General features: G+C 72.5%; 95 protein-coding genes and 2 pseudogenes. 46 read left to right on the top strand and 51 right to left on the bottom strand.

The window, feature by feature from the left end; all coding sequences use genetic code 11:
• Positions 1-142 precede the first annotated feature (142 nt).
• Together ACFU97_RS36000 and ACFU97_RS35995 are read right to left on the bottom strand one after the other, a co-directional pair.
• Positions 143-1813 carry an FAD-binding dehydrogenase gene (locus tag ACFU97_RS36000; protein ID WP_384264939.1) on the bottom strand — a complete coding sequence of 557 codons (1671 nt, stop codon included), beginning with the start codon at positions 1811-1813 and terminating at the stop codon, positions 143-145.
• A 17-nt stretch (positions 1814-1830) separates the two neighbouring features.
• On the bottom strand, positions 1831-2469 hold the full coding sequence (locus tag ACFU97_RS35995) for a TetR/AcrR family transcriptional regulator (protein WP_384264937.1): 639 nt from the start codon (positions 2467-2469) through the stop codon (positions 1831-1833).
• Positions 2470-2585: 116 nt separating this feature from the next.
• Between ACFU97_RS35995 and ACFU97_RS35990 the strand changes: the two genes are divergently transcribed.
• The 3 genes from ACFU97_RS35990 (at position 2586) to ACFU97_RS35980 (ending at position 5454) form a co-directional block, all read left to right on the top strand.
• A complete protein-coding gene (locus ACFU97_RS35990; RefSeq protein ID WP_384264936.1) occupies positions 2586-3212 on the top strand; it encodes an alpha-ketoglutarate-dependent dioxygenase AlkB in 627 nt (208 codons plus the stop codon).
• A 218-nt stretch (positions 3213-3430) separates the two neighbouring features.
• Positions 3431-4177, top strand: a complete 747-nt coding sequence (locus ACFU97_RS35985; protein WP_384264934.1) for an MBL fold metallo-hydrolase — start codon at positions 3431-3433, stop codon at positions 4175-4177.
• 41 nt (positions 4178-4218) lie between these two features.
• Positions 4219-5454 (top strand): DUF4032 domain-containing protein, encoded by a 1236-nt coding sequence (locus ACFU97_RS35980; protein WP_384264933.1) that lies wholly within the window; start codon positions 4219-4221, stop codon positions 5452-5454.
• 1 nt (position 5455) lies between these two features.
• On the opposite strand, the gene ACFU97_RS35975 is transcribed toward ACFU97_RS35980, so the two are convergent.
• Positions 5456-6328 (bottom strand): universal stress protein, encoded by an 873-nt coding sequence (locus tag ACFU97_RS35975; RefSeq protein WP_384264932.1) that lies wholly within the window; start codon positions 6326-6328, stop codon positions 5456-5458.
• A gap of 62 nt (positions 6329-6390) precedes the next feature.
• Here ACFU97_RS35975 and ACFU97_RS35970 point away from each other — a divergent pair, with 62 nt between their 5' ends.
• The 5 genes from ACFU97_RS35970 (at position 6391) to ACFU97_RS35950 (ending at position 13414) form a co-directional block, all read left to right on the top strand.
• Positions 6391-6747, top strand: coding sequence for a VOC family protein (locus tag ACFU97_RS35970; protein ID WP_384264931.1), 357 nt, complete (start codon positions 6391-6393; stop codon positions 6745-6747).
• Between the two features lie 129 nt (positions 6748-6876).
• Entirely contained in the window at positions 6877-8553 is a 1677-nt protein-coding gene (locus ACFU97_RS35965) for an FAD-dependent oxidoreductase (RefSeq protein WP_384264929.1), read from the top strand.
• A complete protein-coding gene (locus ACFU97_RS35960) occupies positions 8550-10007 on the top strand; it encodes an ATP-binding protein (protein WP_384264927.1) in 1458 nt (485 codons plus the stop codon). The genes ACFU97_RS35965 and ACFU97_RS35960 overlap by 4 nt, the downstream gene beginning before the upstream one ends.
• Positions 10004-10357: a UBP-type zinc finger domain-containing protein gene (locus ACFU97_RS35955; RefSeq protein WP_384264926.1), complete on the top strand. Its 354-nt coding sequence runs from the start codon at positions 10004-10006 to the stop codon at positions 10355-10357. The genes ACFU97_RS35960 and ACFU97_RS35955 overlap by 4 nt, the downstream gene beginning before the upstream one ends.
• A gap of 102 nt (positions 10358-10459) precedes the next feature.
• A complete protein-coding gene (locus ACFU97_RS35950) occupies positions 10460-13414 on the top strand; it encodes an AAA family ATPase (protein WP_384264924.1) in 2955 nt (984 codons plus the stop codon).
• A 2-nt stretch (positions 13415-13416) separates the two neighbouring features.
• On the opposite strand, the gene ACFU97_RS35945 is transcribed toward ACFU97_RS35950, so the two are convergent.
• The 5 genes from ACFU97_RS35945 to ACFU97_RS35925 all read right to left on the bottom strand — a co-directional run bounded on the left by ACFU97_RS35945 (position 13417) and on the right by ACFU97_RS35925 (position 22088).
• Positions 13417-14652: an SGNH/GDSL hydrolase family protein gene (locus ACFU97_RS35945; RefSeq protein WP_384264923.1), complete on the bottom strand. Its 1236-nt coding sequence runs from the start codon at positions 14650-14652 to the stop codon at positions 13417-13419.
• Positions 14649-17015 carry a glycoside hydrolase N-terminal domain-containing protein gene (locus ACFU97_RS35940; RefSeq protein ID WP_384264922.1) on the bottom strand — a complete coding sequence of 789 codons (2367 nt, stop codon included), beginning with the start codon at positions 17013-17015 and terminating at the stop codon, positions 14649-14651. The genes ACFU97_RS35945 and ACFU97_RS35940 overlap by 4 nt, the downstream gene beginning before the upstream one ends.
• A gap of 20 nt (positions 17016-17035) precedes the next feature.
• Entirely contained in the window at positions 17036-18886 is a 1851-nt protein-coding gene (locus ACFU97_RS35935; protein ID WP_384264920.1) for an alpha-galactosidase D, read from the bottom strand.
• 26 nt (positions 18887-18912) lie between these two features.
• Positions 18913-20100, bottom strand: a complete 1188-nt coding sequence (locus ACFU97_RS35930) for an ROK family protein (protein WP_384264919.1) — start codon at positions 20098-20100, stop codon at positions 18913-18915.
• A gap of 188 nt (positions 20101-20288) precedes the next feature.
• Positions 20289-22088: a M4 family metallopeptidase gene (locus tag ACFU97_RS35925; RefSeq protein WP_384264918.1), complete on the bottom strand. Its 1800-nt coding sequence runs from the start codon at positions 22086-22088 to the stop codon at positions 20289-20291.
• 261 nt (positions 22089-22349) lie between these two features.
• Between ACFU97_RS35925 and ACFU97_RS35920 the strand changes: the two genes are divergently transcribed.
• From ACFU97_RS35920 to ACFU97_RS35890, 7 genes are all read left to right on the top strand, one after another.
• Entirely contained in the window at positions 22350-23519 is a 1170-nt protein-coding gene (locus tag ACFU97_RS35920) for a serine hydrolase domain-containing protein (RefSeq protein ID WP_384264917.1), read from the top strand.
• Positions 23520-23647: 128 nt separating this feature from the next.
• On the top strand, positions 23648-25087 hold the full coding sequence (locus ACFU97_RS35915; protein ID WP_384264915.1) for a CAP domain-containing protein: 1440 nt from the start codon (positions 23648-23650) through the stop codon (positions 25085-25087).
• 75 nt (positions 25088-25162) lie between these two features.
• The gene (locus ACFU97_RS35910; protein WP_384264914.1) at positions 25163-25840 is read left to right on the top strand and encodes an AIM24 family protein; all 678 of its coding nucleotides are present in this window, start codon (positions 25163-25165) and stop codon (positions 25838-25840) included.
• A gap of 196 nt (positions 25841-26036) precedes the next feature.
• A complete protein-coding gene (locus ACFU97_RS35905; RefSeq protein WP_384264913.1) occupies positions 26037-27077 on the top strand; it encodes a tetratricopeptide repeat protein in 1041 nt (346 codons plus the stop codon).
• Positions 27074-28111, top strand: a complete 1038-nt coding sequence (locus ACFU97_RS35900; RefSeq protein ID WP_384264911.1) for a polyprenyl synthetase family protein — start codon at positions 27074-27076, stop codon at positions 28109-28111. The genes ACFU97_RS35905 and ACFU97_RS35900 overlap by 4 nt, the downstream gene beginning before the upstream one ends.
• 127 nt (positions 28112-28238) lie before the next feature.
• Entirely contained in the window at positions 28239-29198 is a 960-nt protein-coding gene (locus ACFU97_RS35895) for a threonine/serine dehydratase (protein WP_384264909.1), read from the top strand.
• 191 nt (positions 29199-29389) lie between these two features.
• A complete protein-coding gene (locus ACFU97_RS35890; RefSeq protein ID WP_384264907.1) occupies positions 29390-30985 on the top strand; it encodes a serine/threonine protein kinase in 1596 nt (531 codons plus the stop codon).
• Here the strand turns inward: ACFU97_RS35890 and ACFU97_RS35885 are convergent.
• Complete coding sequence (locus ACFU97_RS35885) at positions 30977-32422, bottom strand: serine hydrolase domain-containing protein (protein ID WP_384264905.1); 1446 nt, start codon at positions 32420-32422, stop codon at positions 30977-30979. The two genes, ACFU97_RS35890 and ACFU97_RS35885, sit on opposite strands and share 9 nt — an antisense overlap.
• 73 nt (positions 32423-32495) lie before the next feature.
• Between ACFU97_RS35885 and ACFU97_RS35880 the strand changes: the two genes are divergently transcribed.
• The 3 genes from ACFU97_RS35880 to ACFU97_RS35870 all read left to right on the top strand — a co-directional run bounded on the left by ACFU97_RS35880 (position 32496) and on the right by ACFU97_RS35870 (position 35341).
• Entirely contained in the window at positions 32496-33467 is a 972-nt protein-coding gene (locus ACFU97_RS35880) for an LLM class F420-dependent oxidoreductase (RefSeq protein ID WP_384264903.1), read from the top strand.
• A gap of 92 nt (positions 33468-33559) precedes the next feature.
• On the top strand, positions 33560-34576 hold the full coding sequence (locus ACFU97_RS35875) for a hypothetical protein (protein ID WP_384264901.1): 1017 nt from the start codon (positions 33560-33562) through the stop codon (positions 34574-34576).
• A gap of 93 nt (positions 34577-34669) precedes the next feature.
• Positions 34670-35341, top strand: coding sequence for a DUF2238 domain-containing protein (locus ACFU97_RS35870; RefSeq protein WP_384264899.1), 672 nt, complete (start codon positions 34670-34672; stop codon positions 35339-35341).
• On the opposite strand, the gene ACFU97_RS35865 is transcribed toward ACFU97_RS35870, so the two are convergent.
• Positions 35301-35801: a DUF6328 family protein gene (locus ACFU97_RS35865; RefSeq protein ID WP_384264897.1), complete on the bottom strand. Its 501-nt coding sequence runs from the start codon at positions 35799-35801 to the stop codon at positions 35301-35303. The two genes, ACFU97_RS35870 and ACFU97_RS35865, sit on opposite strands and share 41 nt — an antisense overlap.
• A 161-nt stretch (positions 35802-35962) precedes the next feature.
• Here ACFU97_RS35865 and ACFU97_RS35860 point away from each other — a divergent pair, with 161 nt between their 5' ends.
• Complete coding sequence (locus ACFU97_RS35860) at positions 35963-36313, top strand: hypothetical protein (RefSeq protein WP_384264895.1); 351 nt, start codon at positions 35963-35965, stop codon at positions 36311-36313.
• A gap of 28 nt (positions 36314-36341) precedes the next feature.
• Here ACFU97_RS35860 and ACFU97_RS35855 read toward each other — a convergent pair whose 3' ends face one another.
• The 3 genes from ACFU97_RS35855 to ACFU97_RS35845 are packed head-to-tail and all read right to left on the bottom strand — an operon-like array spanning position 36342 to position 39421.
• The gene (locus tag ACFU97_RS35855; RefSeq protein WP_384264893.1) at positions 36342-37325 is read right to left on the bottom strand and encodes an aldo/keto reductase; all 984 of its coding nucleotides are present in this window, start codon (positions 37323-37325) and stop codon (positions 36342-36344) included.
• Between the two features lie 12 nt (positions 37326-37337).
• Complete coding sequence (locus tag ACFU97_RS35850) at positions 37338-37940, bottom strand: TetR family transcriptional regulator (protein WP_384264891.1); 603 nt, start codon at positions 37938-37940, stop codon at positions 37338-37340.
• Positions 37937-39421, bottom strand: a complete 1485-nt coding sequence (locus ACFU97_RS35845; protein ID WP_384264889.1) for an MFS transporter — start codon at positions 39419-39421, stop codon at positions 37937-37939. Before ACFU97_RS35845 ends, ACFU97_RS35850 begins: the two co-directional genes overlap by 4 nt.
• Before the next feature lie 158 nt (positions 39422-39579).
• Here ACFU97_RS35845 and ACFU97_RS35840 point away from each other — a divergent pair, with 158 nt between their 5' ends.
• A complete protein-coding gene (locus tag ACFU97_RS35840) occupies positions 39580-40032 on the top strand; it encodes an SRPBCC family protein (protein ID WP_384264887.1) in 453 nt (150 codons plus the stop codon).
• Positions 40033-40075: 43 nt separating this feature from the next.
• On the opposite strand, the gene ACFU97_RS35835 is transcribed toward ACFU97_RS35840, so the two are convergent.
• Both ACFU97_RS35835 and ACFU97_RS35830 read right to left on the bottom strand, forming a co-directional pair.
• Complete coding sequence (locus ACFU97_RS35835) at positions 40076-40792, bottom strand: ribonuclease H (protein WP_384264885.1); 717 nt, start codon at positions 40790-40792, stop codon at positions 40076-40078.
• A gap of 31 nt (positions 40793-40823) precedes the next feature.
• The gene (locus ACFU97_RS35830; protein ID WP_384264883.1) at positions 40824-41624 is read right to left on the bottom strand and encodes a VOC family protein; all 801 of its coding nucleotides are present in this window, start codon (positions 41622-41624) and stop codon (positions 40824-40826) included.
• 191 nt (positions 41625-41815) lie between these two features.
• Here ACFU97_RS35830 and ACFU97_RS35825 point away from each other — a divergent pair, with 191 nt between their 5' ends.
• The 7 genes from ACFU97_RS35825 (at position 41816) to ACFU97_RS35795 (ending at position 50157) form a co-directional block, all read left to right on the top strand.
• Positions 41816-42823: a zinc-binding alcohol dehydrogenase family protein gene (locus ACFU97_RS35825; RefSeq protein WP_384264946.1), complete on the top strand. Its 1008-nt coding sequence runs from the start codon at positions 41816-41818 to the stop codon at positions 42821-42823.
• Between the two features lie 305 nt (positions 42824-43128).
• Positions 43129-44571, top strand: a complete 1443-nt coding sequence (locus ACFU97_RS35820; RefSeq protein WP_384264881.1) for a family 2B encapsulin nanocompartment shell protein — start codon at positions 43129-43131, stop codon at positions 44569-44571.
• A 14-nt stretch (positions 44572-44585) separates the two neighbouring features.
• Complete coding sequence (locus ACFU97_RS35815) at positions 44586-45635, top strand: family 2 encapsulin nanocompartment cargo protein terpene cyclase (RefSeq protein ID WP_384264879.1); 1050 nt, start codon at positions 44586-44588, stop codon at positions 45633-45635.
• 48 nt (positions 45636-45683) lie between these two features.
• Positions 45684-46562: a geranyl diphosphate 2-C-methyltransferase gene (locus ACFU97_RS35810; RefSeq protein WP_384264877.1), complete on the top strand. Its 879-nt coding sequence runs from the start codon at positions 45684-45686 to the stop codon at positions 46560-46562.
• A 235-nt stretch (positions 46563-46797) separates the two neighbouring features.
• Positions 46798-47472 carry a response regulator transcription factor gene (locus ACFU97_RS35805; protein WP_384264875.1) on the top strand — a complete coding sequence of 225 codons (675 nt, stop codon included), beginning with the start codon at positions 46798-46800 and terminating at the stop codon, positions 47470-47472.
• 29 nt (positions 47473-47501) lie between these two features.
• Complete coding sequence (locus ACFU97_RS35800; RefSeq protein WP_384264873.1) at positions 47502-49163, top strand: ATP-binding protein; 1662 nt, start codon at positions 47502-47504, stop codon at positions 49161-49163.
• Between the two features lie 82 nt (positions 49164-49245).
• Positions 49246-50157: an SGNH/GDSL hydrolase family protein gene (locus ACFU97_RS35795; protein ID WP_384264871.1), complete on the top strand. Its 912-nt coding sequence runs from the start codon at positions 49246-49248 to the stop codon at positions 50155-50157.
• Here the strand turns inward: ACFU97_RS35795 and ACFU97_RS35790 are convergent.
• The 7 genes and pseudogenes from ACFU97_RS35790 to ACFU97_RS35760 all read right to left on the bottom strand — a co-directional run.
• Complete coding sequence (locus tag ACFU97_RS35790) at positions 50120-50788, bottom strand: TetR/AcrR family transcriptional regulator (protein ID WP_384264869.1); 669 nt, start codon at positions 50786-50788, stop codon at positions 50120-50122. The genes ACFU97_RS35795 and ACFU97_RS35790 overlap by 38 nt on opposite strands.
• Positions 50785-52791: a CocE/NonD family hydrolase gene (locus ACFU97_RS35785; protein WP_384264867.1), complete on the bottom strand. Its 2007-nt coding sequence runs from the start codon at positions 52789-52791 to the stop codon at positions 50785-50787. Before ACFU97_RS35785 ends, ACFU97_RS35790 begins: the two co-directional genes overlap by 4 nt.
• Positions 52788-54569 carry a dipeptide ABC transporter ATP-binding protein gene (locus ACFU97_RS35780; RefSeq protein ID WP_384264865.1) on the bottom strand — a complete coding sequence of 594 codons (1782 nt, stop codon included), beginning with the start codon at positions 54567-54569 and terminating at the stop codon, positions 52788-52790. Before ACFU97_RS35780 ends, ACFU97_RS35785 begins: the two co-directional genes overlap by 4 nt.
• A complete protein-coding gene (locus ACFU97_RS35775; protein WP_384264863.1) occupies positions 54569-55459 on the bottom strand; it encodes an ABC transporter permease in 891 nt (296 codons plus the stop codon). The genes ACFU97_RS35780 and ACFU97_RS35775 overlap by 1 nt, the downstream gene beginning before the upstream one ends.
• Entirely contained in the window at positions 55456-56412 is a 957-nt protein-coding gene (locus ACFU97_RS35770) for an ABC transporter permease (protein WP_384264944.1), read from the bottom strand. The genes ACFU97_RS35775 and ACFU97_RS35770 overlap by 4 nt, the downstream gene beginning before the upstream one ends.
• Positions 56413-56414: 2 nt before the next feature.
• The gene (locus ACFU97_RS35765) at positions 56415-57356 is read right to left on the bottom strand and encodes an ABC transporter substrate-binding protein (RefSeq protein WP_384264943.1); all 942 of its coding nucleotides are present in this window, start codon (positions 57354-57356) and stop codon (positions 56415-56417) included.
• A gap of 71 nt (positions 57357-57427) precedes the next feature.
• Positions 57428-57997: pseudogene (locus ACFU97_RS35760) on the bottom strand (ABC transporter substrate-binding protein); the annotation flags it as partial.
• Between the two features lie 163 nt (positions 57998-58160).
• On the opposite strand from ACFU97_RS35760, the gene ACFU97_RS35755 reads away from it, so the two are divergent.
• A complete protein-coding gene (locus ACFU97_RS35755; protein ID WP_384264861.1) occupies positions 58161-58646 on the top strand; it encodes a hypothetical protein in 486 nt (161 codons plus the stop codon).
• Positions 58647-58786: 140 nt separating this feature from the next.
• Positions 58787-59179 (top strand): annotated as a pseudogene (locus ACFU97_RS35750) (LamG-like jellyroll fold domain-containing protein); the annotation flags it as partial.
• A 165-nt stretch (positions 59180-59344) separates the two neighbouring features.
• Here ACFU97_RS35750 and ACFU97_RS35745 read toward each other — a convergent pair.
• Positions 59345-59827: a VOC family protein gene (locus ACFU97_RS35745; RefSeq protein WP_384264859.1), complete on the bottom strand. Its 483-nt coding sequence runs from the start codon at positions 59825-59827 to the stop codon at positions 59345-59347.
• 124 nt (positions 59828-59951) lie between these two features.
• On the opposite strand from ACFU97_RS35745, the gene ACFU97_RS35740 reads away from it, so the two are divergent.
• From ACFU97_RS35740 to ACFU97_RS35730, 3 genes are all read left to right on the top strand, one after another.
• Entirely contained in the window at positions 59952-61178 is a 1227-nt protein-coding gene (locus ACFU97_RS35740) for an epoxide hydrolase family protein (RefSeq protein WP_384264857.1), read from the top strand.
• A 170-nt stretch (positions 61179-61348) separates the two neighbouring features.
• Positions 61349-61987 carry an ATP-dependent Clp protease proteolytic subunit gene (locus ACFU97_RS35735; protein WP_384264855.1) on the top strand — a complete coding sequence of 213 codons (639 nt, stop codon included), beginning with the start codon at positions 61349-61351 and terminating at the stop codon, positions 61985-61987.
• A 1-nt stretch (position 61988) separates the two neighbouring features.
• Positions 61989-62591 (top strand): ClpP family protease, encoded by a 603-nt coding sequence (locus ACFU97_RS35730; RefSeq protein WP_384264853.1) that lies wholly within the window; start codon positions 61989-61991, stop codon positions 62589-62591.
• A 21-nt stretch (positions 62592-62612) separates the two neighbouring features.
• On the opposite strand, the gene ACFU97_RS35725 is transcribed toward ACFU97_RS35730, so the two are convergent.
• Positions 62613-63014 carry a helix-turn-helix domain-containing protein gene (locus tag ACFU97_RS35725; protein WP_384264851.1) on the bottom strand — a complete coding sequence of 134 codons (402 nt, stop codon included), beginning with the start codon at positions 63012-63014 and terminating at the stop codon, positions 62613-62615.
• A gap of 46 nt (positions 63015-63060) precedes the next feature.
• Here ACFU97_RS35725 and ACFU97_RS35720 point away from each other — a divergent pair, with 46 nt between their 5' ends.
• Both ACFU97_RS35720 and ACFU97_RS35715 read left to right on the top strand, forming a co-directional pair.
• A complete protein-coding gene (locus tag ACFU97_RS35720) occupies positions 63061-63876 on the top strand; it encodes a class I SAM-dependent methyltransferase (protein WP_384264941.1) in 816 nt (271 codons plus the stop codon).
• A 183-nt stretch (positions 63877-64059) separates the two neighbouring features.
• Positions 64060-64947 carry an RNA polymerase sigma factor SigF gene (locus tag ACFU97_RS35715; RefSeq protein WP_384264849.1) on the top strand — a complete coding sequence of 296 codons (888 nt, stop codon included), beginning with the start codon at positions 64060-64062 and terminating at the stop codon, positions 64945-64947.
• Positions 64948-64999: 52 nt separating this feature from the next.
• On the opposite strand, the gene ACFU97_RS35710 is transcribed toward ACFU97_RS35715, so the two are convergent.
• Positions 65000-65455, bottom strand: a complete 456-nt coding sequence (locus tag ACFU97_RS35710; protein WP_384264847.1) for an ATP-binding protein — start codon at positions 65453-65455, stop codon at positions 65000-65002.
• 104 nt (positions 65456-65559) lie between these two features.
• Entirely contained in the window at positions 65560-66693 is a 1134-nt protein-coding gene (locus tag ACFU97_RS35705; protein ID WP_384264845.1) for a DUF6777 domain-containing protein, read from the bottom strand.
• 181 nt (positions 66694-66874) lie between these two features.
• Between ACFU97_RS35705 and ACFU97_RS35700 the strand changes: the two genes are divergently transcribed.
• Positions 66875-68164 carry a streptophobe family protein gene (locus tag ACFU97_RS35700; protein ID WP_384264843.1) on the top strand — a complete coding sequence of 430 codons (1290 nt, stop codon included), beginning with the start codon at positions 66875-66877 and terminating at the stop codon, positions 68162-68164.
• Here the strand turns inward: ACFU97_RS35700 and ACFU97_RS35695 are convergent.
• The 4 genes from ACFU97_RS35695 to ACFU97_RS35680 form a co-directional block, all read right to left on the bottom strand.
• The gene (locus ACFU97_RS35695) at positions 68161-69153 is read right to left on the bottom strand and encodes a serine/threonine-protein kinase (protein WP_384264841.1); all 993 of its coding nucleotides are present in this window, start codon (positions 69151-69153) and stop codon (positions 68161-68163) included. The two genes, ACFU97_RS35700 and ACFU97_RS35695, sit on opposite strands and share 4 nt — an antisense overlap.
• Positions 69143-69691 (bottom strand): hypothetical protein, encoded by a 549-nt coding sequence (locus ACFU97_RS35690; RefSeq protein WP_384264840.1) that lies wholly within the window; start codon positions 69689-69691, stop codon positions 69143-69145. The genes ACFU97_RS35695 and ACFU97_RS35690 overlap by 11 nt, the downstream gene beginning before the upstream one ends.
• 8 nt (positions 69692-69699) lie before the next feature.
• Positions 69700-72039 carry an FHA domain-containing protein gene (locus tag ACFU97_RS35685; RefSeq protein ID WP_384264839.1) on the bottom strand — a complete coding sequence of 780 codons (2340 nt, stop codon included), beginning with the start codon at positions 72037-72039 and terminating at the stop codon, positions 69700-69702.
• Positions 72040-72111: 72 nt separating this feature from the next.
• Complete coding sequence (locus tag ACFU97_RS35680) at positions 72112-72522, bottom strand: hypothetical protein (protein WP_384264838.1); 411 nt, start codon at positions 72520-72522, stop codon at positions 72112-72114.
• A 344-nt stretch (positions 72523-72866) separates the two neighbouring features.
• Between ACFU97_RS35680 and ACFU97_RS35675 the strand changes: the two genes are divergently transcribed.
• Together ACFU97_RS35675 and ACFU97_RS35670 are read left to right on the top strand one after the other, a co-directional pair.
• A complete protein-coding gene (locus tag ACFU97_RS35675; protein WP_384264837.1) occupies positions 72867-73247 on the top strand; it encodes a nuclear transport factor 2 family protein in 381 nt (126 codons plus the stop codon).
• A gap of 71 nt (positions 73248-73318) precedes the next feature.
• Positions 73319-73606 carry a DUF1905 domain-containing protein gene (locus tag ACFU97_RS35670; RefSeq protein ID WP_384264836.1) on the top strand — a complete coding sequence of 96 codons (288 nt, stop codon included), beginning with the start codon at positions 73319-73321 and terminating at the stop codon, positions 73604-73606.
• On the opposite strand, the gene ACFU97_RS35665 is transcribed toward ACFU97_RS35670, so the two are convergent.
• Positions 73596-74522, bottom strand: a complete 927-nt coding sequence (locus ACFU97_RS35665) for an AraC family transcriptional regulator (RefSeq protein ID WP_384264834.1) — start codon at positions 74520-74522, stop codon at positions 73596-73598. The two genes, ACFU97_RS35670 and ACFU97_RS35665, sit on opposite strands and share 11 nt — an antisense overlap.
• 102 nt (positions 74523-74624) lie before the next feature.
• Here ACFU97_RS35665 and ACFU97_RS35660 point away from each other — a divergent pair, with 102 nt between their 5' ends.
• Positions 74625-75611 (top strand): oxidoreductase, encoded by a 987-nt coding sequence (locus tag ACFU97_RS35660; protein ID WP_384264833.1) that lies wholly within the window; start codon positions 74625-74627, stop codon positions 75609-75611.
• Between the two features lie 147 nt (positions 75612-75758).
• On the opposite strand, the gene mgrA is transcribed toward ACFU97_RS35660, so the two are convergent.
• Positions 75759-76751 carry an L-glyceraldehyde 3-phosphate reductase gene (mgrA, locus tag ACFU97_RS35655; protein ID WP_384264832.1) on the bottom strand — a complete coding sequence of 331 codons (993 nt, stop codon included), beginning with the start codon at positions 76749-76751 and terminating at the stop codon, positions 75759-75761.
• A gap of 137 nt (positions 76752-76888) precedes the next feature.
• On the opposite strand from mgrA, the gene ACFU97_RS35650 reads away from it, so the two are divergent.
• A complete protein-coding gene (locus tag ACFU97_RS35650) occupies positions 76889-77782 on the top strand; it encodes a LysR substrate-binding domain-containing protein (RefSeq protein WP_384264831.1) in 894 nt (297 codons plus the stop codon).
• A gap of 17 nt (positions 77783-77799) precedes the next feature.
• A complete protein-coding gene (locus tag ACFU97_RS35645; protein ID WP_384264829.1) occupies positions 77800-78315 on the top strand; it encodes a DUF664 domain-containing protein in 516 nt (171 codons plus the stop codon).
• On the opposite strand, the gene ACFU97_RS35640 is transcribed toward ACFU97_RS35645, so the two are convergent.
• Together ACFU97_RS35640 and ACFU97_RS35635 are read right to left on the bottom strand one after the other, a co-directional pair.
• On the bottom strand, positions 78297-79367 hold the full coding sequence (locus tag ACFU97_RS35640) for an adenosine deaminase (protein WP_384264828.1): 1071 nt from the start codon (positions 79365-79367) through the stop codon (positions 78297-78299). The genes ACFU97_RS35645 and ACFU97_RS35640 overlap by 19 nt on opposite strands.
• Positions 79368-79457: 90 nt before the next feature.
• Complete coding sequence (locus ACFU97_RS35635; RefSeq protein ID WP_384264826.1) at positions 79458-79844, bottom strand: VOC family protein; 387 nt, start codon at positions 79842-79844, stop codon at positions 79458-79460.
• Positions 79845-79995: 151 nt separating this feature from the next.
• Between ACFU97_RS35635 and ACFU97_RS35630 the strand changes: the two genes are divergently transcribed.
• Positions 79996-80454 (top strand): pyridoxamine 5'-phosphate oxidase family protein, encoded by a 459-nt coding sequence (locus tag ACFU97_RS35630; protein ID WP_384264825.1) that lies wholly within the window; start codon positions 79996-79998, stop codon positions 80452-80454.
• A 471-nt stretch (positions 80455-80925) separates the two neighbouring features.
• Here ACFU97_RS35630 and ACFU97_RS35625 read toward each other — a convergent pair whose 3' ends face one another.
• Positions 80926-81951, bottom strand: a complete 1026-nt coding sequence (locus tag ACFU97_RS35625) for an alcohol dehydrogenase (protein ID WP_384264823.1) — start codon at positions 81949-81951, stop codon at positions 80926-80928.
• 145 nt (positions 81952-82096) lie between these two features.
• Between ACFU97_RS35625 and ACFU97_RS35620 the strand changes: the two genes are divergently transcribed.
• Positions 82097-82903: an MBL fold metallo-hydrolase gene (locus ACFU97_RS35620; protein ID WP_384264822.1), complete on the top strand. Its 807-nt coding sequence runs from the start codon at positions 82097-82099 to the stop codon at positions 82901-82903.
• Positions 82904-82981: 78 nt separating this feature from the next.
• Here ACFU97_RS35620 and ACFU97_RS35615 read toward each other — a convergent pair whose 3' ends face one another.
• From ACFU97_RS35615 to ACFU97_RS35580, 8 genes are all read right to left on the bottom strand, one after another.
• Complete coding sequence (locus ACFU97_RS35615) at positions 82982-83887, bottom strand: aldo/keto reductase (RefSeq protein ID WP_384264820.1); 906 nt, start codon at positions 83885-83887, stop codon at positions 82982-82984.
• A 40-nt stretch (positions 83888-83927) separates the two neighbouring features.
• Positions 83928-85292 (bottom strand): phospholipase, encoded by a 1365-nt coding sequence (locus tag ACFU97_RS35610; RefSeq protein WP_384264819.1) that lies wholly within the window; start codon positions 85290-85292, stop codon positions 83928-83930.
• Positions 85293-85357: 65 nt separating this feature from the next.
• The gene (locus ACFU97_RS35605) at positions 85358-86068 is read right to left on the bottom strand and encodes a chitinase (protein WP_384264818.1); all 711 of its coding nucleotides are present in this window, start codon (positions 86066-86068) and stop codon (positions 85358-85360) included.
• 159 nt (positions 86069-86227) lie between these two features.
• Entirely contained in the window at positions 86228-86869 is a 642-nt protein-coding gene (locus tag ACFU97_RS35600; RefSeq protein ID WP_384264816.1) for an SRPBCC family protein, read from the bottom strand.
• Positions 86866-87228: an ArsR/SmtB family transcription factor gene (locus ACFU97_RS35595; RefSeq protein ID WP_384264815.1), complete on the bottom strand. Its 363-nt coding sequence runs from the start codon at positions 87226-87228 to the stop codon at positions 86866-86868. The genes ACFU97_RS35600 and ACFU97_RS35595 overlap by 4 nt, the downstream gene beginning before the upstream one ends.
• Before the next feature lie 69 nt (positions 87229-87297).
• Positions 87298-88674, bottom strand: coding sequence for an aldehyde dehydrogenase family protein (locus ACFU97_RS35590; protein ID WP_384264813.1), 1377 nt, complete (start codon positions 88672-88674; stop codon positions 87298-87300).
• Between the two features lie 75 nt (positions 88675-88749).
• Positions 88750-89946, bottom strand: coding sequence for an RNA polymerase sigma factor (locus tag ACFU97_RS35585; protein WP_384264812.1), 1197 nt, complete (start codon positions 89944-89946; stop codon positions 88750-88752).
• Positions 89946-90296: a YciI family protein gene (locus ACFU97_RS35580; protein WP_384264810.1), complete on the bottom strand. Its 351-nt coding sequence runs from the start codon at positions 90294-90296 to the stop codon at positions 89946-89948. Before ACFU97_RS35580 ends, ACFU97_RS35585 begins: the two co-directional genes overlap by 1 nt.
• Before the next feature lie 118 nt (positions 90297-90414).
• Here ACFU97_RS35580 and ACFU97_RS35575 point away from each other — a divergent pair, with 118 nt between their 5' ends.
• A complete protein-coding gene (locus tag ACFU97_RS35575; protein WP_384264809.1) occupies positions 90415-91461 on the top strand; it encodes an acyl-CoA dehydrogenase family protein in 1047 nt (348 codons plus the stop codon).
• 19 nt (positions 91462-91480) lie between these two features.
• On the opposite strand, the gene ACFU97_RS35570 is transcribed toward ACFU97_RS35575, so the two are convergent.
• The 8 genes from ACFU97_RS35570 to ACFU97_RS35535 form a co-directional block, all read right to left on the bottom strand.
• Entirely contained in the window at positions 91481-92662 is a 1182-nt protein-coding gene (locus tag ACFU97_RS35570) for an LLM class flavin-dependent oxidoreductase (protein WP_384264807.1), read from the bottom strand.
• Between the two features lie 25 nt (positions 92663-92687).
• Positions 92688-93872, bottom strand: a complete 1185-nt coding sequence (locus ACFU97_RS35565; RefSeq protein ID WP_384264806.1) for an SfnB family sulfur acquisition oxidoreductase — start codon at positions 93870-93872, stop codon at positions 92688-92690.
• A gap of 5 nt (positions 93873-93877) precedes the next feature.
• Positions 93878-94432 carry an NADPH-dependent FMN reductase gene (gene ssuE / locus ACFU97_RS35560; protein ID WP_384264804.1) on the bottom strand — a complete coding sequence of 185 codons (555 nt, stop codon included), beginning with the start codon at positions 94430-94432 and terminating at the stop codon, positions 93878-93880.
• 150 nt (positions 94433-94582) lie between these two features.
• Positions 94583-95704 carry a dimethylsulfone monooxygenase SfnG gene (sfnG, locus tag ACFU97_RS35555; RefSeq protein ID WP_384264802.1) on the bottom strand — a complete coding sequence of 374 codons (1122 nt, stop codon included), beginning with the start codon at positions 95702-95704 and terminating at the stop codon, positions 94583-94585.
• Between the two features lie 135 nt (positions 95705-95839).
• Positions 95840-95917 (bottom strand): putative leader peptide, encoded by a 78-nt coding sequence (locus ACFU97_RS35550; RefSeq protein ID WP_384264940.1) that lies wholly within the window; start codon positions 95915-95917, stop codon positions 95840-95842.
• 137 nt (positions 95918-96054) lie between these two features.
• The gene (locus ACFU97_RS35545; RefSeq protein WP_384264947.1) at positions 96055-96207 is read right to left on the bottom strand and encodes a hypothetical protein; all 153 of its coding nucleotides are present in this window, start codon (positions 96205-96207) and stop codon (positions 96055-96057) included.
• 49 nt (positions 96208-96256) lie between these two features.
• A complete protein-coding gene (locus ACFU97_RS35540; RefSeq protein ID WP_384264800.1) occupies positions 96257-98386 on the bottom strand; it encodes an MMPL family transporter in 2130 nt (709 codons plus the stop codon).
• 158 nt (positions 98387-98544) lie between these two features.
• Positions 98545-99057 (bottom strand): MarR family winged helix-turn-helix transcriptional regulator, encoded by a 513-nt coding sequence (locus ACFU97_RS35535; RefSeq protein WP_384264798.1) that lies wholly within the window; start codon positions 99055-99057, stop codon positions 98545-98547.
• 90 nt (positions 99058-99147) lie between these two features.
• Between ACFU97_RS35535 and ACFU97_RS35530 the strand changes: the two genes are divergently transcribed.
• The 3 genes from ACFU97_RS35530 (at position 99148) to ACFU97_RS35520 (ending at position 103641) form a co-directional block, all read left to right on the top strand.
• Positions 99148-100677: an SDR family oxidoreductase gene (locus tag ACFU97_RS35530; RefSeq protein WP_384264796.1), complete on the top strand. Its 1530-nt coding sequence runs from the start codon at positions 99148-99150 to the stop codon at positions 100675-100677.
• Positions 100678-100751: 74 nt separating this feature from the next.
• The gene (locus ACFU97_RS35525) at positions 100752-102125 is read left to right on the top strand and encodes a cryptochrome/photolyase family protein (protein WP_384264794.1); all 1374 of its coding nucleotides are present in this window, start codon (positions 100752-100754) and stop codon (positions 102123-102125) included.
• Positions 102126-102135: 10 nt separating this feature from the next.
• Positions 102136-103641 carry a cryptochrome/photolyase family protein gene (locus ACFU97_RS35520; protein WP_384264793.1) on the top strand — a complete coding sequence of 502 codons (1506 nt, stop codon included), beginning with the start codon at positions 102136-102138 and terminating at the stop codon, positions 103639-103641.
• The last annotated feature ends 91 nt before the right edge of the window (positions 103642-103732 follow it).

The raw sequence follows: 103732 nt of genomic DNA, 5'->3' as shown, positions 1-103732 counted from the left end.
GGGGGGGGTGGACGAACCAAAGAAACAGGGGACCCCCCCCCCCGGCAACCCCCCGCGTGCGGGGGGTTGTTCAAAAAAAAACCGCCGGGGGGGTGTTGGTGGTGTTTCCCCCCCCCCCCCCGCGGCGTGAGGAATCGGCAGGTCAGGCGGTCTGTTGTGCCGCCGCCCGGCCGGCCGCCCGGCCCGAGAAGAGGCAACCGCCGAGGAAGGTGCCCTCCAGCGCGTTGTAGCCGTGGACGCCGCCGCCACCGAAGCCGGCGACCTCGCCCGCCGCGTAGAGACCGCCGATCGGCTCGCCGTCCCCGCCCAGCGCGCGGGAGTCGAGGTCGGTCTGGATGCCGCCGAGGGTCTTGCGGGTGAGGATGTTGAGCTTGACGCCGATGAGGGGGCCCGCCGCCGGGTCGAGGATGCGGTGCGGGGTGGCGACCCGGCCGAGCCGGTCGCCGATGTAGCGGCGGGCGTTGCGGATGCCCTGGATCTGGGAGTCCTTGGAGTACGGGTTGGCCAGCTGCAGGTCGCGGGCCTCGATCTGGCGGCGCAGCTCTGCCGCGTCGAGGAGCGGCTTGTCCGTCAACTCGTTCATCTTGGTGACCAGTTGCTCCAGCGTCGGCGCGGTCACGAAGTCGGCGCCCTTGCGCAGGAAGGCGTCGACCGGGCCCGGGGCGCCCTTGCCGAGACGGTTCCTCAGCACCGCGGCCTTGTCCTTGGCGGTGATGTCCGGGTTCTGCTCGGAGCCCGACAGCGCGAACTCCTTCTCGATGATCTTCTGGGTGAGGATGAACCAGGAGTGGTCGTAGCCGGCGATGTCCTCGGTGGTGCGCAGGTACTTGAGGGTGCTGAGGGTGTCGTAGCCCGGCAGGCAGGGGTCGGGCAGCCGGCGGCCGAGGGCGTCGAACCACAGCGAGGACGGGCCGGGCAGGATGCGGATGCCGTGGCCCGGCCAGATCGGGTCCCAGTTGCGCAGGCCCTCGGTGTAGTGCCACATGCGGTCGCGGTTGACCAGCCGTACGCCCGCCTCGGCGCTGATGTCGAGCATGCGGCCGTCGACGTAGGCGGGCACGCCGGTGACCATCCCGGTGGGCGCGCCGCCCAGGCGCTCGGGCCAGTAGCGGCGGACGATGTCGTGGTTGGCGCCGATGCCGCCGGTGGTGACCACGACGGCCTGGGCGGTGAGCTCGAACTCGCCCACTGCGTCACGGTTGGAGGCGACGCCGCGCGCGGAGGTGTCGTCGGCGAGGACCGTGCCGCGCACGCCGCGCGCCGCGCCCTCCTCGATGACGAGTTCGTCGACCTGGTGGCGGTGGTAGAAGGTCAGCAGCCCGTCGCGGGCGGCCCGCCTGGCGTGGTCCACGAAGGGTTCGACGACCCCCGTGCCGGTCCCCCAGGCGACGTGGAAGCGGGGCACCGAGTTGCCGTGCCCGTCGGCCCTGAGGTCGCCGCGCTCGGCCCAGCCGACCGTCGGCAGCAGCTTGATGCCGTGCCCCTCCAGCCAGGACCGCTTCTCTCCCGCCGCCCACTCGACGTACGCCCGCGCCCAGCGCACCGCCCAGGAGTCCTCGTCGTCCGTGCGGTCGAAGCGGGCGCTGCCCTGCCAGTCGTTCCAGGCCAGGTCGAAGGAGTCCTTGATGCCCAGGCGCCGCTGCTCGGGTGTGCCGACGAGGAAGAGACCGCCGAAGGACCAGAACGCCTGGCCGCCGAGGTTGGCGGCGTTCTCCTGGTCGACGAGCGCGACCCGCCGGCCCCGGCTGGTGATCTCGTGCGCGGCGACCAGGCCCGCGAGGCCCGCTCCGACGACGATGACGTCCGCATCCATGGCGACCGATCCTTCTCTCAGTGAGGGTCTGACGGGGAGGAGCTGCCGTCGGCCAGCAGCGCCGTGAGCAGTTGTTTGAGCCAGGCGCGGGCGCCGTCGACGTCCTTGTCCAGCAGCAGTTGGGTGGTGACGCCGTCGTAGGCGGCGACCACGGCGTGCGCCGCGCCCTCGACGTCCCCGAGGACGGCGGGCAGGGCGCCGAACCCCCGTGCCCGGCCGAGCCGTTGCGCGATCGCCGCACGCAGCCGCGCCCGGTGCTCCAGCAGTGTGGCGGCCACCCGCTCGTCGCGGGCGGCGTGCACCAGGAAGTCGGTCTTCACCAGGAGCCAGTCCAGGTCGAGGAGCAGCACCTCGGTGACGCGGTCGACGGCGGCGGGCACGTCGAGGTCGGGCCCGTCCTGGGCGAGGGCGCCCGCGACCTGGTCCGCGATCAGGTCGGCGCGCTGCCGGTAGAGGGCGAAGAACAGTTCGTCGAGGCTGTCGAAGTTGGAGTAGAAGGCGCCCCTGCTGTAGCCGGCGGCGACGCAGACCTCCTCGATCGAGACCCGTCCGAAGCCCTTGGCGGCGAACACGGCGAAGGCGGCGTCGAGCAGGTTGCCCCGGGTGCGGACCCGGCGCCGCGTCACGCGCCGTTCCGCTCGTTCCTCCACCGCCACGACCGCTCCCTCGTTCGATACGCGAATGTATCCGATACGGCGGTGTATCGAAAGAGCTCTGCCCGGTCCCCGTATTGATGGGAACACATTTTCGAATAAGGGAGTACGCTGGTCCCATGACCACGCACCTCCAGGGCTCGCTCTTCGACCAGACCGACCAGCTGCGGCTCGGGTCCCTCGACGGGATCCGCCGGACGCGGCTCGGCCACGGTGCCTGGATCGACGTCCTGCCCGGGTGGCTCGGCGGCTCGGACGGCCTCTTCGAACAGCTGGCGGCCGAGGTGCCGTGGCGCGCGGAGCGGCGCACGATGTACGACCAGGTCGTCGACGTACCCCGGCTGCTGGCGTTCTACGGGGCGGGCGACGGCCTGCCGCACCCCGTGCTGGACGAGGCCCGCGCCGCGCTGTCCGCGCACTACGCCCGCGAACTGGGCGAGCCGTTCACCACGGCCGGGCTCTGCTACTACCGCGACGGACGCGACAGCGTGGCCTGGCACGGGGACCGGATCGGGCGGGGCGCCCGCGAGGACACCATGGTGGCGATCCTCTCCGTGGGCGCGCCCCGTGACCTGCTGCTGCGCCCGGCGCGGGGCGGCGAGAGCGTGCGGCGCCCGCTGGGGCACGGCGACCTCATCGTGATGGGCGGCTCCTGCCAGCGGACCTGGGAGCACTGCGTACCGAAGACCACCCGCGCCGCGGGACCGCGCATCAGCGTGCAGTTCCGCCCGCACGGCGTGCAGTGAGGCGGAGAGGCGGCCGCTTCGGCTGCGCGCAGGGGGCTGCCTCCGGCGGACGGTGCCGGAGGCAGCCCTTCCCCCCGCCCGCGGCGCCCCGCACGCGCGAGCCGTGCGAACGGCGCTGCTGAGCTCGCACATTGGCCCGGACCCGCCGCTTCCGCGGCGGCCCGGGTCTGCTTTGCTGGTGCCGTCGGGCAGGGACCACATCACCACGCGGGGACATCATGCGGGCAAACGTGCGGCAAGTCGCCGACAGCATCCACCTGGTGCACGGCAGCAACACCAACTGGGTCATCCTCACCGAGGGGAACGAGATCACCCTCATCGACACCGGCTACCCCGGCGACCGCGAGCAACTGCTGGCCTCCCTGGAGGCGGTGGGCGGTGCGCCGGAGGCGGTCGCGGCGGTGCTGATCACGCACGCGCACAACGACCACCTCGGCTCGGCCGAGTTCCTGCGCTGCACCTACGGCACGCCCGTCTACCTCCACCAGGCCGAAGTGCCGCACGCGCGGCGGGACTTCCTGCACCAGGTGACCATCGGCCAGGTGCTCAGGAACAGCTGGCGGCCCGGTGTGCTGCCCTGGTCGGTGCACGCGCTGCGCTCCGGCGGCACGGCCCACGTGCCGGTCGCCTCGCCGGAGCCGTTCCCCACCACGGGCCCGCTGGACCTGCCCGGCCGGCCCGTGCCGGTGCACACCCCCGGCCACACCGACGGCCACGCGGCCTTCCACCTGCCGGACGCAGGGGTGCTGATCTCGGGCGACGCCCTGGTCAGCGGCCACCCCACCTCACGGATCGAGGGACCGCAGCTGCTGCCCGACATGTTCCATCACGAACGCGCCCGCGCCGTGGCCTCGTTGGACGTCCTGGCCGCGCTGGACGGCGACCTCATGCTGCCCGGGCACGGCTCCGCGTACCGCGGTCCGGTGGGTGAGGCGGCACTTCTGGCCAAGGAGCGTGCCCTTTAGGGTGAGGTGACGATCACCGCGAGGGCGAGGACACACCAGCCATGGCACTGCAGATCAGCGCGACGAACCCGGAGCATCCCGCGCTCCTGCTGGCCCTGCCGTGGCAGCTGCCCCTGGAGCAGTGGCCGGACGAGTACCTGGTCCCGCTGCCGCGCGGCATATCCCGCCACGTCGTGCGCTACGCCCGCGCCGGTGACGAGGTCATCGCCGTCAAGGAGCTCGCCGAACGGCCCGCCCTGCGCGAGTACGAGCTGCTGCGCGACCTGGACCGGCTCGGCATCCCGGCGGTCGACCCGCTCGCGGTCGTCACCGGCCGGGTCGACGGCGAGGGCCAGCCCCTGGAACCGGTGCTCGTCACCCGGCATCTGCGCGGTTCGCAGCCGTACCGCTCGATGTTCGAGACCACCATGCGGCCGGCCACCATGCACCGGCTCATGGACGCCCTGGCCGTGCTGCTCGTGCGGCTGCACCTGGCCGGGTTCGCCTGGGGCGACTGCTCCCTGTCCAACACCCTCTTCCGGCGCGACGCGGGCGCCTACGCCGCCTACCTGGTGGACGCCGAGACCGGCGACCTGCACGCCCGGCTCAGCACCGGGCAGCGGGAGTACGACCTCGACCTGGCCCGCGTCAACATCAGCGGGGAGCTGCTGGACCTGGAGGCGTCCGGGGCGCTGCACCCGTCCGTGGACCCGATCGAGTTCGGCATGGAGATCTGCGCCCGCTACCGCGGCCTGTGGGAGGAGCTGACCCGGACCTCGGTGTACCCGGCGGGCAAGTACCAGTACATAGAGCGCCGGATCCGCCGCCTGAACGACCTCGGCTTCGACGTGGCCGAGATGCAGATCGGGCACTCCTCCAACGGCGACACGGTCACCTTCGTGCCCAAGGTCGTCGACGCCGGGCACCACCAGCGCCAGCTGCTGCGCCTGACCGGGCTGGACGCCGAGGAGAACCAGGCCCGGCGGCTGCTCAACGACCTGGAGAGCTGGATGGCGACGCAGGACGACTACGCGCCCGGTGACCCCCTGGCGGCCCGCCCCGAGGTGCTGGCGCACCGGTGGGTCCGGGACGTCTTCCGGCCCACCGTGCGCGCCGTGCCCGCCGAGCTGCGCGGGTCGATGGACCCGGCGGAGATCTACCACGAGCTGCTGGAGCATCGCTGGTACCTCTCCGAGCGCGCCCAGCACGACATCGGGCTGGACACGGCGGTCGAGGACTACATCACGAACATCCTGCCCAAGGTCCGCGAGACGCTGCAGCCCACCACCGCCGAGTGACTCAGGTGTGCGGGACCACGGCGACCGGGCAGGGAGCGTGGTGCAGCACCCCGTGCGCGACGGAACCGATGCGCGCCCCCACGGCCGTACGGCGGGCGCGCCGGCCGACGACCATCAACTGGGCCCGAGCGGCCACCGACAGCAGCACCTGGCCGGCGCTGCCGATCTCCACGTGCTCGACCACGGGGACGTCGGGGAACTCCTCCCGCCACGGCTGCAGCGCGGCGGCGAGCGCCTTCTTCTCGAACGGCTCCAGACCGCCGGCCTCGTCCAGCAGGGCCATCGAGCCCGGGCTGTAGGCGAACACCGGCGGCAGCGACCAGGCCCGCACCGCCCGCAGGCCGGCGCCGCGGGCGGCCGCCGTCTCGAACGCGAAGCGCAGGGTCTCGGCGCTGTCCTCCGGCTCGCCCTGCTGACCGACGACGATCTCGCGCCCGCCCGCCTCGCCGGTCGGCTGGTCGCCGGCGCGTACGAGCACCACCGGCCGCGTCGCCCCGGCGATCACCTGCTGGCCGACGGAACCGAGCAGGAAGCCCACGACGGGACCGTGCCCGCGCGAGCCGAGGACCAGCATCTCGGTCTCCGCGGCCGCCGCGACCAGCGTCTCGGCCGGATCCCCCGCCACGACGTCGGTGACCACCTCCAGGTGCGGATTGCGCGCGGCGACGCCCCGGACCGCCTCGTCGAGCGCGTCGCGCACCCAGCCCGCCTGGGTCTCCTGGTCCGCCGCGTCGATCGCCTCGTACGGCTGGAACCGCCAGGCCTGCACCACCCGCAGCGCGCACCCGCGGCGGACCGCCTCCCGGGCGGCCCAGTCCAGGGCGGCGAGGCTCTCCTCGGTTCCGTCGACTCCCGCGGTGATCGGGCGCGTCATGGTCGGTGCCTCCCAGTGTCGTGGTCACGTCGCTCGGGATCAGTCTTCACTACGCTGCCGCCATGGCCTTGGAATGGGAACAACTCAACGTGGACGCCGGCGATCCCGTGGCCCTCGGGCGCTGGTGGTCCGAGGCGCTCGGCTGGGTCGTGGTGAACGACGACGCCGAGGAGTTCGAGATCCGGCCCGCGAAGGACCGGCTGCCGGGACTGCTCTTCGCCCCGGTGCCGGAGGGCAAGACGATCAAGAACCGCCTGCACCTGGACCTCCGCCCCGACGACCAGGAGGCGGAGGTCGCCCGGCTCCTCGCGCTCGGCGCCCGGCACGTGGACGTCGGACAGGGCGACGAGGTGACGTGGGTGGTGCTCGCGGACCCCGAGGGCAACGAGTTCTGCGTGCTCTCCTCCCGCCGCCCCTGACCCGGCGCCTGCCTTATGGCGGAGCGAAGCGGGACGATCGAACATACGATGGGCGGGAGCCGGCGCGGCGACCGCCTCAGCGAGCGGGCTCGTCGTGCCGTCGGTCCGACCACTCGGGGTGGGAGACGTATGGCACAGGCGTCCGACGCAGCGCGGACCGTCATCATGACCGTGGACGACGACCCGGGAGTCTCCCGAGCCGTCGCCCGTGACCTGCGGCGCCGCTACGGCGAGTCGTACCGGATCGTCCGCGCGGAGTCCGGGGAGTCGGCGCTGGAGGCACTGCGGGAGCTGAAGCTGCGCGGTGATCTCGTGGCGGTGATCCTGGCCGACTACCGCATGCCGCAGATGAACGGCATCGAGTTCCTGGAGCAGGCCCTCGACGTCTATCCGGGCGCGCGGCGGGTGCTGCTGACCGCGTACGCGGACACCGGCGCGGCGATCGACGCGATCAACGTCGTCGACCTCGACCACTACCTGCTCAAGCCCTGGGACCCGCCGGAGGAGAAGCTCTACCCCGTCCTGGACGACCTGCTGGAGGCGTGGCGGTGCAGCGACTTCCGGCCGGTGCCCAGCACCAAGGTGGTCGGGCACCGCTGGTCGGCGCGTTCCTCGGACGTGCGGGAGTTCCTGGCCCGCAACCAGGTGCCCTACCGCTGGTACTCCGCCGAGGAGCCCGAGGGGCAGCGGCTGCTGGCCGCGGCCGGACAGGACGGGCAGCGGCTGCCGCTGGTGATCACACCGGACGGATCGCCGCTGGTCGAGCCGGAGGCACCCGAACTCGCCGCGCGCGTGGGCCTGGCGACGACACCCGCCGCGGACTTCTACGACCTCGTGGTGATCGGCGGCGGGCCGGCCGGGCTCGGCGCCGCGGTGTACGGGGCCTCGGAGGGGCTGCGGACGGTGCTCGTGGAGCGGTCCGCGACCGGCGGCCAGGCGGGCCAGAGCTCGCGGATCGAGAACTACCTCGGCTTCCCGGACGGCGTGTCCGGGGCGCAGCTCACCGAGCGGGCCCGCCGGCAGGCGGCGAAGTTCGGCGCCGAGGTCCTCACCGCACGCGAGGTGACGGGGCTGGAGGTCAACGGAGCGGCGCGGACGGTGCGGTTCTCCGACGGTTCCGCGGTCGCCGCGCACAGCGTGATCCTCGCGACCGGCGTCTCCTACCGGCAGCTGGAGGCACCGGGCTGCAACGACCTGACCGGGTGCGGGGTGTTCTACGGCTCGGCGCTCACGGAGGCGTCCTCCTGCCAGGGCCAGGACGTCTACATCGTCGGCGGCGCCAACTCCGCCGGGCAGGCGGCCATGTACCTGTCCCGGGGCGCGAAGTCGGTGACGCTGCTGGTGCGCGCCTCCGACCTGTCCGCGTCGATGTCGTACTACCTCATCCAGCAGATCGCCGAGGCGCCCAACATCTCGGTCCGCACGCGCACCGTCGTCGAGTCCGCGCACGGCTCCGACCATCTGGAGCAGCTCACTCTGCGCGACATGGACACCGGGGCGACCGAACTCGTCGACGCGCAGTGGATGTTCGTGTTCATCGGCGCCGCCCCGCTGACCCACTGGCTCGACGGCACGGTGCTGCGCGACGAGCACGGATTCATCCTGGCCGGACCCGACCTCACCGCGGACGGCCGGCCGCCCGCGGAATGGGAGCTGGACCGCCCGCCTTATCACCTTGAGACCAACATTCCCGGCGTGTTCGTGGCGGGCGACGCACGCGCCGAGTCCGCCAAGCGTGTCGCGTCCGCCGTCGGAGAGGGAGCCATGGCCGTGATGCTCGTCCACCGGTATCTGGAGCAGTCGTGAGCGGGCAGTTGATGCCCTGCAGCCCGCAGGAGATCAGTTCGCTGTTCCTGTTCGAGAAGCTCACGCCCGAGCAGCTCGGACGGCTGTGCAGCGAGGGGAGGGTGGAGCAGTTCGAGCCGGGACCCGTGTACACGGAGGGGGAACCGGCCACCTGCTTCTACGTGATGGTCGAGGGCACGGTGGTGCTCTCCCGCCGGGTCGGCGCCGACGACGTCGAGGTGACGCGTACGTCCCAGCCCGGGGTCTACGCCGGGGCCATGCAGGCCTACATCGGGGACCGGGTCCGGCAGGTCTACAACAACTCGATGCGCGTCACGGAGCCGACGCGGTTCTTCGTGCTGCCCGCCGACACGTTCGCGGGCATCATGCAGGAGTGGTTCCCGATGGCGGTGCACCTGCTGGAGGGACTGTTCTTCGGCACGAAGAACACCCAGCGGGCCATCGGGCAGCGTGAACGGCTGCTGGCGCTCGGTTCGTTGTCCGCCGGTCTCACGCACGAGCTCAACAATCCGGCCGCGGCCGCCGTGCGCGCCACGGCCACGCTGCGCGAGCGGGTCGCGAAGATGCGGCACAAGCTGGGTGTCATCTCCTCCGGCGCGTACTCGCGCGACGCCATCACCAAGCTCATCGAGATCCAGGAACGCACCGCCGAACTCGTCGCCAAGGCGCCGACTCTGAGCCCGCTGGAGGCCTCGGACCGCGAGGACTCCGTCACCGACTGGCTCGAGGACCACGACATCCCTGACGGCTGGCGGCTCGCGCCCACGTTCGTGCAGGCGGGCCTCGACCTGGACTGGCTGGACCAGGTGGCGGCCGACGTCGACCCGGAGATCCTGCCGGGGGCGATCGGCTGGCTCAACTACACCGTCGAGACAGAGCTGTTGATGGACGAGATCGACGACTCCACCACCCGTATCTCGAACCTGGTCGACGCCGCCAAGCAGTACTCGCAGCTCGACCGCGCCCCCTACCAGAACGCCGACGTCCACGAACTCCTCGACAGCACCCTGCTGATGCTGTCCGGCAAGATCGGCCCGAGCATCGAGGTCGTCAAGGACTACGACCGCACGCTGCCGAAGGTCCCGGGCTACCCGGCGGAGCTCAACCAGGTGTGGACCAATCTGATCGACAACGCGGTCGCCGCCGTCAACAGCACTGGCGGAGAAGGCACGTTGACGGTGCGCACGGCGCTGGAGCACGACATGCTGCTCGTCGAGTTCCGTGACACGGGACCCGGCGTGCCGCCGGAGATCCGCGGCCGTATCTTCGACCCGTTCTTCACCACCAAGCCGGTGGGCGAGGGCACCGGGCTCGGGCTGGACATCTCCTGGCGGATCGTGGTCAACAAGCACCACGGCACGCTCCAGGTCGAGTCCGAACCCGGCGACACCCGCTTCCAGGTCCTGCTCCCGCTGACCGCGCAGGCCGACGAGACCCCCGAGGAGCCCGCATGACCAGCGCCAACGGAATCGACCCGAGCGTCCCGCCGAGCGGCGCCGGCTGCGTCGAGTGCGACGCGGCCGGCGGCTGGTGGTTCCATCTGCGGCGGTGCGCCCAGTGCGGCCACGTCGGCTGCTGCGACGACTCCCCCGCCAAGCACGCCACCGCGCACTACCGGGACACCGGCCACCCCGTGATCCAGAGCTACGAGCCGGGCGAGGGCTGGTTCTGGGACTTCGACAGTTCGCAGCTCTACGAGTCCGGTCCCGGCCTCGCACCGCCGGAGAGCCACCCGGCGGACCAGCCCGCGCCCGGCCCGGCCGGGCGGGTACCGGCGGACTGGACGAAGACGCTGCGGTCCTGAGCGGCTGACCTGCCGGGTGCGCTCACCGGGCGGTGCGGGGTCCCGCACCGCCCGGTGACGCGTGCCCGCGGCGCTGTCAGTGCTCCGTGGAAGGATGAATGCGTGTCCGAGACCCTCTTCACCACCCCTCTGGTCGGCCGCCGCGAGGACCTGGCCCGCCTTGCCGACGCGCTGCGGCGTGCCCGCGGCGGCGAGGCGGGAGCCGTGCTGGTCGCGGGGGACGCCGGGGTGGGCAAGACACGGCTGCTGGACGAGGTGGCCGTGCGCGCCTCCGCCGCCGGCATGACCGTGCTGACCGGGCACTGCGTCGACCTCGGTGACGTGGGCCTGCCGTATCTGCCGTTCACCGAGATCCTCGGCCTGCTGGCGGGTGACGAGCGGTTCGCCCCGGTGCTGGCCGCGCATCCCGCGGTGGACCGGCTGCTCGGCTCGGGGACGGACGCGGCCCGCGACCCGGGCGGGCGGCTGCGGCTCTTCGAGGGCGTGGCCGGGCTGCTGGCCGACGCCTCCGTCGTCGCGCCGCTGCTGCTGGTCCTGGAGGACCTGCACTGGGCCGACCAGTCGTCCCGGGACCTGCTGCGGTTCCTGCTCAGCCGGGGTGTCCTCCAGCGGCCGGCCGGCGGGGCCCCCACGCACCGCCTCGCCGTCCTCGCCTCCTACCGCGCGGACGACCTGCACCGCCGCCATCCGCTGCGCCCGCTGCTGGCCGAGCTGGTGCGGCTGCCCGCCGTGGAGCGGCTCGAGCTGCGCCCGCTGGCCGATCCGGAGGTCACCCGGCTGGTGCGGGCCCTCCAGGACCGCCCGCTGCCGGAGCTCACGGTCCGGCGCATCGTCGAGCGTGCCGAGGGCAACGCCTTCTACGCGGAGGAGCTGCTCGCCGCGACCGACCCGGCGGCGGGCGGCGTGCCCAGCGGGCTGGCCGACGTGCTCCTCATCCGCGTGGAGCAGCTTTCCGAGACCGCGCAGCAGGTGCTGCGCACGGCGGCGGTGGCCGGGCGGCGGGTGGAGCACGACCTGCTGCGGGACGCGGTCGGCCTGCCCGAGGACGAGCTGGAGTCGGCGCTGCGCGAGGCGATCGGCCGCCAGCTCCTCGTCCCCGGGGGCGGGGACACGTACGCCTTCCGGCACGCGCTGGCCCGCGAGGCGGTGTACGCGGACCTGCTGCCCGGCGAGCGGGCCCGGCTGCACGGCGCGTTCGCGCGACTGCTCGCGGGGCGCGGCCATGCCGCCGAGACCGCGGCCGAGCGCGCCCACCACTACCGCGAGAGCCACGACCTGCCCGAGGCGCTCGCCGCCTCCCTGGAGGCGGCCGACCACGCCCAGCGGGTGGGCGCGCCCGCCGAGGAGCTGCGCCATCTGGAGACCGCCCTGGACCTGTGGGCGTCGGTGGAGCCCGCGGCGCGCCCCTCGGGCGACGGCGTCGACCGGGTGACGCTCACCCTGCGCGCGTCGGCGGCGGCCGCCCATGCCGGCGAGTCGCACCGGGCGGTGTCCCTGACCCGCTCGGCGCTCGCGAGCACCGGCCAGGACACCGACTCCGAGCTCGCGGCCCGTGTCCGGTACACGCTGGCCGGGAACCTCATGAGCGTCGACAGCCTGACGGCCGCGTTCGCCTACAGCAGCGAGGCGCTCGCGATGATCCCCGCCGAGCCGCCGACCCGGACCTGGGTGTGGGCGGCGGCCACGCACGTCCTCGCGGCGCGCCACATCGGGGAGAACGACACGGCACGCCGGGTCGCCCGTCAGGCGCTGCGCGTCGCCGAGCAGTTGCGGGTCACGGACGCGCAGGCCGACCTGCTGATCTCGCTGGCCATCCTGGAGACCGGCGGCCGGCGCGGCGCGCGGGGCCAGGAGAAGCTGCGGGAGGCCCGGGAGCTGGCACGGCAGGCGGCGAACGCACCCGTGGAGATGCGCGCCCTGTTCAACCTCGCCGTCGGCTCCTTCGAGGCCGGCGATCTCGAGGGCTGCCTGCCGTGGGTGACCGAGGGCCTGGACCGCGCCCGCCGCGCCGGGCTGCTGTCGTCCCCGTATCCCCTGGAGATGCGCTATCTGCATCTGCTGGTGCTGTACACGCTGGGCCGCTGGGACGAGTGCGCGCAGGCCGCGGCGGCCGACGAGGCCGTGCTGCCCGCCGCGGGGGGATACACGGTGGGTCCCGCGCTGTACGTGGCGCTGGCCCGCGGCGACCTGCGCGCCGTCGAGCGGGCCCGGCGCCTGCTGGAGGGCCCTTTCGACTGGATGGCCACGCTGGTCGCGGGCATCGCGCTGACCGAGGCCGCCGTGCTGCGGGGTGAGCCGGAGGCCGCCGTCGAGCGGACGCGCGCCACGATCGACGCCCTGACCGACGACGCGGGCCACCGCCCCGACCTCACGGTCCGGCTGGCGGCGCTCGCCCTGACGGCGGTCGCCGACGCGGCCGTGGGGCTGCGGGCGGGCGGCGGCGAGGCCCACCGCTGGAAGGACACCGCGGACGAACTCGTCGAGCTGGCCCGGCAGACGGCCCTGCGCGACAACGACGGCACCCCGCAGGGCCCCGAGGGGCTGGCCTGGCTGGCCCGCGCCGAGGCGGAGTGGCTGCGCGCGGTGTCCGGTCCGGACGCGGCGGCCTGGGAGAAGTCGGTGGCCGCCTTCGGCTACGGCGACGTGTACGAGCACGTGCGCAGCCAGGTCCGGTTCGCGGAGGCGCTGTTGGTGGCCGAGCGGCGCGAGGAGGCGGCCGTCCAGGCGCGCGAGGCGCGGGCGGTGGCCGAGCGGCTCGGTGCGGCTCCCCTGCTGGAGCGGATCGACGGCCTGATACGCCGCGGCCGCCTCGCCGACGCCCCGCCGGACCGGGAGGGCCCCTCGCCGCTGACCGCCCGCGAGCAGGACGTGCTGCGGCTGCTCGCGCGCGGCCGCAGCAACCGCCAGATCGGCGAGGAGCTGTTCATCTCCGGCAAGACGGCCAGCGTCCACGTCTCCAACATCCTGGCCAAGCTGGGCGCCGCCAGCCGTACGGAGGCGGTGGCGATCGCCTACCGGCAGGGCCTGATCGCACCGGAGCCGACGGCGTCGGGCTGACCTCAGCGGCCGTCGCAGTCGAGACTCTTCAGGTCGACGGCGTCGGCCATGGCCTGCATGCCCTTGTCGGTGGGGTGCAGATGGTCGCCGCTGTCCAGGGCGGGCAGCATGCGTTCGGGGTCGTAGGGGCTGCGCAGGATGTGGTCGAAGTCGGTGACGGCGTCGAAGTCCCCGCTGCTGCGGATGAACTGGTTGACGTCCTGGCGTACCTTCTCGCCGGCCGCGTCCCACTCCGACCAGCCCTTGTAGGGGCCGACGGTGGCCGCGACGACGCACTTGCCCGCCGCGTGGACCCGCTCGGCGATCTGCCGGTAGCCGGCGATCAGGTCCTGGGCGGTGACCCCGGTGTGCGCCTTGATGTCGTTGACGCCCTCGAAGAGGAAGACGGTCCGCACGCCCGGCTGGGAGAGCACGTCGCGCTGGAGGCGCCTGAGCGCGCTCGGGCCGCCGCCGTCCGCGAGGACCTTGTTGCCGGAGATCCCCTCGTTCGCCACGCCCTGCACGTCGGTGTCGGCCGCCTGCAGCCGGCGGGCGAGGTAGTCGGGCCAGCGGCGGTTGAGGTCGCTGGAGGACGCCCAGCCGTCGGTGATGGAGTCTCCGAGGGCGGCGACGGCCCCGCTGCCGGCGAGCGTACGCACGGATACGGCGTCCAGGTAGAACCAGGAGCCGAGCACCTCCGTCCAGGGTCCGGAGCCCTCGTCGGCGGTGTGGTCGCCCTGGGCGGCGTAGGACGTCTGCAGGGCCATCCAGTGACCGGTCGCCGGGCCCGCCGCGTCCGGTGAGTGGATGCTGACGACGAGGTTCGTCGCGGCGGGGAGCTTGCCGGGCAGGGGGTCGCTCAGGGTGGCGCCGCCCGCGGGGACGGTGACGGAGCGGGCGCCGTCGAAGGTCAGCGGGCGGTTGCTGCCGTGGACCAGTTCGGCGCCCTGCTTCTGGACGCCCGCGTAGACGCTGTCGAAGGTCACCGGCCGGTCCCCGAAGGCGTTGGTGAGCCGGATCCGCAGGTCCCTGCCCGCCGCGCTGGTGTGCACGACGAGCCGGTAGGCGCGGCCGGCGACCGCCTCGCCCATGCGGTCGGCGCTCGCGGCCCAGGTGACCACGTCGCGGCGGTCCATGGGCGCACCCGTCACCACGAACTTCGGCTGATCGACGGACGCGTGCACCGGGGTGGCCTGGACGGCGCCGGCCAGCAGCAGGAGGGCGCCGAGGCGACCCGCACGGGCGAGGCGGGCCGTCACCGGGCGAAGTCCTTCAGCGTGACGGAGCCGCCGGGTTCCAGCGTCACGGATCTGGAGGTGCCGCCGTGGGCGACGGTCGTGGTGCGGCCGCCCACGCTGCGGATGCGCGCCTCGGTCGGCTTCCCGTCCCGCCAGCTCAGGTCGACGACGAAGCCGCCGCGGGCGCCGACGCCCCGCACCGAGCCCGACGCCGCCCAGGCGGCGGGCAGCGCCGGCAGGAGTTCGAGGTGGCCCGGGCGGGAGTACAGCAGCATCTCGGTGACGGCCGCCGGTGTGCCGAAGTTGGCGTCGATCTGGAAGACGCCGTCGCCCGGTCCCAGTTCGTAGATGTCGAACAGGTTGGAGGCGGTGCCGTTGCTCCCGTCGGAGGAGGGGCGCAGGTTGTTCACGACGAGCTGGTACGCCTTGTCGGCGTCCTTCAGCCGGGCCCAGCACAGGCTGCGCCAGGCGTTGGCCCAGCCGAAGCTGTTCATGCCGCGTGCGGTGAGGAGGGCGGTGGCGCCGGCGACGATGTCGTCCGGGGTGGAGCCGTCGGGGCGGATGCGGTCCCCGGGGAAGAGCCCTACCAGGGGCGAGAGGTGACGGTGGGTGGTCTCACCGAGGTTGTCGGGGCTCATCCACTCCTCCAGCCAGCCGGTCTTCGCGCTCACCTGCGGAAGGTACAACCGCTTGCGGAGGCCGGAAACCGTCGCCGCGTACCTATTGTCACACTTCAGCTCTGCCGCCGCAGTGCAGAAATGGCCGAACAGCGCCCACACGAGTTCCTGGGCGTAGGTGATGCCCTTGGCGTCGAGCGGGCCCTGTTCCGGCGACCAGTCGCTGTCGGCGATCAGGACCTCGCGGGAGGTGCCCGGCAGGGTGGTGGTGAGCAGCCGCGTCTCCCAGAACTCGCAGGCGCCCTTGAGGAGGGGGTAGATGCGCCTGAGGTGGGCGCGCGACTGCGTGTACTCGTAGTGCTCCCACAGGGTGTTGCACAGCCAGGCGTTGCCGGCGGGGTGCCACCACCAGCCGCCTCCGCCGTACGGGTTGGTGGAGATGGCGAGGGTCCAACCGGCGTTCCGGCCGCTGGAGTTGCGGTAGCGGTTGCGGGGGTCGTTGAACAGGCGGCGGGTGAGGTCGGTCCAGGACGGGAGCTGGGCGACGCAGTAGTCGGTGAGCGCGTCGAAGCAGGAGGACAGGCCCGCCCGGTCGGCCATCCAGTAGTTCATCTGGATGTTGATGTCGGTGTGGTAATCGCCCATCCAGGCCGGGTCGTTGCCGTCGAGCCAGAGTCCCTGGAGGCCCAGCGGCAGACTGCCGCGCGATCCCGAGATCATCAGGTAGCGGCCGAACTGCACGTAGGCGGCCTCGAGTTCGGGGTCGGGGTCGCCGGTCTCCGTGCGGGCCTTGATGCGCTCCCAGGTGTCCAGGGCGCGCTGCCCGGCCGACGACGTGCCGAGCGCGATGTCGAACTGCCCGAACAGGGCGTGGTGATCGGCGACATGGGTGCGCAGCAGGGTGTCCGCCGCGTGGGCGGCGGCGTCGCGGACCTTCGTGCGCGCCAGCCGCTGGGGGTCGAGGGTGGGGTCACGGAAGCCCTTGGCGGCGTCCGGCGCGTAGTTCGTGCCGCCGCCGACGACCACGGTGAGGTCCTTGCAGCCGGTGAAGTCGATCCGCGAGCCGGAGACCGTGACGCGGCCACCGGTGCCGTGGGCGGTGACGGCGGCTCCGTACTTCAGGCCGTTGGGCAGCGCGGCGCCGAACGCGGTCGCGGCGCCCTCTCCGTGGGTGCCCTCCAGCGTGACGGTCCCGGTGTACCGCCCGCCGCCGCTCTGCGTGAAGTGCAGGACGATCACGTCGTCGGGGCGGCTGGCGAAGATCTGCCGCTCGTACGTCACGCGTGAGCTCACGTACGACGTGGTCACCACGCCTCGCGCGAGATCGAGGGTGCGGCGGTAGCCGGACACGGCTCCGAGGTCGTGGTCGGGGAGTTCGACGGTCAGCCGCCCGAGCAGCGTGAAGGACCCGAAGTCGTCACGGCCGTAGGGGAATTGGCCGTCCGCGTCGAGCGTGTCGTTGAGGCCGCCGGTCCACATCGTGGCGTCGGTGATCAGCAGTCGCTCGCGGCCCGAGTCGTTGCTCGCGAGGGCGCCCAGGCGGCCGTTGCCGACCGGGAGCCCCTGCTCGATCATGGAGTTGTCGTCGGCGGGTGCCTGCCACCACAGCGTGTCGCGTGAACCGCTCGGGTACGAGGCCGAGTTGTCCGGGCGCTCCGGTGCGGCGTGGGCCGTGAAGGCGGGGAGGCCGGCCAGGGCGACGCCGGCGGTCGTGGCGAGGGCGAGCACGTCGCGTCTGGGCAGCGGGTGGGACGGATCGGTGGTCATGGCGGCTCCTACGAAGGGGGTCAGGAGGACTTGGGTACGTCGATCCGGTCGATGTCCGGTGCGTAGCCGTTGCCGCTGTCGAAGGTGATCGTGTGGGAGCCGGCCTTGAGGGTCAGCGGGACGGTCACCGTCTCGGCCGTCCCCCAGTCGCCGGTGGAGGGGAACTTGTGGGTCACCGCGCCACCGCCGTCGGCCGAGACGGCCACCGAGCGGGCGTCGCCGCTGACGTAGGCGATCCTCACCTGGTAGGTGCCGGCCTTGGGGACCGTGATGTCGTTGAAGGTGAGCTTGCCGCCGAGGTAGAGGTTGCCGACCTTCTTTGCGCCGGAGCAGGCGGAGCAGTCGGCGACGGAGGCGTTGCCCGCGAGGGTGTTGGCCGGGGACTCGGCCTCGTAGCCGGTGAAGGAGAGGGCCTGGCCGCGCGGGGTGACGGTGAACAGGCGCGAGCCGTGGGCGGGCAGCGCCTCGGTGACCTTGTCCGTGAGGGTGCCGAGGCTCTCGTGGTTCCACAGGTCACGGACGGCGGCCTTGCCGGTGAAGCCGAGGGAGGCCCAGGAGGCGGAGACGGCGGATGGCTTGTCGGCGAGGTTGAACAGGGCGACGGTGTAACTGCCGTCGGGGTTCTTGGCGGCCCACACCTGCTGCGGGTCGGAGGGCGTGAGGGGGCGCGCGGGCGGGGTGTCGCCCTGGTTGACGGCGATGACCTCCTTGTTGGTGAGGAGGGACAGGCCGTAGGAGTCGAGGCGGGTGAGGTCGTCGCCGGTGAACAGGGGGGACTTGGCGATGGCCCAGAGGGTGGCGTAGCTCTGCCGCTCGGCCTTCGTCAGGCCGTCCATCTCACCGCTGCCGACGTCGAGGGAGTCCAGGTCGTTCCAGCCGCCGGGTCCGGCGTGCCGGGTCCAGCCGGGGGCGTCGTCCCAGCGGTCGTCGACGGAGTTCTCCCAGCTGACCAGGGTGTTGCAGTAGCACTCGACGTCGGTGTCGATGCGCCAGCCGTTGGAGTACTTCTTCCAGTCGGCGGCGTGGCCGATGTCCAGGGACCAGGAGAGTTCCAGGTGGATCGCGCGGCCCGAGGCGGCGATCGCCTTGTTCCAGGCGGCCACGTCGGCAACGTTGTCGTACTGGTCACCGCTCTTCCCGGAGCCGGGGCCGACGCCGTCGAGCTTGAGGAAGTCGTAGCCCCAGCCTGCGATCAACTGGGCCTGGGAATCTATGTACTTCTGCGTGCAGGGACGGGAGAAGTCGAGCTTGTAGGAGCTGTCCCAGCCGTTGGTGGTGCGCAGGTCGCCGTAGACGATGTCGGCGGTGGTGCAGCCGTCGGCGTTCCAGATCGGCGACCGGCCGTCGTTGTACGCCTCCTTCTCCAGGCCGGCGGGCAGGTAGATGCCGGCCTTGAGGCCCTTGGAGTGGATGCGGTCGGCGACGGCCTTCATGCCGTCGGGGAAGCGCTTCGGATCGGCCTTCTGGCGGGCGTACTGGTCGTATTCGGGCTTCCAGGCGTTGTCGCGCCACCACCCGGCGTCGATGTTGACGTACTCGTAGCCGTACTTCTTCAGCTTGGCGGCCAGGGCGTCCGTCTGTTCGGTGACGTTGGCCTCGGTCAGGTAGCTGTAGTCGCCGTCCGGGTTGAGGCCCGGGTACTTGGACGACTGCATGCTCCAACTCGACCAGCCCATATAGGGCTTGGCGGCCAGGGCGGGCGCCGTGGTCGCGGCCTTGGCGACCGTCGCGGTGGTCGCGGTCGTCGCCGGCGACGCCGTGGGCTCGGCGTGGGCCGTGGGTACGGCGGCGACGGCACCGGCGGCGAGGGCCAGGACCACCGCGGCTCTCAGGGTGCGTGCGGGCATGGCGGAGTACGAGGATGACCGCATGGGTCGTACCTCCAGGGGGAGTCGGTTCAGCGGCTCGGGGGCGGGTCGTCGGGGGTGATGAAGGACTGGATCGCGGTGGCGGCGGCCCCGCGTGCCCACTCCTCGAAGGCGAGCGGGCGGGTCTGTACGTCGCAGTGGGCGGCGGAGCCGAAGGCGGCCGCGGCGAAGGAGCCGCGGATCTGCTCGGCGAAGAGGTCGTAGGCGGCGAGGCCCTCGCCGGAGATGATCACGCGTTGCGGGCCGAACAGGTTGGCCACGGTGGCGATGCCGCGGCCGATCGCCTCGCCCGCCCTGGCGTACGCCTCGCGGGCTCCGGCGACTCCCCGGTGGGCCAGGGCCACCGCCTCGGCGGTGCCGGTGACCTCGACCCCCGTGGTCTCACGGATCCGGCGGAGGATCGCGGCGTCCCCGGCGATCGCCTCCACGCACCCGCGGTTGCCGCAGTGGCAGGACGGTCCCGCGGGGTCGACGGTGACATGGCCGATCTCGCCGGCCACGCCGTGCGCACCGGCGACCACGCGGCCGTGCACCACCAGTCCGCAGCCGATGCCCGCGCCGACGGTCACCAGGGCGAAGTCGGACAGGCCCGCGCCGGCCCCGAACCACTGCTCGGCGACGGTCAGGGCGCGCACGTCGTTGTCGACGGTGACCGGCAATCCGGTCTCCTTGGCGGCGAGTTCGGCCAGGGGGACGTCCCGCCAGCCGAGGAAGGGCGAATAGCGTACGGCTCCTTCGGCGCGGTCGACGTCGCCGGAGACGGCGACTCCCAGGCCGAGGACGGGCGCGCCGAACTCCTTCGCCCCGGTCCGCAGTTCGTGCACGAGATCCGTCATCGCGGCCAGCACGGAGCTGTCCTGGCGGTCCGTCAGCGGCACGCGGCGGGCCAGGCGGATGCGGCAGCGCAGGTCGGTCAGCACGCCGATCAGCTCGCCCGCGGTCACCTTCACGCCGACGAACAGGGCGCGGTCGCCGTCGACCTGGACCAGGTTCGCGGGCCGACCGAGGGCCGGGGGCGCCTGCTCGTCCGCGGTCTCCACCAGGTAGCCGGCCGCCAGCAGCGGACGGACCGCCTTGGTGACGGCGGCCGCCGACAACCCGGCCCGCCGGGCGGCCTCCAGCCGGGTCAGCGGGCCCTGGGTCAGGACCGTGGTGAAGATCTGCGAGGCCGCCGGCGTGTGCGCCGGGAACGTCTCGGCAGGCGGGGTCGAGCGCATGGCTCGGGAACCTAGGGCCCTTAATTTCCGCTGTCAATAAAAGAGACAGGAATCGCCTGAAGGTTGCCTGTGAGGTTCCGGTGGCCTTCCCTGGCGGCCAACTCCCGCGCGCGGCACGCCGGCAGCGGCCCCACCTGCCCTCCTGCGGCACGGCGCGCACCGTGCCGCAGGAGCCGGCCACCGCTGGATCAGTGGTGTGCGGCCGGGGTGTTGGCGGCGGTCACGTCGACCGCGGACCAGGACTGGTCGACCGTCTTGTACTCGGTGCTGTTCTGCCCGTAGAGGTCCTTGGCCGCCTTCAGCGTCGCGACGCGCGCGCCGTGGAAGTCGGTGGTGGAGACCATGTAGCGGGTCAGTGCGCGGTAGAAGATGGCGGTGGCCTTGGTGCGGCCGATGCCCTTGACCGTCGAGCCGTCGAAGGTCGGCGAGTCGTACTTGACCCCGCCGATCGTCTTCTGGCCGCTGCCTTCGGCGAGCAGGTAGTACGCGTGCGAGGAGACACCGGAGCCGGCGTGCACCTCGGCGTCGTAGACCTGCGGCGACCAGTAGTCGATCGTGCCCTCGAGCTTGTCCAGCGAGGGGTGGTCGAGCCGGCGCAGGAACTTCTGGTCCAGACCGAGCTTCTCGCCGATCAGGTAGTCCGGCTTGTCCTTCGCGTTGTTGGTGAAGAACTCGACGCTGGAGCCGAAGATGTCCGCCAGCGACTCGTTGAGCGCACCCGGTTCGCCGTACTGGTTGCCGTCCGAGTCCACGCGCGTGGGCTCCAGCTTGGCGGTGGCGTCCACGACGCCGTGGGTGAGTTCGTGGCCGGTGACGTCGAGGACGACGAGCGGCTTCTTGAACATGTCCCCGTCGCCGTCGCCGTAGAGCATGCAGTCGCAGGTGGAGTCCCAGAACGCGTTGGCCACCTTCTTGCCGAAGTGGACCATGGCGTGGGCGCCCTTGCTGTTGTTCTCGATGCCCTTGCGCCCGAAGGTCTTCTTGTAGAAGTCCAGGGTCTTGGTGACGCCGTACTGGGCGTCGGCGGCGGCGCTGTTCCTGCTGGTGGTGGAGCCGTTGCCGAACACGTCGTTGCCGGTGGTCATCTTCTTGCCGCGCCCGAAGCTCTCCAGCTCCAGCCCCTTGGCGTCCCGGGTCTCGGTGCCCCAGTGGCTGGGGTCCTTGAGGAGGTAGGTGGTGCGCGCCGTGCGGGTGGTGGTCAGCGGTATCTCGCCGACGAAGAGCGACTTGCCGGTGCCGTGGGCCGTCGACGGGTAGCGGGCTGCGGCGGACGCCGACGACGACGCCAGGGCTCCGGCGGCCTGCGAGCCGGCGCCGGTGGCGGGGTCGAGCGTCTCGCCGTGCTTGCGCAGCTTCTCGAGCAGGCCGGGCGAGAGGAAGGCGTCACTGTCGGGCGTGTTGCTGCGCACCTTGCCGGTGACGGCGTCGACGACGACCGTGCTGGAGCCACCGCTCTCGGTGGTACCGCTGCCGTCCACGCGCACCTGGTAGGCGAGGGCGGCCCCGCCGTCCCGCGCGTCCACGACGAGTTCGGCGGCCCCGGCGTCACCCTTGGCGGCCGCGGCCGCCTTCTGCCGGGCCTGGCCGGCCGACAGCTTGGCGGAGGTGGCGGCGGTGCGCTGCACGGAGTGGCCGGTGGCCCGGGTGACACCCGCGTACGCCAGCTTCTCGGTGAGGTGGACGACGAGGTCGCCGCCGAGGACCGGCATGCCCTGGTGGGTGCGGGTGAACCGGACGTGCCGGGCGCCCTCCGGGTCGATCATGACGTCCTCGGCCCGCAGTTCGTCACCGTGGGCGACGCCGGTGGCCGAGGAGTGGGCGACGGCGGCGGCTCTCGCGGCGGACACCACGGACGCGGAAGAGGCGTCGGCGGTGGCGACGTGTCCCGCCCCCGTGGCGGGACCCGCGAAAGCGGTGCCTGCGAGGCTCGTGGCGGCCGTCGTCACGGCGACGGCGACCGCCACGTTGCGTATGTGCGGCCTACGCATGGATGAGGGTCCTTCCTTGCAAGGCGGCCGGGTTCACCAACCGCCCTGACGCATGGCGCCGTTGAGCACCATGGGGGCTGGTCGGGCCCCCGGACGAAACCCTTTCGGACGCGTCATGTCCATGTAAAGACTAAAAAGCCAGTTTCCGTGCGATACATGGCAATACTTCGCAAATCCATGCCGCTCGGTGATCAGCGAGTGACCAACCGTGCGTCGACTGTGGAGATGTGACGGGACGGAAGAAAGTTGCCTCGTGTGAATGTGACCCATCTCGCATCCAAGGGCGCGCTCCTCGGAACGGTCGTGCTCTCCCTCCTCGCCGCCCCCGCGCACGCCGCGCCGGCCGGGGCCATGCCGAAGCCCGATCTCGACGGGCTCCGAAACGTGCTGCGTACCGCGCTCAAGCAGGGCGCACCCGGCGCGATGGCCCGGATCGACGACCACGGCTCGATCGCCTGGGCCGCCGTGGGCATCGCCGACCGCAAGAGCGGACGGACCATCAGCAACGCCGACCGGTTCCGCATCGGCAGCGTCACCAAGACCTTCTCGGCCGTCGTGCTGATGCAGCTGGCCGACGAGGGCAGGCTCAGGCTCGACGCCTCGGTCGACCACTATCTGCCGGGCCTGCTGCCCGACCGCACGATCACCGTGCGCCAGCTGCTGGGCCACCGCAGCGGCCTGTACGACTACACCAACGACATGTTCGCGAACGCGACCACCGGCTTCGAGGCGGTCCGCTCCAAGGTCTTCACCTACCGCCAGCTGGTGGACCGTTCACTGCGCCACCAGCGCACGAACGCTCCGGGCGCCGCGTACGCGTACTCCAACACCAACTTCGTGGTCGCCGGCATGCTCATCGAGAAGCTGACCGGTCACTCCGTGAAGACGGAGTACCAGAACCGCATCATCAAGCCGCTGAAGCTGCGCGACACCCTCTACGTCCACCCGGACAAGAAGATCCCCGGCCGCCACGCCGACGGCTACCTCACCCCGGACAGGGCGGGCGCGGCCCTCGTCGACGCGACCGACCAGACGGTGTCCTGGGCGCAGAGCGCGGGCGCGGTCATCTCCAGCACGCGCGACCTCAACACCTTCCTCTCCGCCCTGCTCGGCGGCCGGCTGATGTCGCCCGCGCAGCTGAAGCAGATGGAGCGGATGGTGCCCGTCAACAGCAGCCAGTCCTACGGGCTCGGACTGCGCAGCCGCCATCTGTCCTGCGGTGTCTCGGTCTACGGGCACACCGGCGCCGTCCAGGGCTACTACACGTACGCGTTCGCGACGAAGGACGGCAAGCGCAGCCTCACGGCGCTGGCCAACGTGTCCAACAACGGCCGGGTGCTCAACACGATGCTGGGCACGCTGGAGTCGGCGTTCTGCGGCAAGAAGGCGAAGGACGTGCGGCCCACCGCCGCGCCGGACGAGCGCCAGTAGGCCACTCACCCCGTAGCGGTGGCCGGGTTCCCTGGAGGCCGGTACGTGCCGGGAACCCGGCCACCCTGGTGGACGTTGTCCCCACGAGCCCATCCGAGGCGAGTGGACGACGACACCAGGGCGGCGCGATGAGCGAGTTGGTCCCCGGGGGCAACATGCCCCTTCCGGGCGGCGCCGTGACCGTCCGGGTGCCCGGCCCCTTCGACGTGTCCGCGCTGATCACGGACGACGGCGGCAAGGTCCGCGGCGACGCCGACTTCGTGTTCTACAACCAGCCGTCCGCGCCGGGCGCCCGGCTGGACGGCGACACGCTCACCGTCGACCCGCCCAGGCTCCGGCCCGGGGCCACCAGAGTCACCGTCGTGGTCAGTGCGGCCGACCCCGCCACTCCCCTGGGCCGGCTCCCCTCCCCCGCCCTTCAGGTCTCCGCTGCGGGCGGCCGCTCCCTGGCCCGGTTCGCCCCGCCGCGCCCGCAGCACGAGACGGTGCTGCTGCTCGCGGAGATCTACCGGCGCGGCGACGTCTGGAAGCTGCGGGCCCTCGGGCAGGGGTACGCCGACGGACTCGCCGGTCTGGCAAGGGACTTCGGGGTCGACGTCATCGACGACGCGGCCGGGCCGGCGCCGACACCGCCTGCGCACGCGCCCGTTTCGCCGCCGCCCCACGGGCCCGGTTCGCCTCGGACCCACACGCCCGCCTCGCCTGCTCCTGCCCTGGCGCCCACGGCCCGCCCCGTCGTCCCCACGCCGACGCTCGTCGACCTGCACCCCGCCGGCCCGCCACCCGCCGCCGACCCCGACGGCTTCCTCACGCTGGTCAACTCCGTCCGCGCCAGGGCCGGTGCGCCGCCCGTCTTCCTCGATCCTCGTCTGGCGTCCGCGGCCCGTGCGCACGCCTCGGCCATGGCCGCCGCGGGGCGGCTCGGGGTGGAGGGCGCGGACGGTGTCTCCGTCTACCAGCGGCTGACGGCCACCGGATACGCGTATCTGACGGTCGGCGAGCACCTGGTCTCCGGCCCGCGCACACCCGCCGACCTGGTCGAGTACTGCCTGGGCGACGAGAAGGCGAGCCGCACGCTCTGCGACCCGGCCTTCACGCACGCGGGTCTGGGGTACGTGGGCGACGGGCGCCACGGCGACATGTACTGGACGGCGCTGTGGGCGAGGCCGTTCACGCCGGGTGACCTGGCCCGGACGGCGGCCGAGGTCGTCGACCTCACCAACCGCGAGCGCGCCAGGACCGGTCTGCCCGGACTGACCACCGACGCCCTGCTGACCACCGCCGCCCAGGCGCACAGCGCGGACATGGTGGCGCGCGCGTTCTACTCGCACACCTCGCCGGACGGCAGCCGGCCCTGGGACCGGGCCGCGGCCGCGGGGGCCCGCCGGCGCTCGGTCGGCGAGAACATCGCCTGCGGCCAGCGCTCCCCGGCCGAGGTCGTCGAAGGCTGGATGAACAGCCCCGGACACCGCGCCAACATCCTCAAGTCCGACTTCACCCACATAGGAATCGGCCTCGCGGGCGGCGGAGCGGCAGGCACCTACTGGACCCAACTCTTCGGCGCCTGACCGCCCGCGGTCCCGCCCAGTTCCACCAGGCCCACGATCTTGGCGGAACGTCATCCTCCGGGACAGGATGCCCGCATGAAGGGTTCCCTCTTTTCCAGTGACCACATGGTCCAGCCGGCCACCGAAGCAGGCATGACCGTCGAGAACGCCAAATGCATCAAGTACGCGGTGAACGGCGAGATGCTCGCCCGCCAGGGCGCGATGATCGCCTACCGCGGCAACCTCCAGTTCGAGCGCAAGGGCCAGGGCATGGGCGGCATGCTCAAGCGCGCGATGACCGGGGAGGGACTGCCGCTGATGGCGGTGCGCGGCACGGGCGAGGCCTGGTTCGCGCACGAGGCGCAGAACTGTTTCATCGTCGAGGTCGACCCCGGCGACGAGTTCACCGTCAACGGCCGCAACGTCCTGTGTTTCGACGCCTCGTTGTCGTACCGGATCTCGACGGTGAAGGGCGCGGGCATCGCCGGCGGCGGCCTGTTCAACAGCGTCTTCACCGGCCACGGCAGGCTGGGTCTGGCGTGCGAGGGCAACCCGCTGGTCATCCCCGTATCGGCGCAGTACCCGGTGTACGTCGACACGGACGCGGTGGTCGGCTGGACCGCCGGTCTGCAGACCTCCCTGCACCGTTCCCAGTCCATCGGATCGATGCTGCGCGGCGGCTCGGGCGAGGCGGTGCAGCTGATGCTCCAGGGCGAGGGCTACGTCGTCGTACGGCCGAGCGAGGCGACGCCGCAGCGGGCCCAGCAGCACTGAGCCCGGGAAGTGATCTGCGCCTCAGGAGCAACCTCTCCGGCGGCCACGACGTCTTGATCCGCAACAGGTGATGCCCTGGTCCTCCGGGCCGGGGCGCATTTTCGACGCGCTATACACCCCATGTATACACAGGACGTATACCCCTCACGTATACACCCAGCGTATACATGGCGTGCATACGGACCGAAAGGGATCCATGTACGGCAAGGCATTCGCCCCGGAGTACCAGGGCGCGCTCACCACACTCTCCGTGAACTCCTCGCTGACGGACGTACTGGCCGCCGGCACGCGGGAGTTGAGAGCGGCGGAGCGGGCCGGCGAGCACGGGGAGGCGGCCCGCTCCGGGCTCGCGGTCGCCGAGGCGCACCGCAGGCTGGGGCAGGTCGGCGAGGCCGAGCAGGCATGGAAGGCGAGCTATCGCGCGGCCCGCGAGGCCGGGGACACGGCCGCGATGGCGTGGGCGCTGTGGAGCGGCGGCACCCTGGCCCGGCAGCGAGGCGCCTTCCCGCTGGCCTGGCGGCTGCTGGGCCTGGCGGCCGAACTCGGCGAGCGGGGCGGCGACGTCGTCGTGCGCGGCTACTCGCTCGCGGGACTCGCCGAGACCGGCCGGATCCAGGGCGACTACGAGGCCGTCCGCAGGCTGCACGAGCAGCTGCTGGCCGAGGCACGGCGCCGCGGTGAGGCGCGGCACACGGTCTGGGCGCTGGAGGGCATCGCGCAGATCCATCGCAACACCGGCGAGTACGACACGGCGTTCGCGCTGTTCGAGGAGGCGGCCGCCATAGCCGCGCGGGCCGAGGACCGGCGGGGCCACGCCTGGGCGCTGCGCGGTCTCGCCGACATCGTGTCCGTGCGGGACGGGGACGCCGAGCGGGCGCTGGGGCTGCTGTCCGAGGCGGAGTTGAGCTGCCGGGCGATGAAGCTGTCCAGCGCGCTGGCCTACAACCACAAGATGCGCGGCAACGTCCTGTACCGGGCCGGGCGTTACGCGGAGGCCCGCGACCTGTACGAGCAGGCGCTGGCGGAGTTCCGGGCGATGAGCGAGCCGCGCGGGGAGGCGCTGTCCCGGCTGGGGCTGGCCAAGTCGCTGGCCCGGCTGGGCCGCGACCGCGCCGAGACCGCGGCCGAATTCTCCGTACTGGCTGAGGAGTTGGAGCGGATCGGGCTGCGGCATGCCCGCGAGATGGTGGCCCGTGCCCAGGAGGAGTTCGGTCTGGTCGCGGAGGTGGCCCGGTGACGGCGCTCCCCTCGGTGCTCCGGGCGCCCGCCGACGCCCCGCACGTCCTCGACCGCTGCCGCGCGCTGGTGCGGCCCGCGCTGACGGAGGCCGTCGGGCGGATGCACCCGTGGGTGGGCGAGATGGCCGCCTACTCGTTCGGCTGGTGCGAGGTCGGCGGCAGGCCGGCCGCCGCGCCGGCCGGCAAGGGCGTACGGCAGGCGCTGGCCGTGCTCGGGGCGGAGGCGGCGGGCGCGCCCGGACGGGCCGGGGTGCCCGCGGCGGTCGCGGTGGAGCTGGTGCACACCTTCTCGCTCCTGCACGACGACATCATGGACGGCGACGCGGCGCGCCGCCGCCGCCCCACCGTCTGGAAGGCCTACGGCACCGGGCCCGCGGTCCTCGCGGGCGACGCGCTGTTCGCCCTCGCCGTGGAGACCCTCGCCGCCGAACCGGGCGGAGCGCAGGCCGTGCGGGCGCTGTCGGCCGCGCTGGGCGACCTGGTGCACGGCCAGGCGGACGACCTGCTGTTCGCCGCCCGCCCATGGACGGGACCGCGGCGGGTGCGGCCGCAGGAGTACCGGACGATGGCCGAGCACAAGACGGGCGCGCTGCTCGGTTCCGCGGCCGCGCTCGGCGCCCTGCTCGGCGGCGCGGCTCCCCCGGTCGTCGCCGCCCTCGACCGTGCGGGGCGCCACCTCGGGATCGCCTTCCAGATCGTCGACGACGTCCTGGGCATCTGGGGCGACCCCGCGGTGACGGGCAAGCCGGTGCACGGCGATCTGCGCGAGCGGAAGAAGACGTACCCGGTGCTGGCCGCGCTCGACTCCGGCGATCGTGCCGTCCGGCGGCTCGCCACGCTCCTGGACGACGGCGAGGACCCCGAGGAGGCGGCCGCGCTGATCGAGGCCGCCGGAGGCCGGTCGGCGGCCATGGCCGAGGCACGCCGCCACCTGTCCGCGGTCGACGTGGCGCTCGCCGGCGTCGTCCTGGAGACGGGGGCCGCGCACGACCTGCGGGCGCTGCTGGAGTACCTGGTGCGCCGGGACGTGTGACACGGTGGGGGCGGGGTCCGCACCGCACTCCCCCGCCCCGCCGTCCCCATCAGTTTGACCTGGGCCCTCTCCCGCGTAAGGGTGCGAAGCGGTGCGGCCAGTCACCCGCGCCGAAAGGGTGAGTGTCTTGATCGGGATCTCTGAGGTCGAAGCCGCGGCCGAGCTCATCGCCGGGCATGTCGTACGGACACCGACGCTGCCGAGCCCCGGCCTGACCACGCTGCTCGGCGCCCCGGTCACCGTCAAGCTCGAACTGCTGCAGCGCACCGGCTCCTTCAAGGCGCGCGGTGCGACGGCGAAGCTCCTGTCGCTGACCGACACGGAGCGGGCCGCGGGCGTCGTGGCGGTCAGCGGCGGCAACCACGGGATCGCCCTCGCGATCATGGCCGCCGCCCTCCATGTGAAGGCCACGGTGGTCATGCCGCGCTCGGCACCCGCGCGTGCCGTGGAGATCGCGGAGGCCGCCGGTGCGTCGGTGCGGCTGACGGACGACATGGCCGGGGCCTTCGCGCTCATGGAGCGCTTGCAGGACGAGGGGCTGACCCTGGTCCATCCCTTCGACGACCCGGTGGTGATCGCCGCGCAGGGCACCGTCGGACTGGAGTTCGCCGCGGACGCGGACGAGCTCACCGACGTCCTCGTCAGCATCGGCGGCGGGGGCCTCATCGCCGGTGTCGCGGCGGCGCTGCGGGCGCAGCGGCCGGGTGTGCGGATCTGGGGCGTGGAGACCGAGGGCGCCGAGGCCATGTCGCAGGCGCTGGCCGCGGGCGGCCCGGTGCAGGTCGGCCTGTCGTCCCTGGTGTCCACGCTCTGCGCGCCCGCCGCGTCGCAGCTGACGTACGAGCATGTGGCCGCGCTGGTCCACGAGGTGCTCGTGGTGCCGGACCGGGAGGCGGTGCAGGGCACGCTCGACCTCGCCGACCACGCCAAGGTCTGGGCGGAGCCCGCGGCCGGCTGTCTGCTGCCCGCCGCCCGGCAGGTCCTGGAGCGGGTCGGCGACGACGCACGGCTCGGGCTGGTCGTGTGCGGCGGCAACGCGACCACCGGTGACGTCATGAGCTGGGCCGAGCGCTTCGGGTTGCGCTGATTCCGTGCGGCCGTCGGAGAAATGCGGTCGTTTGAATTCCGGTCAGCAAAAGGCGACTTCACCGAATTGACCCAGCAACGCGTGAACAATGGGGCGCGGACGCCATTGATTCAAGGATCCATTGAACGCATCCCGTCGTACTCCCCGTACCTCTGTGAAAGGTGAGACGCAGGGTTCGACGAGGGATGACCATGGTCAAGGCACATGTCTTCACACAGCAGTTGGTCGCCGGAAGATACCGGCTCGTCGACGTCGTCCACCAGGAGACCAACCGCATCAGCTGGTACGGCAAGGATGTCAGCGCCCAACGCCCTTATCTCCTCACGCAGATAGCCCTGCCGTACGACCCGGACGGTGAGGCCGCGCCCCGCGCGGCCGCCCGCATCATCCGCATGTCCGAGACCCTGGGACTGATGTGCCCCGGGGCGGTCGCCACGGTCGTGGACGCCGTCGAGCAGGACGGCGTCCTGTGGATCGTCACCGAGTGGATCGACGGCACGCCGCTCGGTGAACTCGTCGCCCAGCAGGGCACGTTCAACTACGTGCGGGCCGCCCGGATCGGCCTGGAACTGCTCGACGTGCTGGAGGCGGCGCACAGCGAGGGGATCACCCACTGCGAGCTCAGCCCCGGCACCGTCTTCGTGCGGGACCGCGGCTCGGTCGTGGTCACCGGCTTCGGGCTGGCCGGCGCGACCCTGGCACCGCGCCTCACCGCACCGTCGTTCGCCTCCCCCGAGCAGGCCCGCGACGAGCGCATCGGCCCGGCCGCGGACCTGTGGGCACTCGGCGCGATCCTCTACACGATGCTCGAAGGCCGCCCGCCCTTCAGGGACCGGGACCGGCCCGAGGCCACGCTCAAGGGCGTCGACCGCCTGCCGCTGCGCACACCGGTGCGGGCGGGCCCGCTCACCCAGACCGTGCAGGGACTGCTGCGCAAGAACTCCCGGGAGCGGCTGACCCGCCAGGTGGTCCGCGAGGCCCTGACCCGCGCCGTCACCGAGGACCCCGACGCGACGGTGGCCACCGTGCCCCGGCCCCGGCTGCGGGGCGTCTCCACCGCCGCCTGGCACTCCGCTCCCGCCTGGACCCGGCGGACCATGGCCGCCGGCACGGCACTGGCCGTCGTCACCGTGGTGGTCGCCACGCTCGCCGCCACCGGCCTGCTGCCGGGCACCGGAACGTCCGGGACCGACGCCGCGCCGTCCCGCCCGCCGGTCTCCGCCGGCCCGCCGAGCAGCCGGACCGACGGCCGCGGCGCCTCCCCGTCCGCCTCGCCGACTCCCACCGCGTCGCCGTCGCCCTCTGCCTCGAACACCGCGCTGCCGCAGGGATTTCGGCGCTACACGGCGCCCGAGGGCTTCTCGGTCGCGCTGCCGAAGGACTGGGGCCGGGTGGAGACCCAGCGCGCCGGCGACAAGTCGTACCGCGTGACCTTCGGGACGGACGGCGATCCCCGTGCGCTCGCCGTCACCTACAGCACCGTCGTGGGCCCCGACCCCGTAGCCGTCTGGCGCGACGACGTGCAGCCGGTGCTGGAGAAGGAGGACGGCTTCCAGCGGATCGGCACGATCCGGGCGACGACGTACCAGGGCCACAAGGCGGCCGACATGCAGTGGCTCACCGAGGTCGACGGCACCAGGATGCGCACCTTCGGGCGGGGCTTCCTGCTGGGCGGCGGCCGGAGCTTCTCGCTGCGCTGGGCGACTCCGGCCGCCGACTGGAACGACTCCGCGAACCGGCAGGCCCTGCAGACCGTCCTGCGGACCTTCCGCACCCCCTCAGGCTGAGGGACGGGGCGCGCGCATGGCGCGCAGCGGAGGGTTGTGCAGCGGAGTCGTGGCCCATCGCGCGGTGAACGTCCCGTCCGCCGGCGAGCAGGTCACGCGCAGGCGGTGCGGCGTCTCCAGGAACTGGATGTCCACGGCGAGGGTGCCGTCGTCCGCCCAGCCGCCGCTCACCGCGGTGGGCAGCGGCTCGTCGCCGACGGTCCAGCCCGCCCGACCGACCGGCACGTCGAGGTGGTGCCCGTCCTCGGTGAGCCGCAACGTCCAGCCGTCGGGGCCGGACGTCACCCGGACCCCGGTCAGCCTGGGCTGCCCCGCGCAGACGCCGTCGTACGGGGTGAACTCGGCTCCGGACCAGTCCTGCGTCCGTTCCGGCGGCGCCGGCTTGCCCGGTGCCGGGGGCAGGGTGAGGCGCGCCATCCTGTCCCGCAGCGCCCGGTCCGCAGCCGTGCGGTCCGGCAGCGGCGCGGGCCCGAACGCCGGCAGCAGGTGCCGCCAGACCAGGTTCAGCAGTTCCTGCATCTGCTCGGTCGCGGCGGTCGTGGCGATCACCGCGTCGTGCTCGGGCAGCACCAGGCAGAACTGGCCGTAGGCGCCGTCGCCGCGGAAGCCGTGCCGGGAGTTCCAGAACTGGAAGCCGTAGCCCTGCTGCCAGTCGGACCGGGCGCCCTCGGCCGTACCGTCGCCGTTGCCGATGTGCGGGCGGGCCGCTTCGGCCACCCAGCCCTCGGGCAGCAGCCGCTCGCCCTCCCACACACCGTCCTGGAGGTAGAGCTGCCCGAGCCGGGCGACGGCGTCGGTGGCGGCGTGCAGCCCGCTGAAGCCGAGTTCGCGGCCGGCCCGGTCGCGCAGCCAGGCCGCCGTCCCGATCCCGAGCGGGTCCAGCAGGCGCGGGCGCAGATACTCCGTCAGCGGTTGCCCCGTGACCCGCTGCACGATGGCGGCGAGGCTGTACGTCGTGGGCTGGTTGTAGGCGAAGACGGTGCCCGGATCGCGCTCGGGCGGCAGCAGCAGAAAGCCGCGCACCATGTCCGCGCGGTCGGCGGCGAGCGCCCGCGGCAGGGTCTCGGCCTCGTGCCCGCTGGCCATGGACGCCACGTGCCGCACCAGCATCGCCCGGCTGCGCGGGTCGGTGATGTCGGCGGCGAACTCCGGGAAGTAGGAGATCACCGGGTCGTCGAAGCGCAGCAGCCCCTCGCCGGCGGCGATCGCCGCGGCCGTCGCCGTGAAGCTCTTGCTGAGCGAGTACAGCAGGTGCGGGCGTTCGGCGGTGTACGGCGCCCACCAGCCGGACGCCACGAGACGGCCGTGCCGCAGGATCATCAGGCTGTGCGGCTCGATGTCCGGGGCCGCTTCGAGGGCGTCGAGGAAGGCGTGGACGCCGGCGGCGTCGACGCCCTGGGTTGCGGGGTCGCTGGAGGGCAGCGGGCGGGCACTCATGGAGGCATCCTGCCCCGGTGATCCACGGAGCATGGGACGGTTTTCCGCCGCCCGGGCCGGGGACCCGGCAGTTATGGTGCAATTCGGATACACGATGATGACGGAACAGGCCGGCCCCCGTGAGCTGGTCGACCATGTGGTGCGGGCCGAGGAAGCGGGCTACGACTTCTCGGTGACCTCGGACCACTACTTTCCGTGGCTGCGCTCGCAGGGACACTCGCCGTACGCCTGGAGCGTGCTCGGCGCGGCCGCCCAGGCCACCTCGCGCATCCCGCTGATGACGTACGTGACCTGTCCGACCCGCCGCTACCACCCGGCCGTCGTCGCGCAGAAGGCCGCGACGATGCAGCTGCTCTCCGAGGGCCGCTTCCGGCTCGGCCTCGGCTCCGGCGAGAACCTCAACGAGCATGTGGTGGGCGGTGGTTGGCCCGCCGCCGACGTACGGCACGAGATGCTGGAGGAGGCCGTGGAGATCATCCGCGCCCTCTTCGGCGGCGGTCACGTCAACCGTCGCGGCAAGCACTACGACGTCGAGTCGGCCCGGCTCTGGGACCTCCCCGACGAGCCGCCGCCCATCGGCCTCGCCGTCTCCGGCGAGCAGTCCTGCTCCCTCGCGGGCCGGCTCGCGGACCTCGTCATCGCCACGGAGCCCAAGCCGGAGCTGCTGGACGCCTTCGACCGGCACGGCGGCGCGGGCAAGCCCCGCGTGGGCCAGCTGCCGGTCTGCCACGACCCCGACCGGGACGCCGCCGTGCGGCGGGCCCACGAGCAGTTCCGCTGGTTCGGCAGCGGCTGGAAGGTCAACTCCGAACTCCCGCACCCCGACGCCTTCGAGGCGGCCACCCGGTTCGTCACCCCGGACGACGTCGCCGCGTCGATCCCGTGCGGCGACGACCCGGACGACTTCGTCGAGGCCGTACGGCCGTACGCCGAGGCCGGGTTCGACCAGATCGCGCTCGTGCAGATCGGCGGCGCGTCGCAGCCGGCGTACCTGGACTGGGCGGAGAAGACGCTGCTGCCGGCGCTGCGCGAGGCCTTCGCCTGAGCCGTATAGGCTGCCGGTCTGCGCTTTTGCACCCCGCCCCGCCGCGGACCGCGTCTGCGCAGTCCGACCAGCCCCGCACAGGAGAGTCGTCCGTGACCCTAGCGATCGTCCCGTCCGAGCCGTCCCCCGTCCCGACGTCCGACCTGGTCGCGCGGGACGCGCGCGAGTTCGGGGTCTACGCGCGGACCGGAGGCTGGGCCTTCGGCCTGATGGTGGCGCGCAGCGTACGGCCCGGGGGCCAGGGCGCGGACGAGACGCCGAAGGTGTCGGCGAAGGAGTTCGCCGAGCTGGCCGGCTGCTCCGCCGAGCGCGTCATGCGCTACTACAGGGCCTGGGACCGCGCCGCCGACGACGGTCTCGTCCCGCAGTTCGAGGCGCTCGCGCCGGGCCAGGAGGTGGAGCTGCCGGACGCCGACGTGTGGCTGAGCTACTACGTCTCCCGCAACAGCGCCACCTCCGAGCGCGGCACCGCGATCGCCGAGGCCGCCGAGGCGGAGGGGATCAGGCCGACGAAGGCGCTGGAGGTCGCCGAGAACCCCACCGCCCTGCGCGCCGCGATCCTCGCCGACCCCTCCACCGCGCGGGCGGCGCGCCAGGCGCTCCTGGACCGGGTGCGTGAAGACCCGGACCTCCAGGCGGAGTTGGCGCGCGACGTGGTGCGCACCGACGACCTCAAGAAGGCCGTCGCCACCGAGAGCCGCGCCGCCGACCGGATCGGGTACGTGCGCCAGATCGCCGAGTCGGGTCAGGTCAAGACGCCCGCAGGGCAGACCATCGACGCGCCCGCCGACGTCCGCCAGGAGGCCGAGCGGCATCTGTCGCTCATCGACGAGCTCGACGAGGACGAGGACGCCGGCGAGTGGGCCGGCGAGGCCTACGACACCATGAAGGCGCTCGTCGCCGAGACGGTGGAGGCGGATCCCGAACTGCGCGTCCAGGAGCGGCGGACGAAGTTCTACAGCAGCCTGACGCGGGCGACGAAGGCGTTCGAGGAGCTGACCTTCGACGACGTGCAGGACTTCGCCGAGGACGACATGGTGCAGCGCCTGGAAGAGCTCCAGCAGGCCATCGCCACCTGCCTGACGGCGCTGCGCGGCCCGAAGGACTGAGCGTCGCGGTACCCGGGCGGGGCTGAGTAGCCGTACTCATGCCGCCGCCCGCCCGCTCGGCCAGCATGGGGGCTCTCACCCGAAGGAGCTCCCATGACCGCAGTTGTGCATGCCGCCGCACCGCGCCGGTATCTGCCCGCCGTGCTCGTCGCCGTCGTGGTCGCGGGCATGGCGGTGTCGGCCTGGGGCGCCCGCGACCGCATGACGTGGTTCCTGGAGACCGTGTGGGTCCTGATCGGGCTGCCGCTGGTGGTGCTCACCCGGCGGCGCTTCCCGCTGACGAACCTGCTGTGCTGCCTGCTGGCCGCACATGCGCTCGTCCTGGCGGTGGGCGGTCACTACACCTACGCGCAGGTACCGCTGGGCGACTGGGTGCGCGACACCTTCGGTCTGTCCCGCAACCCCTACGACCGCTTCGGCCACCTCATGCAGGGATTCGTCCCGGCGGTGCTGGTACGGGAGTTGCTCAGCCGCACCTCGCCGCTGCGCGGCAGCCGCTGGCTGGGCCCGCTGACCGTGTGCGCGTGCCTCGCCTTCAGTGCCGTCTTCGAGATGCTGGAGTGGCTGTCCGCCGTGGTCGGCGGGCATTCCGCGGACGCGTTCCTCGCCACGCAGGGCGATGTGTGGGACACGCAGTGGGACATGTTCTGCGCGCTGATCGGCGCCACTGTCTCGGTGCTCGTGCTCTCCCGCCTGCACGACCGGCAGCTCCACGCGCTGGGCGTCACTCCGTCGTATGGCGGCGCCGCGTCCACAGCGGGATGACGTACCAGCACAGCGCGTACCACACGACCACCGCCGCGACGATCCACGGCACCACGGCGTTGTGGGTGGCCACCCGCAGGATCAGCACCAGTGACGAGGTCATGGTGGCGAGCAGCAGCGCGAGGCCGACGAAGGTCATCCGGGAGGCCCACTCGACGGCCTCCGGCTTGACCCGCCGCCCGGAGACCAGACGGTGCAGCGAGACGGGCCCGATGAGCGCGCCGGTCGTCGCGGCGCCGAGGACGACCGTCACGATGTAGATGGTCTTGTCGATCTGCGCCAGCGAGTCGTACTTCTGCTGGAACACGACGGTGAGCAGGAAGCCGAACAGGATCTGCACCCCGGTCTGGGCGACCCTGATCTCCTGGATCAGCTCGCCCCACTTCCGGTCGGCCCGCTCCTCCTCGGTCTCGTGCCGACCCCAGTCGTTGACCTGTGCACCGCTCTTCGTGGCCGGCACGGTTCCTCCACTCGCCTCGACCCGGACGCCTTCCCGGACCGTGTTCCCCGTTCGCGCCGGATTGAGCGGGACGTGCCCGAACTGATCGCTGTTTGGGCGATGGGCGGAGGGTTACACGGTGCGGCATGGTGTACCAAGACCATCCGAGGAGTCAGACGGACATGCCCGCCACCGAGCTCACGGTCACGGTCAGCGGCGGCACGGTCGCCGACGCGCGTGCGGTCGTGCAGGTCCTGGAGCCCGCCTTCGGCAGGCCCCAGGAGGACCTTCCGGCCAGTGACGACGTCACGGTCCACACGGCGCGGTTCGCCCACGATCCGGCGCACGGGCCCACCGGGTCCGAGCATTCCGTGGCCGGCCATCTGTCCGGCGCGGTGACGCTGACCGTGCAGGGATCGCCGCTCGCGGTGGCTACGGCGCGCGAGACGCTCAACCACGCCTTCACCACCCAGGACCAGGGCTCCGTCTCCGGCGACCAGGAGCAGGAGTGGCAGCTGCTCCTGGAGCCGTGAGCGGGCCGCGCGACGTCGTCGCGGCCGGTTACCAGCGGGCCTCGACCTGGTCCTTGATACGGCGGTCGTAGAGGTCGCGGATCGCGGCGTGGGTGGCGTCGTCGAGCCCCGGGAGCCGGGCGGCGTCCGTGTTGGCGCGGGCCTGCTCGGGCGAGCGGGCGCCGGGGATCACGGTGGTCACGCCGGGCTGCTCGACGATCCAGCGCAGCGCGAGCTGGGCCGGGGTGCAGCCCGACGGCGCGAGGGCGGCGAACTCCGCGGCGGCCTCGACGCCCGTCGCGTAGTCCACGCCGGAGAAGGTCTCGCCGACGTCGAAGGACTCGCCGTGCCGGTTGTAGTTGCGGTGGTCGTTGTCCGCGAAGACGGTGTCCTTGGTGTACTTCCCGGTCAGCAGGCCGGAGGCGAGCGGGACGCGGGCGATGATGCCGACGCCGGCCTCCCGCGCGGCCGGGAGGACCTCGCGCAGCGGCTTCATGCGGAACGGGTTGAGGATGATCTGCACGCTGGCCACGTTCGGCCGCGCGATCGCGGTCAGCGCCTCCGCGCAGGTCTCCACGCTCACGCCGTAGGCCGCGATGCGCTCCTCCTCGACCAGGGTGTCCAGGGCGTCGAACACCTCGTCCGAGGAGTAGACCGGGGTGGGCGGGCAGTGCAGCTGCACCAGGTCGATCCGGTCGACGCCGAGGTTGCGGCGCGAACGGTCGTTCCAGGCGCGGAAGTTGTCGAGTACGTAGTTCTCCGGGATCTGCTCGACCCGGCGGCCCATCTTGGTGGCGACCAGCACGTGCAGGTCGGGGCGTCCGGCGAGGAACGCGGCGATGGTCTGCTCGCTGCGCCCGTCGCCGTAGACGTCCGCGGTGTCGAAGAACGTCACCCCGGACTCGGCCGCGGCCTCCAGGACCGACAGGGCCTCCTTGTCGTCGACGTCCCCCCAGTCCGCGCCCAGCTGCCAGGTGCCGAGACCGATGACGGATGCGTGCTGATCAGACCTACCGAAAGTGCGCTCGTCCATGACCTCAGTCTTTCATCCGCCGCCGGCCGGGGTGAGATGCGCCTGCACCGTGGGCGCGTACCGGTCCACCACGTCCTCCAGCGGGGCGCCCCGCACCCGCGTGCCGCGGGCGATCCCGAACATCACCCCGAGGCCGAGCAGGCCCGCGACGGCCAGCTCCGCCCGCAGGCCGGCGTCGGGGCCGTCCAGGCGCGCGGTGAGGCGATCGGTCACCTGGGTGCGGAAGTTGGCGCGCAGGATGTCGCCCTGCGCGCCGTGCAGGGGCGCGAACACGATCCGCAGGAGCGGGTCGGCGCCCTGCTGCGTCTGGCTGACCAGGACGTGCCGGACCATGTGCCGGCCGAGTTCGTCCAGCGGGGCGTCGAGCAGGGCCTCGGCGTCGGCCTCGAAGGACATGACGCGGGCGAACAGCGCGTCCTTGTTGCCGAAGTACTTCAGGATCAACGGTGCGCTGACACCGGCGCGTTCGGCCACCGCCTTGAGCGTGATGTCGCCGTGCGCGTGCCGGGCCAGCAGATACCGGGCGGCCCTGAGGATGGCCGCCTTGGTCGCCTCGGCGTCGCGGCGGGCGGGCGCGGCGCCGGCCGCGGTGGGAGGAGTGCTCACGGCACTCATGCTCCCTCCAGCGCCTCGTCGCGGCGGTCTCGGGTACCGCCTCGGGTACGGCGTGTCGTGCCAGTCCCGGGGTCGCCGGGGATGCTCAGGGCGGCGGCGCCTGCGATCAGGGCGACCGCGCAGGCCATGCCGAAGGCGAGCAGATAGCCGTGCAGGGTGGGCACGAGGGCGCCTCCGACCGGGCTGGTGTGGTGGACGAGCACGGCGGCGACGGCGGCGCTGGAGGTGGCCTGGCCGATGGTGCGCATCAGGACGTTGACGCCGTTGGCGGAGGCGGTCTGCTCGGCCGGGACGGCGCGCAGGATCAGGGTGGGCAGCGCCGAGTAGGCGAGGGTGGTGCCGGTCGACACCACCGTCGCGCCCAGGATGATCATCCAGAGGTCGCGGCTGTCGGCGATGCGCACGACGTAGCCGCAGGCGATGACGGCGGCACCGAGGGCGAGCGTGATGCGGGGGCCGCGGGCGGCGGAGATACGGGCCGACAGGGGCGAGAAGAGCAGCATGGTGACGCCGCCCGGCAGCAGGCACAGTCCGGTCTCCACGATCGACAGCCCGAGACCGTAGCCGGTGGCCTTCGGCGCCTGCACCAGCTGGGCGGTGACCAGGGAGTTGGCGTAGAAGGCGAATCCGGTGAGCAGTGCGGCCACGTGGGAGAGGCCGACGCGGGGACGGGAGACCAGGCGCAGGTCGACCAGCGGCGTCTCGGCGCGCAGCTGCCACCACCACCACAGGGCCAGGACGACGACGGTCGCGGCGAACAGGCCGAGGACCCGTGCGCTCCCCCAGCCCCACTGGCCGCCCTGGGACACCCCGAGCAGGAGGCAGACGAGCCCGGCGGCCAGGCCCAGCGCGCCGGGCACGTCGAACCGTCCGGGCTCCCGTACCGGCGACTCCCTGACCGCCCACCACACGCCGCCGACGCCGAGCACGCCGAGGGCGCTGGTCAGCCAGAACATGGTGTGCCAGTCGTAGTACTGCACGACCAGCGCGGCCAGCGGCAGGCCGAGCGCGGCGCCGATGCCGACGGTGGAGCTCATCAGCGCCACCGCGGAACCCCGGCGCTCGGGCGGCAGTTCGTCGCGCAGGATGCTGATCGACAGCGGCACCACGGAGGCGGCGGCACCCTGCAGGGCGCGGGCCGTGATGAGGACGGCGATGTCGGACGACAGCGCGCACATCACCGAGCCGATGGTCATCAGGACGAGCGCCGAGGTCAGCACTCTGCGCTTGCCGTACATGTCGCCGGCCCGGCCGAGGACCGGGGTGAGCACGGCGCCCGAGAGCAGGGTCGCCGTGACCGTCCAGGAGACCGCCCCCGCCGAGGCACCCGTCAGCCGGGGCAGGTCGGGCAGCAGCGGCACGACCACCGTCTGCATGACGGCCATGAGGATGCCGCCGAACGCCAGCACCGGAATCGTGAGCCGGCCGCGCAGCGGGGCGGCCGCCTCGGTGGTGCGGGGTATCGGTCCTGGCTGGTCCATCGACGCTCCAGTGTGGGGGCAGAGAAAAGGTGAATGCCTATTCACCTTACGCAGTGAATGGACATTCACCCAATTCCTTTTGCGTGGTGGTTTGCCCCACGGGCCACGGGTACCCGCGACGGACGCAACCGGCGTAAGCACGAAGGAGGGAATCACCCGTGTCGCAGGTCGAGGAATCCATCGAGGTCGGCGTCCCGGTCCACACCGCCTACAACCAGTGGACGCAGTTCGAGTCGTTCCCCGAGTTCATGGACGGCGTCGACCGCATCGAGCAGCGCACCGAGACGCTCACCCACTGGGTGACCAGCGTGAACGGCGTGCACAGGGAGTTCGACGCGGAGATCACGGAGCAGATCCCGGACGAGCGGGTCTCCTGGACGACGATCGCGGGCGAGGCCCGTCAGGGCGGGGTGGTGACCTTCCACCGCCTGGACGACGACCGCACCAAGGTCATGCTGCAGATGGACTTCCATCCGGACAACCTCACCGAGAAGGTCGGCGACAAGCTCGGATTCGTGAAGCGGCAGACCAAGGGCGATCTGAAGCGCTTCAAGGAGTTCATCGAGGAACGCGGCCGGGCGACCGGCGAATGGCGCGGCGCGGTCACCTGACGGTCGCCGCGCCGACCGCGCCTTCCCGAGTACGGCGGGGGTCTCAGCCCGAGGCCTCCGCCGTACGGCACTCCGGGTGCCCCCAGCCCTGCGCGTTCTTGGCGATGGACTCACCGGCCGCGTAGGAGCGGCCGCACAGGCAGCGCCCGGGGAACTTCGCCTTGATGGTGCGGGAGGAGGAGCCGCCGCCCTGCCGGGAGGCGCCGGGCTTGCGGCGCGCGCCGCCCGCCTTCGCGGCGCCCTGCTTCGGGGTGTCCGCGGACGCGGGCGGTTCGGCCGATCCGAGGGCGCTGCCCGCGGGCTCCTGGATCTTGGCCGCCTGGCTGGCGGCGCGGTCGGCGAAGTCGTTGAGCCGGTCGCCGTCGACCTGGTGCGCGGGCACGTAGCGGAAGTCGACCGTGCGGCCGTCGAGCAGAGCGTCGATGCGCACGACCAGTTCCTGGTTGGCGACCGGCTTGCCGGCGGAGGTCTTCCAGCCGTTGCGCTTCCAGCCGGGCAGCCAGGTGGTGACCGCCTTCATGGCGTACTGCGAGTCCATCCGGACCTCGAGCGGGACACTCGGGTCGGTGGCCGTCAGCAGCCGCTCCAGCGCGGTGAGTTCGGCGACGTTGTTGGTGGCCTTGCCGAGCGGCCCCGCCTCCCAGCGGGCCGGGGTCTCCGTCTCGTCGGCGACGACCCAGGCCCAGCCGGCCGGACCGGGATTTCCCTTCGAAGCCCCGTCGCACGCGGCCACAACACGTTCACGCATGCGCCCGATCATGCCATGGACCGGGGTGCCGCCCGGCCCGGGTTCAGGAGACGTCGGTGGTCTGCGGCATCTCGCCGGCCGTCGTCGTGACGTCGATGACCGAGAAGTTTGCGCCCTGCGGGTCGCTGAGCGCGGCGAACCGGCCGAAGGGGCTGTCCATCGGCCCGAACCGCAGCACGCCGCCGAGCTTGGTCGCCCGGGCGACGGCGTCGTCGCAGTCGGGGACGGTGAAGTAGACGTTGATGTACGGCGGCACCTCGGGCGGGAAGTCCTCCGTCATCTGCATCCGGCCGAGCACGGTGTTCCCGCCCAGGTCGAACATGCGGAAGTTGATGGCGTCGTCCTGCAGTTGCTTGGCCTCGTAGCCGAAGACCGAGGTGAAGAAGGCGTCGGACCTGCCCGGTTCACGGGTGAAGACCTCCGCCCAGCAGTACGCCCCGGGCTGCTGCGGCGGTGCCTCGAACCCCTCGTGGGTGCCCGCCTGCCAGACGCCGAAGACCACGCCACTGGGGTCGCGGCTCAGGCACATCGTGCCGAACTCGCCGACCTGCATGGGCTCCATCAGCACCTCGCCGCCGTTGTCACGGATCTTGGCGGCGGTGGCGGCGGCGTCCGCGGAGGCGAAGTACAGACACCACTGCGACTGGCCTTCCTGCCCGGACATCGGCGGGACGACGGCGGCCACCGCCTTTCCGTCGGCGTAGGCCTGCGTGTAGTTGCCGTACTCCGACGACGACTCGCCGAAGGTCCAGCCCAGGACGTCGCCGTAGAAGGTCTTGGCGCCCTCGAGGTCGCCGAACATCGCGTCGGCCCAGCAGGGGGTTCCCTCAGGTTGTACGGCCATGACTCGGCCCTCTCCCGAATAGGTGGAATCTGGTCCGTTTCCTCACGCTAGCCATCCCTGCGGCGAAGCGCGCGCCGAACGCCGGGGTCCGTTTCAGACTGGGGTGAGGGGCCGCGGAGCACGGGGATCGGGCCCTCACGGCGGGGGGAACGGACGGCGACGGGACGGGGTGCGCGATGACGGACGGGACCATGCGGGCATGGACGGTGCGGACGGCCGGGCCCGTCGAGAAGGGCGGGCTCCGGTACGGGGAGAAGCCGGTGCCGCGGCCGGCGGACGGCGAACTGCTCGTGCACGTGCGCGCGTGCGGGGTGTGCCGCACCGATCTGCACGTGACCGAGGGCGACCTGCCGGTGCACCGGGAGGGTGTGACGCCGGGGCACGAGGTGGTGGGCGTGGTGGCCGGGCTCGGGGCCGGGGTGGAGGGCTTCGCGACCGGCGACCGGGTGGGGGTCGCCTGGCTGCGGCACACGGACGGCACGTGCGCGTACTGCTCGCGCGGGGACGAGAACCTGTGTCCGGCATCGCGCTACACCGGCTGGGACGCCGACGGCGGCTACGCGGAGTACACGACCGTGCCGGCCGCCTTCGCCCACCGGCTGCCCGGTTCCGTCGACGACGTGGCGCTCGCGCCTCTGCTGTGCGCCGGGATCATCGGGTACCGCGCGCTGCGGCGGGCGGCGCTGCCGCCGGGCGGACGGCTCGGGCTGTACGGGTTCGGGGGCAGCGCGCACCTGTGCGCCCAGGTGGCGCTGGCCGAGGGCGCCAGGGTGCACGTCCTCACCCGCGGGGCGGCGGCGCAGCGGCTGGCGCTCGAACTGGGCGCGGCCTCGGCGCGGGACGCGTACGCGATGCCGCCCGAGCCGCTGGACAGCGCGATCCTGTTCGCGCCGGTCGGCGATCTGGTGCCGGTCGCGCTGCGCGCGCTCGACCGCGGCGGCACGCTCGCGGTCGCCGGCATCCACCTCAGCGACACCCCGCCGCTGCACTACGAGACCGAGCTCTTCTACGAGAAGCAGCTCCGCAGCGTGACCTCCAACACCCGTGCGGACGCGCGGGAGTTCCTGGCGCTGGCGGCCCGGCACGGCGTGCGCGCCACCACGCACCCCTATCCCCTGTCGCGGGCCGACGAGGCGCTGCGGGACCTCAAGGCCGGGCGGTTCGACGGCGCCGCGGTGCTGGTGAACGACGGGTCCTGAGCGCGACGAGGGCCGCGGGGGGCGCGCGGTGCGCCGTGTCCGTGAGGTGGCCGTGCGCCCTGTACGCCGGAGCGGGGAGGGATGATCACCGGCGCGCGATCACGTCGCCGACGCTCCGCCGCCTCGTCCGCGGAGTTTGCGCCTCCGGGCCGTGAAGCCGCCCCCCTCGCGCCGTACCGCGTGGCGATCACAACTGTTTGGCTTTTACATGCGGTTCGTATCCGTCGGCCGCCACGAAGTCGCCTTCCTCTCCGACCACTCCGTTCACCCCTGTACCTCGCCATGTGCATCCCCAGGGAGGGAATGTGTCCGCCCCCGAAAGCGCCTCCGGTCCCGCCACCGAGGAACCCGTCCCCGAACCCGACGGTCAGGCGCAGCTCACCAGTCTCAGCACCCAGGCGGCGCGCCAGCTCACCACGACGACCAAGTCCGAACCGCAGATGCAGGCCATCAGCTCGCGCTGGCTGCTGCGGTCGCTGCCCTGGGTGGACGTCAAGGGCGGCACCTACCGGGTCAACCGGCGGCTGCAGCTGCGCATCGGGCGCGGCCGCGTGCAGTTCGAGCAGAACGGCGCCGACGACATCAAGGTGATCCCGGAGACGCTCACCGAACTGCCGGTGCTGCGCGGCTACTCCGAGACCGACGTCCTCAGGGAGGTGGCGACCCGCTTCCGGGTGCGCGAGGTGCGGGCCGGGCAGGTGCTGTTCGAGGCCGGCCAGCCGGTCACCGAGGCGTATCTCGTCGTGCACGGCAGGTTCACCCGCTACGCCGCCGGCAAGTACGGCGAGGAGGAGATCATCGGGGTCGTCACGGACGGCGACCAGATGGGCGACGAGGCCATCGGGCAGTCCGACCCGCTGTGGCTGAGCTCGGTGCGGGCGGAGACGGCCGGCGTGGTGCTGGTGCTGCCCTGGGACGTCGTCACGGAGCTCACCGAGCGGGTGCCGTCCCTCGCGGCGCATCTGGCGGCGTTCGCGGAGCGGCAGAAGCTGCCGATGAACCGCAAGGGCGAGGCGGACGTGCCCGTGCAGGCCGGCCACGTCGGCGAGCACACGCTCGACGGCGGTTTCGTGAACTACGAACTCGCCCCGCGCGAGTACGAGTTGTCACTCACCCAGACCGTGCTGCGGGTGCACACCCGGGTCGCCGACCTCTACAACGACCCGATGAACCAGACCGAGCAGCAACTGCGCCTGACCATCGAGGAGATCCGCGAGCGCCAGGAGTGGGAGCTGGTCAACAACCGGGAGTTCGGGCTGCTGGCCAACGTCGACTACGGCCAGCGCATCAGCACCTTCACCGGCCCGCCCACCCCGGACGACATGGACGAACTGCTCGCCATGCGCCGGAAGACCAAGGTGTTCCTCGCCCATCCGAAGGCGATCGCCGCGTTCTTCCGGCAGTGCAACCGGCGGGGTCTGGTGCCGGGCACGGCCACCGTCGAGGGGCACGAGATCCCGGCCTGGCGCGGGGTCCCGATCTTCCCCTGCAACAAGATCCCGGTCAGCCCCCAGCACACCAGCAGCATCATCGCGCTGCGCACCGGGGAGAGTGACCAGGGAGTGATCGGCCTGTACCAGACGGGCATCCCGGAGGAGTACCAACCGGGCCTGAACGTACGGTTCATGGGCATCGACACGGCCGCGATCATCCGCTACCTGGTGACCGCCTACTACTCGCTGGCCATCCTGGTGCCGGACGCCGCGGGAATCCTGGAGAACGTCCAGCTCGGCCGGACGGCCGACTGAGGGTGGAGCACGCCATGAGTACGCCCGCCTCCCCGGCCGCGCTGCCGGGGCCGCCCAACCTGGCCCGGAGCGTGCGGGCCCGCCGGACCGGGGCGATCCCCGGCCTGCGGTACCGGCCCGTCGCCCCCGCCGATCCGGCCAAGGTGGAGGAGGTCGACACGAGACTGGAGGCCTGGGCCCACGACCTCGACCTGTTCCCCAAGGCGTGGTCGGGGGACTTCTCGGGCTTCCAGTTCGGCCGGGCCGTGGTCCTGCAGCATCCCGCGGCGGCCGACATGGAGCGGCTGACCGCCGCGGGCAAACTGCTGCTGGCCGAGAACCTGGTCGACAGCTGCTACTGCGAGGAGGACGAGGGCAGGGGCGCCGCCCGCCGCGGCCTCGGCGGCCGGCTGATCCTGGCCCAGTCGGCTCTCGACCCCTTCCAGGGTCCGCCGCTGCTGCAGGAGCAGTGGGCGCGGGGCGTGCAGGCCGACGGTCCGCTGCGCTCGTACCACTGGGCGCTCAAGGACTACGCCGCCGTGGCCACGCCCAGCCAGACCGACCGTTTCGTGCACGACATCGCCCGGCTGCACCTCGGCTATCTCGCCGAGGCGGCGTGGGCGGAGACCCGGCATGTGCCGCAGGTCTGGGAGTACCTGGTGATGCGGCAGTTCAACAACTTCCGTCCCTGTCTGTCGATCGTCGACGCGGTGGACGGCTACGAACTGCCCGAGCAGGTCTACGCCCGCCCGGAGATCCAGCGCATCACCGCCCTCGCCTGCAACGCCACCACCATCGTCAACGACCTGTACTCCTTCACCAAGGAGCTGGCCGGCGATCCCACCCACCTCAACCTGCCGCAGGTCGTCGCCGCCAACGAGCGGTGCGGGCTGAAGGCCGCGTATCTCAAGGCCGTCGACATCCACAACGAGATCATGGAGGCGTTCGAGGAGGAGTCCGTCCTGCTCGCCGCCACCTCTCCGCCCGTGGAGCGCTACGCCCAGGGGCTGTCCGACTGGGTGGCCGGGAACCACGAGTGGCACGCCACCAACACCCACCGCTACTCCCTGCCCAACTACTGGTAAAAGCAGCGCTACTGGCGTCATGTCAGCCGTACTACAAGGAGTCATCTGTTGACCATCGCCCCCGACGCCGACACCACGGCGGCACCGGTGCCGACCCAGTCCAGGTACCAGAACCGCGTCGCCGACTACTGGAACGCCGAGGAGAATCCGGTCAACCTCGAGCTGGGCAAGCTCGACGACCTGTACCACCATCACTACGGCATCGGCGACGCCGACCGCTCCGTGCTCGACGAGGCCGACCCGGCGCGCCGGCGGGAGCGGATCACCACCGAACTGCACCGCCTGGAACACGCCCAGGCCGAACTGCTGGCCGGCCACCTCGGTCCGCTCTCCCCCGCCGACCGTGTCTTCGACGCCGGCTGCGGGCGTGGCGGCGGCAGCGTCGTGGCCCATCTGCGCCACGGCTGCCAGGCGGACGGCGTGACCATCTCGGCCAAGCAGGCCGCGTTCGCCAACGAGCAGGCCCGCAAGCGGGGCATCGACGGCCAGGTGCGCTACCACCACCGCAACATGCTCGACACCGGCTTCGAGACCGGTGCCTACGCCGCCTCGTGGAACAACGAGTCGACCATGTACGTCGAGCTGGACCTGCTGTTCGCCGAGCACGCCCGGCTGCTGCGCCGGGGCGGGCGCTACGCGGTGATCACCGGCTGCTACAACGACGCCTACGGCCAGGCGTCCCGCGAGGTGTCCCTCATCAACGCCCACTACATCTGCGACATCCATCCGCGCTCGGAGTACTTCCGGGCGATGGCCCGCAACCGCCTCGTCCCCGTCCACGTCCAGGACCTCACCGCCGAGGCCATCCCCTACTGGGAGGTGCGCCGGCAGGCCGACCATCTGGTCACGGGCATCGAGGACACGTTCCTCACGGCGTACAAGAACGGCAGCTTCCAGTACCTGCTGATCGTCGCCGACCGGATCTGACGCCTCGCCGTCACACCGGAGGCGCGTTCAGGCTCTGGTGAAGCGCGTTCCGGCACGGGCTCGTGCGATGGTTGTGGCATCCCCGCATCGCGCGAGCCCGTGCCGGAACTCCCCCGGGCGGCTCCCCCTTGAACCGTGGGCATTTACTGTTCTACCTTCGCCACATGGTCGGGACATCAACGCCCGCTCACCAGGGACACAACTGGTGGCCGGCAGATGGGCCGGGTGATGCGGCATGCGTCCGCACCTCGCTCTGATCGAGGACGACCCCGACTTCGCACTGATGTGCCGTTCCTATCTCGAGCGCACGGGCTTCACGGTCACCTGGGCCATGGACGCACGCGCCGGAAAAGCCGTTCTGTACGAGGGCGGTGTCGACCTCGCCGTCCTCGATCTGGGGCTGCCGGACGGCAGCGGCCTGGAGCTGCTGCGGGCGCTGCGGTCCACCAGCCGGCTGCCGGTCATCGTCGTCACCGGCCGCGGCGCGGAGGCCGACCGGGTGGCGGGCCTGGAGATCGGCGCGGACGACTACCTGGTGAAACCCTTCTCGCAGCGGGAGCTGGTGGCCCGCATCCGGGCCGTGCTGCGCCGCTCGCAGCCACCGGAGCTGCCGAGCGTGCTCCAGGTGGGCGCGCTGCGCATCGACTGCGCGGCCCGCCAGGCGTCCGTCGGCGGCGACCCGCTCACGCTGCGCCCCAAGGAGTACGCGCTCCTGGAGATGCTGGCCGCCGCGCCGGGCCGGGTGTTCTCGGCCGAGCAGTTGCTGGAGCGGATCTGGGACGCCTCCTGGCAGCAGCAGGCGACCGTCGTGGAGCACGTGTACCGGCTGCGCGGCAAGCTCGCCCGGTCGTCCGGGCCGGCCCCGCGGATCACCACGGTGCGCGGCTACGGCTACCGCCTCGACCCCTGAGAGACCGCACCGGACGCGGAGGTCCGCCCATGCCCGACGCCCCGGACTTCCGGAGCCTGTTCGACGCGACGCTCTCCCCGCTGCTCATCCTCGACCCCGGCTTCACGATCGTCGAGGTCAACCGCGCCTATCTGGCGGCCACCCGCTCGGACCGCAGCATCGTCGGCCGCCCGATCTTCGACGCGTTCCCCGACAACCCGGACGACCCCTCGGCCGACGGCGTCGCCAATCTGCGCCGTTCGCTGGAGACGGTGGCGGCGAGCGGCCGTACCGACACGATGGCCCTGCAGCGCTACGACATACCCAACGGCGAGGAGGGCGGCTTCAGCGAGCGGTACTGGAGCCCGGTCAACACGCCGGTCCTGGGCGACGACGGGCGGGTGCGGTACATCATCCACCGGGTCGAGGACGTCACGGACTTCGTGCGCCAGCGCCGGGTCGGCCGGGAGCAGCAGCGGGCCGCTGCCGAGGCGCAGATGCGGGCCGAGGGGATGGAGATCGACCTGTTCGTACGGGCGCGGGAGATCCGCGAGGTGAACGAGCAGCTGAGCCGGGCCAACGCCGAACTCGCCGCGGCGGGGCGCCGGTTGCGGGAGGAGCAACAGGCCAAGGACCGCTTCATCGCCACGCTCTCGCACGAGCTGCGCAACCCGCTGGCCGCGGCGACCGCGGCCACCGAACTGCTCGCCCTCGACATGCCGGAGGGCCATCCGGCGCTGTCCGTCCTGGAGCGGCAGCTGGGCATCCTGGCGCGGATGAGCAACGACCTGCTGGACGGCACGCGGGCGGTGACCGGACGGCTGGAGCTGGTGCGGGACCCGGTCGACCTGCGCTCCGTCGTGCACGGCGCATGTGCCGACATCAGCGGCCTGTTCGGGCACGAGGGCCGCACGCTCGGCGTCGTGCTGCCGGCCGAGCCGGTGCTGGTCGACGGCGACCGGCTGCGGCTCGCCCAGGTGCTGACGAACCTGCTGTCGAACGCCCTCAAGTACACCCGGCCGGGCGGCCACACGCAGGTGGGGCTGACGGCCGCGGACGGCCGGGCGCGGCTGACCGTGCGGGACGACGGCATCGGCTTCGAACCCGCCCAGGCCGAGGAGCTGTTCGGGGTGTTCATGCGGGCGGCACCGGCCGGCCCGGACACCCCCGAGGGCCTGGGGCTGGGACTGGCGGTGGCGCGGACGATGGTGGAGCTGCACGGCGGCGTGATCAGCGCGCACAGCGACGGACCGGGCAAGGGCGCGGCCTTCACGGTGCTGCTGCACACGACCGGCTCCGCGGGCCCGCGGCACTCCCGCCCGCCGGCCGTCCCGAGCGCTCCCCGCAGGCTGGGCCTGCTGATCGTCGAGGACAACGCCGACCTGGCCGAGACCTACCGCACGCTCCTGGCGCGCCAGGGCCACGACGTCACGGCGGTGCACTCGGGCCGGGACGCCCTCGCCGCCACCGAGGCCCGCTCCTTCGACGTCGTGCTGTGCGACCTGGGCCTGCCGGACATCGACGGGTACGCGGTGGCGCGGGCGATCCGCGCCCGGACGGGCGGTGACACACCGCGGCTGATCGCGGTGTCGGGGTTCAGCCAGGGCACCGACCGCGCGCTGTCCCGGGCGGCCGGGTTCGACGCCCATCTGGCCAAGCCGCTGCCGCTGACGGATCTGCTGGAGCTCCTGGAGCGGCTGGACGGTTCCTGAACTCACCTCTGTGACTTCCGTGTTGGGCCCGTGTGTGCTTGCCTGGTGAGCCGTTTTCGGTCGCCGGTGCAGGAGTCGCCGTATGCGGAAGCCGTGGATCGTGGGATCGCTGCTGGCCGGAGTGCTGCTGCTCGGTGCGTGCACCGATCCGTCGTCCGTGCCGCAGGCGCCGCCCTCCCCCGCGCCGCCGCAGGGGTCCGCCACCACGACCCACCAGCCGGCGCCCGCCTCCCCGGGCATTCCGGCGGTCCGGCCCCGGGTGCTCTATCTCGGGGACTCGCTGGCGATGGAGGCGCAGAACGTCCTCGGCGAGCAGCTCCGCACGGACCTGGGGGCGACGTACACCAGCGCCCCGTACTCGGGCACCACCCTGTGCGACTACCTCGAGGGCACCGGGAAGCGGTCCCTCGTGCCGGACGCGGACAAGGCGGCCGCGCTGGTGCGCGCCCGGCACCCGGACTACGTGGTGCTGCAGTTCTGGGGCAACGCGTGGGGCTACACCTGGTGCATGGACGGGATCACCTACAACGCCTCGCAGCAGCAATACTTCACGCGCTACCGCGCCGACCTGCGCCGGCTCACCGAGCAGATCGCCGCCGCGGGCGGAAGCAGGCGCCCGAAGATCGTGTGGGTGCTCCAGGGCCCGGACCCGATCACCCCCGACCGGGTCCGGCGGGTGAACGAGATGTACGGGCAACAGGCCGCCGCCTCGGGCGACCTGGTCTCCGACGCGGGCGCCGCGGTGAGTCCCGCCGGGGCCCGCTACACCTGGTCCCAGGACCTGCCCTGCACCGCCTACGAGCACCGGCACACCGCCTACTGCACCGACCCCGGCCGCGACCGCACCGCACTCCACTTCGGCAAGGACTACCTGCACTTCTGCCTGGCGCCGACGACCCCGACGCCGAGGCCGTGCCCGGCGCGCTCCCCCGGCATCCTGCGGATCGCCCGGGCGATCACGCGGACGGTCGCGGAAACAGTTCGCGCTCGATGAGCCGGTTGAGGTGCCGGCGGGCCTCCTCGGTGCTCAACGGGGGTGCCTGGCGCAGCCGTTGCAGTGCGAGCCCGTCGGCGAGGGCGGCGAAGCGGACGGTGAAGCCGTCGAGGTCGCCGCAGCTGAACTCCCCGTCGGCGACGCCTCGTTCGGCCAGTTCGCGGATCTGGCGGTGCCAGGCCTGGTAGCGCTCGGCCTGGCCGCGGGCGAAGCCCTCGTCCGCGGCCTGCTCGCCCGCGGTCCAGTAGTCGAACCACATCCGCCAGTGCCGGTCGGTGTCCTCGGTGAACAGCGCGTCCACGAGCAGCCCGAGGGCCTCGGCGCCACTGGTCGCGTGCTCGGCGGCCTCGTGCAGGGCGGCGTAGTAGCGCTCGATGTGCAGCACCATGGCCTCGGAGAGGATCTCCTGCACGCTGCCGAAGTGGTAGGTGACGGTTCCGACGGACACCCCCGCCGCCGCGGCCACGTCGCGCACGCCGACCGACGTGTAGCCGCGCTCGGCGATGAGCGGGACGGCCGCCTCGACGATCAGGCGCCGGCGCACCTCGGTGGGCTGCCGGGTCCGGTCGGCGGCGGCGACCGCGCGGCGCGGGCCGCGCGCGCTCTGCCGGGGCTGTTCGGCGGCCGTCATCCCGACGTCCTCGGGGTGGTGCGGTGCCATGCGCGCTCGGCCACTGTCTCTCCGTCCGCCCGTGCTTCGATACGGCTGTCCATGATGAAGTCCGCGGCCGTGGCGCGCAGCTCCGTGCGCGTCATGATCTCAGCGTCCCAGTCGTCCCCGCGCCGCAGCCGGATGCACCACTCGGAGACGGCCCGTGCGGACAGCGGATCGCCGGTGCGGATGGTGTACGTCTCGCGGGCGCTCTCCTCGTAGCGCAGCCCGTCCGGGTACGTCCGGGTGCCGCCGTAGCCGGGATCGACCTCCAGCGTCCATTCGCCCCGGGCGACGTCGTGCGAGACCAGCCGCTCGGGGCGCGGGTCGGCGGGCACGTCGTGGACCACGGGCATGGGGGGCGCCTGCTCCGGTTCCTCGAAGCGGACGGGTGCCTCGTCGACGGGGTCGCGGACGGGCAGCAGGACGGCGCTGGCGGCGGGCACCACGTGCAGCGCGCCGCGTTCGGCGTGCGGCCACACCCACGGCCAGTACGTGTCGGAGACGGCGACGCGGACGCGGTGGCCGGGCGGGAAGGCGTACCCGATGCCGTTGAGGTCGAACTCGACGTCCTCGTACGTGCCGGGGGTCCACTCGACGGCCCGGTCCCGCCCGTGCCTGCTGAGCAGGTTGAGCACGCCCCGGGTGACCAGCGTGGAGGAGCCGTCGGGGGCGACGTCGCACAGCCGGGCCACGACATGGGCCCGTGGTGCGGTGCTGTCGAGGCGGAGGCGGACCCGTGGGCGGCCGAGGATCTCGATGCGCCCGGTCAGGGGCGCGGAGTCGAAGCAGACGGACCGCCCGTCCTCCTCGCGCTGGTCGGGCGGCAGGTCACCGGCGTTGCCGAACGGGAAGAAGCGGCCTGCGTCGAGCCCGGTGTGCTGCGGCGAGCGCACGAGGACGGGCTCGCGGCTCTCGCCCAGCGGCCGGGTGTCCCAAGTGACGTGCGGGCTGGGCCACTTCGCGTCGCTCACCCAGCGGCCCGGCATCTCCGCGTACGTCGGGGCGGGCGCGACGGGGCCACCCAGCCAGGCGCGCAGCAGCGGCTCCTCCATCACTCCGGTGTCGACGCCCTTGAGGTGCTGGTCCCACCAGCGCAGCGTCTCCTGGAGGAACCCGATCGCCGGTCCGGGCGGCAGGCCGCGGTCGGGGTACTGGTGCGACCAGGGGCCGACGATGCCCCGTACCCGGTCGCCGGGCAGGTGCTCCACGAGGCGCAGCACCGTGTCGCGGTACGGGTCGTGCCAGCCGCCGACCGCGAGCACGGCCGCGTCGACGGCACCGTAGTCCTCGCAGATGCTGCCGTGCTTCCAGTAGGCGTCGCGCCGCTGGTGCGCGAGCCAGGTGTGCAGGAAGGGTTCGAGAGCGTCGAGGCGCTCGCGCCACATGGGCAGCCAGCGGTCCGCGCCGACGTTCGCCGGGTCCGGCGGGCGGGCCGCGAAGGCGAGCATGGTGCCGGCCCAGGCGAGCATGTCGATGCCGAGGACGGCGCCGCCGGTGTAGTGGACGTCGTTGTCGTAGCGGTCGTCGGTCGAGCAGACCGTGACGACGGCCTTGAGCGGTTCGGGCGCGAGGGCGGCGATCTGCAGGGAGTTGAAGCCGCCCCAGGAGATGCCGAACATGCCGACCTTGCCGGTGCACCAGGGCTGCGCGGCAAGCCAGTTGACCACGTCGACGCCGTCGGCGAGCTCCTGGGCGTCATACTCGTCGCCGGGCGTGCCCTCGCTGTCGCCGTGGCCGCGGATGTCGACGCGGACGGAGGCGTACCCGTGCCCGGCGTACCAGGGGTGGCGCTGGGCGTCGCGCGGCGCGGTCCAGTCGCTCTTGCGGTACGGCAGGTACTCGAGCAGCGCGGGCACCGGGGCGGTGGCCGCGTCGGCCGGGCGCCAGATGCGGGCGTGCAGCCGGGTCGCGCCGTCGCGGGTGGGGATCCACACGTCCTCGCGGACGACCTGGTGCTCGAACCGGTCGCGGTACCTCACGAAACTCCTTCGGCGATCGAGGCGGACGAAGTGTCCGGGCCGTCCTGGGCGTCGGGTCCGTCCTGTCCGTCCTGGGCGGCTACGGGCCGCCAGCGGCGGACGCGGTGCCCGTGGCCGTGGTCGGTCCACAGGTCGCCGTCCTCGGCCGCGTCGGCCCATTCCCGGACTCGACCGGCGGGCGCCTGTGCGTCGGGATCGGGTTCGAGCGCGGCCGCCATCAGCCGGCAGGTGTAGGGGTGGCCGGGGTCGGCGAAGACGGCCTGGGTCGGGCCCTCCTCGACCACGACGCCGTCCCGCAGCACCACGACGCGGTCCGCGATGCCGCGCACCACGGCCAGGTCGTGGCTGATGAACAGACAGGCCAGCGCCCGCTCCCGGCGCAGGTCGTCGACCAGGCGGAGCACGTCGGCCTGCACCGAGACGTCCAGCGCGGTGGTGATCTCGTCGGCGACGAGCACGTCCGGCTCGCCCGCCAGCGCCCGTGCGATACCGATGCGCTGGCGCTGGCCGCCGGAGAGCTGGGCGGGCAGCCGGTCGGCGAGTGCGGGGTCGAGGCGTACGTCGGTGATGAGGCGGCGGGCGCGTTCGGCCGCCTCGCCCCGGGCCGCCGCCGTGCCGAAGAACCGTAGCGGGCGCCGGACCGCGTCCCCGACCGTGCGCCGGGGGTTGAGCGAGGTGTCCGCGTTCTGGAAGACCAGCTGCACCCGGCGGCGCAGGGACATCGGGCGCCGCCGGGCGGGCCGGGCCAGGTCGCCCGCCCCATGGGCCAGCGTGCCGCCGGACGGTGTGTGCAGCCCTGCCAGGGTCCAGGCCAGCGTGGACTTGCCGCTGCCCGACTCCCCCACCAGGGCGAGGACTTCGCCGCGCCGCACCTCGAACGAGACGCCGTCGACGGCGCGCGTCCTGCCGTGGTCGACGATGACGTCACGGGCGCAGACGGCGACGGCCGCGTCCTCGGGCACGACGGCCCGCGGCCGGATCTCCCGCTCCCCGCTCTCGGCCACCACGGCGAGACCGTCGTCGTCCAGCCGCGGCACGCTCGCCAGCAGCCGCCTGGTGTACGGCTCGCGCGCCCCGGAGAACAGCTGCCGGGTGGGGGCCGACTCCACGACCCGGCCCGACTGCAGCACGCACACCTCGTCGGCGAGGTGGGCGACGACGCCGAGGTCGTGGCTCACCAGCACGGCCGCCAGGCCGAGTTCGTCGCGCAGGGCGGCGATCAGGTCCAGCACGCCGCGCTGGGTGACCACGTCCAGGCCGGTCGTGGGCTCGTCGAGGACCAGCACCTTGGGGCGGGCCGCGATCGCCATGGCGATGGCGACACGCTGCTGCTGGCCGCCGGAGAGCTCGTGCGGATAGCGGCGGGCCAGCTCGGCCGGGCCCGGCAGCCGGACCTGCTCCAGCAGGTCGGTGACGGGGACGGTGCCGCCCGCCTCCTCGATCTGCCGGCCGACGCGCATGGAGGGGGTCAGTGCCTGGCCCGCGTTCTGGGCGACCAGGGCGACCGTCCCGCCGCGCAACCTCCGCAACTCCCGTGCGGGCAGCGCGAACACGTCCTGGCCGTCCACGTGGACCGAGCCGCCGGTGACCCGCGCGCCGTGGCGCAGATGCCCGAGCAGGGTCGCGGCGAGGGTCGACTTGCCGCTGCCGGACTCCCCGACCAGCGCGAGCGTCCGCCCGACGTGGGCGCGCAGCGACACCTCGTGCACCACGGGTACCTCACGGCCGCCCGAACGGTAGGCCACGGAAAGGGAGTCGACACGGACGAGCGGGTTCATCACAGGCCCTCCCTGACGCGGTCGACGCCCCATGTCCTGGACAGGCCGTCGGCGGCGAGGTTGAGTCCGATCACGAGCGTGGCCAGGGCGACGATCGGCGCGATGCTCGCCATCGGGACGACGGTGATGGCGGTGCGGTTCTCGGCGACCATCAGGCCCCAGTCGGGGGTCGGCGGGTTGGCGCCGAAGCCGAGGAAGGACAGCGAGGAGATCAGCAGGACGACCCAGGAGGCCCGCATGGCGAACTCGACGCACACCACGTCGACGATGTTCGGCAGGATCTCGCGGCGCAGGATCGGCCAGGTGCCCTCGCCGCGGGCGCGGGCGGCGGTGACGTAGTCGGCGGGTACGACGGCGAGGGCGGCGCCGCGCACGACCCGTACCACCTGGGGGACGAACACGACGGCGACGGCGAGGACGATGACCGCCCAGCCGGTGCCGAGCGCGGTGACCACGACCAGCAGCGCCAGGACCGCGGGGATGGACAGCACCGCGTCCAGCACCCGCCCCAGCACGTCGTCGAACCAGCCGCCGCGCAGGGCGGCCGCGCAGCCGACGACCGTGCCGAGGGCGACGGTCAGGACGGTGGCGGTGACGGAGACGCCGAGCGCGTACCGGCCGCCGTACAGCACGCGCGCGAGGACGTCGCGCCCGTACTGGTCGGTGCCGGCCCAGTGCGACCCGCTCGGGCCGAGGAGGGCGTGCGAGGCGTCGCTCGCGACGGGGTCGTAGGAGGTGAGGAGCGGGGCCAGCAGGGCGATCACGACGTGGACGGCGACGATCGCGAGGCCGGCGACGGCGGTGCGCGAGGAGCGCAGGGTGCGCCAGACGCGTGCCGCGGCGGGTGGGGCCGGGGCGGCGACCGGGGCTGCGGAGTCGAGCGCGGTCATCGGGTCCTCCCTCGGGTGCGGAGCCTGGGGTTGAGGGCCATGGCGCCGAGGTCGGCGGCGAGGTTGCACACGACGTAGACGACGGCGCTGATCAGGGCGATGGCCTGGACGACGGGCAGGTCCCGGTTCTGCACCGAGGAGAGCATCAGCTTGCCGATGCCGGGGTAGTTGAAGACGTTCTCGACGACGGCGACGCCGCCGAGCAGCCAGGCCACGTTGAGCGCGATCACGTGCAGGGTGGGCAGCAGCGCGCTGGGCAGGGCGTGCCGGGTGACGACCCGCCAGGTGGACAGGCCCTTGAGCCGGGCGGTGGTGACGAACTCGCTCGCCATCACGTCGATCACCGAGGTGCGGGCCATGCGGACGATGTAGGCGGCCATCACCACGGCGAGGGCGAGCGCCGGGAGCCAGACGGCGGGCAGCAGCCGGCCGACGGTGGCCTCGGGGCCGTAGAGGACGACGGCGGGGAACCAGGGCAGTGCGATCGAGAAGCACAGCACCAGGACCGTGGCCACGACGAACTCGGGGACGCTCATGCCGACGAGGCTGACCGTCGAGATGAGGTGGTCGGGCCAGCGGTCGCGGTGGAGGCCCGCGACGATGCCCAGGACCAGCGAGCCGGTCACCGCGAACAGGACCGTGATCACGGCGATGAGCGCGGAGTTGCCCAGGTACTGGGCGACTTCACCGCCCACCGCCTTGCCCGTGACGAGGGAGACGCCGAGGTCGCCGTGCAGGGCGCCCCACACCCAGTCGCCGTAGCGTTCCCAGGCCGGCTTGTCGAGGCCGAGGCTGCCGCGCAGCTGGGCGACGGCGTCCGGGGTCGCGTCCTTGCCGAGGACCTGGGTGGCCACGTCGCCGGGCAGTGCCTGCACGGCGAGGAAGACCAGCACGGAGGAGAGCAGCAGGGTGCCGAGCGCGGCCGCGGTCCGGCGGGCGACGAAGGACAGCATGCTCACGCCCCCTTCAGGCCGATGCCGAGATAGTCGAACTCGAAGCCGTGCTCGGCGTATCCGCGCACCTCGCGCGAGATGCCGACGAGCCGGTCCGCGAACATGGGCGTCATCGCGCCGCCTCTTTCGATCACCAACGTCTGTGCCCGGCCGTAGAGTTCACGGCGTCTGGCGTCGTCGGTCTCGGCGCGCGCCCGGTCCAGCACGGCGTCGAACTCCTTGTCGGACCAGGCGGTCTCGTTGTACGAGGAGCCGCTGCGGAAGATCTGGGTGAGGAGCTGGTCGACAGGGCGGCCGGTGTACCAGTACGTGGCCATCAGGGGCTTCTTCATCCAGATCTGCGTGTAGTACGAGTCCGCGGACGCCGTCCTGACCCGGACGCGGATGCCCGCCCGCTTCGCCGTGTCCTGGTAGGCGAGCGCCATCGGCGTGAAGAGGGGGTCGTACGAGGAGGTGTACAGGTCGACGGCGAGTCCCTCGTGGCCCGCCTTCTTCAGCAGGAACCGGGCCTGGTCCGGATCGTGCTGCGGATGGGCCGCGAGGTGCGCCGGGTCGTCGGGCGGCACCGGGTTGTCCCAGCCGGCCGTGCCCGCGCCCTGCAGAGCGGCCTTCACCACGTGCTCGGGGTCGTACGCGAGCTTCATGGCCTGCCGGACGCGGACGTCGGTGAAGGGCTTCTCGGTGGTGAGCATCGGCAGCACGTACCACTGGGCGTTCTTCACGCGCGCGATCGTGGCGCGGTCGGAGGCGGCGACGACGCGGGCGGTGGCGAAGTCCAGGTTCGTCTGGGACAGCAGGTCGACCTGGCCGGCGAGCAGGGCGTTGGAGCGGGCGGACATGTCGGCGACGGAGTAGAAGTCGATCGCGTCGAGGACCGGGCGGCCCGCCCAGTGGTCCCGGTAGGCGGTGACACGGCCGGGGCCGGCCGGTGCGAAGGACTCCAGCCTGAAGGGGGCCCGGTGCCGATGCCGGTGCGGCCGGCGGCCCGCCCGCCGCCGTCGGGGACGACGTAGCAGTTGTAGTGCGTGAGCAGGCTCGGGAACTCGGCGTTCGGGGTCTTCAGCGGGACGACGAGGGTGTGGGCGTCGGGTGTGCGCAGCCGCTTCGGGTCGACGAGTGGGGCGAGCACGGACGCCTGCGGGGAGGCCGTCGCCTTGTCGAGGATGTGGCGCAGCGTGTAGGCGGCGTCGGCGGAGGTGAAGGCGCGGCCGTCGTGGAAAGTGACGCCCTTGCGCAGCCGGAAGGTCCAGGTGCGCGCGGCGCCGTCCGGTTCCCAGGACTCGGCCAGGTCGGGCGCCGGTGTGCCGTCGGGGCCGATGCGGACGAGCCGGTTGTAGAGGGCGCCCAGGTATTCGTAGGCGGACAGGGAGCTCGCGGGGTCGAGGGTCTCGGCGTCGGAGGCGGGCGGCCGGGCGATCCGCAGGGTGCCGCCGCGGTCGGGTGCGCCGCGCAATGCGGCGGCCGGCACCGCGGGGGCGGCGTCGGCGCCCGTACAGCCGGTCAGCAGCCAGGACGCACCGAGCGAGGCCGCGGCGGCGCCCGCGGCGAGCACCGAGCGGCGCCCCGGCTGGTGGATGTCGGGCATGGACCGACCGCCCCTCTCGCTATTCGTTCAGCGGAACGATTGAGTGAAGTGCGTGAACGATAACCAGCCCGCGGTGCCCCGCCAACCCTTCGGGCGCGGAAATTCACCATCGGAAACAGAGGCGTTACCGGGAACGCCGGGCGGGCGGAGCCTCTGGAGTCCCGTGGTCTGCCGCCGGGTGATGCCCTGCTCGGGCCAGACGACCTGCGAGCGGGCCGCCCACCGTCTGCGGATCCGCATCCCCTCCTGGGCCTCGGGCGCCCGCGCCATCCTCAACGGCCGTGCGCTGCCCGACCGTCCGGAACCGGGCAGCCTGCTCTCCCTGGACCGCGCCTGGCGCACCTGCGACCGGATCGAGGTCACCCTGCCGATGCGCACGGTCGTCGAGGCGACCCCCGACGATCCCGACGTCCAGGCGGTGCTGCACGGCCCGGTGGTGCTCGCCGGCCCACGGCGACCGGGCGAACCCCTGGCTGCCCCGCCTCGACGTCGGCTCGGTCGAGCAGCGGTCGCCCCACCGCGCTTCACCGCCCGCGCGGACGGCGAGGACGTGACCCTGCTGCCGGTCGCCCGCGTCCACCACCAGCACTTCTCGGTGTACTGGCTCACCGGCGAACCCCCGCCCCCGCCGCCGGAGTTCGCGGCCTGACACCGCTTCGACGAGACGTCAGGCACCGTCGCGGCGCACGCGACCGGCAACGGCAGGACGGCCCGGCTCCCGGGCGGGGGCCTCCTGGTCGGCGTCCGGGAAGCTCGGCGGGGCGGTGGCGCTGGACGGCACGGACGGCCATGTCGCCCTCGCCGAGGACCTGTTGGCCGGAGCGTCCGCCTACTCCCTCGCCGCATGGGTGCGGCTCGACGGCGGCCGGGCCCCTGGAGCCGGATCTTCGACGTCGACACCGGCGTCACGCCGACCTGCTCCTGACCCCGCTCAGCGGTGACGGCACGCCGCGGTACGCGATCACCGCGAGCGGTGCGGGCGCCGAACAGCGCATCGACGCCGACCCGTTGCCCACCGGCCGGTGGATGCACGTGGCGGTGGCCTACGGCGGCGGAACCGCCGAGCTGTACGCCGACGGCACCGAGGCGGGCCGCAACGCACAGGTCACCGTGGAGCCACGGCACTTCGGCAACCGCATCCGCGCCGGCTACGTCGGCGGGCCGCGGTACGCCGACCCGTATCTCAAGGGCCAGGTCGACGACTTCAGGGTGTACGGCAAGGCGCTGAGCGCCGCCGAGGCGGCGGCGCCGGCGCAGGCACCGTCCGCGTCACGGGCGGGCGGACACGGCCGGTCCGCCCGCCCGGTGGCGGCGGGCCGGCCGTCAAGCCGGCGCGGCAGGACGGCGTCACTCGCCCGTGTAGGCCTTCTCCAGCGCGGCGATGTCGAGCTTGCCCATGGAGAGCATCGCCTGCATCGCGCGCGACGACTTCGCCGTGTCGGGGTCGCTGATCATCTCGTCCAGCCGCTCGGGGATGACCTGCCAGGAGACGCCGTAGCGGTCCTTCAGCCAGCCGCAGGGGCCGGGCTCGCCGCCGCCCTCGGTGAGCTTGGTCCAGTAGTAGTCGATCTCCTCCTGGTTCTGGCAGAACATCTGGAAGGAGATCGCCTCGGTGAACTTGAACTGGGGGCCGCCGTTCAGGGCGACGAACCGGTGGCCGTTGATCGTGAACTCGACGGTCAGCACGGTGCCCGCCGGCTGCATGGCGCCCTCGGTGTAGTGCGACACCCTGCCGACGCTGGAGTTCTTGAAGACCGAGACGTAGTAGTGGGCGGCCTCCTCGGCCTGGCCGTCGAACCAGAGACACGTGGTGAATCCGTCGGTGGTCATGTCTTCTCCTCGTGGGGCGCGAAACGCGGTCACCTCTAACGACTGATGCCTGCCACGGAACTCATCGGTGGACGGGCCGGTTAATCCGGATGGCCGCGGCACCTACCGGAACTACGCTCCGCACATGACGTCTTCGCCTGCCGACACGGCAGAGAACGCAGAGCCCTCCGCCGGCATCCGGCCCTTCCGCCTCGACATCCCGCAGAGCACCCTCGACGACCTGCACCACCGCCTCGACCTCACCCGCTGGCCCGACGAGCTGCCCGGCACCGGCTGGTCGTACGGCGTACCCGCCGACTACCTGCGTGAACTCGCCACGTACTGGCGTCACTCCTACGACTGGCGGGCCGCCGAGGCAGAGCTCAACCGGCTGCCGCAGTTCACCACCACCATCGACGGCTCGACCGTCCATTTCGCCCACATCCGCTCCCCCGAGCCCGACGCGACCCCGCTGATCCTCACGCACGGCTGGCCCGGCTCGATCGTGGAGTTCCTGGACGTGATCGGGCCGCTCACCCATCCCGCGGCGCACGGCGGCGACCCGGCCGACGCCTTCCACCTCGTGATCCCGAGCATCCCCGGCTTCGGGCTGTCCGGCCCGCCCGCGGACACCGGCTGGGAGGCGGGCCGCGTCGCCGACGCCTGGGCCGAGCTGATGAGGCGGCTCGGCTACGAGCGGTTCGGGGCGCAGGGCGGCGACTGGGGCGCCGCGATCTCCCGCGAGCTGGGCCGGGCGCACCCCGACCGGGTGACCGGGGTCCATCTCAATCTGCTTCCGGGCGGGCAGCAGCTCACCGAGCCGACGCCGGAGGAGCTGGACGAGCTCGGCACGGAGGAGCAGGAGCGGGCGCTGCTGTCGTGGCGCCGGTGGAGCGAGTGGTCGCGCGAGGGCACCGGCTACGCCATCCTGCAGTCCACCCGGCCGCAGACCGTGGCGTACGCCCTGACCGACTCGCCCGTCGGCCAACTCGCCTGGATCGTCGAGAAGTTCCAGGAGTGGACGGACTCGCCGCTGCTGCCCGAGGAGGCCGTAGACCGGGACCGGATGCTCACCAACGTGATGCTGTACTGGCTGACCGGCACGGCCGGTTCCGCCGGCCGCATCTACTACGAGCGCGCGCACGCCACGGGCCGCCAGGCTCTGCCCACCGAGCCGTCGGCCGCGCCCACCGCGCTCGCGGTCTTCCCGGCCGAGCCCCAGCTCCCGCTGCGGCACAAGGCGGAGCGCACGGAGAACCTGGTGCGCTGGACAGAGTTCGACCGCGGCGGTCACTTCGCGGCGATGGAGGAGCCGGACCTGCTGGTCGGCGACGTGCGGGCGTTCTTCCGGCAGCTGCGCGAGAAGGGCTGACACCGGTTTTCCGCGAGGACGGATGAGGCGGGCCCCGTCTGAGGGGACCGTGCCGGCGGGGCTCTGCCCGTGGCGAATCTGCCGCGGGCAGAGAAACGGCGTCGGCGGGCGCGGGCGGGCCAAGAGTGGAGTCGACGGCAACACGGCCCGACGCCCCGACAGGAGAGACCATGACTCCACTCACCGCCTTCTCGCCCCGCGCGGAGGAGGGCGACACCCCACCCAGCCGGTTCGACGACCATCTCGCGGCCCAACTCCTCGGCCAGCGCATCGTGCTCCTGGGCACCCAGGTCGACGAGGTCTCCGCGAACCGGGTCTGCGCCCAGCTGCTCCTGCTGTCCGCGGAGGACCCGCGCACCGACATCAGCCTGTACGTCAACAGCCCGGGCGGTTCGGTGCACGCGGGTCTGGCGATCTACGACACGATGCGGCTGATCCCCAACGACGTCTCGACCCTCGCGATGGGCTTCGCCGCGAGCATGGGCCAGTTCCTGCTGAGCGTCGGCGCGGCGGGCAAGCGGTACGCCCTGCCGAACGCGCGGATCATGATGCACCAGCCGTCGGCGGGGATCGGCGGCACCACCGCGGACATCGAGATCCAGGCGGAGAACCTGGAGCATACCAAGCGGACCATCGAGCGGCTCACCGCCGAGCACACCGGCCAGAGCCCGGAGACCATCTCGCGCGACGGCGACCGCGACCGCTGGTTCACGGCCGAGGAGGCCATGGAGTACGGCATGGTGGACCGGGTCCTGGACTCCCTCGCGGACGTCCGCCCGACCGCCTCGAAGCGACGGATGGGACTGTGACATGGGGAACTACACGATTCCGTACGTCATCGAGCGGACCGCGCACGGCGAGCGCTCCTCGGACGTCTTCAGCCGGCTGCTGTCCGAGCGGATCATCTTCCTCGGCACCGAGATCGACGACGGCGTCGCCAACGTCGTCATCGCGCAACTCCTCCATCTGGAGTCGGCGGCTCCGGAGAACGAGATCGCGATCTACATCAACTCCCCCGGCGGATCCTTCACCTCGCTGATGGCGATCTACGACACGATGACCTTCGTGCAGGCGCCGATCTCGACGTTCTGCGTCGGCCAGGCGGCCTCCACGGCGGCCGTGCTGCTGGCCGGCGGCGATCCGGGACGGCGGTTCGTCCTGGAGCACGCGCGCGTGCTGCTCGGCCAGCCGGCCTCCGGCGGCCGGCAGGGCACGGTCTCCGATCTCGCCCTGCAGGCCAAGGAGATGGTCCGGATCCGCTCCCAGGTGGAGGAGGTGCTCTCCCGCCACACCCACCACGACATCGCGACCCTGCGCGCGGACATGGACCGCGACAAGGTCTTCACCGCGCAGGACGCGGTCGCCTACGGCCTGGCGGACGAGGTGGTCAGCCGCCGCCTGGTGACGGTCTGAGACGCCGGTCCGGCCGCGCGGTCAGGCCGCCAGGCACAGACCGTTGTTGCGCGGGGTGGAGGTGGTCCGGCTGCGGCCCTGGCTGTGGCTGGTGATCCGGACGAGTTCGCCCTGGGCCCGGGACAGCAGGTCGCCCAGGCCGAGGCCCAGGGCGTGGGCGGCGGCCGCGAGGACCTCCGAGGAGGCCTCCTTGCGGCCCCGCTCCACCTCGGAGAGGTAGGGCATGGAGATCCGGGCCTCGTCGGCCACCTCCTTCAAGGTGCGCTCCTGGGCGAGGCGTTCGCGCCGCAGGACGTCGCCGACCAGGTCGCGCCAGAGGGGTTCCCTGGGCGGCCGCCGCACGGGCGGGGAGGCGACGGGGCGCGCGCCCTGCGAGGGGCGCAGCTCGATGACTCGGGCTTCGTTCGGCGCTTGGCTGCTCACCTTCCCAGCCTAAATTCCGTCGCCGTGATGGGAAGAGATCGGCATTCTGCCCTGGGTGGAATCACGCAGGGCGGAGGATGCGGTGACGGCGTTGCGGGAGACGTTCAACGAGGATGCCGAGCTCTACGACCGGGCGCGCCCGCGGTATCCCCGCGCCCTGGTCGGCGAGCTGGCCCGTGCGGCGGGACTCGGGCCGGACAGCAGCGTCCTGGAGATCGGGCCGGGCACCGGCCAGCTCACCGTCGCGCTGGCGGAGTCGGGCTGCCGCATCACCGCGGTGGAACTGGGCGACGCGATGGCGGGGGTGGCCCGGCGGCGGCTGGCCGCGTTCCCGCGCGTGGACGTGCGGGTCGCCGAGTTCGAGAGCTGGGACCTGCCCGCCGAGCCGTTCGACCTGGTGGTGTGCGCCACCGCCTTCCACTGGATCGACCCGGCGGTCCGGCTGGTCAAGGCGGCCCGGGCACTGCGTCCCGGCGGGCGTCTCGCCCTCGTCGTCACGGAGCATGTCGCGGGCGGCAGCGTGGAGTTCTTCGCGCAGGCCCAGCGCTGCTACGAGCGCTGGGATCCGGACACACCGCCGGGCCTGCGCCTGCTGCCGGCGTCGGAGATGCCGGCGGGCACCGGGGAGCTGCTGGACTCGCCGCTCTTCGAGCACGTCGTCGCGAGCCGGTACACCCAGGACATCACCTACACCACCGACCAGTACATCGACGTGCTGCGCACCTACTCGGGCCACCGCGCGCTGGACGAGGGCGCGCGGCGCGGTCTGCTGACCTGCCTGCGCGAGCTGATCGACACACGGCACGGCGGGAATGTCACCAAGCGCTATCTCCACGAACTGATCGTCACCGAACGTGCATGAGAGTGGCGTTCTCGTCACCACATGTGACCGATGACCGGCTTTCGCCGTCCGATGTGAGCCGGACCGGAATCCGCGGGGCATGCTCCGGCGGTTGCCGGGTACCCGCTCCCACGTAGAGCCCGATGCAGATCAAATAGATATCGATGTACGCATACGTCGATCCGTGACTTCGTGGGAGAGGGAATGGACACCGCCGTGGAACGGTCGGACGCACAGGTGACCGTGGGGGTCGCTGGCGTCGGCACGGATGACGGACCACTGCCGGGCATCGAGGAGCCGAGGGCCGTGGCGCCGCGTGACGCGCGGGCGCTGTCCCGGCAGTTCTTCCAGCGACTGACGGAGCTGGAGGAGGGCACGCACGAGTACCAGTACGCTCGCAACACCCTGATCGAGATGAACATGTCGCTGGTGCGGTTCGCGGCCGGACGCTTCCGCGGGCGCGGTGACGACATGGAGGACATCGTCCAGACCGGAATGATCGGCCTGATCAAGGCGATCGACCGGTTCGAGCTGTCCCGCGAGGTCGAGTTCACCTCGTTCGCGCTGCCGTACATCGTCGGCGAGATCAAGCGCTTCTTCCGCGACACCACCTGGGCCGTCCACGTGCCGCGCCGGCTTCAGGAACTGCGGGTCGAACTGGCCAAGGCGCGCGAGGAACTGGCCAGCCGGCTGGACCGCGATCCCACGGTCCCCGAGCTCGCCACCTTGATGAACATCCCGGAGAACGAGGTCGTCGAGGCGCAGATCGCCTCCAACGGCTACAACTCCTCGTCCCTGGACGCCGCGCTCACCGGCGACGGGCCGGAGAGCGGCGAGGCCGTGCTGGCCGACTTCATCGGTGTGGAGGAGGACGGGCTGCGGCTCGTCGAGGACTTCCAGTCGCTCGCCCCGCTCATGGCGGAACTCGACGAACGGGACCGGCAGATCATCCACATGCGGTTCGTGGAGGAGGCCACGCAGGCGGAGATCGGTGAGCACCTCGGCTGCTCGCAGATGCACGTGTCCCGGCTGATCAAGCGGATCATCGCACGACTGCGCGAGGGGATGCTCGGAGAGCTCGGCTGCGTCTGAGGGCAGGCACCGTACGTGACCGCCGGGGTCGTAGCGCAGGCGCCTTCGGCGGTCACTCGCGGACGAGCTTGACCACCGCGCACACCCGCTTGCCGACCGGGACCCGCTCCACGGTGACGCGCTCGGCCAGGGCGTGCACGATCTCCAGTCCGTGCCGGCCGACCCGCTCCGGGTCACGGGGGAAGCGGCGCGGCAGGGCCGCGCTGCTGTCGTAGACCCAGATGCTCACCGATGTGTCCGTGCCTTCGAGCTCGAGGATGTACGGGCCGTTGCTGTGCCGGTCGGCGTTGGTGACCAGCTCGCTCACGACCAGAAGCACCTCCTCGACGGCGCGGTCCTCGATCCTGGCGCACCACTCGGTCCTGAGCTGGTCCACGAAGTGCGCGGTGAAGGAGCGTGCCTCGGCGATGCATCCCTGCTCGCCGGTGTAGTGCGCCGCCCGCCGTAGCGGTTCCACGGGCACGTCGAAACCAGTCGGTATCACTGCCCCGCCCACGTGCTCGATCATGCATGTCTCTCTCGGAAGCCGGCCAGGCCGGACGCTGCTGCATCATGCTCGTACCCCGAGGCGCGTCCCGCAGTCCCCCTTCCGGCCGTTGTGTCCCCTTAGGCTCAGGACGCCGGTGATGCGGGGGAGGTTGCGGGCGTGTCCGGCGGGCTGGTGACGGGCTCGGAGGACGGCGGCTCGGAGCTGGGTGCCGAGGAGGACTCGGAGGGCGCGGTCGACGTGGCCGGACAGGGAGTTGAGCCGTTGTCCGCACCCGGCGAGGACACGCACGCGGAGGGCGACGAGGACGCCGTCGAGGTGGACGCGCTCACGGACGGAGAGGGCTTCGCGGGTGGCCGGGTCCGGTGGTCATGGTGGCCGGTATCACCTCGCTGCCGGGCGATCCACTCGCCGTTGGCGGGGTCGTAGAGGACGAAGACGTCGATGATCTGTGGGGCGGGGTCGACCACGACCACGTGCGAGGGGCGGTACGACGGCCAGGAGTCGCCGGTCGGCCTGGGCGTGGTCTTCAGGGCGACCGGCGGGGTCAGCGGGTTGCCGCAGGCGCAGCGCACGCGCGGCACGCCGCGGCCGTCGACGAGCACGGCGGTGCCCGCCTGGAGGACCGCCTGGTAGGCGGTCGCGGAGCCGTTGCGGTAGCCGTGGTTGGTGACGCGGGTGTCCATGCGCAGCTGCACGGGGGTGAGGGCGCGGAGGTAGGCGGGGACCTGGGCCGGGGCGATGCCCTCGACCGAGGCGAACGCCTTGTTCTTGGCCGGATCCGCCCCCAGCGCCTTGATCTGCCGCTCGACGTCGCAGCTGGCGACGTCGCGGGTGCCGCCGTACAGGCCGGGGGCGTTGCCGTCGACCTGCCGCACCGCGCTGGCGGGCGCCGAGCCGGTGGCCGGGGAGGCCGAGGCGGGCGGGGTCGAACTGTTCTCGGCGGTGGACTGTGTGAACGGCTCGGGGCCGGTCTTGCCCGCGGCCTGGAGGAAGAGCTCCCCGCCGTGCCCGGAACCGTCGGGCCGGGTGAGCAGCACGCCGAGCACCACGGCGGCGACCACGACGGTGGCGAGTACGGCGACACGGGGCGCCGACCTCCACCAGGGGCGGCGGGGCGGCGGCGAGGGCGTGCTGCCGCCGCCGCTGCCTCCGCCCGGAGGCTGCGAGGGCGGACCCGACGGCGGTTCGGACGGACCCGAGAGCGGACCGGACGGTGGTCCTGTGGGGCGGCCGGAGGACGGCGGTTCGACGCTCACGAGCTCTCTCCCGACACGGCTTCGGTGCGGCCGGCCACGCATCTGGTCAAGCTTGTGGCGATATGTGCCGCTTTCTTACCTGCCGACCCCATTGTGTGTCGCGGTCCCGTCCCGCCCGCAAGCCGACGCGGACGGACCTCCCGGCGGGCGGGGTGCGCGGACGCTGCTTAGCGTGGCGAGCGTGAGCCCGCGAACCCCCTCCCCGGACGTCGCCCGTCATGGCTGGCCGCAGGCGCTCGCCGCGGTGCTGGCCGCGCTGATCGCCATGTGGGGCATCGCCGCCATGGGGCTGCTGGCGGCCGGAGCGGGCGGCCTGCCGGACGGGGCGTTCCCCCGGGTCGTCACGGCGACCGTGGTCACCGCCGTCGGCGGCACGGTCGAGCTGTCCGGGAACGCGGGTGCGCTGGCCGAGTCCGCGGCCGGGATCACGGTGATGCCACTGTCGGTCACGCTGGCCGGGGCACTCGTCCTCGCGGCGGGCTTCCTGCGCCCGCTGCGGCACCGGGCGGTCGCGGGCGCCCCGGAACTCGCGGGCTGGGCCGCCAGGATCGCGGTGCTGTGGGTGATCGCCCTGCTCGGCATGGCCTTCGCCGCCCGCCAGACCTTCGCGGTGTCCCTGGGCAGCGGAACCCTCGGCGACCTCGGCGACGTCTTCGGCCTCTCCCCGAAGGTGGGGTTCACCACCGACGTGCCGCTGACCGTGCTCTTCGGTGTCCTGTGGCTGGCCGGTGTGCTGGTGCTCGCTCTGCTGGTCTCCCCCGCGGCCCCGCTGCCGGGGCGGCTGCTGCGCTTCCAGGAGTCGGTGCGCCCGGCGGCGTACGCCATGGTCGCCCTGCTGCTCGCGTTCGTCGCCGTCGGATCGGTGATCGCGCTGGTCGTCGCCGCGACCCGCGGGCACGCCGCGGAGACCGTGGCGGTGATCCTGCTGGGCCTGCCGAACGTGGCCTGGCTCGCGTTCACACTGGGCCTCGGCGCCACCTGGACCGGCCGGGTGCAGGGCCCGTTCGGGCTGCCCATGCCGCACGTCCTCGACGAGGTGCTGCGGACCAAGGACGTCTCCACGCTCAACGTGCACACCCTGGCCCAGTACGACGGCCGGGTGTGGTGGCTCGTGGTGGTCGACGCGGTCCTGCTGATGGCCGCCGCCTTCTCGATGGCGACCCGCTCCCCCGCGCGCATGCGCGCCTGGCAGCACGCCCTGCACATGGCGGTCGCCCTCGCGCTGACCGTCCTCATGATCTGCCTGGTGGGCCGGGTCTCCGCCCACTACGGCCTGTCGCTGCTCGGCATCGGGGACCTGGGGGGTGGCCTGTCCGGCGAACTGTTCCTGAAGCCCCAGGTGTGGGGCGCGCTGGGCCTCGCCCTGCTGTGGGGCCTGGTGACCGGCTTCCTCGGCGCGCTCCTGGCGCGGCCCGTCCGGCGGCGGGGCGAGGCCGGGAAGCCGGAGGACGTGCGGGCGCCGGCCGGCTAGAGCCGGTCCCGGAAGACCGGCTCGGCCCAGCGCGGCGGCGGCTCGGGGCCCACCTCGCGCGACTGCGGGAGGCGCAGGTCCACCTCCGTCTGCGGGTGGTCGCCCGGCGGGGTGCCCGTCAGGGCGGTGCGCAACGCGGTGACGAAGGCGCGGCAGGAGTCGTGCCGCCCGTCGGGGCTCTTCGCGAGGGCCCTGGCGAACACGGCGTCGGCCTCGGGGGCGAGGTCGGGCCGGAACTCCGTCAGCGCGGGCGGCCGGTCGTACTGGTGGGCCCAGAGCAGGGCCATGTCGTCGTCACGCCGGAAAGGCGGGCGCCCGGCGAGGGACTCGTAGACGACGCAGCCGAAGCCGTAGACGTCGCAGCGTCCGTCGACGGGCCGGCCGGAGATCTGCTCGGGGGCCACGTAGTCGAGGGTGCCGACGAACTGGCCGACGGACGTGAACCCGGTCAGCGACAGCGACTTCTTGGTCAGGCCGAAGTCCGTGAGGTAGGCGTGCTCGGGGTGGTCGCTGTCGGTGCCGCGGGCGACCAGGATGTTGCCGGGTTTCACGTCCCGGTGCACCAGGCCGTGCTCGTGCGCCGCGTCGAGCGCGGAGGCGACCTGCGCGGCGATGCGCAGCGCGACCTCGGGCGCGAGCGGGCCGCGCCGGTCGAGGAGATGGCGCAGGTCGCTGCCTTCGACGTAGCGCATGGCGATGTAGAGGACTCCGTCCGTCTCGCCCGCCTCGAAGACCGGCACGATGTGCGGGTGGTCGATGGCGGCGGCCGCCCGCGACTCGTGCGTGAAGCGGAGCCGGAAGGTGTCGTTGCGCGCAAGTTCGGGGGCGAGCAGCTTGAGGGCGACCGTCCGCTCCAGGCGCAGGTCCCGGGCGCGGTAGACGACGGCCATGCCACCGCGCCCGATCTCCCGCTCGATGCGGTAGCCCGCGACCTGGCGGCCGACCAGGTCGGAGGGGCGGCCCGCGAAGACGCTCGCGTCACGGGCCATCGGGTGTCACGACCTGGGTGGGCGCGTGGCCGCCCTCGGGCGCGGCCGCGTCCGGGGTGCCGTCGTCCGTGGCGTAGGTGCTCACGCGGGTGCCGTCGCCGTAGACCCATCGGCCCTGTTCGGTGTCGTACAGCCACACGTTCTCGCCGTCGACGACGATCCCGACGCGCAGTCCTCGTGTACGGCCGCGGAAGGACTCGCCGTCGAGGCCGCCGCGTGCGTGCTCCTCGACGGCGGTCCGGTAGCGGGCGAGGTTCTGTTCGGTGCGGGCGAGCAGGGGGCGCGGGTCGGCGGTGCGGGCCTGGGGGCCGCCGGCGGCGGGCGGGTCCTGGGGCACGGCGACCAGGTGGCGGCCGTCCACCCACGCCGACCAGCCGTTGGAGCACACCACGTGCGCCCAGTCGCCGCGCCGCTCGGCGAGCTGGACGGGCAGCAGCGGATCCAGCGGGACGGTCGGGCGGGCGGGGTCGGGGGACTCCCAGGCGGGCATGCCGTGCTGGGGGACGACGTGGGTGGGCCGGAAGCCGGGGTTCGTCATCGCCGGGCCTACTTCCGCATCACGACGGGTTCGTGCCGGCGCAGCAGCCGGGACACCAGGAACCCGAAGAGCGCCGAGAGCACCACCAGCATGGCGATGTTCAGCAGCCACACCCCGGCCGAGTGCCGGAACAGCGGGTCGCCGGTCAGGTCGCCCGGCACGATACGTGCCAGGCCGACGGTGCCCGCCATCGCGCCGAGCGCCCAGCGCGAGGGCACGAGCCACGACAGCTGCTCCAGACCCGGTACGCCGTGCAGCTTCAGCAGGGCGCCGCAGAAGACGACTTGGACGATGGCCAGCAGCACGAGCAGCGGCATCGTCACCTCTTCCTTGCGCACCAGCGCGGAGACGAGCAGCCCGAGCATCATCGCCGTGAAGGCCAGCAGGGCCACGGCGACGGTGATTTCGACCAGGGGCGGCATCAACACACCCTTGCCGCCGGGTGCGTTGAGATCGACGCCCAGGAGGGCGACCAGGGTGAGCACCACGGCCTGGAGGACGGTGATCGTGCCCAGGACGACGACCTTCGACATCAGGTACGCCGATCTGGACAGGCCGACGGCGCGTTCGCGCTGGTAGATGGTGCGTTCCTTGACGAGCTCGCGCACGGCGTTGGCCGCGCCGGTGAGGACTCCGCCGACGCACAGGATGAGCAGGGCGTTCATCGCGGTCGCCTGGGTGAGTCTGCTGCCGGCCAGGGCGCGGGCCATGGCGCCCATCACGAACGGCAGCGCGATCATGATGACGAGGAAGGTGCGGTCGGCGCCGAGCGCGGCGGTGTAGCGCCGCACCAGCGTGCCGAGTTGGGCGCCGCGGCTGCGCGGCCGGGGCGGCGGGGTGGGGGCGACCGGGGCGGAGTCGGGCACGCGGGGCTGCGCCGTCGCGTCGGCGACGTAGCGCCGGTGGGCCTGCGAGTGGCGGAAGTCGCCCGCCCAGTCGCGGTCGCGGTCCCGTTCGAAGGACTCAAAGGCCTCCGGCCAGTGCTCGAAGCCGAAGAAGGCGAGCGCTTCGTCGGGCGGGCCGTAGTAGGCGATGGTGCCGCCCGGTGCGAGGACGAGGAGCCGGTCGCACACGTCGAGGCTCAGGACGCTGTGGGTGACCACGACGACGGTACGGCCGTCGTCGGCGAGGCCGCGCAGCATGTGCATCACCGAGCGGTCCATGCCGGGGTCGAGGCCCGAGGTCGGCTCGTCGAGGAAGAGCAGCGAGGGCTTGGTCAGCAGCTCCAGGGCCACGCTGACCCTTTTGCGCTGACCGCCGGAGAGGCTGTGCACCGGCTGGCCGGCCCGCTGCTCCAGGCCCAGTTCGCGGATGACCTCCTCGACCCGGGCCCGGCGCTCGGCCTTCGCGGTGTCCTGCGGGAAGCGCAGTTCGGCGGCGTAGGACAGGGCGCTGCGGACGGTGAGCTGGGAGTGCAGGATGTCGTCCTGCGGGACGAGGCCGATGCGCTGGCGCAGCTCGGCGTAGTCGCGGTAGAGGTCGCGGCCGTCGTAGAGGACCGTGCCGTGGTCCGCGGGCCGCTGGCCGGTGAGCGCGTTCAGCAGGGTGGACTTGCCGGCGCCGCTCGGTCCGACGACCGCGAGCAGGCACTTCTCCCCCACCGGGAACGACACGTGGTCGAGCAGGGTCTTGCGGCCGCGGTCGACGGCGACCGCGAGGTCCTGCACGTCGAGGGAGACCTCGCCGGTGTCGACGTACTCCTGCAGCTGGTCGCCGACGAGGCAGAACGCCGAGTGGCCGATGCCGACGATGTCGCCGGGGCCCATGGGCGCGGCGGTGACGGGCGAGCCGTTGAGGTACGTGCCGTTGTGGCTGCCCAGGTCGGCGATCTCGTACGTCCCGTCGGGCAGGGCGCGCAGTTCGGCGTGCCGGCGCGAGACGATCAGGTCGTCGATGACGAGGTCGTTGTCGGCGGAGCGGCCGATGCGGACGGTGCGGGAGGGCAGCGGGCGGACGGTGGTGGGCCGGCGGTAGGTGGCGGTCAGGCCGGGCATGGAGACCGCCGAGGGGCGCTCCGGGAGTGCGACCGGTGGACTGGTCAGCACGGCGCACGGGCCGTCGGCGGGGTTGCCGAAGCGGATCACACTGCCGGGACCCACGCCCCGGGCGTGGATGCGCCGGCCGTCGGCGAAGGTGCCGTTGGTGCTGTTCTCGTCCTCGATGGTCCAGTGGTCGGCGTCGGGGCGCAGCACCGCGTGGTGCCACGAGACCCGGACGTCGTCGATGACTATGTCGCTGAGGGGATCACGCCCGACGTGGTAGTCGCGGGCCGGGCTCATCACGGTGGAGCCCGCCTCGGTCTCCAGGACGAGTTCGGGCGCAGTCGGCGCGACGGGCCGCTCTGCCATGAGCAGGATTCTACCGATTCGCCCCCATGTGCGCCCGGCGCGGCGGACGGCCCCGGTCGACGGCCCCGGCGGTCAGCCGACCGGCAGGACGAGTGCCGGGATGGTGCGCTGCATCCGGAGGGCGTCCACGGACTCGGCCAGCAGTTCGTACTCGGTGGTGTCGTCGTTCGTGGCGATCCGCACCAGCCGCCCGGCGGCCAACTGCTCGGCCACCAGCTCCTGTTGGTCGTCGTCACCGCACCACCACCGCAGCACGGCCGGCACGTCGGGCACGGTGCCGGCGACGGGGACGAGCGCGCCGGGCGGGAAGTGCTCCGCCTCGGGCCGGGGGTCGAGGCGGTCGGCGATCCAGTTCGCGCGGTCGCGCAGCCACCACAGGGCGAGGGCGAGGGTGGGGGCCCGGTAGGACCCGAGCGGCACGCCGATGCGCTGTCCTCCGCAGGTGCCGTACGCCGTCACGTGGCATAAGAACTCGTCGTGCACGTCCGCTCCCCCGTTGCTCGTTCGACTGCCGGCCGTCCTCGCTTTCGGTGCGACTCATGTGCAGTTTTCGCGCGATCATGTGCGGTGAGTGATCGCGGCTTCGCTCGCCGTGAAGTCCCTTGACTGTTGAGTATGTTCACCCCTGAAACAGAGTCACCACGACTTTCCGGCCACTCTCCTGGCATATTCACAGGGGCAGTTGGCCGAAATCCTGCGCGCGCCTCCATTACCCGAGGGGTAATCGACGCCGCACCCCGCCGCGGGCAAGGTTGCGGTACCGGGTCGCCGGAGCGCGCATCCGGATCCTGACCAGCAACGACCGTCTCGATGGAGGCCGATCCGCCATGTCCGTGCACACCGATCGTTACGAGAACGCCGTCGCCCGTTACTTCGAGGCCTGGAACGCCGCCGAGCCCGAGGAGCTGAGGAAGGCGGTGGCCGCCGCCTGGGCAGAGGACGGCAGCTACACCGACCCGCTCGCCGACGTCGCCGGGCACGAGCAGATCGCCGCGGTGATCGCCGCGGCCCACGAGCAGTTCCCCGGTTTCGTCTTCCGGCCGGGCGGTGCCGTCGACGGCCACCACGACACGGCGCGCTTCTCCTGGGAGCTGGTCGCCGAGGACGGATCGGCGCCCGTGGCGGGCTTCGACGTGGTCACCGTCGGCGAGGACGGCCGCATCAGGACCGTGCTCGGCTTTCTCGACCGGGTGCCGACCGGCGCCTGAGCCGTGCGATGAGTTTCGCCGCCCGCGGTGGTCTTCCCCTTACCCGACCACCGCGAGCGGAGGAGCCCACCATGACCACGACCGCCCACCTCGACGTGGAGTTCACGGCCGTCCTGACCAAGAGCCCGAACGAGGGCGGCTGGACCTATCTCGTCTGGCCGCGGAGCGTCGCGTTCTTCGGCACCCGCGGCCTGGTCAAGGTCCGCGGCACGATCGACGGGCACCCCTTCCGCGGCTCCTTCATGGCCCTCGGGGACGGCACGCACAAGCTGCCGGTCAAGGCCGACCTGCGCAACGCCATCGGCAAGGACGAGGGCGACACGGTGACCGTGCGCCTGGAGGAGCGCCTCAACCCCTAGGGCCTGTGGCGGCCTCGCGGTAGCGCCGGGGCGCGACGCCGACCGCCCGCTTGAAGGCGTTGCTGAAGGCGCTCTCCGAGGTGTAGCCGACGGAGCGGGCGAGCGTCGCGACGGGGACGGACTCCTGGCGCAGGGCGCGGGCGGCCAGGCTCATGCGCCAGTCGAGCAGGTACGTCAGCGGCGGCACCCCGGCCGCCTCCTTGAACCGTACGGCGAAGGTGGTGCGGGACATCGCGGCGGCCCGGGCCAGCTCCTCCAGCTGCCAGGGGTGCCCGGGGTCGCCGTGCATCAGGCACAGGGCCGGGGCCAGCCGCTCGTCGGCCAGGGCGCGCAGCCAGCCGGACGGCAGTCCCTCCGACTCGGCCAGGCAGACCCTCAGGACCTGGACGAACATCAGCTGCGCGAGCTGGTCCGCGGCGAACTCCCCGCCGGCCCTCTGCGTGCGCACCTCGTCGGCCAGCCGCCCGGTCAGCCAGCGCAGCACCGGCGCCTCGGCCGCGTCGGCACCCACGTGGATCAGCTCGGGCAGCGCCCGGCGCAGCAGTTCACCGCTGTCCCGGCTGAGGTCGATGTGCCCGGAGAGGCAGACGACATCCTCGCCCTCGCCCAGCTGCGCCATCCCCGTCACGGCGTCGACGGTGACCTCGCGGGAGCTCAGTGGCTCGACGCCGGCCTCGCTGCACAGCACGTACGGCTGCCGTCCGTCGGAGACGACCACGTCGCCCTCGGACAGCCTCAGCTGCTCCCCGCCGTCCTCGCGGACGAGCAGACAGCCGCCCCGGAGCACGGCGTTGACCTTGAGCCGGTCCCGCCCGTACAGCCGGATCGCCCACGCGCCGCCGGCCGTGAAGCCGCCGGAGAACACGCTGCGGGCATCGGCGACGGCCAGGGCGTCGGAGAGAGGGTCTGCGGACATGCCCGAACTATCACGCAAGTAATGCGGATTCTCAAGCATTCATCGTACGGAAACAGCGACCTACGGTGGCATGGACGGCCCCACCCAGAGGAGTGACACACCATGACCACCGCACAGCAGCCCCTGCCTTCCGGATTCGGCGCCGCGGCCACCGCCGAGGAGGTGATCAAGGGCGCCGACCTGACCGGGAAGGTCGCGATCGTGACCGGCGGCTACTCCGGCATCGGTCTGGAGACGGCTCGCGTCCTGCGCTCCGCCGGCGCCGAGGTCGTCGTGCCGGCACGCGACGAGAAGCGGGCGCGGGCCGCGCTCAAGGACGTGACCGGGGCCGAGGTCGCGCATCTGGACCTGCTGGACCCGGCCTCGATCGACGCGTTCGCGGAGAACTTCCTGGCCTCCGGGCGTCCGCTGCACCTCCTGGTCGGCAGCGCCGGGGTGATGGCGACCCCGCTGACCCGGGACGCGCGCGGCTACGAGGCGCAGTTCGCGACCAACCACCTGGGCCACTTCCAGCTGGTGAAGCGCCTGTGGCCGGCACTGGTCGCGGCCGGCGGCGCCCGGGTCGTGTCCGTGTCGTCGCGGGGCATCCGCTTCGCCGGCGTCGACTTCGACGACCTGCACTTCGAGCACCGGCCCTACGAGCCGTTCGTCGCCTACGGCCAGTCGAAGACGGCCAACGCGCTCTTCGCCGTGGAGCTGGACCGGCGCGGACGGGGCGAGGGCGTGCGGGCCTTCGCCGTGCACCCGGGCACCATCATCGACACCGGCCTCGCCAGGCACCTGCCGGCGGAGACGCTGCGCGCGGCCGGTGCCGTGGACGCCGAGGGCCGACCCGTTCTCGACGCGTCCCGCCAGCTGAAGACCGTGCCGCAGGGGGCGGCCACCGGCGTCTGGTGCGCGACGAGCCCCCAGCTGGCCGGGCTGGGCGGGGTCTACTGCGAGAACAGCGACATCAGCCCGCTGGTGACCCCCGAGGACGAGGCCGCGTGGCGGGCCGGCGCCGAGATCCCCGGCGTCCTGCCCTACGCCGTGGACCCGGCGGCGGCGGCCCGCCTCTGGGACGTCAGCGAGCGGCTGATCGGCGCCTAGGGCCCGCCTTTCGGATCAGCTCCGCGGCGCGGGCCCTGGCAGGCGCATCTGACCCCTCCCGGGTCCGCTCCACATCCCAGCGCCTCCCAGCCGAGCCGATCCGAAGACGGGCCCTGGGCGTCGGACCCGGAGAACGGCGGCGGACGGTCACGGCCTGATGATCGCGTCGATCCGCGCCAGCTCCTCGGCGTCGAAGTCCAGGTTGCGGGTGGCCGCGACGCTGTCCTCGATCTGCTGCGCGCTGCTCGCGCCGACCAGCGCGGAGGTCACCCGGCCGCCGCGCAGCACCCAGGCCAGGGCCAGCTGCGCCAGGGTCTGGCCGCGGCCCTTGGCGATCTCGTCGAGCGAGCGCAGCCGGCCGACCAGCTCCTCGGTCACCGCGTCCGAGTTCAGGAACGGGCTGTCGCTCGCCGCCCGCGAGCCCTCCGGGATTCCGTCCAGGTAGCGGGCGGTGAGCAGGCCCTGCTCCAGCGGGGAGAAGACGATGGAGCCGACCTGGAGTTCGTCCAGGGCGTCCAGCAGGCCCTCGTCCTCGGGACGGCGGTCGAGCATCGAGTAGCGCGGCTGGTGGATCAGCAGCGGGGTGCCGAGCTCGCCGAGGATGCGGGCGGCCTCGCGGGTCTGCTCCGCCGAGTAGTTGGAGATGCCCACGTAGAGCGCCTTGCCCTGCTGCACCGCCGAGTGCAGGGCGCCCATCGTCTCCTCCAGCGGAGTCTCCGGGTCGGGGCGGTGCGAGTAGAAGATGTCGACGTGGTCCAGGCCCATCCGGTTCAGGCTCTGGTCCAGCGAGGACAGCAGGTACTTGCGGGAGCCGAACTCGCCGTACGGGCCGGGCCACATCAGGTAGCCGGCCTTGGTGGAGATGATCAGCTCGTCGCGGTGGGCGGTGAAGTCCGCCTTGAGCGCCTCGCCGAGGGCGGACTCGGCGCTGCCGGGCGGCGGGCCGTAGTTGTTGGCCAGGTCGAAGTGGGTGACGCCGAGGTCGAAGGCCCGGCGCAGGATCGCCCGCTGGGTCTCCACCGGGCGGTCGGGCCCGAAGTTGTGCCACAGGCCGAGCGAGATCGCGGGGAGCTTCAGGCCACTGCGTCCGGTGCGCCGGTAGGGCATGTCCGCGTAGCGGTCGGGGTGTGCGGTGTACAACGCGACTCCAGAGGGGTTGGCACACGGATAACCGGTTCCTGGGAAATAACCAGAACCCGCCACCCACTCTGTCGCGACCTGCGGCCAGTGGTCCAACAGGAGAATGCGATGGAACTCAGCGGCTAGGCTTCTCAATCATGGAACTCCGCCATCTCCAGCACTTCGTCGCGGTCGCCGAGGACCAGCACTTCACCCGGGCCGCGGAACGGCTGATGGTGTCCCAGTCGGGCCTGTCGGCCTCGATCCGGGCGCTGGAGCGCGAGTTGCAGACCCCCCTGTTCGTCCGCACCACCCGCCGGGTCACGCTGACCGAGGCCGGGCGGGCGCTGCTGAGCGAGGCCGAGCGGATCCTGGCGCAGGTGCGCTCCGCGCACGAGGCGGTCGCCGCCGTGCAGGGCGTGCTGCGCGGCACGCTCTCGCTGGGCACCGAGCAGTGCATCGCGGGGGTGCACGTGGCGGGGCTGCTCGCCGCGTTCCGCCGCCGCCACCCGGATGTGGAGATACGGCTGCGGCAGGCGGGCTCCGGCGAACTGGGCGAGGAGGTCGCGGCCGGACGCCTGGACCTGGCCTTCGCCTATCGCACCCAGGCGGACACCGACCAGCTGCGCTCGGTGTCCCTGACCGGCGAGCCGATGACCGTGCTGTGCCACCCCTCCCACCCGCTGGCGACCGGCGGCGCGGCGGTCACGCCCGACGACCTGGGAAGGGAGGTGTTCGTCGACTTCCACCCCGACTGGGGACCGCGCCGCACCACGGACGCGGCCTTCACCGCGGCGGGCGTACGGCGCACGGTCGCGCTGGAGGTCAATGACGTGCACAGCCTGCTGGACCTGGTGGACGAGAACCTCGGCATCGCCGTCGTGCCGCGGCACTTCCGGCACAAGCGCGAGGCGCTGACCGCCCTGCCCGTGAAGGGCACCGGCGAGACGGTCTACGAGACCGTGGCCCTGCTGCCGCCCCCGCAGGCGACCAGCCCGGCGGCGCGGGCGCTGATGGCCCTTCTGGAACAGGGCACGCACGAGGAGCCGTAATGCGCGATGGTGGAGGCATGCATGCCAAGGACATCCTCATCGACGCGTACGGCCGCATCCAGGAAGAAGTCCACGCCGCCGTCGGCGGACTGGGTCCGGACGTCCTCAACGCCCGGCCCTCCCACGACGCCAACTCCGTCAGCTGGCTGGTCTGGCACCTCACCCGGGTCCAGGACGACCACATCGCCCACGCCTTCGGGCTCGACCAGGTGTGGCTCACGCAGGACTGGGAGAAGCGCTTCGGCCTCGACCTGCCGCGCCACGACACCGGCTACGGGCACAGCTCCACCAAGGTCGCCAAGGTGCGGGTCGACTCCGGCGACCTGCTGACCGGTTACTACGACGCCGTGCACGAGCAGACCCTCGGCGCCCTGCGGGGGCTCGCCGCCGCGGATCTGGAGCGCGTCGTCGACGAGCGCTGGGATCCGCCGGTCACCCTGGGCGTCCGGCTGACCAGCGTCCTGTCCGACGATCTCCAGCACGTCGGACAGGCCGCCTACGTACGCGGGCTGGTTCAGAGCACGGCCGCGTAGCCCGGCAGGACGACGTCATCCAGGAGGGCCTCGCGCTCGTCGAACGGGAGGAACGCGCTCTTGACGGCGTTCACCGTGACGGTGCGCAGGTCCTCCACCGTCCAGCCGGCCTGCTCCACCAGCAGGGACATCTCACGGGTCATGGTGGTGCCCGAGACGAGACGGTTGTCGGTGTTGAGGGTGACCCGGAATCCGAGGTCCTTCAGCTCCGTGATCGGGTGGCCGGCGATCGAGGTCGCCGCGCCCGTCTGGAGGTTGGAGGTCGGGCACATCTCCAGGGCGACCCGGCGGTCGCGCACCCAGGCCGCGAGCCGCCCGAGCTTGCCGTCGACGATGTCCTCGGTGATGCGCACGCCGTGGCCGATGCGCTGGGCCCCGCACACCTGAAGGGCCTGGTGGATGCTGGGCAGCCCGTACGCCTCGCCGGCGTGGATGGTGAACGGCACGCTCTCGTCACGCAGGTGCTGGAAGGCGTCCAGGTGGTCGGCGGCCGGGAAGCCGTTCTCGGCGCCGGCGATGTCGAAGCCGACGACGCCCGCGTCACGGAAGGCGACGGCCAGGTCGGCCGTCTCCCGCGTGCGGTCGAACATCCGCATCCCGCACAGCAGGGTGCCGACGCGGACGGGCGTGCCCGCGGCCGACGCCTTCGCCATGCCCGCCGCGAGACCCTCCTGTACGGCCTCGACTACCTCGGGCAGAGTCAGGCCGCCCTTGACCATCAGCTCGGGCGCGTAGCGCACCTCGCCGTAGACCACGCCGTCCGCGGCCAGGTCGAGCACGTACTCCTCGGCGGTGCGCAGCAGTCCCTCGCGGGTCTGCATCACGGCGAGCGTGTGCTCGAAGGTGCCTATGTAGCGCACCAGGTCGCCGGAGCCGGCCGCCTCGACGTACCAGGCGGCCAGCTCGTCCGGATCCGTCGTCGGCAGGGTGTGGCCGACGGCGGCCGCGAGCTCCACCAGGGTCGCGGGGCGCAGGCCGCCGTCGAGGTGGTCGTGCAGGACGGCCTTGGGGAGGCGGCGGATCACATCGGCGTCTACGCGCGTAGCATTCATGGTGTGGTCTTTCGTCGGACGGGGTGGTTCGAACCAATGGGAGGGAGCGGGCGGTGGTGCGGCTGCCGCAGCCGCAGCCGCAGCGGACAGTCAGCCGGCGGGCTGGAGCAGGTCCCAGCGGTTGCCGTACAGGTCCTGGAAGACGGCGACCGAGCCGTAGGGCTCGTGGCGCGGCTCCTCGAGGAAGGTCACGCCCGCGGCGAGCATCCGGGCGTGGTCGCGGGCGAAGTCGTCGGTGTGCAGGAAGAACCCGACGCGCCCGCCGGTCTGGTCGCCGACCCGCGCGCTCTGCTCGTCGCCCTTGGCGCGGGCGAGCAGCAGCGCGGTGCCCTGGTCGCCCGGCGCGACGACGACCCAGCGGGACCCGTCGGGGCGGGCGGCGTCCTCGACCAGCCGGAAGCCGAGGGCTTCGGTGTAGAAGCCGATCGCCTCGTCGTAGTCGTCGACGACGAGGGTGACCAGGGCGACGTGTCTCATCGGGGCCTTCCGGGGGGAGCGATTGACGGGAGAGGTTATACGTAAAACCTGCGGGACGCCAGTCGTCTCCCGGACCTAGGACCCGCGTACGAGCCGGAGCGGGACCCGGGGCCGACGCGCGGCCCCGCGGCGAGCGGCTAGCGTCCCGGGCATGAAGATCGACACCTCACCTCGGGAGCCGCGGCGGCGCAGGCAGGACGTCCTGCGGCGGCTGGACAAGGAGATCGACATCTGGGTGGCCTCGGCGGACGCGGACGGGCTGCCGTGCCTGGTCCCGCTCTGGTTCGTGTGGCACGAGGAGGCCGTGTGGCTGGCGACCCGGACCACGAACCCGACCGGCCGCAACCTGCGCGACGGCGGCCGGGCGCGGCTGGCGCTCGGGGACACCCGGGACGTGGTGCTCGTCGACGGGGACGTCGAGAGTTACGCCCTGCCCGACGTACCGGCCGCGGCGGCCGAGGCGTTCCTCACCAAGACCGGCTGGGATCCCCGCCGGGACAGCCCGTCCTACGCCTTCTTCCGGGTCCGCCCACGCGCGGTACAGGCGTGGCACGAGCAGCGCGAGTTGCCTCAGCGGCACCTGATGAAGGACGGGGTGTGGATGGGGTGAGGGCGCACCGGCGGAGACACCCGCGCCCCGGCCCACGGGTACTTCCGGGTACGGCCGCGCGCGGTGCGCGGTAGGCACAGGCGGCGCGGGCTGGCCGGGCGGCGGCTGATGAAGGACGGCGCATGGGCGACTTGAGGGGGCCGCACGGGGTGCACGGCTGGCACGGGCGGCGCGAGCTGGTCGGGTGGCGGCTGGTGAGGGGCGGTCGCCGGCTGACGTGATGCGGCCGCGCGCGGGGACGCCCGTTGCCCGTCCCACGCCGGCATCCGGGAACGCCCGCGTGCGGTGCATGCCTGACACGGGCAGCGCGAAGTGCGCCCGCGGCCTCTGACGAAGGACGGTACCGGGGTGGCGTGAGGGGGCCGCGGCCCGTCCTGCACCATCTTCCGGATGCGGCCGCGCGCGGTGCGCGGTTGGCGCGAGCCGGCCGGATGGTCGCCGGCCGGCGTGAGAGGGGCGTGTGCGGGGCCGTCAGTTGTTGGTGAGGACCATGCGGAAGCGGGCCGCGCCGGAGAGCATCTTGCGGTAGGCCGCGTCGGTCTGGTCCAGCGGCACCGTCTCCGTCATGGGCCGGATGCCGTGCAGCGCGCTGAAGTCCATGGTGTCCTGCACGTCCTGCGCCGTGCCCGACGGGTGGCCGCGCAGGATCCGGCCGCTCATCAGCAGCTGGTTGGGGTTGACCCCCAGCGGCTGCGCGTCCGCCCCGATGACGACGAGCTCACCACGGGGTGTCATGCCGTCGACGGTGGCGGTGATGGCCTCGGAGTTGCTGGCCGTGGCGATGACCACCTTTGCGCCGCCGAGGGACTGCAGCGCCTCCGCGACCGGCGTGCCTGCGGTGCTGTCGACGTAGTGGTGGGCGCCGAGCTGCTTGGCGAAGTCCGCCTTGTCCGCTCCGCGGGCGATCCCGACGGTCTCGAAGCCCATGGCGGCCGCGTACTGCACGCCCAGGTGGCCCAGTCCGCCGAGACCGAGGACGGCGACCAGGTCGCCGGGCCGGGCGGAACTGCGCCGCAGCCCGTTGAAGACGGTGACGCCCGCGCAGGCCATGGGCCCCGCGTCGGTCGCCGAGAGGGCGTCGGGGATACGGGCGAGCGCGTCGACCGGCGCGATCATCGACTCCGCGTAGCCGCCGTCGTAGGCCCAACCGGGCACCTTCAGGTTGGCACAGACGATGAAGTCGCCCTGCCGGCACTGCCTGCAGTGGCCGCAGCTGCCGCCGAACCAGCCGACGGCCACCCGGTCGCCCACCTGCCAGCCCATGTCGCCCGCGCCGTCGCCGAGTTCCTCGATCCGGCCGGCGTTCTCGTGCCCGGGCACCACCGGGAAGCGGACCCCGGGCACCACGCCGTTCACGAAGATGGTGTCGCTGTGGCAGATCCCGCACGCGTCGACGGCGATCCGCACATGGCGCGGACCGGGCCGGGGTACTTCACGCTCGGTGATCTGGAAGGGTTCGCCCGCTGCGGCGACCTGCGCGACTCGATAGGTACTCATCTGCCTTCTCCCGGAAAGATAGCGAGATGCTCCTCATCCAGCAGAACAGTTCCGGACCTGCCGCGCGCGCCGAACGGCACAACCCGGCCGCACGGCCGGCCCGCGTACGGCTTGCCCAGCCCCAACTCACCAGCGAGGTGCGGTCATGACGGACACGATCAGCCCTGAACGCCGGCCCTGCGCCGTCTCGGTGCTCGGCGGGCCCACCACCGTCCTCGACGTCGGCGGGCTCCGCCTGGTGTGCGATCCGACCTTCGACGACGCCGGGAACCACGGCTATCTGACGAAGACCGCCGGTCCCGCGGCGACGGAGACCGACGTCGGGGACGTCGACGCGGTACTGGTCAGCCACGACCTGCACCCCGACAACCTCGACACCCGCGGCCGGGTGTTCGCCCTGAACGCGCCGCTGCTGGTCACCGGGCCGGTGACGGCGCAGCGGCTGGGGGGTCCGGCGCACGGGCTCCCGGCGTGGGAGACCACCCGGATCGACCGTCCCGGCGGCGGGGTCCTGGAGGTGTGCGCCGTGCCGGCCCAGCACGGCCCGGACGACGGGGACCGCGACCAGGACGGCCACGTCAACTGCGAGGTGACCGGTTTCGTGCTGAGCGGCGACGGCCTGCCGACCGTGTACGTCAGCGGCGACAACGCCTCCGTCGGCATCGTCGCCGAGATCTCCCGCCGGATGCCGCGGATCGACGTCGCCGTCCTGTTCGTCGGCGCGGCGCGGGTGCAGGCCAAGGAGCGCGGTCGTCCGCTGACCCTGACGGCGCAGCGGGCGAGCGCGGCCGCCTCCGTGCTGCGCGCGCCCATCGTGGTGCCGGCCCACTGCGACAGCTGGGCTCACTTCAGCGAGGACCTGGCCGACGTCCGGCACGCCTTCGACGAGGCCGGGCTGGCCCCGTGCCTGCGGACGGCCGAGAACGGGCGGTGGATCGACCTGCCGTTCTGACCGCCGGCGCGTGAAGGATCCTCGGACCCCTGTAGACTTCTCAGGCCTCTGAAGGGGCCTCAGCCCTGTGAAGAGGCCTCAGTCCTCCGCCCGGTGCAGTCCGTCCAGGCGGCGCAGCTCCTGGTCCGTCAGCCGCAGCGCACCGGCCGCGACGTTCTCGGCGAGGTGGTCGGGGTTGCCGGTGCCCGGGATGGCGAGGACGTGCGGGCCGCGGTGGAGGGTCCAGGCGATGCGGACCTGGGTGGGGCTCGCGTCGTGGGCGCGGGCGACCGCGCGCACCGCCTCGTCGTGGTCGTCGGTGGCCGCCTGCGGCCCGCGGGTACCGGCGACGGCGAAGAAGGGGACGAAGGCGATGCCCTGTTCGCCGCAGAGGCGCAGGACTTCCTCGGTGGCGGGGGTGCGGGAGTCCAGGCCGTAGCGGTTCTCCACGGACACCACGGGCGCGATCGCCTGGGCCTCGGCGAGGTGGCGGGGCTCGACGTCGGAGAGGCCGAGGTGCCTGACCAGGCCGGCCTCGCGCAGGTCGGCCAGCGCGCCGAAGTGCTCGGCCACGGACTCCTGGCGCATACGGCGCAGATAGACCAGGTCGAGGTGGTCCCGGCCGAGCTGGCGCAGGTTCTCCTCGACATGTCCGCGCAGCTGGTCGGGCCGGGCCGAGGTGCCCCACTCGCCGTGGTAGTCGCGGTAGGGGCCGACCTTGGTCGCGATGAGGAGGTCGTCCGGGTACGGAGCCAGGGCGCTGTTGATGAGTTCGTTGGCCGACCGCGTCTGCGAGAAGTAGAAGGCGGCGGTGTCGATGTGGTTCACGCCGAGCTCGATCGCCCTGCGCAGCACGGCGATCGAGCGGTGCCGGTCGCTCGGGGTGCCGAGGTGGAAGGCGGCGGTGCCCGTCAGCCGCATCGCTCCGAAGCCGACGCGGCCGACGGTGAAGTCGCCCAGTCTCCAGGTGCCCGCGGCGTCCGCGGTGATCGTTTCGGTGGTCATCGGCGGAGTCTCGCACACGTGCCGGCCTCCGCCGCGCGGGTTACGGGTAGGTGTAGGTGTTCAGGCTGTTCACGGCGGCGGCCGGGTCGCCGAGGTCGTAGCGGTCCACGGCGAGGAAGTTGGGCTTCTTGCGGGCGGCCGGCTGGCAGAACCGCCGGGCGCGGTCGGCGAGTTTGGTGTTGTCGGTCTGCGCCGTGGCGGGGATGGTGACGTCACGGAAGTGGTTCATGACGAACAGCGGGCGGAAGCCGGATTCGGTGCGGGTGAGCGGAATGTTGGTGTTCGCGTCGTACCAGCGGCTGTAGCAGGACCAGTCGGAGGAACCGATGCCCGAGCCCATGGACCAGTAGTTCTCGACGGTCCACTCGCGCTGGTACATGACGCCGAAACTGTCCCGGGTCAGTCCCGCCGACTCGTCGGCGGAGCGGCTGTGGTCGGTGAAGATCAGCAGGCGCTGGTCGGCGCCGATCAGGTCGGCCAGCTTCGGCCAGCCGTTGTGCCGTACGCCGGTCCGGTCGGGGCGGTAGAGGACGTCCTGCAGGCCGTTCACGCGGGCGAGTTCGGAGCGCAGGACGCCCGGGTCGACGTAGTCCTCGAGGAAGACGGTGACGAACTGGTCGGGGTGCGCCTTGAGGAAGTCGACCATGCGCTGGAGGTCGACCCACAGGGCGACGGGCCTGCTGACCAGCGTGCAGCTGTTGTGGCAGAGGATCGCGCCGTCCGGGGTCTGATGGAGGTCCAGCATGAACCCCCTCACCCCGTCGGCGAGTTGCTGGTCGATGCCGCGGGTCTGGTTGGGGACGAGGTTGACGAACGGCGGGGCGAAGCCGCCGTCGACGCCGTTGGCGTAGGCGTTGTGCGCGGTGAGGAACGTGACCTGGTCCAGGGTGCGTTGGTCCTGGGAGGGCATGGGGTTCGTCGTCGGCGCGACGGGCGTCAGATACCAGGCGGCCAGGTCGCTGGACGGGCCGATCGTGAGCTGGGCCGGGTAGTTGGCGCCGGAGGACTTGTCGGCCACGGTCAGGTAGCGCTCGGCGCCGGGGACCTTCAGCGTGTACCGGTCGGCGCCGGAGGAGCCGAACTCCCAGGCGGCGTCGGGGCCGGTGCAGGCGACGGTGCGGGCCTGGTCGCCGGCGCGACCGAGGCAGCTGCCCGGTGCGTCGGTGCTCTCCAGGACGTACGAGGATCCACCGGCCGTGAGTCTCCACTGCTGGTGGTCCTCGTCGCCCTTGGGTCTGTGCTGCTCGACGGCGCCCGCGTTGTCGGCCGCGTCGAGTCCGGTCGTGGCGCTCTGCAGGTGGTAGGCGCCCGGCGCCGGTACGGCCGCGGTGGCGTCGGCCGGGGGGACGACGACCGCGGCGGCGAGCGCCGCGGTCGTGGCGAGCAGGACGTGGGGGGTGCGCATGGTGATGCCCTTCCGAGTGCGGTCGGAACGATCAGGTGCATGACACCATGACGCAGAAAGCGGCGTCAGCAGTAGAGGTTGTCGCCCGCGGGGACGCCGAGGATCTGGGCGAACCGCTGGTAGGCGTCGACCCGGCTCTGCACCTGTGCCGGGTTCTTGCCGTCGCACTCCAGCGAGCCGTTGATGCTACGGATCGTCTGCCCGAAGCCGGCGCTGTTGACCATGGCGTTGTGCGGGGTCATGGTGCCGGGGCCGGACTGGGTGTTCCAGTACCACAGGCCCGTCTTCCAGGCCACGGACGCGTTGTTCTCCACCTGGTAGGGGTTGTTGAGCAGGTCGATGCCCAACGCGTCGCCCGCCGCCTTGTAGTTGAAGTTCCACGACAGCTGGATCGGGCCGCGGCCGTAGTAGGCGGCCTGCCCGGCGGGACAGCCGTAGGGCTGGCTCGCGTCGCAGTAGTGCGGGTAGTTGGAGGTGTTCTGCTCGACGACGTACACCAGGCCGCCGGTCTCGTGGTTGACGTTGGCGAGGAAGGCGGCGGCCTCCTGCTTCTTCACCGTGTCGCTGCCGGTGTTGGCGAAGCCGGGGTACGCGCTCAGCGCGTCGGTCAGACCGCTGTAGGTGTAGAAGGAATTCCTGTTCGGGAACATCTGGTTGAACTGCGACTCGCTCACGACGAAGCCGGCGGCCGAGGCCGTGGGGGCCGGCAGGAGCGCCAGGGTGGCGCCACCGAGGGCGAGCGTGGAGAGGACTGCGGCGATACGACGCCTCAACACGGATCAACTCCTTTACGGAGCACGGCCGCACCCGGCAAGGGGCGCGGCCGTGGTGGGGGGTGTGAAGCCACACTCAACCGTGTTGGTCTGTACCAGTCAAGGGTGTAGACCAGTCAATCGCTCTTCCCGATCCGAAAGCTGCACAGAGACCGATCCGGGTCAGCCGGCGTCACCGGGCGCCGTGTAGGCGGCGGTGGTGCGGTCGGCCGACTCGCGTGCCGTCTTCTCGTCCTCGCCGCCCGCGACGTTCGCCGCGTACCAGGCCTCGCTGCTGTCCGTCATGAACCGGCGGCCTTCGTCCGAGCCCATCCAGGCCATGAACTTCTTCGCGTCGACGGCGGCGCCGCCACTGGCGAGATGCAGGGACAGCCCCCTGGTCATCAGGTCCCAGCCGACCCCGACCGCTCCGGGGCCGAACTCCGCCCACTTGGTGTCGTCGACGTGGGCGATGTGGTCCAGCTCGAAGCGCGTGCCACCCTCCTCGGCGGTCAGCCGGAGCTCGATCCAGCTGACCTCGCCGCCGTACTCCCAGGTCGCGGTGAAGCCCCTGGGCGGGTCGCAGCTCTCGACCACTCCCCCGGCGTTGCCCTCCAGCTGGTAGCGCCCGCCGAGCCGCAGCTCGCCCGAGACCGGCAGCAGCCAGCGCGGGATGCGCTCGGGGTTGGTACAGGCGTCCCACACGTCGTCGAGCGGGGCGTCGTAGGACCTGCTCACGGTCACCACGCGCGCCTCGCCGACCTTGAAGGCGCGCCTGCCGACCTGCCGGCGTACGTCGTTGATGTCGTGGGTCACGTCGGTCATGGGGTCCTCCTCGGGGGGTCGTCCGCGCCGCCGAGCCGGCGTGCGCGTCTGCCGCGGGCCAACTCGGTGGCCAGCGCGTCCAGATGCGGGGTCCACAAGCGGCGGAAGCGGTCGAGCCAGGCGTCGATGTCCTGCAGCGGCTCGGCGTTGACGGCGTAGAGCCGCCGGGTTCCTTCGGGGCGTACGGTCGCGAATCCGTTCTCGCGCAGCACCTTGAGGTGTTGCGACACCCCGGGCTGCGAGATCCCGAACTCCTCGCCAATGACGTCGCAGACCGCACCGGAGGTCATCTCCCCGTCGGCCAGCAGCTCCAGGATCCGCCGGCGCACCGGATCACCGAGCACATCGAATGCCTGCATGCGACCCAATGTATCAGTTGTCACTTATATAAGTGGCAGCCGACACCGCGACCGGGGCAAGGGGCAGATTCAGCGCAGCGGCTTCTCCAGGACAGCCTTGCGGTGGCTGAACGTCTCGATCGAGTAGCGGCCGTGGTAGCTGCCCATGCCGCTCTCCCCCACTCCGCCGAACGGCAGGTCGGAGACGGTGAGGTGGGCCAGCGGCAGGCCGTTGCCCAGGCCGCCCGAGGAGGTCTCGGCGGCGATCCGGGCGCGGGTCTCGCCGGACTCGGAGAAGACGTAGAGCGCGAGAGGCTTGTCGCGGTCGCCAATGAAGTCGATGGCGGCGTCCACGTCGGCCACGGTGACCACCGGCAGGATCGGACCGAAGATCTCCTCCTGCATCACGGGCGACCCGGGGTCGACGTCGGCGAGGACGGTCGGCGCGATGTACTTGGCCGTACGGTCGCTGCCGCCGCCGACGACCACGCGGCCCGAGCCGAGCAGTCCGGACAGCCGGTCGAAGTGCCGCTCGTTGACGATCCGGCCGTACTCGCCGGAGGCCGACGGGTCGGTGCCGAACAGAGCCTCGACGGCGCGGGCGAGCGCGGGTTCGAGGGCGGCGGCCGTCTCCGGGTCGGTCAGGACGTAGTCGGGGGCGACACAGGTCTGGCCCGCGTTGAGGAACTTGCCGCGCACCAGCCGGCCCGCGACGACGTCGAGATCGGTGTCGCGGTCGACGAACGCCGGCGACTTGCCGCCCAGTTCGAGGGTGACCGGGGTGAGGTGCTCGGCCGCGGCGCGCATGACGACACGGCCGACGGTGCCGTTGCCGGTGTAGAAGATGTGGTCGAACCGCTCCGCCAGCAGGGCCGTGGTCTCCGGGATGCCGCCCTCGACGACGGCGACGGCGTCGGTGTCGAGGTAGGCCGGGAGCAGGCGGGCGAGCGCGGCGGAAGTGGCGGGGGCCAGCTCGCTGGGCTTGGCGACGACCGCGTCGCCCGCGGCGAGGGCGCCCACCAGCGGGGCGAGCAGGAGCTGCGCCGGATAGTTCCAGGGCGCGATGACGAGGACGACGCCGAGCGGGTCGTACTGGGTCCAGGCAATGGCGTCGGCACCGAGGTGGGCCGGTACCGGTGCGGGTTCCGGGCGCAGCCAGCCCTCGAGGTGGTCGAGGGTGTGGTCGATCTCGCGGACCGTGAAGTCGATCTCCGTGCGCCGGGCCTCGGCGGCGCTCTTGCCCAGGTCCGCGTGGAGGGCCGCGGCCAGCTCGGGGCCGTTCTCGGTGAGCATCTCGCGCAGCCGGCGCAACTGGCCGGTGCGCCAGGCGACGGGCTTGGTGCGGCCGGTGCGGAAGGTGGCGCGCAGCCGGGCCACGACGTCGGCGGGCTGCTCGGGGGCGGGGTGGTTCACGGTGCCTCGCGATGGGGTGTCGAACGGCGGGAAGCTGTCAGGTGTATTTACCAACCTTTCATACACCAAAATAAATTCCCGGTGCGCGCCACCTCTGCGTCAGACGCGCAACCCGCGATGCATCGGCGGTCACCGGCGGACGAGTTCCCGCTTGCGGCGTTCCAGATAGCCGCGCTCGGCGGCGCTGTCGCTGCGCGCGATGGCCTCCTCGTACGCCTGGACCGCCTCGGTGCCGCGGCCCAGGCGGCGCAGCAGGTCCGCGCGGACGGCGTGGAAGACGTGGTAGCCGTCGAGGTCCAGCGTGTCGACGAGGTCCAGGGCCGCCTGGGGGCCTTCGGTCTCGGCCACGGCGACCGCCCGGTTCAGCGCCACGACCGGGCTCGGGGCGACGGCCATGAGCTGGTCGTACAGCTGCCTGATCTGGCCCCAGTCGGTGGCGGCCGCGGTGGGCGAGTCGCTGTGGACGGCCTGGACTGCGGCCTGGATCTGGTACGGGCCGGGCTGGTTGCGGCGCAGGCAGCGCCGGACGAGCGCCTGGCCCTCGGCCATCAGGTCGCCGTCCCAGCGGGCCCGGTCCTGCTCGGGCAGCGGCACCAGCGCGCCGTGCGCGTCCTGGCGGGCGGGCGTGCGCGCGTCGACGAGGAGCATGAGCGCGAGCAGCCCGGCAGCCTCGGGCTCGTCGGGCATCAGCTCGGTGAGCAGGCGGCCGAGCCGTACGGCCTCCGCGCTCAGCTCGGGCGTGCCGGCGTACCCCTGGTTGAAGATCAGGTAGACGACCGCAAGGACGCCCCTGAGCCGGTCCGGGAGGTCGGCGTCGCGGGGCACGCGGTACGGGATCCGGGCGTCGCGGATCTTCGCCTTGGCGCGGACGAGCCGCTGGGCCATCGTCGGCTCGGGCACCAGGAAGGCGCGCGCGATCTGCGGGGTGGTGAGTCCGCCGAGCAGCCGCAGGGTGAGCGCGACCTGGGCCTGGGGTGCGAGGGCCGGGTGGCAGCAGGTGAAGATCAGGCGGAGCCGGTCGTCGCGCACGGGGCCCTCCTCGGCCGGTGCGTCGGGGCTGTGCAGCAGGGCGGCCTCGGCGTGGCGGGCCGCGCGGGAGGACTCACGGCGCAGCCGGTCGATCGCGCGGTTGCGCGCGGTGGTGATGATCCAGCCGGCCGGGCTCGGCGGCACGCCGGAATCCGGCCAGGTCCGCAGGGCCGCGGTGAAGGCGTCCTGCACCGCCTCCTCGGCGAGGTCGATGTCGCCGAGGAAGCGGACGAGCACCGAGACCGCGCGCCCGTACTCGGCGCGGAAGACGGCCTCGACGTCGGGGGCGCCAGGCATCAGTGCTGGTCCACGAAGGGCCGCACCTCGATGGGCAGGGTGGTGGCCCGCACGGCCTTGCGGCCCCACTCCAGCGCCGCGTCCAGGTCGGCGGCCTCGATCAGGCAGAGCCCGCCGAGGTACTCCTTGCCCTCGGCGTACGGCCCGTCGGTGATCAGCACGTCGGCACCGGAGGGGCGGAGCATGGTCGCCGTCTCGGGGCCGTGCAGCCCTCCGGCGAAGACCCAGACCCCGGCGTCGCGCAGCTCCTGGTTGAAGGCCTCCACGTTGCGCATGATCTCGCCGAGCTCAGCCTCGGACGGCGGCTGCCCGTCGGTAGGGGTGACCACGCTGAGCAGGTAGTGCGTCATGACGTCCTCCTGTGTCGGATGGTGTTCCACCTCCTACACGAACGGTGGGCCCCCGGATCGACACCGCGCACGGCCGGATCGGAAGATTCTTTTCCGCGGCATCGGGAGAATCTCTTCCATGACCGCCGTACCGCACCCGCTCGTCTCCGCCGCCCGCACCCTCGCCCACGACCTCCTCGCCCCGCAGGCGGCGCGGGTCGACCAGGAGGGCGTACCCCCGAGCCACATCGAGGCGATCAGAGGCGCGGGGCTGCTGGGGGTGGGCGCGCCCCGGGAGTACGGCGGCGCGGACGCGTCCGACGCGGTGGCACGTGAGGTGTCGGAGATCCTGGCCGGGGCATGCTGCTCGACCTGGTTCGTGCAGACCCAGCACCACACCCCGGTGAAGCTGCTCGCGCGGGCCGAACTCCCCGTGCGCGAGCGGCTGTTGCGTCCGCTGGCGACGGGTGAACTGATGGCGGGCATCGCGTTCGCCCACGTCCGCGCCTTCCCCCGGGTGCCGGTGCGGGCGCGCGCCGACCGCGGCGGCTGGCGCTTCGACGGGACGGTGCCCTGGTACACGGGCTGGGGTCTGAACGACGTGATGCTGCTGGCCGGCGTGACGGAGGCCGACGAGGTGGTGTTCGCCTTCACCGAGGCCCAGGAGCAGCCGGGACTGCGGCCCTCGCCGCCGATGCGGCTGGCGGCGCTGAGTGCCGCCCGCACGGTCTCGCTGGAGCTGGACGGGCTGTGGCTGCCCGACGAGTCGGTGGTGCTGCGCACCCCGCAGGACAAGTTCGCCCTCGTCGACCGCCCCCGCAACACCAACGCCTCCCCCGCCGTCTTCGGCGTGGCCGAGGCCGCGCTCAGCCTGCTGGACGGGGCCGGGGAGGCGCGCACGGCGCGCGCACTGCGCGACCGGCTCGGCGAGGTGCGCCGGCAGGCCTACGCCCTCGCCGCGCACCCCGTCCCGCACGAGCGCGTCGAGGAACGGCTGGCGCTCAAGACCCGGGCCTACGACCTCATGCGCGCCGCCACGACGGCGGCGATCGTGGCCGGGGGCGGCCGCGCGATGAGCCTGGACGGCACCGCGCAGCGGCTGGCCCGCGAGGGGATGTTCCTGCTGGTGCAGGGCCAGACCTCGGAGGTGCGCGACGCGCACCTCGCCGCGCTCGCGCGGCTGTGAGGCGAGGAGTGCCGTACGGCTAACTCGCGAACGGCACCTGGGCCCGCGGCGCCGTCTCCTCGCCGAGCGGATGCCGCCACAGTCCCTGGGCCGCGAGCCGCGGCAGGACGCCCTCGCCGAACCAGTACGCCTCCTCCAGGTGCGGATAGCCGGAGAGCACGAACTCGTCGATGCCCAGGGCGTGGTACTCCTTGATCCGCTCGGCGACCTCGTCGTGGCTGCCGACGAGCGCGGTGCCGGCCCCGCCGCGCACCAGGCCGATGCCGGCCCAGAGGTTGGGGTGGATCTCGAGGGCGGTGGGGGTCCCCCCGCTCGAGGGACGTCGAGAGTGGGGGAGGTTGCCGCCCCCGTGCAGGGCGAGCATGCGCTGCTGCCCCGTGGACTCGCTGCGGGCGAGGCCGGCCTGGACGGACCGCACGGTCTGCGGGTCGAAGCCGTCGAGCAGCCGGTTCGCCTCCGCCCATGCCTGCGCGGACGTGTCGCGGGTGATGACGTGCAGCCGGATGCCGAAGCGCAGGGTGCGGCCCCGTTGCGCCGCCAGGCCCCGGATCCACGCGATCTTCTCGGCGACCTGCGCGGGCGGCTCGCCCCAGGTGAGGTAGGCGTCGACGTGTCGCGCGGCGACCTCCCCGGCGGCGGGCGAGGACCCGCCGAAGTACACGTCGGGGACCGGGTCGGGCACCCGGGCCAGCTTCGCGTCCTCGACGCGCAGGTGCTCGCCGTGCAGATCCACGGTCCTTCCCGCCCACAACTCCCTGACGATCTGCAGGAATTCACCGGTGCGCCGGTATCGGGCGTCCTTGTCGAGGAAGTCGCCGTAGGCCCGCTGCTCGTGGCTCTCACCGCCGGTGACGACGTTGAGCAGCAGCCGTCCGCCGCTCTGCCGCTGGAAGGTGGCGGCCATCTGGGCGGCGAGTGTCGGCGAGACGAAACCGGGCCGGAAGGCGACCAGGAACTTCAGCCGCTCGGTGTTCTGGCTGACCATGGCGGTGGTCAGCCACGCGTCCTCGCACCAGGCGCCGGTCGGGGTGAGCGCCCCCACGAAGCCCAGGTCCTCGGCGGCGCGAGCGATCTGGCTCAGATAGGTGACCGTCGGCGGCCGGTCCCGTCCTGCGGCGGTGGCGGGGGTGCCGTGGCCTCCGCCGACGACATGCCGGCTGTCGCCGTTGGTGGGCAGGAACCAGTGGAAGGTGAGGGACACGTGGGGTCTCCGATCAGGCGTGTTTCTACAGGAGGCCGTGGCGGGGCGGCCGGGTGCCGCTCAGCACGTAGCGGCCGATGTGCTGCAGCTTCCAGCGGGGTGGATCGTGCAGGGTGTGGGTGCGGGCGTCGCGCCAGTGCCGGTGCAGATTCAGAGAGCTGAGGGCCGAGCGGGTGCCGGACACCTCGAACAGGGCGCTCGCCACATCGACCGCGGCCTGCGCGGCCTGCACCTTGGCCGCGGCGACCGCGACGGACGCCTCGGCGGCGGAGTCGTCGGTGAGGCCGGCGCTCGCGGTGTCGACCGCGCGGGCCGCCTCGCGCAGCAGCGCCTCCGCCGCCCTCGTGTGCAGGGCGAGTTCGCCGATGCGCTGGATCAGCAGCGGGTCCTCGGCGGCCGTCTCGGCGCCGCTCTCGAACCAGGGACGGCTCTTGGTACGGACGAAGGCCACGGCCTCGGCGAGCGCCCCCACGGCGATGCCCGTGTCGATGGCGGCGTGCAGCAACTGGGCGACGGCGCCGTGGAGTTGGGGGCCCTCGAAGGTGAGGTGGTGCGGCAGGACGCGGTCACCCGGCACCGGGACGCCGTCGAGCCGGACGGTGCCGCTGGCCGTGGTCCGCTGGCCGAGGCCGTCCCAGTCGTCGACGACCTCGACGCCGGGGGCGTCGGCGGGGACGTAGGCGACCTGCAGGGTGTCGTCCTCGGCGCGGGCGAGCACCGGGATCCAGTCCGCGAAGAGGGCGCCGGTGGAGTAGTGCTTGACGCCGGTGAGGACGTACGAGCCGTCCGGCCGGGATTCCAGGCGGGTGCGGATGTCCTGGACGTGCCGGGTGCCCGCCTCGGACTGGGCGTTGCCGAAGCGGCGGCCGGCGAGGAGTTCCGCGAAGAAGAACTTCCGTTGTTCTTCGGTGCCTTGGCGGCGGATGACGTTGACGTAGACGAAGTGGCTCTGCGGGATCTGGGCCAGGCTGGCGTCGGCGGTGGCGAGCAGGCGGAAGATCTCGGCGAGGGTCGACGCGCCCACGTCCGCGCCGCCGTGCTCGGCGGGCACCGTGACCGCGAGCAGCCCGGAGGCCGACAGGCGGTCCAACTCCTCGCGTGGGAGCCTGCGTTCGGCGTCGCGCGTGGAGGCTCCCGCGCGGAAATCGTCGGCCAGCCCGGCCGCGACGGCGAGGGCCTCCGCGTCGTCCGCGACGACATGGGCGGACACGGCGCTCAGCTCGCCGCGGCCAGCAGCGGGGTACGGCCCAGGGCCAGCGAGAACTGGTCCACCACCTGGCCCAGGGCCTCGGCGGCGGCCGGGGCGACGGTCAGGGAGCCGTCCTCGTCGACGGAGATGTCCTTGTCGAGGGTGAACCAGCCCTGCACGATGTGGCTCGCCCCCATGGAGTTGAGGACCGGGCGCAGCGCGTAGTCGATCGCCAGGACATGGGCGGTGGAGCCGCCGGTGGCGAGCGGCAGCACGGTCTTGCCGGTCAGGGCGTACTGCGGGAGCAGGTCGAGCAGCGCCTTCAGGACGCCGGAGTACGCGGCCTTGTAGACGGGTGTGCCGACGACCACGCCGTCGGCCCGTGCGAAGAGTTCGGCGGCCGCGGTGATGGCGGGATGGCGGAAGTCGGCGCCGAGCAGCGCCTGTGCGGGGATGGTGCGGACGTCGAGCGGGATCACCTCGTGGCCCTGGGCGATCAGCCTCTGGTCGAGGTGGCGCAGCAGGCGGTTGGTGCGCGAGGAGACGGAGGGGCTGCCGGAGACGGACAGGACGGTGGGCATGGGTCCTCTTTCGGGGAGCGGTCGCGGGAGGCGTCGCGGGACACGGTGACAGCAGGCGGTCGCAGGGCGGTCGCGGGACGTGGCACGGGCGCCACGCGCTACGGCGGGCGGTGGGGCGGCGGACGGTCGGTCGGCGTGGCCGGCTGCCGGTCAGACGTGCAGGGGCGCCGGGTCGGGCCGGCGGTCGGGGAGCCGGGACTCCAGCTCGCGCACCAGGGGCAGCACGCGCCGCCCGAAGTACTCGACCTCCTCGTGGTAGTGCAGGAATCCGAGGAGGAAGAGGTCGACGCCGAGCTGCCGGTAGGCGACGATGCGCTCCGCGATCTGCTCGGGTGTGCCGATGAGCCCCGTACGGAAGCCGTCGTTGTACTGGACGAGGTCCTCGAAGGAGGAGTCCTGCCACATGCCCTTCCGGTCGGCGGTGGACTGACCGGCCTGCTTCACCGCACCGCGGAAGCCCTCGACGGCCTCGGTGTCGGCCTTGGCGACGATCTCGCGCAGCGTCTCGCGTGCCTCGGTCTCTGTGTCGCGGGCGACGAGGAAGCCGTTGAGGCCGAACTTCGGTTCGCTGCGGCCGGCTTGAGCCGCCGACGCCCGTACGTCCTCGATCTGCTCGACGACTCCGCCGAAGTCCTTGCCGTTGGAGAGGTACCAGTCGGAGACCCGGCCGGCCATCGCGCGGGCGGCCGACGAGTTGCCGCCCTGGAAGATCTCCGGGTGCGGCCGTTCGGGAGTGCTGAGCGGCTTGGGCTTGAGGGAGAAGTCCCGCAACCGGTAGAAGTCCCCGGCGAGTTGGGTGTGGTCCTCGGTCCAGATCTGGCGCAGGGCGTGGATGAACTCCTCGGAGCGGCGGTAGCGCTCGTCGTGCTCCAGCCAGGGCTCCCCGAGGGCGGTGAACTCGCCCTTGAACCAGCCGGAGACGACGTTCACGGCGAAGCGGCCGCCCGAGAGGTGGTCGGCGGTGGCGCCGAGTTTGGCGAGCACGCCCGGGTGCCAGAGCCCGGGATGGACGGCGGCGATGACCTTCAGGCGCCGGGTGGCGAGGAGGAGGGCGAGGCTGAAACTGGTGGACTCGTGCTGGTACTCGGCGCCGTAGCTCGCCATGTAGCGGACCTGGCTGAGCGCGTAGTCGAAGCCGTTGTCCTCGGCGAGGACGGCGAGTTCGCGGTTGTACTCGTAGCCCCAGTCGGTGCGCTGCTCGATGGTGCTGGTGACGAGTCCTCCGCTGACGTTGGGTACCCAGTAGGCGAATTTCGCGGGCTCTTGGGGCATGCGGAACTCCTGTTGCGGAATTTCGGGCACGCCGAATTCGAAAGGGCGCGACAGCGCGGTGAATTCAGGCGATGGGAGAGAAGACGCGGCACGCGGGTGTGGCGTGTCGCGGAATACGGCGGATCCGGGTGCGGATCAGGCCGCGTGGCAACAGGAGGCGCTGGAGACACGTGCGAGGTCGACATGGCGTCGCCGCGTGAGGTCCAGTCGCATGGTCATGCCGTCGATCGTGGCAGGCGGCGCCGAGAAGCGTCAAGGAATTCCCGACGGTTCTCGTATGGCGGAATGCGGAATTTCATGGGCGGTTGACGGGAAACCCGTCAACCGCCCGTCGGATCAACCGTGTTCTGTCAGTCGTCGTCGCCCGTCGGTACCACCACGAGGAACGCGTCCGACTTCAGGTCCATGACGACGGTCGCGGACTGGCCCTCGGCGCGGCGCTTCGCGGCGTACTCCTCCGCCGGCCACGATCCACGAGGAGCTCCGGCTGGGAATCGCTCCAACACCTTCGCGCCCATAGCGGCCGACACCTCCAGTTTCGTTCCTCGTGCTTCACCCGGCTGCTTGCCTACAGTCCGCCTGCCCGCGATCCGCGTGGTCATGTGCGGCGGCCTGGGCGGATCCGCGCCACAGCCGTCCGGGCCACCACGCCACCCCGCCCAGGTCCCGTACGAGAGCGGGCACCAGCAGCGACCGCACCACGAGCGTGTCGAGGAGGACGCCGAAGGCGACGATGAAGGCGATCTGGGCCAGGAAGGCGAGCGGGATCACGCCGAGGGCGGCGAAGGTCGCGGCGAGCACCACACCGGCCGAGGTGATCACCCCGCCGGTACCGACCAGTCCGCGCAGGACACCCTGGCGCACCCCGTGCCGCAGGGACTCCTCCCGCACCCGGGACATCAGGAAGATGTTGTAGTCGACGCCCAGCGCCACCAGGAACACGAAGCCGTACAGCGGCACCGAGGGGTCGCTGCCGGTGAAGCCGAGGACGTGCTGGAAGACCAGCGACGAGACTCCCAGCGTGGCAAGGAAGTTGAGGCCCACCGTCGCCACGAGCAGCGCGGGCAGCAGCAGGGAGCGCAGCAGCACGGTCAGGATGAGGAAGATGATCGCGAGGACCACGGGCACGATCAGGGTGCGGTCCCGCTCGGCGGTCTTCAGGGTGTCGTACTGCTGGGCGGTGTAGCCGCCGACGAGGGCGTCCGCCCCCGGCACGGCGTGCAGGGCGGTCCGCAGCCGGGCGACCGTGCTCTTGGCGGCGTCGCTGTCGGCGGCCGCGCTCAGGGTGACGTCCACCCGCACCCGCCCGTCCACGACGAGCGGTGTACCGCCCGGGCGTCCGGACTCGGTGACACCGGCGGCCGAGGCGACGCCCTTGGTCGTACGGGCGGCGGCGACCACGCGGTCCAGGCGTGCGGCGTCGGCGATGACGACGGTGGGGTTGCCGGAGCCGCCCGGGAAGTGCTCGGCGAGGGTCTGCTGCGCGGCGACCGACGGCGCGTCGTCGACGAAGGTCTCGTCGAGCGGGACGCCCTTGGCGACCAGGGTGGGAGCGAACGCGGCGCATGCGAGCAGGACGGCCAGCGACACCGCCCAGACCTTGCGCGGCGCCCGGTCGACGAGCGCCGCGACGCGCCGCCACACGCCGTGGCCGTCGGCGGCGGGGCGCGGGGTGGCCGGCCAGTAGGCGGCGCGGCCCAGCAGGACGAGCACGGCCGGCAGGAAGGTCAGCGAGCTGATGACGGCGCACACGATGCCGATCGCGCCGACCGGCCCGAGCGCCCGGTTGTTGGTCAGGTCGCTGATCAGCAGGGCGAGCAGCCCCAGGGCGACGGTCGCGGCACTGGCGACGACGGCGCCCCACGACTGCCGCAGCGCGGCCCGCGCGGCCGCGAACCGGTCGGCGCGCTCGGCCAGTTCCTCGCGGTAGCGGGCGGTGATCAGCAGGGCGTAGTCGGTGGCGGCACCGATGACGAGGATGGAGAGGATGCCCTGCACCTGGCCGTCGACCCGTACGAGACCGTGGTCGGCCAGGGCGTAGACGACCGCACAGGCGAGACCCAGGGCGAACACGGCCCCCAGGATGATCACCAGTGGCAGCAGCACACTGCGGTAGACGAGCAGCAGGATCACCAGTACGTCCGCCAGGGCGACGGCCAGCAGCAGCCCGTCGATGCCCGCGAAGGCGTCGGAAAGGTCGGCCTGGCCTGCTGCCGGCCCGGCCAGCTGGACGGTGGCGCCGGGGACCTGTTGTGCGGCGGCGTGGATCCGGTCCAGGCTGTCGCCCAGCCGCTTGCCCAGGTCGGGCCGCAGCTGCACGACCCCTTCGAGCGCCTTGCCGTCCTTGGACAGGAGCGCGGGCGACACGTCGCCGGTCACGCCCGGCACGTCCGTCACGGAGGCGAGCGCGCGTCCCGCCGCCGCCTGCCGGTCCCTCATCGAGCCGTCGCCGTCGTCGGTCCACACGACGACGGCGGGCAGCGTCTCGTCCTGCCGGAAGGCCCGCTGCGCGGCGATCACCTGGGTGGATTCGGCGCTGCGCGGCAGGAAGGCGGCCTGGTCGTTGGTGGCGACCTCGCCGAGCCGGCCGGCGAACGGGCCGAGGACCCCGCCTATGCCGATCCAGACGACGAGCAGGAGCAGGGGCAGGAGGATGCGGCCCCGGCGCGGGGTGAGGGACATGGCTCTCCAGGCTTGGCGGTCAGGTAACTCAATCAAAAACAATCTCAATGATTGAGCTATATGGGTGCCGATCGTAAGCGACAACGGATCTTCCACCATCCGGTCCCCTGCGGATGCAGCCGGTTCGAAACCGGCCGGACGCGGCGGCTTTCCGCAGCTCAGGTACCGGGTGACCGCAGCGGGGCGAGTTCCGCGTTCATGGCCGCCAGGAAGCGCAGCACGACCGACAGCTCCTCCTGGGTGAACTGCGCGCAGGCCGCGTCCGCCGCCTTCGCGAGCGGACGGAAGTAGGTGCGGGCCGCCGCCCTGGCGTCGGCCGCGTAGTAGAGGTGCACCACCCTGCGATCGGCGTTCTCCCGGACCCGGCGGATGTGCCCGGCGCGCTCCAGCCGGTCGACGCAGGCGGTGACGGCGCCCGAGGTCAGCCCCAGGTGCTCGCGCAGCCGCTTCGGGGTCATCGGCTCCTCGGCGTCCAGGATCGCCGCGAGGGCCTGGACGTCCGTGGCGTGCAGTCCCTGATCACCGGCGAAACCATGGACCAGACGGTTGATCTCGCCGTTCATGCGGCGCAGCTGCACGGCGAGGGAGTGCAGGCCGGCCCCCTCGGCGGGTACTCGGTCAGATCCCGGCGAGGCGGCTGCCGGCTGCTCCCGGTCGTCTGCTGTGGCCACGCGATCAGCCTATAGAAGGGCCCGCATCCGATGCGGCGGCGCCCGTGGAAGTGATCACAGGAGCACATCGACGCGAAGGACTCCGAGCTGATGAACGCTGACGACGACGGAAAGGGCCTGCACTGCCTGGTGACCGGGGCGACGGGATACATCGGCGGCAGGCTGGTGCCGGAGCTTCTCGACGCGGGGCACCGCGTCCGCTGCCTCGCCCGCTCCCCCGGCAAGCTGCGCGACCATCCGTGGTCCGGGCAGGCCGAGGTGGTCAAGGGCGACGTCACGGACGCCGGCTCGGTCGCCGAGGCGATGCGCGGCATCGACGTCGCCTACTACCTGGTGCACGCGCTGGGCACGGGCGACGACTTCGAGGAGACCGACCGGAAGGCGGCGCGCATCTTCGGCGAGGCCGCCCGCGCCGCGGGGGTGCGGCGCATCGTCTACCTCGGCGGCCTGACGCCCGCGCACGTGCCGGAGCGCGAGCTGTCGCCGCACCTGCGCTCACGCGCCGAGGTGGGCCGGATCCTGCTGGACTCGGGCGTGCCCACCACGGTGCTGCGCGCGGCCGTCGTCATCGGCTCGGGCTCGGCCTCCTTCGAGATGCTGCGCTACCTCACCGAACGCCTGCCGGTGATGGTCACCCCGAGCTGGGTGCGCACCCGGCTGCAGCCCGTGGCGGTGCGGGACGTGCTGCGCTACCTCGTCGGCAGCGCCGCCATGCCGGCCGACGTCAGCCGCGCCTTCGACATCGGCGGTCCGGACGTGCTGACGTACCGGGACATGATGATGCGCTACGCCGCGGTCGCGGGACTGCCCCGGCGCGTCATCGTGCCGGTGCCCGTGCTCACCCCCCGCCTGTCCAGCCACTGGGTCGGCCTGGTCACCCCGGTGCCCGCGTCGATCGCCCGGCCGCTGGCGGAGTCGCTGCGCCACGAGGTCGTCTGCGACGAGCACGACATCGCGCGCCACATGCCCGACACGGACCGGCAGCCGATCGGCTTCGACGAGGCGGTACGGCTGGCCCTGCAGCGCATCCGCGACGCGAAGGTCACCACCCGCTGGTCGTCGGCCTCGGTGCCCGGCGCACCCAGCGATCCGCTGCCCACCGACCCCGACTGGGCGGGCGGCAGCCTCTACACCGACGAGCGGGAGCTGCCGGTCCATGCCTCGCGCGGGGCGCTGTGGCGGGTGATCGAGGGGATCGGCGGGGAGAACGGCTGGTACTCCTTCCCGCTGGCCTGGGCGGTGCGGGGCCGGCTGGACCGGCTGGTGGGCGGCGTGGGGCTGCGCCGGGGCCGGCGGGACGCCGCCCATCTGCGCACCGGCGACTCGCTGGACTTCTGGCGGGTCGAGGAGATCGAGCCCGGCCGGCTGCTGCGGCTGCGCGCCGAGATGCGGCTGCCGGGCCTCGCCTGGCTGGAGATGTACGCGGAGGACGACGCCGGCGGCCGCACCCGCTACCGCCAGCGGGCCCTGTTCCACCCGCACGGGCTGCTGGGCCACGCCTACTGGTGGAGCGTCTCCCCCTTCCACTCCGTCGTGTTCGGCGGCATGGCCCGCAACATCGCCCTCGCCGCGGTCCGCAACCAGATGGGGCCGGAAGGCCGGACCGCGTCCGGGGGCTGACGGCCGCATCCGCCGCGTCCGCAGGACCCGAAGCACCTCGAAGGCCGCCCCTCACCCGCTCCCCGGAGATCACCATGAACGTCTCGGTCGTCCTGTTCACCGCGGATCTGCGTCTGCACGACCATCCCCCGCTGCGGGCCGCGAACGAGGCCGACGAAGTGGTGCCCCTGTTCGTCCGCGACCGGGGCGTCGCGGACGCCGGGTTCGCCGCCCCCAACCGGCTCGCCTTCCTCGCCGACTGCCTCGGCGACCTCGACGGCGGGCTGCGGGAGCGGGGCGGCCGGCTGATCGTGCGCTCGGGCGACGTGGTCGACGAGGTGTGCAAGGTGGTCGCCGAGACGGACGCCGACGAGGTGCACATGGCCGGTGACGTCAGCGCCTACGCGCATCAGCGCGAGCAACGGCTGCGCCGCGCTCTGGAGTCGGAAGGGCGGCGCCTGCACGTCCACGACACGGTGACCACGGCCGTGACGCCCGGCGAGGTCACCCCGGCCTCCTCGGACCACTTCGCGGTCTTCACCCCCTACTTCCGGCAGTGGTCCCAGGTGCACCTGCGCGACACGCTCGCGGCACCGCGCACGGTGCACGTCCCGAAGGGTGTCGGCTCCGAGGAACTCCCGTCCCGCTCCGGCATGTCGGGGCTGTCCGAGGGCCTGGCGGCCGGCGGCGAGGCCGAGGGCCGCAGGCGCCTGTCCTCCTGGCTGCGCAGCGGGATCTCGGCGTACGAGGACCGCCACGACGACCTGGCCGGCGACGCCACCTCGCGCTTCTCGCCGCATCTGCACTTCGGCACGCTCTCCCCCGTCGAACTCGTCCACCGGGCGCGCGCCGCGGGCGGCCCCGGCGCCGAGGCGTTCGTACGGCAGATCGCCTGGCGCGACTTCCACCGCCAGGTCCTCGCGGCCCGGCCCGCGTCCGCCGGCTCCGACTACCGCACCAAGCACGACCGTTGGCGCTCGGGGCGCGAGGCCGAGGAGGACGTCCGGGCCTGGAAGGAGGGCCGCACGGGCTACCCGATCGTCGACGCGGCGATGCGCCAGCTCGGCCATGAGGGCTGGATGCACAACCGGGGCCGCCTGCTGACCGCGAGCTTCCTCACCAAGACCCTCTACGTCGACTGGCGCGAGGGCGCCCGCCACTTCCTGGAGCTCCTGGTCGACGGCGACGTCGCCAACAACCAGATGAACTGGCAGTGGATGGCCGGCACCGGGACCGACACCCGCCCCAACCGGGTCCTCAACCCCGTGACACAGGCGAAGCGTTACGACCCGGACGGCGCGTACGTCCGCCGCTGGGTGCCGGAGCTCGCCGGGATCGAGGGCCCGTCGGTGCACGAGCCGTGGAAGCTGCAGGGGCTGGACCGCGCCGCGCTCGACGACTACCCCGACCCGGTCATCGAACTCTCCGAGGGACTTGCCCGGTTCAAGCACGCCCGCGGCCGCGACTGAGGAGCTCCCCATGGCCACCCCCCACTGGCTGTTCGGCGACCAGCTCGGCCCGCACTTCCTGACTCCGGGCGACGGCGGTCCCGGCCGCGGCGCACCGGTCGTGATGATCGAGGCCCGGTCGGTCTTCCGCCGCCGGCGCTTCCACCGCGCCAAGGCCCATCTCGTCCTGTCGGCAATGCGGCACCGCGCGGCCGAACTCGGCGACCGGGTGCGGTACGTGCAGGCGGAGACGTACCGCGAGGGGCTCCGGAAGGCGGTGGACGAGGGGCCCCTGACGGTGCATCACCCCACCTCGCGTGCGGCGCTCCGGCTGGTGTCGTCGATCCCCGGCCTCACCATCCTGCCCGTGCGCGGGTTCCTCGTCCCGCAGGAGGACTTCCGCGCCTGGGCGGACGGGCAGGGCGGGCAGAAGCTGCGCCAGGAGGACTTCTACCGCTGGGTGCGGCGCGGGCACGGGCTGCTGATGGACGGCGGCGAGCCCGCGGGCGGCCGCTGGAACCACGACCACGACAACCGCGAGCCCCCGCCGAAGGGGGAGCGGACGCTGGGGGCGCCGGCCCCCTACCGGCCGCGCGAGGACGACGTGGACGAGGAGGTCCGCCACGACCTCGACCGCTGGGAGCGGGAGGACGGCATCCGGTTCGTGGGACGGGACGGCCCGCGGCTCTTCCCGGCCACGCGCCGCGAGGCGCTCGCCGCCCTGAGCAGGTTCGTCGAGCACCGGCTGGCGGGCTTCGGGCCGCACGAGGACGCCATGCTCGCCGCCGACCCGGTCATGAGCCACAGTCTGCTGTCGTCCTCGCTGAACCTCGGGCTGCTGGATCCGCTGGAGTGCGCCGAACGGGCCGAGGACGCCTGGCGCGCCGGGTCCGCGCCGGTCAACAGCGTCGAGGGCTTCGTACGGCAGATCGCCGGATGGCGCGAGTACGTGTGGCAGCTGTACTGGTACTTCGGCGAGGACTACCGCCGGCGCAACGCGCTGCACCACCACGCCCCGCTGCCGGAGTGGTTCCTGGAGCTGGACGCCGAGGCGGTCACCGCGAACTGCCTGGCGACCGTGCTGGCGCAGGTGCGCGACACCGGCTGGACCCACCACATCCCGCGCCTGATGCTGCTCGGCAGCCACGCCCTGCAGCGGGGCTGGGACCCGGCCGCGGTGACCGACTGGTTCCACCGCTGCTTCGTCGACGGCTACGACTGGGTGATGGTGCCGAACGTCGTCGGGATGTCGCAGTACGCCGACGGCGGCCGTATGACCACCAAGCCCTACACCTCGGGCGGTGCGTACGTGCACCGGATGAGCGACCTGTGCGGCCCGTGCGCCTGCCGCCCCACCGACCGCGTCGGCGACCGCGCCTGCCCCTTCACGGCGGGCTACTGGTCCTTCCTCCACCGCCACCGCACCCGCCTGGAGGGCAACCCGCGGATGTCGCAGGCGGTGCGCGGCCTCGACCGGCTCAGCGACCTCGATGCACTGCTCCACGAGGAGAAGCAGCGGCGCGACGCACCGCCCTGACCTGCCGGCCCGCCATAGGATCTACCGGCCCGCTAGGACCGCAGGTCCCGCAGCACCTCGCGCGCGGCGCGGGCGCCGGAGGCCAGCGCCC

It is taken from the genome of Streptomyces sp. NPDC057616 (genome assembly GCF_042800575.1).
In the GTDB taxonomy this organism is placed as follows: Bacteria; Actinomycetota; Actinomycetes; order Streptomycetales; family Streptomycetaceae; genus Streptomyces.
This window is presented reverse-complemented; position numbering and strand designations above follow the sequence as displayed.

Bases quoted from the DNA above. Each gene is read 5' to 3' on its own strand.
- ACFU97_RS36000 (WP_384264939.1), bottom strand. From the start codon at position 1,813: ATGGATGCGGACGTCATCGTCGTCGGAGCGGGCCTCGCGGGCCTGGTC.
- ACFU97_RS35990 (WP_384264936.1), top strand. From the start codon at position 2,586: ATGACCACGCACCTCCAGGGCTCGCTCTTCGACCAGACCGACCAGCTG.
- ACFU97_RS35985 (WP_384264934.1), top strand. From the start codon at position 3,431: ATGCGGGCAAACGTGCGGCAAGTCGCCGACAGCATCCACCTGGTGCAC.
- ACFU97_RS35980 (WP_384264933.1), top strand. From the start codon at position 4,219: ATGGCACTGCAGATCAGCGCGACGAACCCGGAGCATCCCGCGCTCCTG.
- ACFU97_RS35975 (WP_384264932.1), bottom strand. From the start codon at position 6,328: ATGACGCGCCCGATCACCGCGGGAGTCGACGGAACCGAGGAGAGCCTC.
- ACFU97_RS35970 (WP_384264931.1), top strand. From the start codon at position 6,391: ATGGCCTTGGAATGGGAACAACTCAACGTGGACGCCGGCGATCCCGTG.
- ACFU97_RS35965 (WP_384264929.1), top strand. From the start codon at position 6,877: ATGGCACAGGCGTCCGACGCAGCGCGGACCGTCATCATGACCGTGGAC.
- ACFU97_RS35955 (WP_384264926.1), top strand. From the start codon at position 10,004: ATGACCAGCGCCAACGGAATCGACCCGAGCGTCCCGCCGAGCGGCGCC.
- ACFU97_RS35940 (WP_384264922.1), bottom strand. From the start codon at position 17,015: ATGACCACCGATCCGTCCCACCCGCTGCCCAGACGCGACGTGCTCGCC.
- ACFU97_RS35935 (WP_384264920.1), bottom strand. From the start codon at position 18,886: ATGCGGTCATCCTCGTACTCCGCCATGCCCGCACGCACCCTGAGAGCC.
- ACFU97_RS35930 (WP_384264919.1), bottom strand. From the start codon at position 20,100: ATGCGCTCGACCCCGCCTGCCGAGACGTTCCCGGCGCACACGCCGGCG.
- ACFU97_RS35925 (WP_384264918.1), bottom strand. From the start codon at position 22,088: ATGCGTAGGCCGCACATACGCAACGTGGCGGTCGCCGTCGCCGTGACG.
- ACFU97_RS35915 (WP_384264915.1), top strand. From the start codon at position 23,648: ATGAGCGAGTTGGTCCCCGGGGGCAACATGCCCCTTCCGGGCGGCGCC.
- ACFU97_RS35910 (WP_384264914.1), top strand. From the start codon at position 25,163: ATGAAGGGTTCCCTCTTTTCCAGTGACCACATGGTCCAGCCGGCCACC.
- ACFU97_RS35905 (WP_384264913.1), top strand. From the start codon at position 26,037: ATGTACGGCAAGGCATTCGCCCCGGAGTACCAGGGCGCGCTCACCACA.
- ACFU97_RS35890 (WP_384264907.1), top strand. From the start codon at position 29,390: ATGGTCAAGGCACATGTCTTCACACAGCAGTTGGTCGCCGGAAGATAC.
- ACFU97_RS35885 (WP_384264905.1), bottom strand. From the start codon at position 32,422: ATGAGTGCCCGCCCGCTGCCCTCCAGCGACCCCGCAACCCAGGGCGTC.
- ACFU97_RS35880 (WP_384264903.1), top strand. From the start codon at position 32,496: ATGGTGCAATTCGGATACACGATGATGACGGAACAGGCCGGCCCCCGT.
- ACFU97_RS35870 (WP_384264899.1), top strand. From the start codon at position 34,670: ATGACCGCAGTTGTGCATGCCGCCGCACCGCGCCGGTATCTGCCCGCC.
- ACFU97_RS35860 (WP_384264895.1), top strand. From the start codon at position 35,963: ATGCCCGCCACCGAGCTCACGGTCACGGTCAGCGGCGGCACGGTCGCC.
- ACFU97_RS35855 (WP_384264893.1), bottom strand. From the start codon at position 37,325: ATGGACGAGCGCACTTTCGGTAGGTCTGATCAGCACGCATCCGTCATC.
- ACFU97_RS35850 (WP_384264891.1), bottom strand. From the start codon at position 37,940: ATGAGTGCCGTGAGCACTCCTCCCACCGCGGCCGGCGCCGCGCCCGCC.
- ACFU97_RS35845 (WP_384264889.1), bottom strand. From the start codon at position 39,421: ATGGACCAGCCAGGACCGATACCCCGCACCACCGAGGCGGCCGCCCCG.
- ACFU97_RS35835 (WP_384264885.1), bottom strand. From the start codon at position 40,792: ATGATCGGGCGCATGCGTGAACGTGTTGTGGCCGCGTGCGACGGGGCT.
- ACFU97_RS35830 (WP_384264883.1), bottom strand. From the start codon at position 41,624: ATGGCCGTACAACCTGAGGGAACCCCCTGCTGGGCCGACGCGATGTTC.
- ACFU97_RS35825 (WP_384264946.1), top strand. From the start codon at position 41,816: ATGCGGGCATGGACGGTGCGGACGGCCGGGCCCGTCGAGAAGGGCGGG.
- ACFU97_RS35815 (WP_384264879.1), top strand. From the start codon at position 44,586: ATGAGTACGCCCGCCTCCCCGGCCGCGCTGCCGGGGCCGCCCAACCTG.
- ACFU97_RS35805 (WP_384264875.1), top strand. From the start codon at position 46,798: ATGCGTCCGCACCTCGCTCTGATCGAGGACGACCCCGACTTCGCACTG.
- ACFU97_RS35800 (WP_384264873.1), top strand. From the start codon at position 47,502: ATGCCCGACGCCCCGGACTTCCGGAGCCTGTTCGACGCGACGCTCTCC.
- ACFU97_RS35795 (WP_384264871.1), top strand. From the start codon at position 49,246: ATGCGGAAGCCGTGGATCGTGGGATCGCTGCTGGCCGGAGTGCTGCTG.
- ACFU97_RS35790 (WP_384264869.1), bottom strand. From the start codon at position 50,788: ATGACGGCCGCCGAACAGCCCCGGCAGAGCGCGCGCGGCCCGCGCCGC.
- ACFU97_RS35780 (WP_384264865.1), bottom strand. From the start codon at position 54,569: ATGAACCCGCTCGTCCGTGTCGACTCCCTTTCCGTGGCCTACCGTTCG.
- ACFU97_RS35775 (WP_384264863.1), bottom strand. From the start codon at position 55,459: ATGACCGCGCTCGACTCCGCAGCCCCGGTCGCCGCCCCGGCCCCACCC.
- ACFU97_RS35770 (WP_384264944.1), bottom strand. From the start codon at position 56,412: ATGCTGTCCTTCGTCGCCCGCCGGACCGCGGCCGCGCTCGGCACCCTG.
- ACFU97_RS35745 (WP_384264859.1), bottom strand. From the start codon at position 59,827: ATGACCACCGACGGATTCACCACGTGTCTCTGGTTCGACGGCCAGGCC.
- ACFU97_RS35740 (WP_384264857.1), top strand. From the start codon at position 59,952: ATGACGTCTTCGCCTGCCGACACGGCAGAGAACGCAGAGCCCTCCGCC.
- ACFU97_RS35735 (WP_384264855.1), top strand. From the start codon at position 61,349: ATGACTCCACTCACCGCCTTCTCGCCCCGCGCGGAGGAGGGCGACACC.
- ACFU97_RS35730 (WP_384264853.1), top strand. From the start codon at position 61,989: ATGGGGAACTACACGATTCCGTACGTCATCGAGCGGACCGCGCACGGC.
- ACFU97_RS35715 (WP_384264849.1), top strand. From the start codon at position 64,060: ATGGACACCGCCGTGGAACGGTCGGACGCACAGGTGACCGTGGGGGTC.
- ACFU97_RS35710 (WP_384264847.1), bottom strand. From the start codon at position 65,455: ATGATCGAGCACGTGGGCGGGGCAGTGATACCGACTGGTTTCGACGTG.
- ACFU97_RS35695 (WP_384264841.1), bottom strand. From the start codon at position 69,153: ATGGCCCGTGACGCGAGCGTCTTCGCGGGCCGCCCCTCCGACCTGGTC.
- ACFU97_RS35690 (WP_384264840.1), bottom strand. From the start codon at position 69,691: ATGACGAACCCCGGCTTCCGGCCCACCCACGTCGTCCCCCAGCACGGC.
- ACFU97_RS35685 (WP_384264839.1), bottom strand. From the start codon at position 72,039: ATGGCAGAGCGGCCCGTCGCGCCGACTGCGCCCGAACTCGTCCTGGAG.
- ACFU97_RS35675 (WP_384264837.1), top strand. From the start codon at position 72,867: ATGTCCGTGCACACCGATCGTTACGAGAACGCCGTCGCCCGTTACTTC.
- ACFU97_RS35670 (WP_384264836.1), top strand. From the start codon at position 73,319: ATGACCACGACCGCCCACCTCGACGTGGAGTTCACGGCCGTCCTGACC.
- ACFU97_RS35665 (WP_384264834.1), bottom strand. From the start codon at position 74,522: ATGTCCGCAGACCCTCTCTCCGACGCCCTGGCCGTCGCCGATGCCCGC.
- ACFU97_RS35660 (WP_384264833.1), top strand. From the start codon at position 74,625: ATGACCACCGCACAGCAGCCCCTGCCTTCCGGATTCGGCGCCGCGGCC.
- ACFU97_RS35650 (WP_384264831.1), top strand. From the start codon at position 76,889: ATGGAACTCCGCCATCTCCAGCACTTCGTCGCGGTCGCCGAGGACCAG.
- ACFU97_RS35645 (WP_384264829.1), top strand. From the start codon at position 77,800: ATGCATGCCAAGGACATCCTCATCGACGCGTACGGCCGCATCCAGGAA.
- ACFU97_RS35640 (WP_384264828.1), bottom strand. From the start codon at position 79,367: ATGAATGCTACGCGCGTAGACGCCGATGTGATCCGCCGCCTCCCCAAG.
- ACFU97_RS35635 (WP_384264826.1), bottom strand. From the start codon at position 79,844: ATGAGACACGTCGCCCTGGTCACCCTCGTCGTCGACGACTACGACGAG.
- ACFU97_RS35630 (WP_384264825.1), top strand. From the start codon at position 79,996: ATGAAGATCGACACCTCACCTCGGGAGCCGCGGCGGCGCAGGCAGGAC.
- ACFU97_RS35625 (WP_384264823.1), bottom strand. From the start codon at position 81,951: ATGAGTACCTATCGAGTCGCGCAGGTCGCCGCAGCGGGCGAACCCTTC.
- ACFU97_RS35620 (WP_384264822.1), top strand. From the start codon at position 82,097: ATGACGGACACGATCAGCCCTGAACGCCGGCCCTGCGCCGTCTCGGTG.
- ACFU97_RS35615 (WP_384264820.1), bottom strand. From the start codon at position 83,887: ATGACCACCGAAACGATCACCGCGGACGCCGCGGGCACCTGGAGACTG.
- ACFU97_RS35610 (WP_384264819.1), bottom strand. From the start codon at position 85,292: ATGCGCACCCCCCACGTCCTGCTCGCCACGACCGCGGCGCTCGCCGCC.
- ACFU97_RS35600 (WP_384264816.1), bottom strand. From the start codon at position 86,869: ATGACCGACGTGACCCACGACATCAACGACGTACGCCGGCAGGTCGGC.
- ACFU97_RS35595 (WP_384264815.1), bottom strand. From the start codon at position 87,228: ATGCAGGCATTCGATGTGCTCGGTGATCCGGTGCGCCGGCGGATCCTG.
- ACFU97_RS35585 (WP_384264812.1), bottom strand. From the start codon at position 89,946: ATGCCTGGCGCCCCCGACGTCGAGGCCGTCTTCCGCGCCGAGTACGGG.
- ACFU97_RS35580 (WP_384264810.1), bottom strand. From the start codon at position 90,296: ATGACGCACTACCTGCTCAGCGTGGTCACCCCTACCGACGGGCAGCCG.
- ACFU97_RS35575 (WP_384264809.1), top strand. From the start codon at position 90,415: ATGACCGCCGTACCGCACCCGCTCGTCTCCGCCGCCCGCACCCTCGCC.
- ssuE (WP_384264804.1), bottom strand. From the start codon at position 94,432: ATGCCCACCGTCCTGTCCGTCTCCGGCAGCCCCTCCGTCTCCTCGCGC.
- sfnG (WP_384264802.1), bottom strand. From the start codon at position 95,704: ATGCCCCAAGAGCCCGCGAAATTCGCCTACTGGGTACCCAACGTCAGC.
- ACFU97_RS35550 (WP_384264940.1), bottom strand. From the start codon at position 95,917: ATGCGACTGGACCTCACGCGGCGACGCCATGTCGACCTCGCACGTGTC.
- ACFU97_RS35540 (WP_384264800.1), bottom strand. From the start codon at position 98,386: ATGTCCCTCACCCCGCGCCGGGGCCGCATCCTCCTGCCCCTGCTCCTG.
- ACFU97_RS35530 (WP_384264796.1), top strand. From the start codon at position 99,148: ATGAACGCTGACGACGACGGAAAGGGCCTGCACTGCCTGGTGACCGGG.
- ACFU97_RS35525 (WP_384264794.1), top strand. From the start codon at position 100,752: ATGAACGTCTCGGTCGTCCTGTTCACCGCGGATCTGCGTCTGCACGAC.
- ACFU97_RS35520 (WP_384264793.1), top strand. From the start codon at position 102,136: ATGGCCACCCCCCACTGGCTGTTCGGCGACCAGCTCGGCCCGCACTTC.